The sequence below is a fragment of the Parundibacterium terreum genome (assembly GCF_014636315.1).
GTDB lineage: Bacteria > Pseudomonadota > Gammaproteobacteria > Burkholderiales > Burkholderiaceae_D > Undibacterium > Undibacterium terreum.
The window spans coordinates 173,015-288,357 of the sequence record NZ_BMED01000006.1; the positions used below are offsets into that span (position 1 = coordinate 173,015).

Genomic DNA, 115,343 nt, shown 5'->3' on the forward strand with positions numbered 1-115,343 from the left:
ATCACCCGTATTGCCGCGATGGAATCGGGCAAGCTTGGCTACGGCGTGCGCGTTAATTGCATCTATCCCGGCCTGGTGCCGACCGACATGGGCATGAAACTGGCGAGCGACATCGTGGCTGCAGGCCTGGCGCCGAATGTGGAAACCGCGGTGGGCGGCGTCATCGAGCAAACCCCGCTGGGACGACTGGGCGAAGTCGGCGATATGGCAGACGCGGTGGTCTTCCTGTGCTCTGACGGGGCCAAGTTCATTACCGGCATAGGCTTGCCTGTGGACGGCGGCATGGGCATGTAGCTCATTTGCCTCTCTGCTCCCTATCACCCAATATCACCCAATTCCAGATCAACCCGACATTAAGGGGAAACCCATGAGCAGCAATAACGGCAGCAAAAAACCCGTCATCGTTTATGGCGCGTCCGGCTATACCGGCCGCCTGGTATGCGAATACCTGCGCGAACTGAACATACCCTTCATCGCCGCAGGCCGCGATGCGGCACGCGTGCAGGCAGTGATGGACAAGATCCCCGGCATAGAAACGGCGGATTACGAGGTAGTGGAAGTCGAACATACAGCAGCAGCTCTGACCGAGCTATTCCGCGGCGCCAAAGTCGTCAGCAATATGGTGGGGCCTTTCATCAAATACGGCCACGTGGTTGCCGAGGCTTGCCTGGCCGCAGGCTGCCACTACATGGACACCACCGGCGAGCAGGACTGGCTGATGGAAGCCAAGGGCGAATGGGGTGCCAAGTTTGCCGCGAAGGGTCTGCTGCTGTCGCCCGGCATCGCACAGATGTACACCACTGGCGAAATCGCGGCCAACATCTGCCTGGAAACACCGGGGGTCGATACGCTGGATATTCTGGTGCTGTGGAAAGGCTTCCCTACCTATGCATCGACGCAGACCATTTTTACCATCCTGAAGGCCAAATGGTATTACATGGAGCAAAACAAATATGTGGAATGGCCGCAAAGCACGCATTATGAAGTGAACGTCCCGGGCCACCACGTACCGGCGATGGTCACACCTTGGGCGGGAACCGCGCATCCGGTCTGGTTCAAGGACGATCCGCGCGTGGCCAACTGCAAGGCACTGGGCGGCGTCTTTGCGCGTGAAGTGATGCAGGGTTTTGTCGCCACGCAAAAGATGTACGAGGAACAGATCGCCCCGCTGCCGCCCGAACAACGCGAGGAACAACTGGCCGCAATTGCCGCCTCCATCCAGGCCGGCATGCCGCCTCGTGAAAATCCGCGCGTGAATATCTCCATGGATTCCGTGTACGGCTCCGGTCCGCTGGTACGCACCCATTGCGTCATCCACGGCAATTGCAATTACAAGCAGACCGGTTTGCTGCAGGCTTATGCCGCCTACTCGCTATTGCAACAGGCGCCGAAGCGCGCCGGATTTGCCTCGGCCTGCCAGGCCTTCGGCCATCGCGAACTGCTGGGCACGCTGAAAAACTTCGGGCTGGTGATGGAGCCTGTGCTTACCGTACAGCGCTGACAGGCTGGCACGACGATGCGGCCGGGGCAGAGCTCCGGCTGCATTGATCCTGCAATTTTTGCTATGCAATCTTTTTGATAAGGCAGGCTGTATGCGATTGATAGACTATCTGGACAAGGGCGCCAGCCTGGGCCCGGAGTTTCCATGCCTGCGCATGGGCGAGACCGTGCTTTCCTACTCGGACGTACAACAACTCAGCTACCGGGTGGCCCGCGCACTACAACACAGCGGCGTGCAGCCGGGGCAAAAAGTGGCGGTGCTGTCGGGGAATGATCCGTTTGCATTTTCCTGCGTGTTCGGCCTGTCGCGCGCCGCTGCGGTCTGGTGCCCTATCAATCCGCGCAATGAGGCAGCGGAAAACCGCTTTGTGCTGGACGCCTTCGACTGCAGTTGTCTGATTTTTCACAGTAACTACGCGCCGCTGGTGGAACAGATGCGGGGCGAGTTGCCCAAGCTCGCGACGCTGGTTTGCCTGGACAAGACCCTGCCTTACGCACCGTCCCTGCAGGAATGGCTGAGCGGCGTCAGCGACGCGGCGATTGTTATCAATACCGTGGATGATGTGGCGATGATCGCCGGTACCGGCGGCACGACCGGCGTACCCAAGGGGGTGATGCTGTCGGGCCGCAATCTGGAAACCATGTCGGCACTGACGCTGATGGGCTATCCTTTCGATGGCCGCCCGGCCTATCTGGCGCTGGCTCCGCTCACCCATGCCGCCGGCGTGCTATGCCTGCCGGTGATGGCGCTGGGCGGGCAAGTCGTCATCATGCCTGCGCCAGACCTGGCGGAATTCTTGCGCCTGATAGAACAATGCCGGATCACGCATACCTTCCTGCCGCCGACGCTGATCTATATGCTGCTGCAACACCCAAGGCTGGCTGAAACAAGACTGGATTCGCTGCAATGCTTCTGGTACGGAGCGGCGCCGATGTCGGCCGCGCGACTGGAAGAAGCACTACAAAAGATAGGCCCGGTGATGGCGCAATTGTTCGGGCAGACCGAAGCGCCGATGATGATCTCGATGATGCCGCCCAGCGAGCATTTCAATGCAGACGGCACAGTCGCGTATCAGCGCCTGACTTCTGCGGGCCGCGCAGGGCCGCTGGTGCAGGTCGCCATCATGGACAAGGATGGCCAACTACTGCCTACCGGTACTAGCGGCGAAGTGGTGGTGCGCGGCTCGCTGGTGATGCTGGGCTATTACAAGGATGCGGCCGCCACGCAAGAGGTGTCGCGCTTCGGCTGGCATCATACCGGCGACATAGGCTATGTCGATGCCGACGGCTATCTGTTCATCGTGGACCGCGCCAAGGACATGATCATCTCCGGCGGCTTCAATGTCTATTCCGCCGAGGTGGAGCAGGCGCTGATGCAGCATCCGGATATACAGGACAGCGCAGTCATCGGCTTGCCGGATGAAAAATGGGGTGAACGGGTAGTTGCGGTATTGCAGCCGCGTAGCGGCAGCAAGATTGATGCGGAAGAAATCAAGGCCTTTGTCAAGGCACGCATAGGCTCGGTGAAAGCGCCTAAGCAAATTGAAATATGGCCCGACCTGCCGCGCTCCAAAGTAGGCAAGGTGCTGAAGAAGGAAGTACGTGCAACGCTGCTGGCAAGTTTGCCTCAGCAATAAAGAAAGCCACCATGAAACGCAAAGTCCTCGTTGCCGGCGTCGGCATGATTCCTTTCACCAAGCCGGGCAATCACGAGCCCTACTTCACCATGGCCGGTGCCGCCGCGCGCCAGGCACTGGCAGATGCAGAGCTGGACTACGATGCAATAGAACAGGCCTACGTAGGCTACGTATATGGCGATTCCACCAGCGGCCAGAAGGCAGTCTATCCGCTCGGCATGACGGGCATCCCGGTCATCAACGTCAATAATAATTGCTCTACCGGTTCCACCGCGCTCTTCCTGGCCCGCCAGGCGATAGCCAGCGGCGCCTGCGATTGCGTGCTGGCACTGGGTTTTGAACAAATGAATCCCGGCGCCATAGGCACTGTATTCAATGACCGCCCCAGCCCGTTTGAAGACTTTGACCGTGAAGCCGATGCGCTGGTCAATATCGCCGACCTGCCCTTGGCGTTGCGCTATTTCGGCGGCGCCGGCCAGGCGCACATGCAAAAATACGGTACGCCGCTGGAGTCCTTTGCCAAGGTCAGGGCCAAGGCCAGCCGCCATGCAGCCAATAATCCGCTGGCCCTGCTGCGCAAGGAATTGAGCGTAGACGATGTGATGAATGCACCTGCACTGTGGCCCGGCGTGCTGACCAGGCTGATGGCCTGCCCACCCACCTGCGGTGCCGCCGCCGCAGTACTGGTGTCGGAAGACTATGCAAAAACCAGGGGCCTGCGGCGCGATGTCAGCATACGCGCCCAAGCGATGACAACCGACAGGCCGGATACCTTTGACAGCCACGACATGATGAACCTGGTTGGCTATGGCATGACGCAGCAGGCGGTGCAGCAAGTGTATGAACAGGCAGGCGTGGGTCCGGAAGACCTGGACGTAGTGGAGCTGCATGACTGCTTTGCGCAAAATGAGTTGATCAGCTATGAGGCGCTGGGCCTGTGCATGCCCGGCGAGGCACAGAAATTCATAGCCGATGGCGACAATACCTATGGCGGCAGGATAGTCACCAATCCTTCCGGCGGCCTGCTGTCCAAGGGACATCCATTGGGGGCGACGGGGCTGGCGCAGTGCTATGAGCTCACGCACCAGTTGCGCGGCACGGCGCAGCAACGGCAGGTGGAAGGGGCGCGCCTGGGCCTGCAACATAACCTTGGTCTGGGAGGTGCCTGTGTGGTGACTCTATATGAAGCAGAGGGCGCGGCATCCGCGAGGTAAATCCGTAATCACCCGGGTACTGCAATAAACGCAGCTGCTAGTCCAGATCGTCATGCCCATCGCCGAAATCAAAACCGTCGGTGGGGCTGGCTCCGGATAGATAATGCCGGTCTCCCCAATCGCCGGGCACCTGGTCCAGGGCATCGCGCAACTTGCGGTCCCTGGCGGCGCTCCAGATCAGCGACAGGCTCACGGCCAGCAATATGAGTCCTCCAAAAAACCAGAAGATTCCGAGCAAGCGATAAGCCACCGTTCCTAATGTCGCGCCACCGACGGAAAAAAGCATACCGGCTAGGTCTTTCAGCTTCATCTGGCTCTGCCATCCATGATTTGCGTGGAGCAAATGTAGGTGCCCATTTTTGTTTTGTCAATTTTCTGCGGTGCTTGTAGCCGGTACTTATAGCCAGCAGTATGGCTGGCGCTTACCGGGCAAGCGGAGTTCAAATGCCTCCACACATATAGTCACTCGTCGTTTTAGAGTGCGCAGCCTAGCCTCATCCTGGCCGAAACGCGTGGCGCTTGTGTATTCTTCGTCGCATCCCATTATTTGCCTGACCATTCCCATGACGACTGCTTACCCTCATTTGCTGGCCCCGCTGGACCTAGGCTTTACCGTATTGCGCAACCGCACCATCATGGGCTCCATGCATACCGGTCTGGAGGACAGGTTCTATCACTATCCTAAGCTGGCGGAATATTTCCGCGAGCGCGCGCGCGGCGGCGCCGGCCTGATCGTCACCGGCGGCATCTCGCCCAACCGGCGCGGCTGGCTGCTGCCGTTCGGCGGCACGCTGAATAGCCTGGCCGATATCTGGAACCACAAAAAAGTCACCCGGGCGGTACATGAAGAAGGCGGCAAGATCGTGATGCAGATCCTGCATTCCGGCCGCTACGGCTACCAGCCCTTTGTGGTTTCGGCATCGGCCAGGAAATCGCCGATCTCGCTGTTCAAACCCAAGGCGCTGAGCGAAGCCGGTATACAAAGCACGATACGCGACTATGTGCGCTGCGCCCGCCTGGCCCACAAGGCCGGTTATGACGGCGTGGAGATCATGGGCAGCGAAGGCTATCTGTTGAACCAGTTCCTGTGTTTGCGCACCAATCAGCGCCAGGACCGCTGGGGCGGCAGCATAGAAAACCGCATGCGCCTGCCGGTGGAAATCGTCAAACAGGTGCGGGCTGCGGTCGGCACCGACTTTATCATCATGTACCGCCATTCCATCCTGGACCTGGTTGAAGGCGGCAATAGCTGGGACGAAGTGGTGCAGGTAGCGCAAGCGCTGGAACAGGCCGGAGTCACCATTTTGAACACCGGCATAGGCTGGCATGAAGCCAGGGTGCCGACCATCGTCACCTCCGTGCCGCGCGCAGCTTTCCGCAGCGTGGCGGCGCGCCTGAAACAGGCAGTCAGCATCCCAGTGGTAGCGTCCAACCGTATCAATATGCCGGAACAGGCCGAAGACATCATCGCCAGCGGCGACGCCGATATGGTATCGATGGCGCGCCCTTTCCTGGCCGACCCCGAGTTCGTCAACAAGGCGGCCAGCGGCAGGACGGACGAGATCAATACTTGCATCGCCTGCAACCAGGCCTGCCTGGATCATACCTTTGCCAACAAGCGCGCCAGTTGCCTGGTCAATCCGCGCGCCGCGCATGAGACCGAATTGAAATTCCTGAAAACCCGGCAAGCGAAGCGGATCGCCGTGGTTGGCGCCGGGCCGGCCGGTTTGTCTGCCGCCACGGTGGCAGCAGAATGCGGGCATGAAGTCAGCCTGTTCGATAGTAGCGACAGGATAGGCGGCCAGTTCAATATAGCGATGCAGGTGCCCGGCAAGGAAGAATTTGCAGAGACCATGCGCTATTTTGCGCGTAGGCTGGAGATCACCGGTGTCAAAGTCCATCTGCAAAAACGGATCAGCCGCGAAGAATTGCTGGCACAGGGTTTCGACCACGTCATCCTGGCAACAGGCATCGTTCCGCGCAGGCCGCACATCCCCGGCATAGATCACCCCAAGGTACTGTCCTATCTGGATGTATTGCAACATAAGAAACCCGTAGGAAAGCGCGTCGCCATCATAGGCGCCGGCGGCATAGGCTTTGATGTAGGTGAATATCTGGCTCATGACCCGGCAATTTCCCTGCCCGTGCCGGTCAAACATTGGACTGCGGAATGGGGAGTAGACCTGCAAGCTGTCAGCAATGGAGGCCTGGTGGAAGCTGCCGCTGCCCACCCGGCAAGGCAAATCTACCTGCTGCAACGCAAGACCAGCAAAGTGGGTGCAGGTCTGGGCAAGACCTCAGGCTGGGTACATCGCGCCACACTGCTAAGAAACGGCGTGGAAATGCTGGCGGGTGTCGAATACCAGAAGATAGACGACGAAGGACTGCATATCAGCGTTAATGGCAGCCCACGGCTGCTTGAGGTCGACCACATCATCCTCTGCGCCGGCCAGGATTCGCTGACCGAGCTGATGCCTGAGCAGCAGGCAGAGACCGGACCTCGCTTCCATCGCATAGGCGGTGCCGCCCTGGCCGCCGAACTTGATGCCAAAAGAGCAATCAAGGAAGGCGCTGAACTCGCCAGCTCCTTGTAACATTCGTGATGTAACGCAAGGTATAAACAGTCATATGAAGTTACATGCAAAACGCGGTATCAGCCCTTTTTCATAGTGCGGACCGCGGTATCTTCAGCTAGGCGCTGCCGCCCCATTTGTAAATACAAGTATCATTTTTTATCTTTATGTGAAAAAAACTGTTGCATTGTGCGCAGTAAACCCCTTTTCCGCCTGTCAATCCTATAAACAGTTTGCTAATATCATCCGCTTGTAACTTGCCGCACAGCGATATAAGAGCAAGTCGAGCGGATTTACATCTTGTAATGTATGTATTTAGTACATTATCCATAAACATGTAGGAGTATGGTAAAAATGACAAAAGAGAAAATACTATCCAAATCGGTGAGAGTGATATTTTCAGGTAGCGTTGTATTGGGCCTGGGCATCTTCGCTCAACCGGTGTTTGCGCAAGAAAATGTGCAAAGGGTGGAGATCACTGGTTCCAACATCAAACGGACCGAAGCTGAAGGCATTTCCAATACGCAAGTAGTAACGCGTAAAGAAATCGAACAATCCGGCAAGACTTCCATCGCCGACGTAGTTCGCAGCTTGTCCGCAGATAACAACGGTACTATCAGTGGCGCGTTCACCAACGGTTTCGCAGGTAGCGCATCCGGTGTTTCCCTGCGTGGTCTGTCCGTCAACTCCACACTGGTGTTGATCAACGGCCGCCGTACAGCACCTTACGGCTTTAACGATGACGGCGCTCGCAGCTTCGTCGATCTGAATTCCATTCCTCTGGACGCAGTGGATCGTATCGAGGTGCTGAAAGACGGCGCTTCTGCGATTTACGGTTCTGACGCTATCGCCGGCGTGGTCAACGTCATCCTGCGTCAAAACTACCAAGGCAAAACCATCTCTGCTTCCGCTGGTACATCCGGCCACGGCGACGGTACTCAGGCAGCGGCGTCCGCAACCCTGGGCTTCGGTGACCTGACCACAGAAAAATACAATTTCTTCATCAATATCGATGCCAAGAAAACTGAAAAAATCCTGCAATCCAACCGTGGCGACTACCTCGGCCAGGCTGATGCACGTCCATGGGGCGGTCGCGATCAGCGTGCAGGTACAACAACTAGCGGTAACGGCGGCGGCAGCAGCCTGGTCGGTACAGTCCGTCCAGTCAATGCAGCAGGCGGCGCAGCAGGTAACGTTCAAAACTTACCAGGTTGCAACCCTGCAGACATTGATAAGACTAACCCGAACAATGGCGGCGGCGGCTGCTTGTGGGATCCAGTCAAGTTCCAGACTATCCAGCCTGAAACACAAAACATCAACCTGTTTGCACGCGGCACATTCCAGTTGAATGAAGCGACTCAAGGCTATGTTGAAGCTGGCGTATTCAATTCCAAAGCTAAAACCATGACTACGCCTTCCGGCATGACAGGTACTGGCTTTGACTTGGTACATAACCGTGTAAACAATACAGCAACCGGTCCAGACCAGTTGCTATTGCCTATCGGCCACCCAGACAATCCATTCCCGAACAACGCAGCACGTCCACGTTTTGTAGCGGCTTCCAAGCCACGTACAGCCGATCTGGACACTACAGTAACTCGCGTACTGGGCGGTGTTAAAGGTACATTTGCTGACTGGGATTACGATACAGGCCTGATGTACGCAGAAAGCAAAACCGACAAAACGCAGAACGGCTACTACCGTACCAGCGCTTTGAAAGCAGCTTTGGCAAACGGCACTTACCGTATCGGCCAGAACTTCGGCCTGAATACACCAGCAGTACTGGCAGCCGTGTTCCCAGAACTGAGCAACAGCGGTACATCCAAACTGACTTCCCTGGATTTCAAAGCATCCCGCGAGCTGTTCCAATTGCCAGGCGGCGCTGCTGGTATCGCGATCGGTGCTGAATACCGTCGTGAAGAAGTGGATAGCCAAGCAACTCCGTTCACCGATATCAACGATATCCCTGGCCTGGGTTATGCTGCTGCTCAAGGTAAGCGCAATGTGTCCGCTCTGTATGCTGAGTTGGCTTTGCCTGTGATCAAAAACCTGGAAATCAGCCTGGCTGGCCGTACGGATCATTACTCCGACTACGGTAGCTCCACAACGCCGAAAGTTGGCTTCAAGTTCACGCCTTCTTCCATCGTTGCATTCCGCGGTTCGTATGCTGAAGGCTTCCGTGCACCGAGCTTCGCAGAAAACGGCAACAGCGCGACTTCCGCTTTCACCAACTACAACAATGACCCGGTACGTTGCGCTGTAACGCATCTGGCTCTGGATTGTACCGACACCAAATCCATCGGTGCAGTTACTGTTGGCAACAAGAACGTGAAACCTGAAGAATCGAAGAGCTATAGCCTGGGTATGGTTATCGAGCCGATCAAAAACTTCAGCGTAGCGGTTGATCTGTGGCGCATCGTTCGTAACAATGAAATCATCGGCTCCGATCCAGCAGGCGCGATTGCCAATCCAGCAGGCAACCCAAATGCAGTGATCGTACGCGGCGAACCAACGTCTGACTTCCCAGGCCTGGTTGGTCCTATCCTGTTGGTGAAATCTCCTTATGTTAACGCCAATAAAACAGAAACTTCCGGCGTTGATCTGGACTTCCGCGGCAAGTATGACATCGGTGTCTATGGCAAACTGAACGGTGGCCTGAACATCACTTACATGCAAAAATTCAAACGTACTAATGCCGACGGCACAGTACAAGAATTTGCAGGTACGCATGGCGACACTAACCTGTCCGGCGACGGCGGCACACCAAGGACTCGTGCTTCCTTCAACCTGGGCTGGGAACGTGGTCCATTCACAGTTGCAGGTACTGTGAACTACGTTAGCGGCATCAGCGACACCAACGAACTGGGCGGAGACTGCCTGGACGTGGATGCAAACGGTAAAGGCTACCTCGGTTGCCGTATCGCTTCCTTCACAACCATGGATCTGTTCGGTAAATGGAAAGTATCCAAGCAATGGGAAGTTACAGCATCCATCTCCAATCTGTTCGACAGAATGGCGCCTTTGGATGTACAAACTTACGGCCGTATCAACTACAACCCATCCCTGCATCAATCGGGCGCGGTTGGCCGTTACTTCACACTGGGTGGCCGTTACACATTCTAAGCATGACGTAATCGCTTAGTTGCAGCTTAGTTTCAAGCCACTAAAAACGCCTGGAAGCAATTCCAGGCGTTTTTTTTCGTCCAGGCAAAAGCAGCTTCGACAATAATGCAAACCCGCATGGCCGGCGCGACTGGCAACACCCGATGCCAACAGACGGGCCGTAACCGGCCTGAAAGCCTCGTTTAGCTGCGCATAGCGGCGTGAAAAAGAGATACCCCACTGGCCAGCAGCGCATTGATGTCTCCGTTTTGCAGCCACCAGGGAAGGAGGAATGCGCAGGCACAAATCCGCGCGCAGAACCACCTACGAGCAGGAAGAGCCAGACCAGCATCCCTGTAGGAATGAGCGGGACAGAGGGAACGAGGGTATAAAGGTATAGGGGTATGATTGGAAACGCTTGAAAAACAAGCGCTGCTGTAGCCAGGACAGGCGAAAAAAAAGCCAGTCTGACGACTGGCCTTTTATTTTTTACTGCTAATGCTTATTTGGAAGCGCTGGCTGCGTCTGCTGCTGCGGCAGGAGCTTTCACTTCCGGTTCCTTGAACTTGCCGCCGGATGCATTGGCCATGTACACCACGGCGCGCGCCACTTCTACGTCGTCCAGATCAGGATTGCCGCCCTTGGCCGGCATTGCGCGCAAACCGCCGATCGCATGTTCAACTACCTTATCGTAGCCTTGAGCGATACGTGGGGCCCATGCACCAGCGTCGCCGAACTTAGGAGAACCTGCAGCGCCGCTACCATGGCAAGCTACGCAAGTTGCCTGGTACACCGCTTCGCCAGTTTGCAACTGCTTGGGCGCATTGGCGTCTTTCAATGTAAAGCCATCGGCAGCTACCGGGCTGATGCGTGCAGCAATCGCTTCCGGCGTCAGCGCGGAAGAACCGGCACCGACCTTATGTTCTGAAGTAACGAATTGCACGAGCAGCACAATCGCGATAATAGGAACGATAAAACCGGCTGCAACGGCAACGATAAGTTGCTTAGGTGTCCTGATTGCTGATTCGTGTTCGTCGTGTGCGTCGCTCATATTTTCCTCGGTGCAATTCTAAGATAGCTAATTTAATGGAGCTGCTGCTGGCGGACTACTCTGCTGGCTGATTAGAGCATCACCGCATCAAACCCTTGATTATAGAACTAAAGCAAGTAGTTTGGAACGGGAATTTATTGTTAAGTTGTGCATTTTTGGACAAACAGACACAGTTATTAAGGACAAAAAAAGTAATTTTTCTGCCATTTTAACCGCCTTCAAAAAACCCTTTGTGCAGATAGGCTGTCGGTAACCGGCAGCAATAGGTTAAAATAGCTGACTATTCATGCAAGTCCCTGTAATTTTTGGGCCTGCACCCGTCAGTACCCACTGCGACCGTCTTCCAACGGATAGGATACGGGCCTCCGAAGCCCGCAATACAGGTTCGATTCCTGTCGGTCGCACCATTTCCATTTCTGCAACAAATGCCGCAAGCTGCGCGAGCTTGGTTCGCTGCGCTGCTGCGCTGCTGCGTTAATGCATGCCCTCCGGAACATGGCCGGGCCGCAGCCTGTGATTCAAAACCGGCCGAAAGGCGTATGATCAAATCCTCCTCAAAGCGGTAAGAAGAACGGGCACGCTGTCCTGCTCATTTAATACCTAGTGGTCTGAAATACACCGATACATCATTTGCATGTGCTTCTGTTAGCATCATTTTTGTGTAGCTGTGATCAATCCAACACCCAGGTGCCGCCCGCCATGAAACCGATACGCCCTTCGTTCGCCGCGCTGGTCTTCGCCGCATTACTATGCTCGCCTGCATGGGCTGCCGATACTCCAGCCTCCGCTGCTGTCGCAACGCCCGCCACTGCACTTGCGCTTGCACCCGCGCCTGTCACCGCCCCACCCTTCATGCCGCCCGGCGCGCGCCTGGTGCGCAGCGTGGAAGGCATCAATGAATACCAGTTGTGGAACGGCCTGAAAGTCTTGCTGGTCGCCGATTCCAGCAAACCGACCACGACGGTCAGCATCACCTACCGGGTCGGTTCACGCCATGAAAACTATGGCGAAACCGGCATGGCACATTTGCTGGAGCACCTGATGTTCAAGGGCAGCAAGGCGCATCCACGGCTGTGGGAAGAACTGTCGCAGCGCGGCGTCAATTTCAATGGCAGCACCTGGCTGGACCGTACCAATTACTATGAAACCTTTGCTGCCCGCCCGGATACGCTGGCCTGGGCAATCGCTATGGAAGCAGACCGCATGGTCAACTCTCGCATCTCTGGGGAAGACCTGAAAACCGAATTTTCGGTAGTCCGCAACGAGATGGAAAAGAATGAAAATTCTCCCAGTTCGACGCTGATCGCGCATGTGACGTCGGCAGCCTACCAATGGCACAACTACGGCAAATCCACGATAGGCGCGCGCACCGATGTAGAGAATGTGAATATCCCACGGCTGCGGGCATTCTGGCGTAAGTACTACCAGCCGGACAATGCCACGCTGATCGTCGCCGGCGCCTTTGACAGCGCGCAGACGCTGTCTTTGATCGCCCAGCAGTTCGGCAAAATACCACGCCCGAAACGGCTGATAGAAACCACTTATACCCTGGACCCGGTGCAGGACGGCGAGCGCGACGTCACCGTGCGCCGCGTCGGCGAATCGCAGGGCATCGCGGCGCTGTACCACACCGTGCCGGCAGCGCATCCCGACTATGTGGCAACCGAGGTGCTGGCGCTGATCCTCGGCGATTCGCCCAATGGCCGCCTGTACAAGGCGCTGGTGGACAAGAAAAAAGCCACGGAAGTCTATCCATGGGCGGCCAATATGGAAGAACCCGGCTTCCTGTTGCTGGGTGCGAATTTACGCAGCGAACAAAGCCTGCCGGAGGCAAAGAAGATCATGCTTGACGTGATCGAGGGCTTCGCCGGCAACCCGGTCACGCAGGAAGAGCTGGAGCGCGCCAGGGCCAAGCTGGAATCCGACCAGGAGCAGGTATATAACGATCCGGAAAAATTCGCAGTGGCGCTGTCGGACAGCATAGGCAATGGCGACTGGCGCCTGTTTTTCATGTTCCGCGATCGCCTGAAGGCATTGAAGCGGGAAGACGTACAGCGTGTCGCCATCACCTGGCTGAAGTCCAGCAACCGCACCAGCGGCAGCTTCATTCCCGACACGCAGCCGGATCGTGTGCCCGCTCCCGCCAAGGTCAATATCGCGGAACAGGTGAAGACCTTTGTGCCGGGCGTGGCCATCGCGCAGGCTGAAAATTTCATCGCGACACCGGATAATATAGACCGCCGCACGCAAACCGGCACGCTGCAAAACGGCATGAAGTATGCACTGCTGCCCAAGAGTACCCGCGGCGGCACCGTCGTGATGAGCTTCAATCTGAATATGGGCAATCAGGACAACCTGAAAGGCAAGGCCACTGCGGCCGAACTGGCGGCGGCGATGCTCAGCCGTGGCACGCAAACCCTGAACCATCAAAAGTTTACCGAGGAACTGGACAGGCTGAAGACCAGGCTGCAGATAGACGGTTCCGCAACTGGCGTCAGCATTACCGTGGAGACGATCAGGGACAATGTGCCGCGCGTGCTGGAACTGTTGCGCGACGCGCTGCGCCAGCCTGCCTTTGACGCGGCGGAATTCGACCAGGTGGTGGATCAGAACCTGGCGCAACTGGAAGAATCGCGCAAGGATCCACAAGCGGTGGCGGTGGATATCGCGCGCAAGCAACTGAATACCTGGCCCGCCGATGATCCACGCTACTACCACAGCACCGACGAGCGTATCGCAGAACTGGAGGCTGCCAAACTGGATGACGCCAAAAATTTCTGGCTGGAGTTTTACGGCACGGCATATGCAGAAGCGGCCATCGTCGGCGATTTTGATGCGCCGCTGGTTGAAGCGGCATTGCAAAGAAATTTCGGCGACTGGCGCGCCAAGCAGTTGTACCAGCGCGTGCCCAAGCCCTATCAGGAAACCCGGCCGCAAAGCCTGAGTAAATCGACGCCGGATAAAGCGAATGCCTTTTTCTTTGGCACCATGGCCATCCCCGTCAGCGATCACAACCCGGACTTTGCCGCACTCAGCCTGGGCAACTACCTGCTGGGCGGCAGCACCAACTCGCGCATCCTGGAACGCATACGCCAGAAAGACGGCGTCAGCTATGGCGGCGGTTCTTACCTGAATCCATCTTCTGTAGATGAAACTGCCAACTTTGTCGTGGTGGCTATCTTTGCGCCGCAAAACCGCAACAAGCTGGAAGCCGGCCTGCGCGAAGAAATCGCGCGCGCCTTGCGCGACGGCTTTACTGCAGCCGAGATAGAAGATGCCAAGAAGAGCCTGGCCCAGCAATTTCAGTTGTCGCGCAGCCAGGACGGCGAGCTGGCGGCACAGATCAGCAGCAATCTGCACTTGGGGCGCACGATGCAGTTCGATGCCGATTTTGAACGCAAGATCATGGCGCTGACGCCGGACCAGGTCAGGGCGGCGATGAACAGGTATATCAGCTATGCCAAACTGGTCACCGTTACCGCCGGAGATTTCAAATGAAGTGATAGCGATGCAGCACCCGGCGGCCATCACTTTCCCGTGCGTACGATGGCGTACATACATTCCTCCGCCGCTCGCATAACTTGTTACTGGAGTTACTAGTGTTACTTGAGCGACAAAATACCGGCTAGTCCGGGCGTTAGCATGATAGCCATGTCGCCCGCGTACAGCGTGCACTACCACAAGGGGGTTGTATGAACTATAAAGTAATCGTTTCCGCCATCATGGCAATGTCGATTGGCCTGGGCAATGTTGCCTACGCCCAAAATGACGATCACCGGGATGACCGCGGGCGCGGCAATCAGGGCAACGATCGCCGTGGCGATGACCGCCGCGACCACCGTGACGACCATCGCGATGACCGCGGCAATCGTTACGACCAGGGGCGTGTGTATGCGGAAGGCAGCCACAATGACCGCTATGAAAACCAGCGCCACCGCTTCCAGAAGGGCGAGCGCCTGCCACCGGAATACCGTGCCAAACAATATGTGGTGGACGACTGGCGCGGCCATCACCTGAACGCGCCTCCACGCGGCTACCACTGGGTGCAGTCGGGCGGCGACTATGTGCTGGCGGCGGTCGCAACCGGCCTGATCCTGCAAGTCTTGCTGAATAACTGAGGCAAACCTGCTGCGGCTGCGCAGCCCGAATAAAACGGGCTGCGCAGCCGACGTTTACCAAATCAACTACTAAATCAAACTGCGGCGAGCGCCGCCTTCATCCAGCCCAGGCCCTGCACTGTGCCATTTACGGGCCGATATTCACAACCTATCCAGCCCTCGTAACCCAGCTCATCCAGCAGCTTGAAAAGATACGGATAATTGACTTCTCCGCTGTCCGGTTCGTGCCGGTCCGGTACGCCGGCAATCTGAATATGCCCTACGTGCGGCAGATAGCGGCGCAGTTTCACCGCGATATCGCCTTCCATGATCTGCACATGATAAAAATCCATCTGCACCTGTAGATTGGCAGCGCCGACCTCCTCCCGCACTGCATGCGCCTGCGCCTGCAGGTTCAGGAAATAGCCGGGCATGTCGCGCGTATTAATCGGTTCTATCAGGCAGCGGATGCCGTATTTCGCGGCTTCGGCACAGGCATGGCGCAAATTTTCTATATACACATCGTGGCATTGCTGCGGCGCCGCTCCTGCGGGCAGAATGCCGGCCATCACATGCACGCAAGGCGTGCCCAGCACCCGCGCATACTCCAACGCCTGCTGCACGCTGTCACGAAATTCCTGCTGCCTGCCGGGATGGCAGGCAATGCCGCGCTCGCCGCCAGCCCAATTGCCGGGCGAGACATTGAACAGCACATTCTTCAAGCCGGAGCCCTGCAGTTCGGCGGCAATATCCTGCGCGGCAAACTCATACGGAAATAAAAATTCCACCGCAGCATAGCCAGCCTTGGCGGCTTCCTGGAAGCGCTGCATGAAAGGAACCTCATTGAACTGCATGGTCAGATTGGCGGCAAATTTTGGCATGGCATAGACATTTCAGTATATTTAATTTCAATAATATTGCCGGTTCGGCAGCAATTCCGTGCTTTTTAACAAAATTTATGCTTGCGTGGCTGTGCAATTGGGAAATATATTCCTTCTTTTATATTACACTTAAATCCATTTTAGCCAGATCGCTGTTATAAGCGCTTTGTGTGTATTAATTACCAGCGTTTTATTACCTGCTGCATTAAAAGCTGAGTTAAAAGCTGCATTAAAAGCTGAATTATCAGCTTTACCACACGCGCGACTTCAAGCACCGTCATACGCACTACCAGCATGCCAGAATTTCATGAGTAAGTACCTTAGCATCCTGCTCGCAGGCGTCGTCGCATTGTCACTGCAATGGGCTGGCTACAGCCATGCGCAAGACAAAACCATGCGCCTCGCCAGCCTGGAGTGGGGCCCCTATGTGAGCTCGCATATGCCGGACGGCGGCCTGACCGCGTCGGCTGCGAAAGCCATCGCCAGCGTGGCCGGCTACCAATTGCAGATAGAACATCTGCCGTGGAGCCGCGCCATGCAGGCCGGCAGCGACGACCCGGGGTATGCCGGTTATTTCCCGGCCTTTTATTTGCCCGAGCGCGAAAAACAATGCTACTTTTCCAGTCCTCTGGGCAGCAGCACCAATGGCTTTGCGCATTTGAAGAAAACCGCTTTCCACTGGAAAGAACTGAGCGACCTGAAGGATATCAAGATAGGCACGGTGCAAGACTATGCCAACGACAGCTATTTTGATGCGCTGGTGAGGCAGGGCGACTTGCATACCGATGTCGCCCCCACCGATATCAGCAATATCCGCAAGCTGCTGGCCGGCAGGGTGCAGGCCATCGTCATCGACAAGGCCGTGCTGCGCAGCCTGCTGATCAATGAACCATCCCTGCAGCAGGAAAAGGAGCAGATCCTTTTCGACGAGCATGAGCTGACCAATTTCTCGCTGCATATCTGCTTCCAGCGCAATGCCAAGGGCAAGGCCATGCAGCAGGCCTTCAATACGGCGGTGGCAAAGGTCAAACTGAAGCAGATGGAAAACGACTACTACCAGAGCCTGGCCGCAGCGCCACGGCATCAAAGGCTGAAATAAGCCGGGCGAGGCTGCGTGGCCCCTGGCTTCAGCACGCCTGGCTGCATCGATGATCAGCCTGTTTTGCCCCTGATTTACATGCTAAAGTTAGCTTTAAGCCATTTTTTCGTCTAGAAGGAAAAGCCATGCTAGTCAGTACCCTGCTCCTGTTTTTCGTATCTTCCGTCGCGCTGGCAGTCACTCCCGGCCCTACCATGCTGCTGGCGCTGTCGAACGGCATCAGTTCGGGCACGCGGGTGGCGGCATACGGCATTGCCGGTGCCACCCTCGCCAGCGCCTGCCTGATCGCCGCGGTCGCGGTCGGCCTGGGCTCCCTGCTGCTGGCATCGGAAACCCTGTTCAACCTACTGCGCGTGCTGGGCGTGATCTACCTGTGCTGGCTGGCCTACAAGCTATGGCGCAGCGAACCCGCCGCGATTGAAACCGGCAATATGGATAAGGATACGCCGCATACCAGCCCTAAAAAAGCCTTCCTGCGCTGCGCCACCGTGTCCTTGTCCAATCCCAAGGCCATCTTGTTTTTTTCCGCCTTCCTGCCGCAATTTGTCGATGCCGGCCAGCCGCTGGCGCTGCAATACTTTATCCTCGGCGCAGTCTTCCTCAGCATAGATGCAATGGTCATGCTGGCCTATGCGATGGCGGGCAAGCGCGCCGCCCGCCTGCTGTCTGCGGCAGGACTGAAGATGATCAACCGCGGCTGCGCCGTGGTGATGGCGATGCTGGCACTGGCGCTGGCCACCTTCCGCCGCGCCTGAGTATTTACGCAAACAATAGCAGAATGACAAATTCTGCTATTCTCGACAGCATGCGCTGCGGATGAAAATATATTATCCTGACAGCCAGTTTTGTTTATTTGAAAGAAAGCCATGAAAAAATTGATCGCCCTCGGCCTGGCTCTGTGCTTCGCCTCCTTTACTTCCGCCAGCTTTGCCGCCGGTGCCCTGCCGTATGACGAAAAAGCCGATGCCGGCGCGGAACTGAACAAGGCACTGGCCGACGCTACTGCCCAGCACAAGAAAGTACTGGTACTGTTTGGCGCCAACTGGTGCACCGATTGCCGTGAGCTGGACAAATCCATCCATGGCAAGAGCGCACCCTTGATCGACAGCAAGTTTGTCGTCGTAAAAGTGGACGTCGGCCAGTTTGACAAGAACCTACCTATCGCCAATGCCTACGGCAATCCGATCAAGAAGGGTATTCCGGCAGCCGTGGTGCTGACAGCGGACAATAATCTGCTGTATGCCACCAAGGCCGGCGAACTGTCCAATGCCCGCAAGATGAGCGAGCAAGGCGTGTACGACTTCTTCAGCCAGGTCATCGCCGCACACCCTTAAATCCAAGGCCCTGCTGCAAACATGCATGCAGGGCAGATTGCTGGTGCCATGTCCAATAGCCCGTCCAGCTTCGCACAGCACCACGTAGCCGCAGCGCTGCAATTTGCGGGCAATGACAGCCTGCGCTCGGTGCTGGAAGCCATAGGCGACAGCATCTGGGACTGGGATCTGGTCAGCAACGAAGTCTTCTTTTCCCAGCCGTACAAGCGAATTCTCGGTTACGCCGACGGCGAATTCGGCAACCATCTGAGTGAATGGACCAGGCGCCTGCATCCGGATGACGCGCCGCAAACCCTGGAAACCACGCGCGCCTATCTGGCAGGCGAAATTCCGGTCTATGACAATGAACATCGCCTGCAGTGCAGCGACGGCAGCTGGAAATGGCTGCGCTCGCGCGGCGCGCTGGTGGCGTGCACGGCAGAAGGCAAGCCGGCCCGCATGATGGGCCTGGTGACCGATATCACTCCCACCCGACTGCTGCATGAGGAATTGAAAAAGAGCCATGCGCTGCTGACCACTTTCTCGCAGCAATTACCCGGCATCTTTTATCAGTTTCAACTGGCGCCGGACGGCAGCAGCTTTTTTCCCTACGCCAGCGTGGGCATCCAGGATATCTACGAAGTCACGCCGGAGCAGGTGAGGCGTGACGCCACGGAAGTGTTCAACAAAATACATCCCGACGATCTGGAAAGCGTACGCGCCGGCATCATGGAATCGGCCCGCCTGCTGACCCCCTGGCATCACGAATACCGGGTACAGCTAAGCAGCGGAGAACGCTGGCTGATGGGAGATGCAAGGCCGGAAAAACTGGGCGACGGCAGCGTGCTGTGGCATGGCTTTATCAGCGATATCAGCAAACGCAAGCTGGCCGAGCAAAAGCTCAGCGCGGCAGAACAGCAAATGCGGCTGGTGCTGAAGGCGTCCAACCAGGGCGTGTACGACTTCAATATACTGACCGGCGAAGCCAGCGCCAGCCCCGAATTTGCCCGCATGCTGGGCTATGAACCGGAAGAATTTTCCGACTCCAAAAAGTTTTGGCGCGACTTTTGGGAACACCGCATCCACCCTGACGACATACCCGGTTTGAAGAAAGCCTACCAGACGCACTTCAGCAATAGCAAAGGGAAGGACTTTCACGCGGAGTTTCGCCAGAAGACCAGGTCTGGTGACTGGAAGTGGATCATGTCGCTGGGCAGCGTAGTGGAGTGGAACCACGAAGGCCGCGCCGTGCGCATGCTGGGTACCCATATCGATATCACCGAGCGCAAAAAGGCCGAAGAAGAAGCCAGGTCCAGCCAGGAATTGCTGAACGCCAGCAATAGCCGCTACAAGCAGTTGGCACAGGAACTGGATATCCTGATCTCGAATGCCCCGCTCGGCATCATGTTTGCGACGGAAGGGGTCATTGTACGTGCCAATAGCGCATTGGCAGAACTCTGCGGCTTCGCCAGCGCGCAGGCGATGATAGGCGTGCAAACCAATTTCCTGTGCCAGGACGCCGACGACTACAAAGCCTTCAGCGCGCTGGTTGCACCCAAGCTGCTGGCGGATGAGGCGGTGGATGTCGAATGGAAAGTCAAGCGCGTTACCGGTGAAAGCTTCATCGCCAGGATAGCGGGACGTGCGCTGCCATCTGAAAACTATGTGCGCGGCGCGGTATGGATGATGGAAGATATCACTTTGCAGCACAGCATGCTGGACGCGCTGACAAGCAGTGAACGCCGCCTGCAAAGACTGATGAATTCCAGCCTGGTCGGCATAGCGCAAGGGGTCGTCACCGGCCACCTGACCGATGTCAATCAGGTCTTCTGCCAATTGTCCGGCTACCGCCGGGAGGAATTGATAGGACAAAGCATATTCTGGGAAATGCTGTTTTCCGAGCAGGACCGGCAGACTTGCCAGCAGGCGTATGAAGAGCTGGTCGCGACCGGCAGCGTGGCGCCGTTTGAACTGATGCTAAGGCATCAGGACGGCCACAAGATACCGATACTGGTCGGCTTGAACTACCTGGAAAGCTCGCGCAATGAATGGGTTGTGTTTGCGATGGATATCAGCGAAAGGCAGCGCATAGGCCAGTTGAAATCCGAGTTCATCTCTGTCGTCAGCCATGAACTGCGTACGCCGCTGACATCGATACGCGGCTCGCTGGGGCTGGTCGAAGCCGGCATCGCCGGCGAGCTGCCGCCCAAGGCCAGGCACCTGATCCATATCGCACACAATAACAGCGTGCGGCTGATAGGCCTGGTCAACGATATCCTCGATATGGACAAGCTGGTCAGCGGCAAGATGATTTTCAGGACGGAGCGGCTGGACCTGGCCCAGTTATTGGAAAATGCGATAGAAGCCAATATGGCCTACGCGTCTTCACTGAAGGTTCATCTACGCTACAGCGAGCATCCGCCGCGGGCGCTGATCCGGGCCGACAGCGACAGGCTGATGCAGGTGATGGCCAACCTGCTGTCCAATGCCGCCAAATTCTCAGCCGACGGCGATACCGTCGATATCTGCCTGTGGCAAAACGGCCAGGCCTGCCGGGTGGAAGTGACCGACCACGGGCCGGGCATCCCGGCTAGCTACCGTCCGCATATCTTTGAACCCTTTACGCAGGCAGACGGCACCAATACCCGCCAGCAGGGCGGCACCGGCCTGGGCCTCAGCATCACCAAGACACTGGTGGAAAAAATGGGCGGCAAGCTGGGATTTTTAACCGGCGAGGGCAAGGGCACCACTTTCTGGTTTGAATTCGACGCTGCTGAATAAAGTGCCGCGCTCCCTTATTGCTGCAGCATGCCTTGCGCATGCACCAGCCGGAAATCGGTCGGCGTCAGCATGGTCCAGCGTTTGAAGGCACGCCGGAAGCTGCGTGCATCCGAATAACCGAGCCGCTCGGCCACGTCTTCGGTCGTCACCCCGGCCAGCAGCAGGCGCTTGGCGCGTTCTATCCTGACCGATTCGGTAATATGGAAATACGAAGTTCCTTCCCTGGCCAGCAGGCGGTGCAACGAACGCGGGCTGATGCCCAGCGCCGACGCCATATCCTGCACGCTATGAAATTCGCATTGCATGGAAACCAGCTTGCGTACCAGGCTTTGCTTGCCGACTACGCCCATTTCATTCAGTTCGCTGTCGCAGGCCTGGCGCGACAGCATCTCGGCATTTTCGTATTGCGACATCAAGGGAGTATCCAGCGTTGGCGAAGCAAAGATCAGCCTGCTGGAATCCGCCCCGCAACTCACCTTGCAACCGAAAAAATCTTCCAGCACGCTGCGGCTGGCCTGCAGATTGCCGCGCAATTCGACTCCCGCGAGCTGGGTAGCCGCACACGGCAACTGGCGCATCGCGCTGACAGCGGTCGCCAGGTGGTCTGCATCCAGGAATTCCTGGATTTCCGCATCATCGAACAAGGCATGCGAAGCCAGCACCGCATTCTTGCCCACGATCTCCAGTTCCAGTTGCAGCATGGAACCCGCCACCAGCTGGTAGTGCAGGCCAAACTTGACGGCCTGGCCCAAGCTAGGCTGCGCCAGCATGCCCAGGCCCATCGCCCCCAGGTTTTTCAGCGTCTTGCGGCTGCCGGACAAGACCCCAAGATCGGCGCCGCCGCGCTGCCTGGCCTGCAACAGGCTCTCGCGCGCCTGCAGATAATTGATGCGGCGGTCCGAACGCGGCAAACCGGCGTCGCTCAGGTCAAAAGCCGGGAACATGTCGCGCAATTGCCAGCGCTGCTCAACGCCGATTTCAAACAAGCCGGCAAACGGATGCGCGGGGAAGATCGCATCCTTGACAGACAGTACCGGCGAATCGGCTACAAGCCCAGGGGTTGGCTCGGCGATCGGCTCTGATTTGGCAACAAACATGGCAGCGAATGTCCTTACGCTAGGGAAGTTCTGCAACTAAGATAGGCTAGAACTCATTTCATAAATGGGAGTGAGATGCGTTTGCCTTAAAAGCGGCGCTGGCAAGGCGTGCGAGGCGTCAATAGCCAAGCTATTGACAACGAGTGCAACGCAGTCCAGCGCCACTTTTAAGGCAAACCCTCCGGGAACGGCCCATTTGGGCGCATTGCAGCGTTGTGCGGGGACGCCGAGTTCGCTAGCAAAGACGGCCAGTCTTTGCGTCGCGACGCGCCTCGCACTGCATCCCAAATGGACTCGTTCGCACTCGCTCCTATTGATGAAATGAGTTCTAGAGTCTGCTTTGACTGGTTTGAAGACCTAACTTACACCGTCTGAAGCTCACAATCAATATTGCGCCGCACAAGACGGCGCTCAGATAACAAAAATGACCGGGAGACAAGAATATGAGCGAAACCAGCTTTGATTACATTGTGGTCGGCGGCGGTGCCGGTGGCTGCGCAGTAGCCAGCCGCCTCAGCGAAGACCCGAATGTCAGCGTGGCCGTGCTGGAAGCCGGCGGCGGCGGCGATAGCTGGATGGTCAAGACCCCTGCTGCCGTCATCGGCATGCTGCCGACCAGCTTGAATAACTGGGCTTTCGAGACCGTGCCGCAGCCGGGACTGAACGGGCGCCGCGGCTACCAACCGCGCGGCAAGGCGCTGGGCGGTTCTTCCGCAATCAACGCGATGTGCTATATCCGCGGCCACCGCTGGGACTACGACCACTGGGCCTCCCTGGGCAATAGCGGCTGGTCCTACGATGAAGTATTGCCCTACTTTAAACGCTCGGAAAATAACGCCGCCATCCGCAACGAATACCACGGCAACGATGGCCCGCTGAGGGTGGGCCCGCTGCAATCGGACAATCCCTATCCGGCCATCTATCTGGAGGCGGCGCGCCAGGCAGGCTACCCGCTCACCGATGACTTCAATGGCGAACAACAGGAGGGCATAGGCCTGTACCAGGTGACGCAGCATAACGGCGAGCGCTGGAGCGCGGCGCGCGGCTACCTGCATCCTCACATGGGCAAGCGCGCCAACCTGCAGGTGATCACCGGTGCGCACGCAACGCGCATCCTGATGGAAGGCAAGCGCGCCGTTGGCATAGAATTTTTACAGGCTGGGCAAAAGCGCAGCCTGCGTGCCAAACAAGAGGTCCTGCTGGCTGCCGGCTCCCTGCAAACCCCGCAGTTGATGATGCTGTCCGGCATAGGCGACGGCCGGGACCTGCAGCGGCACGGCATTCCGGTTGCCCACGATCTGCCCGGCGTAGGCCGCAACCTGCAGGATCACCCTGACTTTACCTTTAATTACTTCGCCGACAGCCTGGACCTGATGGGGTTTTCCGTCGCCGGCTCAGTGCGCATGACGCGCGAATTCTGGCGCTACCAGACGCAAAGGCGCGGCATGCTGAGTTCCAATTTTGCCGAAGGCGGCGGCTTCCTGAAGACCGATGCCGATTTGCCCGCGCCGGATATACAACTGCATTTCGTCATCGGCATGGTGGACGACCATGCGCGCAAGCTGCACCTGGGGCACGGCTACTCCTGCCACGTATGCGTGCTGCGGCCCAAGAGCGTCGGCGAACTGACGCTGGCCAGCAAGGATCCTCTGGCAGCGCCGCTGATCAATCCGCGCTTCCTGGAACACCCGGACGATATCGAAACCCTGGTCAAGGGCTTCAAGATGACGCGCCGCCTGATGGATGCGCCGGCGCTGGCCGCCGCCCGCACGCGCGACAAACTGACGGCCAATGTAAAGACCGATGACGACATCCGCGCCATCCTGCGCGAACGCGCCGATACCGTGTACCACCCCGTCGGCACCTGCAAGATGGGCACCGATGCGATGGCCGTGGTCGATCCGGCGCTGAAGGTACATGGCTTGCAGGGCTTGCGCGTGGTCGATGCGTCCATCATGCCTACCCTGATAGGCGGCAATACCAATGCGCCGACGATGATGATAGGCGAGAAGGCCGCCGACCTGATCCGCGCCGGCAGATAGCAGACTCAAGCACAATTTCTCAATTCCACAGCAAACCCCGATAAAAATCATGCATTCATTCAACTTGCTTACACGACGCTCAATTGGCCTTATCGCCCAGGCCACTACCCTGCTCTGCCTGCAATCCACTAGCGTATTGGCACAGCAAACCCCTGCGCAGATGATCCAGCCCAAGCCCGCAGAACCGGCGACGATCGCCGCGCAAGCCAGGCTGAAGCAAAGTCTGCCTTTTGCCAACAAGGACGATTTTGACGATGCGCGCTACGGCTTCATCGATACCCTGCCCGATGCGCTGATCACCGGCGCAACGCCCTACCCTGCCTGGAGCATGAAGCCATATGCCTTCCTGCAAAAAGAAACGGCACCGGACACGGTCAACCCCAGCCTGTGGCGGCAGGCGCAACTGAATAGCATCCACGGCCTGTTCAAGGTCACGGACCGGGTGTACCAGGTGCGCAACTTCGATATCTCGAATATGACCATCATTGAGGGCGACAAGGGCCTGCTGATCATAGACCCGCTGCTGACCAGGGAAACCGCAGCGGCCGCGCTGGCGCTGTACTACAAGCACAGGCCGAAAAAACCGGTATTGAATGTTATCTACAGCCATAGCCACGCCGATCACTTCGGCGGAGTGAAAGCCGTCATCGACGAGGCCGATATAGCAGCCGGCAAGGCCCAGGTGATCGCACCGGACGGCTTCATGGAACATGCTGTGGCGGAAAACATCATCGCCGGCAATGCGATGAGCCGGCGCGCGCAATACCAGTTCGGTGCGCTGCTGCCGCCGGGTGAAAAAGGCCAGGTTGATACCGGCCTGGGCAAGACGCTGTCGCGCGGCTCGCTCACGCTGATCGCACCGAATGTGCTGATCAAGCAGAATATGGAAAAGCGCGTCTTCGACGGCATAGAAGTCGTGTTCCACCTGACGCCGGGCACCGAAGCGCCGTCGGAAATGAATATGTATTTCCCGCAGTTCAAGGTGCTGGATATGGCGGAAAACACCTCGCACAATATGCATAACCTGTACACGATACGCGGTGCCGAAGTACGGGACGGCAATGCCTGGGCGCGCTATATCGATGAAGCGCTGGGCGCTTTCGGCGCTAACAGCAGCTACCTGATAGGACAGCATCACTGGCCCACCCGCGGCCCGCAAAAAATCGCCGATTTCATGAAGAAGCAGCGCGATATGTACAAGTTCATCCACGACCAGTCGGTGCGCCTGCTGAACCAGGGTTACACGCCGAACGAAATCGCCGAGACCCTGCAAATGCCGGCCAGCCTGGCCAATGAATGGTATGACCGCGGCTACTACGGCACGCTCAGCCATAACAGCAAGGCGGTGTACCAGAAATACCTGGGCTGGTACGACGCCAATCCGGCCAATCTGAATCCGCTGCCACCGGTGGAAGCCGGCAAGAAGTATGTGGAATACATGGGCGGCGCCGACAATATCATCAAGCGCGCGCGTGAAGACTATAAACAGGGCAACTACCGCTGGGTTGCCACGGTCGCCAATCACCTGGTCTATGCAGATCCTTCCAACCGCGAAGCGCGCGAGCTGGCAGCCGATGCGCTGGAACAGATGGGCTACCAGGCAGAAGCAGGCACCTGGCGCAATGCCTACCTGTTTGGCGCCTATGAACTGCGCAACGGCATGCCGAAAATCAACCCGCCGAGTTCATTGACCGCCGATGCGCTGCAGGCGCTGTCGCTGGACATGTTCTTCGATTTCCTGGGCGTGCGCCTGAATGCAGGCCGGGCCGATGGCAAGCATATCGTCATCAACTGGCAGTTCACCGATACCCGGCAGACCTATGTGCTGAACCTGGAAAATTCAGCACTGACCTATACCAGCGGCAAGGCAGCCGACAAGGCCGATACCAGCCTGGTGCTGGACAGGCCGACACTGAATGCGATCATGCTCAAGCAGATGACTTTCCCGCAAGCGGTCCAGAGTGGCAAGATCAAGCTGGGCGGCCCGCCGGACAAGCTGGTGGAACTGTTCAGCATGCTGGATGAATTTAATCCCATGTTTGAAGTCATAGAACCGAAAAAGGCCGCACCTAAATAAAGCGATACGGGCAAGCAAAAGCAAATCGGCGCTGTTCCCGGATGACGGGAACAGCGCCGATTTTTTATTTTTTGCGGAGCAGCTTACTGTACTACCCCATGCCGGTCGATTTTGACTACGCGTGCATCCTCATCGCGGCTGCCCTTGCCATCGCTTACCTTCCTGACCTTGACCTGTGCCACCCCGGAACCGCGCACATTCACCTGCGCACGGTCGGCCAGCAGGCTGACCGCATCCAAGTCGCCGGAACCGCTGAGCTTGGCGACCAGCAATTTGGCGCTGCCTTTCAGGCTCACCCCGCCGGAACCTTCCATCGTCAGCTTGATTTGCGCCTGCTGCAGGCCACTCGCATCAATGTCGCCGGAGCCCAGCGCTTCCAGTTCCAGCGCTTCGCTGACGCCGCTCAGGTTGACATCGCCCGGGCCGACATCCTTGACCACGGCGCGCGCCACTTCCAGCCTGCTGGTATCCAGATCGCCGGAGCCATTCAGCTCCGCATGCATTTCCCCTACCTTGCCGGCCAGCGTCAGATTGCCCGGGCCGTTCAGCACTACATTCGCAGTGTCTGCCTGCAAATCGCCGATGTCAATATCGCCTGAACCAGACATGACCAGGTTCAGCCCTTTCAACTGGCCGCCCATGGAAAAATCGCCGGCGCCTTTCATGACCACATTCACTTGCGCCATTTGTATCGCCCTGGCAGTGACGTCGCCGGAGCCACTGCTGTCTATATTCAGTTCCTGGCTGACCGGGCCCATCACCGTATCGCCGGAGGCAACCATCTTGGCGCTGATCTTCATCGCGGTCAACTGGCCCAGATCGATGTCGCCGCTGCCGTTGCTCTTTACTGCCAGCTCCCCGACCCTGCCCTCTATGCGCGTATCGCCGGAACCTTCATTCACCAGTTCCAGCTTGTCTCCATGGTATTTTTCCACCCGCATGTCGCCGCTGCCTGTGTTTTTCAGGCGTTCCAGGTTGGCGGCGGAAATCTTCACCGTCAACGGATAGTCGCTGACGCCGACATTCACGTGTATGCCGGAATGGGATTTCCTGCTGATCACCAGCGTATCGCCATTAACCGTGGTCACGACCTGGCTGATCAAGTTGTCATCCCCGGAAACTTCTACCGAAGGCTGGCCTTCGCCGGTGACGACGACATCAAACGAACCTGACATTTCGATCGCCTTGAAGGCACCGACTTCGCGCTTTTCCACCGCCAGCTTGCCGCTACCTTTCACATCGTCATCACTGACATGTACTTCACATGCGGTCAGCGTCAGCAGCAGTAAGCATCCTAGGTATTTGATCATTTTTTGACTCTTCTTCGATAGACACCGCAATCCGGCAGTTGGAAGCATAAATCGTCTATTAACGGATTGGAATCAAAAAGTGACGAAATGCCAATTTGACGGCTTGAATTGCAAAAACCACCGACAAGTGCAAGGTCATGGTAATTTTGGCAAACAATTCCTGCTATTCTTGCGGCTAGGATTCTGAGCTGGATGCCAGGCAGTTTTTGACAGAACATGATGCATCTCACCAATTTCACTCACCTCACTCGCTCACTATGGAACAACTGATACTGCGCGCCCACGATGGCGCGCAAACCACGATCACGCACCACGGTGCCCACGTCTGCTCATGGATACCGGCCGGCGGCAAGGAACAGCTTTTTCTCAGCAAGACCTCGGAATTTCGCGCAGGCGCAGCTATCCGCGGCGGCGTGCCGGTGATCTTTCCACAGTTCGCCGGACTGGGTGCGCTACCCAAGCACGGCTTTGCCCGTACCTCGAACTGGCGTCTGCAGCGCTCCGGCCACACGGAAATCGGCGCCGCGCAGGCGGTGTTTGAACTGCATGAATCCATCGCCACGATAGCGCTCTGGCCCTATGTGTTCAGGGCGGAACTGACGGTGACGGTGGCCGGCGATAGCCTGGACATCGCGCTGGCAGTAGAAAACAGCGGCGACACCGCCTTCAGCTTCACCGCGGCATTGCATACCTACCTGGCTGTCGAAGACATCGCCGACGTCAGCGTGCACGGCCTGGCCGGGCTGAACTATAGGGACAGCGCTACCGGCGCTGAAAATTGCGTGGATACCGGCGAAACGCTGGGCATAGCAGGCGAAGTGGACCGTATCTATGCGAATGTACCGGCGCAACTGGAATTGCGGCAAGGCGCGCAATCCACCCTGATCAAGAGCTACGGTTTTAGCGATGCGGTAGTCTGGAATCCCGGCGCCGTCAAAGCGGCCAGCCTGGCCGACCTGGAGCCGGGCGGCTACCGGCGCATGCTCTGCGTGGAAGCCGGGGCCATCATGGACGCGGTTCATCTGGCGCCGGGCGAGCGCTGGAGCGGCAGCCAGGGCCTGCAGGCGATACCATCACCCCGCTGAGCCGGCTGCCGTCGGCCATCAGCAGCCAGCCTGTCTTGCAGCTTTAGAGCTTCTCGTTCATTGACAGGTGTTAACAATCAGAACATATTGTTGTGCCAGTAATAAATTCGATACTTCGCCGTTACTTCAGTATTTCTGCCGGGGCCGGGCACTTTATATGCTTAGCCCGGTCTATCTGTAGCATGGCTGTCGACAACGGCCTTTTCTTATCTCAATCACAAGGGAATACAATGCAAGGCAGCAAACGCTTTCACCAGTGCGCAGGTATCGCCTCCGTTCACAGCTCAACTCAACTACAAACTGGCAACGGACATACCGATACGGTAGCCGGCCTCAATAGCGTCTTCAAAATCGCCAGGGCATCCGTACTGGGCGTGGCGCTGCTGGCCAGTGGCCTCGCCGCCGCGCAGACTGCCCCGGTGCTGCCTAAAGGTGTCAGCCAGATCACAACGGTAGAGGGCATTACCGAATACAGGCTGCAAAACGGCCTGAAGATCCTGCTGATGCCGGATGCCTCCAAGCCGACCACCACTGTGAATGTCACTTACCTGGTGGGCTCCCGCCACGAAAACTACGGCGAAACCGGCATGGCGCATCTGCTGGAACACATGATGTTCAAAGGTGCGCCCAAGCATCCCAAGATTACCGAAGAATTCAATAAACGCGGCATGCGTCCGAACGGCACCACCAGCCTGGACCGCACCAATTATTTTGAGATCTTCCAGGCCGGCGACGACAACCTGAAATGGGCGATAGGCATGGAAGCCGATCGCATGGTGAATTCCTTCATCGCCAAGAAGGATCTGGATTCTGAAATGACCGTGGTCCGCAATGAATACGAAAGCGGCGAGAACTCGCCTTTCGGCGTTTTGCTGAAGCGCATGCAAAGCGTGGCCTATGACTGGCACAACTACGGCAATTCAACGATAGGCAATCGCAGCGACATAGAAAACGTCAAGATAGAAAACCTGCAGGCTTTTTATCATACCTATTACCAGCCGGACAATGCAGTGGTGATGATCGCCGGTAAATTCGACGTCGCGCAAACCCTGAAATGGATTTCCGAGTCCTTCGGCGTACTGCCCAAGCCCAAGCGCAGCCTGCCGGTGTTGTGGACGGTAGAGCCGACGCAGGATGGCGAACGCAGCTTTGTCGTGCGCCGCAAGGGCGACATACAACTGGTTGCAGTCGCCTACAAGATGCCGGCCGGCCTGCACCCTGACAACGATTCGCTGTCCTACGCTGCCGATATCCTGTCCGACTCGCCGAACGGCCGCCTGCACAAGCAGTTTGTGGAAAGCGGCAAGGCAGTTGCCATTGTGAATATCCCGCTGGGATCGTATGCGCCGGGCTTGCAGATTATTGGCGCGGTGGTCAAGAAAGGCCAGCCTATAGAACCGGTACGTGATGAGCTGATCAGCGCGATAGAAAATTTCAGCAAGACCGCGCCGACCAAGGAAGAAATGGACAGGATCACGCGCAAGAATGCCAATGCTACTGAAAAACTGCTCAACGACCATGAAAAAATCGGCGTCGCGATGTCCGAAATCATCGCACTGGGCGACTGGCGCTACCTGTTCCAGAACCGCGACCAGCAGGCCAGCATCACCGCTGAGCAGGTAAGCGCTGCTGCCGGCAAGTACTTCAAACGCGATAACCGCACGGTAGGCATGTTCCTGCCGGAAGATGCGCCGCAGCGCGCGGAAATCCCGGCTGCGCCCAGCATAGAAGAAGTGATGAAGGGCTATAAGGGCAAGGCTAGCACTGGCGAAGCAGAGAACTTCGATCCGTCCCCGGCCAATATCGATAAACGCACGCAGCGCAGCAAGATAGGCGACATCAATGTGGCCATCCTGTCCAAGCATACCAAGGGTGAAATGGTCTCGGTGGCGCTGAACCTGCATCGCGGCGACGAGAAAAGCCTGGTCGGCAAGAAATGGATCGCTGCGCTGACCGGCTCCATGATAGGCAAGGGCACGAGCAAATACAGCCGCGCGGAACTGGCCGACGAAATGTCCAAGCTGAAAATGAGCGGCGGCATTTACAGTTTTACGACGACCAAGAGCAACCTTGCCGCAGCATTGCAACTGTCAGCCCATATCCTGAAAGACCCGAGCTTCCCAGAAAGCGAATTCACGCAAGCGCGTGAGCAAATGATCGTCAACCTGGAAGCTTCCCGCAATGAGCCGAACGCGGTTGCATCGCGCGCGCTGGGACTGTATTTCAACCGCTATCCTAAGGGCGATATACGCGCGGCAGAAACCATCGACGAATCGATCGCCGGCATCAAGGCGGTGACCCTGGACGACGTGAAAGCCTACTACAAGCAGTTCTACGGCGCGTCCAATGCTGAAATGTCCATCGTCGGCGATGTCGATGCGGCAGAAGCAGGAAAGCAGATCGCTGCAGCGTACGGCAACTGGAAAAGCGCATCGCCGTATACGCGCCTGTCCAGCCGTTACGATGATATCCCGGCAAAACATGAAACCCTGAATACGCCGGATAAGGAAAACGGTTTCTATATCGCCGCGATGAATCTGCAGTTGCGCGATGACGATGCCGATTACCCTGCGCTGTATGTTGCCAACTATATCTTCGGCGCTTCCGGCCTGGATTCTCGCCTGATGCTGCGGATACGCCAGAAAGACGGCCTGTCCTATGGCGGTGGCTCAGGTATCGAGGCCGGCTCGGTGGACCGTGTAGGCTCTTTCAGCATCAGCGCGATTGCCGCACCACAGAACCTGGCCAAGGTGGATGCCGCCGTCAACGAAGAACTGGCACGCATGCTAAAGGATGGATTCACGGAACAGGAACTGGCGCGCGCCAAATCCGGCCTGCTGCAGCAACGCCTGCAAGGCAGAACCAGCGACCCGCGCCTGGCATCAGGCTGGAACTTCAACCTGGAGCATCAGCGTACCTTCGCCTGGAGCCAGGCACTGGACGACAAGATCAAGGCCTTGACAGTGGAACAGTTGAATGCCGCGGTCAGGAAAACCATAGACCCGTCCAAGCTGACCGTCTTCATTGCCGGCGACCAGTCCAAGATGAAGCCGGAAGCGGCCAAGTAATAAAAGTAGCTAAACACCGCCAGACACTGCCCCGCAACACAGGGTATTGGTCTGGCTAGTGTAAATAATGTAGATACAGCAAGGCCGTCCATCTGGACGGCCTTTTTTTGTGTTCGCGAAATGTCTTTCTCTATAGCCCGAGAGCTTTATTTGTATTTTTTCTCTATCGCCGCGCTGGTGCCATCCTTGTCCATCTCCTTCAGCAAATGGTTCAGATGGTCTATTCTCGCTTGCTCCATGCCGGTATTGCAGGCCAGGTACATATCGGTCTGGTTGAAGACAAATAGCGGAACAATCAGCTTGGACAAACCCTGTTGCCGCAGGATATCCATACCCAGCAACTCGCCGGTAGCCCAGAAATCAAAACGGCCGTACAACATCTTGCGCGGGTTATCCACATCGGCGCTGGCGAGGTCGGTATTGAAGCCTTTCAGCGAAAAATATTCGGCGATCGCATCATTGCGGTAGGTGCCGATCACATAAGGCCGCAGATCCTCCAGCGTCCTGGGGCGGCGGGTGTCGTCGGCCCGCGCAAAGATCACCCAGTTGTTCCTGACCAGCGGGCCTACCCATTTATACAGGGATTCGCGGCCGGGGGTGCGCGACGTGGAAAACACGCAGGTTTCAGGATTGTTTTGCGCCATTTGTATCGATCGCGCCCAGGGATAGGCGGCAATCGTGTATTTCTCCCCCGCACGGCGCATCAACTCCATCACCTTCTCGGTGGATATGCCGCTGATTTCCCCATTTTTGGGGCTGACGATGTTGAACGGCGGATAATCTTCCGTGGTCAGGCTGATCGCATGGACGGGCGTTGCCAGGCTTGCCGCCAGGACAAACTGAAGGAGCCGGCTACTGTTCATGATCGCGCTCTCCATCCAAATCGCGCCGGTGAACCCGGCTGTTCTCGACTACAAAGCGGCATGCCGTGGCAATGCGCTTGCGGCGATGCAGTCCTTCTGAATTTAATACCCCGCCAGCGTGAAAGTCAAACCGTCAATGTCAAGAAACTGCAATCTCTTGCGGGTAAAATACCTGGAGGAAATTAAGCTGCAGCGAGCTTATACTTGAGGCAAGCTGCGGCGCAGATCACCATTCCTCGCCATTCCTTGCAATGCGTTGCAAGCGGCGCGCCCACTTTTAAACCTGACAGGCCATGCATGCAACTCGACAACTTATCTTACGGCTCTGACCAGTGCGGACTGATCTGCGGCTACCTGTTTGAACCCGGCAAGGCCGGCAGCGCGATCCATGCCGATGCGGTGCTGGAGTGGCTGCGCACCCGCCAGGATAGCCGTGACGGCTCCTTTTTGTGGCTGCACTTTAACCTGGCCAATGTCGCAGCCGAAAAATGGCTGCATGAACACAGCCGCCTGCCGGATGAATTTTATGAAATGCTGCATGAAGGCTCGCGCTCGACCCGCATCGAGCACGCCAATAATGGCCTGATCGCGGTGGTCAATGATGTGCTGCATGATTTTGCGTTTGAAGCTTCCGACATTGCCACCTTATGGCTGTGCGTGGAGCAGAACGTGATGATCAGCGCCCGCCGCAAGCCGCTGCAATCGGTGGACAGGCTGCGCAATGCGGTCAATCATGGCGAGCTATTCCATTCGGCAACCGAACTGCTGACCCATCTGCTGCGCGACCAGGCCGATGTATTGATAGGCATAGTGCGCAATGCGATCAAGCGCGTCGACGATATAGAAGACCACCTGCTGGCAGACAGGCTGAACCCGAAACGGGCCAAGCTGGGCGAATTGCGGCGCGTGCTGGTGCGCCTGCAAAGGCTGCTGGCGCCGGAGCCGGCGGCGCTGTTCCGCCTGCTGCAGAAACCGCCTGTTTGGGTGGCCGAGTCCGATGTGCAGGAACTGCGCCAGTCCACCGAGGAATTTGCAGTGGTGCTGAGCGACATGGCTTCGCTGCAGGAAAGGATCAAGCTGCTGCAGGAAGAAATTGCCGCCAGCGTCAATGAACAAAACAACCGCTCGCTGTTCGTGCTGACCATCGTCACGGTGCTGGCCTTGCCTATCAACATCATCGCCGGTCTGCTGGGCATGAATGTGGGCGGAGTGCCGCTGGCGCAGCATCCTGCGGGTTTCTGGATCGTGGTTGCCATTGTCGCCACGTTTACCGTGATCGCAGGCTGGCTGGCCTTCCGCAAGCGGGAATAAAAGGTTTATTCGGATTGCAGCAATAGATTGGTCAGGTACACGCCCCTGACCTTGTCCGAACGCAGACTGGTATTGGCAACCTTGGTCATATTGGCTTGCAGGTTTTTCAAGCCCTCAGTCGTACGTATCGCTTCCGGATCGGTATTGATCAGGGTTTTTTGCAGCAGGCTGTCCAGGGTTTCGCGATTCTGTTTCAGCCATTCCTCATCTTCGCCGTCAGCCTTGATGGAAATTTCCGCCCTCACGCCATAACCCTCGATATGCACCGTGGGCAGGTTCAGCACCAGATAGCTGGGTTGCGGCGGCGCCTCGCTCTTTTTCGCATTGAAAAACCAGATGCCGGCAAAAATACCGGCTACGCCGATAGAAGCCATGATGGCGGCATACATCGTCAGATTATCGCTTTCAGCCTTCTTCGCCATGGCATCTCCGTCCTGTATGGATGTCACTCAGGCCATGCTTTAGAGAGTTAGAGAAGGTATGCAAAGGCTGGCATGCTGTGTGTCTACATAGTGTAGTGGATAGGCGGCATTAAATTGATATCAAAATAGTAATTTTACAATTTTCTTGGCCGGGCTCAAGCTTGAGCTGGCCAGTGCCTCTGCATCACGGCGGCAAGCTGGGGATCTTGTTCCAGGCGCAATAGCAAAGCCGAGAATGCCGGCCTGGATGTCGCCAGATGCACTCTGCTGCCTGACCACCGGGAAACGATCGTCGCCATCAGGCCCAGTGCAGAGGGATGCATGCCATCCAGCAACAAGTTTGCCGGAAAGGTATCCGCGAACACATCCCACAAATGATGCAGCCGCTGCTTACTGCCGGCGATGATGCGCTGCTGCTCGTCTTCATTGGCTTTCGTGCACCAGCGCTGCGGAAAATCGACGATGCCTATCGCCGCATAGCAATTGGCGGCGATATACACGAGGCCGCGCAAGGCTTGCGCCCGCGCCGATGCCTGTTGCGGCAGCAGGCCGCTGGCCGGATATTCCAGGCCCAGATGCATCAGGATCGCGGCGCTCTCGGTCAGTACCGAGCCATCCGGCAAGACCAGCGTGGGAATCTGCGCCAGAGGATTGATCTTCTTCAACTCTTCCAGCCCCGCACTTTCTTCCCACGAAGCAGCATCAACGATGCGAAACTCTGCCTGCGCCAGTTGCAAGGCAACTTCTACCATGGCCGAGCCCGAGCCGCGGGTGCCGAATAAGGTGAACATCGTCGCGCCCTATATAAACTGAAATTCTGTATAAACGTATTCCCGCAAACCCCGCTGATGCAGCATGTCGCGAAATACCTGGTTTTTTTTCTGGTTGCCGAAATCCACCGCGGCACTTGTCAGCGTGGGCAGTTTCAGCAGCCCGGCATAATCCTCAGGCTGCCATCGGCTGTCCGCCACATGCGCAAACTCTTGCAGCGCGGGCGCCTGTTCCAGCGCCTTGATGTCGCTTAACTTTCTGAGCGTGTGCAGATAGACCCTGCGCAATTTGTGCAAGCCGGATACGTCAGGCAATGCTGCCACCTGCCCCAGCGCCTGCAAGAAAAAATTCTGCAGCCCTGTCATGGACGAAATAAAGGACAGGTCCTGCAAACCGCGGATCTGCCACAGCTCCAGAAACTGCAGTTGCTGCAACTGGCGCAATGCCGACCAATCCTGTATCTGGCATTGCTTGATATCCAGCAGGCATAGCTTAGGCAAGGAGCGCAAAAACTCCAGGTTTTCCAGCTTCACCGAGCGCAGCGTCAGGTCATGCAATTGGGCCAGGCCGCCGATCTGTTCCAGCCGGTTTTGCTGCCCTTCCAGATGCAGGATGCGCAAATTGCCAAAGCGCTGCAAGACCTGTAAATCCGGCTGCTGTTCAGGCCGCGCACCGGACTTGCCTATGTACAGAGTCTGCAGCTCACCGTCGGGCAGCTGGTTTAAAAAATCAAAATCGGGCAAATCGGCGATGCCTATTGCCAGGCTATGCAGGTTCTTGAGGCTGGCCAGATGCTGCAGGCCGGCCGCCTGTTGCAGGCAATCGGCAGAGAAGTGGCGCACGCAGTCCATGTGCTTTAAAAACGACAGGTCGCACACCGCGCCATTGCCGTCATAGATACGCAGTTCCAGCTCGGGCCGCAACGCAAACAGGCTTTCGTTAAGCCGCTTGCAAGTCAGTATGTCCGGCTGCGAGCTGGTTTGCAGGATGCCTAGTTCCTTGTCATCCAGCAGCGAGGCTATCTCGGCGGCCGTCAGCGTGCCGCTGAAATTGGCTCTATCCCTGGAAATGCGGTTTGGCGCAAGCGGCATGAGAAAGACTCGGCTGGCTGGTGGCTACCACGCGACTTTACACCATGCGGCAGGCCATGCCTATAATTGGGGCAAACACTTGCTCATAAAAAAGAGAGGCCAGAAACATGGAACAGCATTCCGGCATGAGCCTGCCAAGTAAGAGTTTGCTTCGGCAGCGCGGCGCGCACCAGCACGCCAGGGTTACCAAGATAGAGTTATTCTTTGACCTGGTGTTCGTGTTTGCCGTCACGCAGTTGTCGCATACGCTGTTGAAGCACGCGACGCCGGCCGGAGCCTTGCACACCGGCTTGCTGTTTCTCGCAGTATGGTGGGTATGGATCTATACCTTATGGATTACCAACTGGCTGGACCCGGACCGCGTACCTGTCAGGCTGATGCTGTTTGTGCTGATGCTGGCCGGGCTGGTACTGTCGGCGTCGCTGCCGGAAGCCTTCGGCGACAAGGGACTGGTATTTGCCCTCGTGTTTGTCGGCATGCAGGTCGGACGTACACTGTTCATGCTGTGGGCAATCCGGCATGGATCGCCCGATTTGCTTCGTAATTTCCTGCGGGTACTGGTCTGGCTGCTATTGTCTGCTGCATTCTGGATTGCAGGAGGCATCGCGGAAGAGAGCGACCGCCTGATATGCTGGATAGCAGCGCTATGCATAGAATATATTTCACCTGCGCTGTTCTTCTGGGTACCCGGCCTGGGCCGCTCGACCACCGCCGACTGGAATGTGGAAGGCGGCCATCTGGCCGAGCGCTGTTCGCTCTTCATCATCATCGCATTGGGAGAATCCATCCTGGTCACCGGCGCCACTTTCGCCGAGCTGGCCTGGTCTGCATCGACGCTGGCGGCCTTCGCTATCGCCTTTATCGGCAGTGCGGCGATGTGGTGGATCTACTTCAATATCGGCGCCGAACGCGGCAGCCACCACATCAGCAAGTCGCAGGACCCCGGCCGCATCGCCCGCATGGTGTACACCTACATCCACCTGCTGATCGTCGGCGGTGTCATCGTCGGCGCGGTGGGCGATGAAATGCTGCTGGCCCATCCCGATGGCCATCTGACCGGTGCTGCCATCGCCGCCATCACCGGCGGCCCCATGCTGTTTTTGTTTGGCAACCTGCTGTTCAAGTGGCTGACTTCGCCGCTGGACCGTATGCCGCTATCGCATCTGGCCGGGCTGGGGCTGACCGGTGCACTACTGGTGCTGCTGATTTTTTACCATGGAATGACGCCGCTGCTACTGACAGCGGCGATGACCGTGATCCTGATCATCGTCGCGGTGTGGGAAACGCTGTCGCTGCGTAACCCCTAAACCCGGCAATGCCGTCACCCCGGCAGTCTGCGGTAATTTGCCGTCACGGCCTCTTGCTCTTCTTCACCCGGCGGTATCACATACATCGCAATCTGCATCTCGCTGCCAGACACAGGCTTCAGCAATATGCGCCAACCCCAATCTGGATCGGGCGGCGCTTCAAAGGAACCGAGCAGATTGACCAGGCCGTCATCACCGATGGCGCCGCTACTCGGAAGCAGCTTTTTGCTGGCGTGCCAGGAATCGCCCCAGGATGCCGTCGCGCTATTTTTTTCTGCGTCATAGGCCAGCAGCAGGATGCCTTGCTGCGGCTTGCCCTCATGGCTCCAGTCATAATTGAGTTGCAGCAGGGAGCCGTCGGCAAGTTCGGTCACCGTCAGCCTTGTGTCGGACAAAAATTCTGATGGCGTTGGCCAGCTCAGAAACAGCCGGTTGCGGCCCTCCCATTGCCCGACGAAATTGGAAAATATGCCTGCCATACGCCCTCCCCAGAATATGTTTTATGAAAGGCATTAACTTACTCTCTTATTTTTAGCCAGGCAATCGGAAAGCATGCTGCAATAAAATGCGCTTTGGCATATGCTGGCAGCTTGCAATCAGGTCGGTAACATAGGCTTCTTACGGAGAATGGAACGATGAGCAAGAGTGCAATGGCTGGCGGCATACGTGTAGGCATAGGCGGCTGGGACTATGATCCCTGGCGCGAGACTTTTTATCCGCCCGATGTGCCAAAGAAACGCGCACTGGAATATGCCAGCCGGCAAGTAACCGGCATCGAGGTCAACGGCACCTACTACGGCACTTTCAAACCCGAGACCTATACCAACTGGCATGCGCAGACGCCAGACGATTTCATGTTTTCTTTGAAGGCTTTGCGCTACACGACCAACCGCAAGGTGCTGGCCGAAGCCGGTGAATCGGTGGATAAGTTCATCAATAGCGGTCTGTCGGAACTGGGTGAAAAACTGGGTCCCATCGTATGGCAACTGGCGCCCAGCAAGCGCTTCGATGCCGACGACCTGGAAGCTTTTTTCAAGCTGCTGCCGGATAAGCTGGGTAAGCTGAAACTGCGCCATGTGCTGGATCCCCGCCATGACAGCTTCCTGTGCGAAGAGTATCTGGCGCTGGCCAGGAAGCACAAGATCGCTACCGTATTTACCGATTCGGAAGAATATCCTTCCTTTGCCGATATCACCGGCGAGCTGGTCTATGCGCGGCTGATGAGCGCGCAATCGGACATAGACACCGGCTACAGCAAACCCGCGCTGAAGAAATGGGCGGCGCGGGCAGAATTATGGAGCAGCGGCGGCCAGCCGGACGACTTGCCATATGCGGGTGCAATCGGAGACAAGAGCAAGCCGCGCGACGTGTTCATGTATTTCATCAACGGCGCCAAGGAAAGGGCTCCGGCGGCGGCGAAGCAGTTGATTGAAATTTTGAACGCGAAGAAATAAATTCCATGCCCGCTGCTCTGAAGCACAAACTCGCAGTCTTGCTGCCGCTCCTATTGGCTGGACTGAACAGCATTGCCGCTCCGGCATCGGTCTCTGAACGCAAGGACATACTGGAAGCTGCACGGCCTGTGATTTCCAGGCTGGCTGGCCAGCCGGTCAAATTCAAGGTCGATCACTTGAATACAGACGCGAACTGGGCGGTGCTAGTAGGCGGCTTGCTGCAGGCGGACGGTAAACCGCTGGACTGGTCCAAGGCGCAATCCTGTAATCCGGACCTGGACAAGATGCTGTGGGTAGTGCTGGCAAAGGCAGACGGCAAGTGGCGCATCGCGCAGGCCGAAATATGTGCGTCAGAGCCGCCTTACTGGTATATCAACGACTATACATGGCCCTGCGGTGTCTACGCCGGTCTGGTGGAAGGCGAGCGCAGTCTGGAACGCGAATGCCGGGCCGCTCTCAGGAATGAACGCTAAGCTGCCGGTTCAGTTGGAATCGGCTTAGGCGTCGCCAGCAAGGCCTTCAGATTCGCCAGCCGGTTTTGCGGCGTGATTGCTTCTTCTTCGGTCGGCACGGCATCGCCCTCATCCAGCTTCATTTCCTTGATAAAACGCGATACATCGCAATGCACCGGCGCACCGGCGCGCTTGCGCTTTTTGCACCAGGTGATATGCAGGCTGCGCTGCGCGCGGGTGATGCCTACATACATCAGGCGGCGCTCTTCTTCTATGCGCGCAACGATGGTCTCGGCGGGCGCATCCGGATCGCCCTTATGCGGCAGGATGCCCTCTTCCACGCCGACCAGGAACACATGCGGGAACTCCAGCCCCTTGGATGCGTGCAAGGTGGACATGCGCACTGCATCCGGTTCTTCGTCCTTGCCTTCCATCATCGACATCAGCGCCACCATCTGCGTCAGGTCCAGCAGGCTGCGGTGGTCGTCCGTGCCTTCCTTGCCGCCGCTGCCCTTCTGCTTCAGCCAGTTGGTAAAGTCGATCACGTTCTGCCATTTGCTTTGCGCTGCGCGATCGTCGAAGCTGTCGTACAGATAGCCTTCGTAATTGATCTCTTTCATCATCTCATCCAGCAGCACGGTCGCCTGGTCTTCGCGGTGCGCATGCATTTCCAGGTGGTTGATGAAGTTGCCGAACTCGCGCAGGGGCCTCAGTTGCCGCTCCGGCAGCAAGGCCTCAATGCCGCCCTTGAACACCGCTTCAAACAGCGAGCACTGCCATTGGCCGGCAAATGAGCCCAGCACTTCCAGAGTCGATTGGCCGACGCCGCGCCGGGGCGTTGTCACCGCGCGGATGAAGGCCGGATCGTCGTCTTCATTGGCGATCAGGCGCAGGTAGGCAATGATGTCCTTGATCTCGGCCTTGTCGAAAAAGCTCTGGCCGCCGGAAATAGTGTAAGGAATGCGCTCCTTGCGCAGCGCCTGTTCGATCACGCGGGCCTGATGGTTGCCGCGGTACAGGATCGCATAGTCGGAATACTTGGCGCGGCGCTCGAAGCGGTGCGCAGAAATCATGATGGCGACCTGGTCGGCCTCCTGCTCGTCATCCTGCATGCCCAATACCTTGACCGGGTCGCCCAGGCCGTGTTCGGACCAGAGTGCTTTGTCGAACAGCTTGGGATTATTGCCGATGACTGAATTGGCCGCTTGCAGGATGCGGGTGCTGGAGCGGTAATTCTGTTCCAGCTTGATGATCTGCAGGTCGGGGAAATCCACTTGCAGCGTCTTCAAGTTTTCTATGGTGGCGCCGCGCCATGCGTAGATCGCCTGGTCGTCGTCGCCCACGGCGGTAAACATAGGCTTCTTGCCTATGCCGGTCACCAGCAATTTTACCAGCTCGTACTGGCAGGTATTGGTGTCCTGATATTCATCCACCAGCAGATAACGCAGGCGGCGCTGCCATTTGTCGCGCACCTGTTCATTGGTGCGGAACAATTCCACCGGCAGGCGTATCAGATCGTCGAAATCCACCGCCTGGTAGGCGCTCAGCGTGGCCACATAGCTGCGATAGATGCGCGCGGCACTGGCTTCTTCTTCATCCTTGGCCTGGTTCAGCGCGGCTTCCGGATCGACCAGGCCATTCTTCCACAGCGACATCGCGGTCTGTATGCGGCGTATCAACTGCTTGTCGGTAGTGATCGCCAGATCCTGCACCAGCGAAAAGCAATCATCGCTGTCCATGATGGAAAACCTGTCCTTCAGGCCCAGCGCCTGCGCTTCCTGGCGCAGTATCTTCACGCCCAGCGAGTGGAAGGTGGATACCGTCAGTTGCTTGGCTTTCTTGGGTTCCTGCAGCAGTTTGGCGATACGTTCCTGCATCTCCAGCGCGGCCTTATTGGTAAAGGTCAGCGCGGCGATGCTCCTGGCATCGTAGCCATGCTGCTCTATCAGGTTGGCGATCTTTTGCGTAATCACCCTGGTCTTGCCCGACCCGGCCCCGGCCAGCACCAGGCAGGGGCCGTCCATGTAATTCACAGCATCGCGTTGGGGGGTATTTAAACCGTGGGACATAGTTCAGGGGCAATCAGAAATTCGGGGAGGCGGCAAATGCGCTGCAAGCCCGTTATTGTAAGTGCGATTAGGTGCGCGATGCGCAAAGCCGGTAATTTACTGCGGCAAGCTTGCCTTACGTAATAGTCTTAATAGACTATTTACCATCATATGGGGTGGCGAATGACAAATCCGTGCCGATCATTCCCTAATAATTGTTTATACGGTAATTTAGCGTGGAAAAGGCGCTTGGCATAAAATAGCGGATGGCCTACGAGGTAAATATGAAATTCGAACATCTGATAGAAATCAACGACCTGAACAACCCACTGACGCAAGTCATTACCCGCGAGCAATTATGGCGCGGCCTGGTGGTGCGCGCAGAGTCGCCGAAGTTTTTCGTGCCGTATATGGACGATTGCACGATCACCGAGCGCGCCGACAAGGCTATCTCGCGCACACTGAAGTTCGGCGACCTGATCATCAACGACAAGGTGCAGTTTGATCCGCAGAACTACGTGCACTACGACGTGGCTGCTCAGAACGACATCCCGCATTCGACACTGCGCATGAGCATAGAAGAGCCGCAGCCGCATGCGCTGTTCGTGCGCTTTGCGTACGACGACGGCCATACGGCGGCAGAAGATGCGGAAAACGAGATGTATAACGAATACCGCCGCTCCGCCTACCAGGAAGCCGATATCGACACCATCAAGGTCATCCGCGAGATGGTGGAAGAAGGCTTGTTGCCGGCCAGCCTGAATTCCTGAACGACCTCAGGAATATCTCAGATATCCACAGGGTCTATCTCTACCGACCATTTGACGCGGGTTTTCATTGAGCGCAGGGCATTTATCCACTGCTTCACAAATGCCTGCAATGCCGGCCGCGATGGAGACTCTACCAGCAATTGCGCACGGTCCATATTGGCGACGCGGGTCATCGTCATCGGGATAGGATCGTTCATCGTGATGCCGGGATGCTCGACACAGACGGCCGCCTCATGCAGGAAATCCAGCGCGAACTGCAGCTCCCTGGCTTCTGCGCGCAGCAGCGCCTGGTAGATATACGGCGGCATGCCGGCGCCCTGCCGCTCTTCCAGCAGATCATCGGCAAAGCGGTCATAGTTGTGCGACATCAGCCAGTGATACAAGGGATGCTGTGGATAACGGGTCTGTATCATCACTTCGCTGGGATTGCCGCCCTCTTTGGTCGCCGCCCGCCCGGCGCGCCCTGCCACCTGCATCAATTGTGCAAACAGCCTTTCGCTGGCGCGGTAGTCTTGCGAAAACAGCGCGCTATCCGGGTTAAGCGCGCCGACCAGGGTCAGGTTTTTAAAGTCATGGCCCTTGGCGACCATCTGGGTGCCGATCAGGATATCCACTTCACCGCGGTGCACGGTATCGAAAGCAGCCTCGGCGCTGCCCTTCAGGCGGGTGGAGTCCGCATCGATGCGGAACACCCTTGCCTCCGGGAAAACTGCCTGCAAACCCTCTTCCATGCGCTGCGTGCCGCGCCCCAAAGGCTGCAGGTCGATGTTGCCGCAGGTCGGGCAAGAACGAGGTATGCGCTGTTCCAGTCCGCAGTGGTGGCAACGCAAGGCATGGTCGCCTTTATGCAAAACCAGATGCGCGGTACAGCGCGTGCAATTGCTGATCCAGCCGCAGGCATCGCAGGCCAGCACAGGCGCATAACCGCGCCGATTCAGGAACAAGAGTGATTGCTCACCTTTCTCCAAACGCTTTCTGATAGCCGAGATCAAGGTCGGGGTAATGCCGTTCAGCGGCTTTTCCCGCTCGGTGTTGATCAGTGTTACGGCAGGTAAAACCGCGTTCTTGACCGCCCTTTCCGGTAGCGCCAGCTTGGTATAGCGGCCGGTGCGCGCATGCAGCCAGCTCTCCAGCGACGGCGTTGCAGAGCCCAGAACCACCGGGATATCCAGTTGCCGCGCGCGCCAGATTGCCAGGTCGCGCGCCGAATAACGCAGGCCTTCCTGTTGCTTGTAGGAAGGATCGTGCTCTTCGTCGATGACGATCATTTTCAAATTCGGCAGCGAGGCCAGGATGGCCAGTCGCGTGCCGAGCACGATGCGGGCCTGGCCCAGATGCGCTGCCAGCCAATGCCGCAGGCGCTCGCCCTCGGCCATGCCGCTATGCAAGGTCGCAATCTGTATGCCGGAAAAACGGCTGCGCAGATGCCCTTCCAGTTGCGGCGTCAGATTAATTTCCGGCACCAGGATCAGGATTTGCGCATCCGGGCTTTGCTGCAGCACGCGGGCACTGGCCTGCAGATAGACTTCAGTCTTGCCGCTGCCGGTGACGCCGTACAGCAGATGCGGCGCAAACCGGCTGGCGCTGCTGATCGCATCCACCGCCTGTTGTTGTGCGGCATTCAGCGCAGGTTCCGGATTGGGGCTGGCGTCATTGCCCAGGCCGGCCTTGGCCAGTTTCTTCAGGTTATTGTCCAGCGAGGTGGACTTGGCCACGCGCAAATTCTTCGGCAGTGCCGGAATCGCGACCTCCCCCAGCGGGCGCTGGTAATAGTCTGCAGCGAAACCGCACAGCGCCAGCCAGTGCGGGGACAACGGTGCCAGCTGGCTGCGTACCGCCAGCACATCCTTCAGCTTGTCCGCAGGAACATCAGTATTGCTGCCTACGCTGACGATGATGCCCATCACTTCCTGGCGGCCGAAAGGCACCAGCGCCAGTTGCCCCGGCTGCGGTCGCGGCTCGCCCTCCTGCTGTGCAGTCCAGCGGTAGTCGAAGACCCTGTCCAGCGGGGTATCGAGCGCAATAGTGAGGAATAATTGTTCCACGAACTTAATGTAAACCTTGAGGAAACGCGCTAACTGCCCGTTTCATAAGTGATTTTTTGTAAACTCGCAAGGCCTGTGGATAACTTTGTGGAGAAAGAAGTATTGACATCGACATTCGCTAGCGTTTACGCGGGTTCTGATGGAATAAGTGATTCTCAACAAAAAAACTAATCTCTTATAAATCAATGACTTAGAAATTTACCCAGAGTGAGGGAAATAATTTTTTTTGTTTTATAAGAGCCTCCTCATTTTTGTGCATAACTATCAAAAAATGTGCATGCAAATGAGGTTTTTGTAGCGTCTATTTCAGGGGCCTGCGGGGCATTAATGCCCTGCCAACCGCATGGATGCTCGCTTTTGCAGAGCAACATGACGTAATGGCAAGGCAGGCGGGCAAAAGTGGCAATCCTTGCCAGTATTTGCCAAATGCTTAACGACTGTTTATGCGTGGCTTTGGCGCATTTTGCGGCTGACTTCATGCACCGTTTCAACCAGCACCGTGACCGACTCCGGCGGAGTGAATTGCGAAATGCCGTGGCCCAGGTTAAATACATGGCCATGCCCTGCGCCAGGCTTGCCGTAGGAAGTCAGCGCGGCGGTCACCTGCTCGCGGATCTGATCCGGTCCGGCAAACAGCACGGCCGGGTCCAGATTGCCTTGCAGGGCAACCTTGTCGCCTACCCTGGCGCGGGCCTGGCCGAGATTCACGGTCCAGTCCAGGCCTACCGCATCGGCGCCAATGTCGGCAATCTGTTCCAGCCACAGGCCGCCGCCCTTGGTGAAGACGATGGCTGGAATGCGCTGGCCATCCTTGTCGCGTTTCAACTGGCGCATCACATCCTGCATGTATTGCAGCGAGAAACGCTGGTAGGCGCCATCGGCCAATGCGCCGCCCCAGCTATCGAAGATCATCACGGCTTGCGCGCCGGCATCGATCTGCGCGTTCAGGTAAGCCGCCACCGAGGTCGCATTGGTGCGCAGGATGTGGTCCATCAAGTCCGGGCGCTTGTACATCATGCTCTTGACGGTATGGAACTCGCGCGAGCCCTGGCCTTCCACCATATAGCAGGCCAGCGTCCATGGGCTGCCGGAAAAACCGATCAGCGGCACGCGGCCATTCAGCGTGGTGCGGATCTGCGTCACCGCATCGAACACATATTGCAGATTGCCCATATCGGCCACCTGCAATGCCATGACTGCTTTTTCATCTTTCAGCGGGCGTTCAAATTTAGGGCCTTCGCCTTCTTCAAAGTACAGGCCCAGGCCCATGGCGTCAGGCACCGTCAGGATGTCTGAAAACAGGATCGCGGCATCCAGTGCAAAACGGTCCAGCGGCTGTATCGTCACTTCAGTGGCAAAGTCGGGATTCTTGGCCAGGCTCATGAAAGAACCGGCGCCCTTGCGCACTTCGCGGTACTCAGGCAGATAGCGGCCAGCCTGGCGCATCAGCCACAAAGGCGTGTAATCGGTTTCCTGGCGCATCAGCGCTTTCAGGAAGGTATCGTTTTTCAAGGGCGCAAATTGTGATGACATGGTTGCTTTCGACTATGCTCTTCAAACGGGCCTGCAGCGGCTTGCCCGCGCTGACAATGCTAATGATGCTAACAATGATTGCGGCGCACTGGCCGCAGCCGCAGCGCCTTTAGCAGATGCCTGAAGGAATGAAATGAGAATAAACCGACATTATCACCCATGCGCCGCAGGAAGGCACACCGGCAACAGTAATTTCGATTATTTGCATCCAATTTGCGGCTTCTTGCCAGCATTTATCCACAGGTAGACCCTCGATGACAAACTGTGGATAACTTTGTGGACAGTTTATATGGCAAAACGTTAAATCAGGTTAAGAAGACCAGTACACTGAGTTACACGCTGTAAATGCTTGATTTCATTGATACCAGTGAGTGGAAATTCGTGCTGTTATTTGCAGTGCAGCGTATTTCTTGGTCGCACTACTGTGCATAAGTGACCCTAAGTATTATTTTTTAGGGACAAGCTGCCCAAAGCTTAGGCGCATAGTCTCGGCCAAATACTGTCCCCAGGAGCGCGCCCCTTTTTCGGACGGATGATAGCCGTCTTCGGCCATTAAAGCGGCATCGTCGGTATCCAAACCCATCGCGACATAGTGCACATTGGCAAAGTCGGCTGCCAGCTCGCGGCTGACACTGTCCAGCACCCTGGCCTTGCTTCCCAGCACAAAACGCAGGGGTTGCGGCAAAGCCGGCATCGCATGCATGGGCGGCACGCCGGAAAGGATGATGCGCACCGGCGCCAGCCTGTCCCGCACTGCGCAGATAAGCTGGGTCATTTCACTACGGTAACGGCGGGCGGAGCGGAAAGAGGTGGTGTCATTCACGCCGAAAGCGATCAGCACGATGTCCACCCCGGGCGCATATGCGGACAATTGCGGCACCATCAATTCCAGCGCCTGGGCCAGGTCGGCGCCATTCTTGCCCAATGCCTGCCATTGCACGGGGTGCTGCTGTTGCGCCGCCAGCGCCTGCGCAAACTGGGCAGTGATGGCCTGTTCCAGAAGCGTGACGCCGACCCCGGCGACTGGCGATTCGCCTATGCCCAGCAAACGCAGAGGCGGCTGATCGCCCGGGGATGGGCTTGCAGAGGATGCGATGCCGTTGGCCTCTCCCGCAGCTTCAGGCAGGCGCGGTGTTACCTTGCGTACGTATTTTCCCTGCAGATATAGCAACGGGTAAAGCGGCACAGCCAGCAATTCCGGCAGATAATATCGCAGCATGGCAGCTGCGCTCAACTGATCTTGAGCTTGGCCAGTTCCGGCTTGGCCGGCGGATATTCCAGTTCCAGGCTTTCCAGTTTTTCCACTACAACGCTGGCAATGGCGAGATTGCGCTGGGTCTTGGAATCGGCTGGGATGATATGCCAGGGTGCGTGTTCGGCATCGGTGGCGGCGATCACCTTTTCATACTGCGTCTGGTACGCATCCCAGAATTTGCGCTCCACCAGGTCTTGCGGATCGAATTTCCAGTGCTTGTGCGGATCGTCTATACGCTCTTGCAGGCGCTGCTTTTGCTCCTGCTTGGAGATATGCAGGAAAAACTTCAGGATGACGGTGCCGGTTTCGGTCAGCATGCGTTCGAAATCACGTATCTGCGCATAGCGCCGCGTACATTCCGCGTCATCTATCCAGTCGTGCACGCGAGTGATCAGCACATCTTCATAGTGGCTGCGGTTGAAGATGACGATCTCGCCATTGGTTGGCACTTCCTTGTGCACGCGCCACAGGTAGTCGTGTTCTTTTTCTTCATTGCTGGGGGCCTTGAAAGCGACAGTACGGGCACCAAGCGGATTGATTTGGCCGAATACACCGCGCACCGTGCCATCCTTGCCGGAGGTATCCATGCCCTGCAGCACGATCAGCAGCTTGTATTTCTTTTGCGCATACAGCAGTTCCTGGTAGGCCGAGATATGCTCTCCCAGTTTCATAGTGGCAAGCTTATCGCGCGTCTTGGCTTCATCCTTGTCCAGTTTCTTGTCACCGTCGTCCAGCAGGCGCTGGCTGGCGTCTGCATCTTTGATCTTCAGTTTGCTGCCGGGGCGAAACAGGGAGCTGATAGGCATGGGTGTCTTAGTCTTTCCTGGGTATGTTGAATATCGTGTGATCGACCTTGATGCAGCGGTCCATCATGACCTTGATGCCGGCCTGCAGCGCCTTCGCCGCAGCCTCTTCGTGAATCACTCCCTGCTGCATCCAGACGCAGCCCAGGCCCAGGCGTATTGCATCATCCACGATGGCGGGTATTTCTTCTGAACGGCGGAAACAGTCGACAATATCTATCTGCAGGCCCTGTTGCTGCGCAGCCGTCACCGCATCGTCCAGGCTGGCATGGCAGGGCTCGCCGAGGATGCTGCTGCCCTCTTCCATAGGATTGACCGGGATGATCTTGTAGCCGTGCTGCTGCAGGTAGGCTGCCACTCCGTAGCTGGGCCTGTGGCTCTTGGCGGACAAACCGACGACCGCGATCGTGCGCGCATTGCGCAAGGTGGCAGCGATGTCGGTATTGATCATCATGGCGGTATCATTCATGGCGGCGTCCGCTAGGGACGAAAAAAAGGCAGCCTGAGCTGCCTTCATTTTACTGCCTGTAATGCGCTTTTGCTGAAACGGCAAAAACTTATTACCCGCCTGAATCAATCAGCCTTTGTGGCGCAATCTTTGAATTGCGGCCAGTTGGGCAATCGCGGCGGCCAGTTCTGCCTGTGCCTGAGCGTAGTCAATTTTGGATTCTTTATTGACCAGGGCTTCTTCTGCCCTTTTCTTCGCTTCGTTCGCCTTGGCTTCGTCCAGGTCTTTACCGCGGATCGCAGTATCGGCCAGTACGGTAACAGTGTCAGGTTGCACTTCCAGCAAACCGCCTGCAACGAAGACAAACTCTTCGTCAGCCTGGCCGGCTACCTTGATGCGTACTGCACCCGGCTTGATGCGGGTAATCAGTGGCGTATGTTTTGGATAGATACCCAATTCACCAGCCTCACCCGGCAACGCGACGAACTCGGCTTCGCCGGAGAAGATCAGCTCTTCCGCGGAAACCACGTCAACGTGAATAGTGTGTGCCATGTTGGACCCTTTTCATTCTTGCTGGATCAAAAAAGCGAAGCATGAGCCCGGTCAGTGCCGGACTCCTGCCTCATCGGGTATTAACCGATTTTTTTCGCTTTTTCGATGGCTTCTTCGATAGTACCTACCATGTAGAACGCTTGTTCTGGCAGATGATCGAGTTCGCCGGATGCAATCATCTTGAAGCCCTTGATTGTATCTTTCAGCGAAACGTATTTACCTGGAGAGCCGGTAAACACTTCAGCAACGTGGAAAGGCTGGGACAGGAAACGCTGCATCTTACGTGCGCGCGCTACCAGCAGCTTGTCTTCAGGAGCCAGTTCGTCCATACCCAGAATCGCGATAATGTCGCGCAATTCTTTGTAACGCTGCAAAGTACCTTGCACAGCGCGGGCTGTTTCGTAGTGCTCTTGACCAACCACTTGCGGATCCAGCTGACGCGATGTGGAATCCAGTGGATCAACCGCTGGGTAGATACCCAGGGAGGCGATGTCACGGGACAGAACCACGGTGGAGTCCAAGTGGGCAAATGTTGTTGCTGGGGATGGATCAGTCAAGTCATCCGCTGGAACGTACACGGCTTGAATCGAAGTGATCGAACCTGTCTTGGTCGAAGTGATACGCTCTTGCAGCTTACCCATTTCTTCGGCCAGAGTCGGCTGGTAACCCACCGCGGAAGGCATACGGCCCAACAACGCAGAAACTTCAGTACCGGCCAGTGTGTAACGGTAGATGTTATCCACGAAGAACAGAACGTCTTTGCCTTCGTCACGGAAACCTTCAGCAATAGTCAGACCTGTCAATGCCACACGTAGACGGTTGCCTGGCGGTTCATTCATCTGACCGTACACCATCGCTACTTTGGATTTTTCTGGTTCGTCCAGATCAACCACTTTAGCGTCAGCCATTTCGTGGTAGAAGTCATTACCCTCACGAGTACGCTCACCCACACCGGCGAACACGGACAAGCCGCTGTGCGCTTTAGCGATGTTGTTGATCAATTCCATCATGTTGACGGTCTTGCCCACACCCGCACCGCCGAACAGACCAACTTTACCGCCTTTTGCGAACGGGCATACCAGATCAATAACTTTGATACCGGTTTCCAGCAGTTCTTGCGAAGGGGACAGTTCGTCGTAAGCAGGCGCTTTACGGTGGATAGACGCTGTGGTTTCACGGCTGACCGGACCACATTCATCAATCGGGTTACCCAGTACGTCCATGATGCGACCCAGTGTTGCTTTACCGGTCGGCACCATGATAGGGTGGCCTGTGTTGCTAATCATCATGCCGCGACGCAGACCGTCGGAAGTACCCAGAGCAATAGTACGGACGATGCCGTCACCCAATTGCTGCTGCACTTCCAATGTCAAGTCGGAGCCTTCCATTTTCAAGGCGTCGTAGATCTTAGGCATCGCGTCGCGTGGAAATTCAACGTCCACCACAGCGCCGATACACTGAACGATTTTGCCATCAGCCATGTTCGTTCCTTCAATAATTTAAATTCAGTTTTAAACCGCTGCCGCGCCGGCGACGATCTCGGAGAGCTCTTTGGTAATTGCAGCCTGACGGGTCTTGTTATAAACCAGTTTCAGTTCACCAATCACATTACCTGCGTTATCACTGGCTGACTTCATCGCCACCATACGGGCCGATTGTTCAGATGCCATGTTTTCAGCAACCGCTTGATAAATCAGCGCTTCAACATAACGTACCAGCAACTCATCAATCACGGTGTTCGCATCCGGCTCATACAGGTAATCCCAGGTATGGGAAGACTTGTCTGTTGCGAGCTGGGCAGCCGACAGGGGCAACAACTGCTCCATGACCGGCTCTTGCTTCATCGTGTTGATGAACTTGGTGTAAGACAGGTAGACCGCGTCCAGTTTCCCCTCCTGGTAGGCATCCAGCAACAACTTCACTGGGCCTATCAGTTTGTCCAGGTGAGGCGTATCGCCGAGTTGCACTGCGTGCGACACGACTTTTGCACCTACCCTGTTCAGGAAACCGAGACCTTTATTACCAATCGCGACCGCTTCAATTGTTGAACCCTTGCCCTCGAGTTCACGCAGCTTGTTGGTGACCAAACGCAAAACGTTGGTGTTCAGGCCACCGCACAAACCCTTGTCTGTCGTCACAACAACCACGCCAACTTTCTTGGACTGGTCTTGCGCGATCATGAAAGGATGCGTGTACTCAGGGTTTGCTTGTGACAAGTTCGCAGCGATCTGACGAATCTTTTCGCTATAGGGACGGGCGGCGCGCATCCGGTCCTGCGCCTTGCGCATTTTGGATGCGGCGACCATTTCCATCGCCTTGGTGATCTTCTTCGTATTTTCTACGCTTTTGATCTTGCCACGTATCTCTTTGCCTGCTGCCATGAGTATTAACTCCTTTTAAACCCTGTTAATGGGGTGGGGTTAATATGCGCCGGATTTTTTGAAATCAGCAATCGCGGCAGACATGGCAGCTTCGCCATCTTTGTCGAGTTGCTTGGTTTCTTCAATCTTTTGCAACAATGCAGCGTGGCTGGTCTTCATGAAGTTGTGCACGCCAGCTTCAAAAGCCAATACTTTCTTCACAGGCACATCATCCAGGAAGCCTTTGTTCACGGAGAACAGAGTCACGGCCATCAGGGAGATGGACAATGGTGCGTACTGAGCCTGTTTCAACAGTTCTGTAACGCGTGCACCACGATCCAGCTGCTTGCGGGTTGCTTCATCCAGATCGGATGCGAACTGCGCAAACGCCGCCAATTCACGATACTGCGCCAAGTCGGTACGGATACCGCCGGACAGGTTTTTGATAACCTTGGTCTGCGCTGCACCACCAACACGCGATACCGAAATACCCGCGTTAATCGCAGGACGGACACCGGAGTTGAACAGGGAAGTTTCCAGGAAGATCTGACCGTCGGTAATCGAAATTACGTTGGTTGGAACGAAAGCGGAAACGTCGCCGGCTTGAGTTTCAATGATAGGCAATGCTGTCAAGGAACCTGTCTTGCCTTTGACTTCACCATTGGTGAACTTCTCTACATAATCCGGGTTCACGCGTGCTGCACGTTCCAGCAGACGGGAGTGGAGGTAGAACACGTCGCCAGGATAAGCTTCACGGCCTGGTGGACGGCGCAGCAGCAGGGAAACCTGACGGTAAGCCACAGCTTGCTTGGACAAGTCATCATAGATGATCAGTGCATCTTGACCGCGATCGCGGAAGTATTCGCCCATTGCGCAACCGGAGTAAGCGGATACATATTGCATCGCTGCGGACTCGGAAGCGGCAGCCGCTACCACGATTGTGTATTCCATCGCGCCGTGTGCTTCCAGGGAACGCACTACGTTTTTGATGGAGGACGCTTTTTGACCGATCGCTACATAGATACAAGTAACGTTCTGGCCTTTTTGGTTGATCACGGCATCAATCGCTACCGCAGTCTTACCAGTTTGACGATCGCCAATGATCAATTCACGTTGACCGCGGCCAACTGGAACCATGGAGTCGATGGACTTCAGGCCGGTTTGCAGAGGTTCGGAAACGGATTGACGTGCAATAACGCCAGGAGCGATCTTTTCGATCGGTGCTGTCATTTTTGCGTTGATCGGGCCTTTGCCGTCGATAGGCTGACCCAGTGCATTCACTACGCGGCCGCGCAGTTCAGGACCGATAGGCACTTCCAGGATGCGGCCTGTGCATTTCACAGTGTCGCCTTCGGAGATGTGCTCGTAGTCGCCCAGAATAACGGCGCCGACGGAATCACGTTCCAGGTTCAGCGCCAGGCCGAATGTGTTGCCTGGGAATTCCAGCATCTCGCCTTGCATCGCGTCAGACAGACCGTGGATGCGGCAGATACCGTCGGTAACGGAGATAACCGTACCTTGATTGCGAATCTCAGCGCCGTTGCCAAGACCTTGAATCCGGCTCTTGATCAGCTCGCTGATTTCTGATGGGTTGAGTTGCATACTAACTCCTAATATTATTTCTCTGTCGAGAAGTTCAAATCATCTGAGCGCGGCACGCCCCGGTTTGCGCATTGATTATTTCAGTGTCCCTGCATGGGACTGCGCTTGTAACCAGGGCCCGAGCCGCCCACCAAAATGAATCAACTTCCCTTTGCGCTTGGCTCAGATTCTTTACTTGTGACCTTACGCGGTCAGGGCGACTTGCATCTGTTGCAGCTTGGCACGTACCGACGTATCCAGCACCTGGTCACCAACCACGATACGCACACCACCGATCAGTGAAGCATCCACTTTCACGCTAGGGTGCAACTTGCGGCCGAATTTCTTTTCCAGTGTCGCAGTCAGGTCGCTCAACTGTGCAGCCGTCAATTCAAATGCGCTGAAAATTTCTGCATCTGCGGCGCCTTCTTGCGCATTCTTCAGATCGTGAAATTGTGTAGCGATTTCGGGCAACAGGGTCAAACGGTCGTACTCGGCGAGTGTATTGATGAAGTTTTTGGCTTCTTCAGTCACTGGGGATTTCAGCACGGACAAGATGGTCTCAGCTTTTTGCGAAGCGGAGACCTTTGGGTTGTGTGCAAGAGCCACTACATCGGGATGCGCAGCAACTTGCCCCATCTCGGTAACCAGGTCCGACCAGGCGGACAGGTTGCCGGATTGAGCAACGCGAAACAGCGCTTCTGCGTAAGGACGAGCGATCGTTGCGAGTTCAGCCATGATTACAGCTCAGTTTTCAGTTGGCCCAACAGATCAGCGTGAGCCGATGCATTGACCTCACGTTTCAGAATTTGCTCGGCGCCTTTAACTGCCAGTGTTGCCACCTGGTCGCGCAATTCTTCGCGTGCTTTAGTTACTTGATTGTCTGCTTCGGCTTTAGCGGCAGCGATGATGCGTGCGGCTTCTGCAGTTGCAGTATTCTTGGCTTCGTCAATGATCAGCTGAGCACGTTTTTCTGCATCGAGAACGCGTTTCTGGCCTTCTTCACCTGCGCTAGCCAATTGGGCTTGCACACGTTTTTCAGACGCTTGCGCTTCGGTGCGTGCACGGTCGGCGGCTGCCAGACCATCGGCAATTTTTTGCCTGCGCGCGTCAATCATGCCAATCACTGGTGGCCACACGACTTTCGCCGTGAAGTAGGCCAGGATGAAAAACACCGCAGCCTGGAACCACATTGTCAGATTAAGATTCACGATAGTTTCCTTATCAAATTAATCGTTCCGTAAGCAGCTTCCTGCTTACGGTACAAGAAGGAAAGCTAATTAGCCTTTGAACGGATTTGCAGTTGCAAAGAACATCGCGATACCAACACCGATAATGAACGCAGCATCGATCAGACCAGCCAGCAACAGCATTTTGCCTTGCAGCTTTTCCATCAATTCTGGCTGACGTGCAGAAGCTTCCAGGTATTTGCCGCCCATCAAAGCGATACCGATACATGCACCCAAAGCGCCCAAACCAATGATCAAACCACAAGCCAGTGCAACGAAAGCGACGTTAGTCATGACAACTCCTTCAAAGTTTAAAAATAATAATAAAAATCAAAAAACAAAATACCCAAAACCAAAACTAAATTTCAAACAACCCCGGCAACAGCTCAGCTTGATGATTCTTAGTGAGCTTCGTGCGCCTGACCCATGTACACCAGGGTCAACATCATGAAAATAAATGCTTGCAGCAAAACGACCAGGATGTGGAATATTGCCCAGCCTGTACCTGCTACCAGATGGCCTACGCTACCGACTACGGTCTCGCTGGCGCCCAGCATCGCGATCAACAGGAACAGCAATTCACCGGCAAACATGTTGCCGAACAGCCGCATGCCCAGGGAGAAAGTTTTTGCAGCGTACTCAACCAGATTCAATGCCAGGTTGGCAGGGAACAGCCATGGGCCGAACGGTGCTGTGAACAATTCTTTCAGGAAGCCGCCGAAGCCCTTGATTTTCAGGCTGTAGTAGATCATCAGGACGAACACACCGATGGAGATACCCAAGGTGCCGTTCAAGTCGGCAGTAGGAACCACGCGGTGGTGGGTCTCGGCGCTGATGCCGAGCACAGGGAAGATCCATTGGGAAAACAGGTCCACCGGCAGGAAGTCCAGCGAGTTCATCAGGGCAACCCAGACGAATACGGACAATGCCATAGGAGCGATGAAGCTGATGTCGCCGTGAACGATGCTCTTGGCCTGGTTTTCCACCATTTCAAACAGCATTTCAACTGCGCACTGGAAACGGCCAGGCACGCCGGAAGTCGCTTTACGGGCAGCCAGGTACATCAGCAGCGTGCCGATCACGCCGCAGGCGATGGACCAGAACAGCGTATCTATATTGATGATAGACATATCCCACAAGGATTCTTGCGGAATATGAGACGTAGAGAGATGCCCCAGGTGATGGGATATATACTCCGATGGAGTCACTGCTGCGTGCTCAGTTGCGCTCATGATAGGTGTCTAAATAGTAAAATAAAATAACTTTTAAGCGTCACGACGATCCCAGCGATAAACGCTACCCAATTCAAATCGTGATACAAACTAACAACTGCAATCATTAATGCAATTGTTGAGGCAATTTTGACAAATTCACCGATGAAGAAAGTCACCGGATTCGCGCCACCCGGTTTGAGCACGCTGACATAAAGTCGCGCAGCAAACAAAGCATTGGGGATCGCACAACACAAGCCGCCCAACAGCGCGGAGACTCCTGAGGGAACGCCGCCTATCAGCGCCGCAATCAGCGCGACCAGCAAAACTGCCGCCAATTGCAGCAGAACCATACGCGCCATGCCATTCCCTCATTCAATTTTTTTGGGGCACCGCCTGTTGATTTCCCAACATGTGCCACCACTTCGTTCAGGCCAGCACGAACTCTCGCTAGCCAAAGCCACGGAATTATACGTGGTAGTGCATCCTATCGTCAAACCTTTCCAAACTTTATACTGTTGCGCCCAACAATGGTGCGATAGTTGTCTTTGTGATAATTCTACACTGCAGTATAAAATGCTGTCAGCCAGTCCTGGCCTTGCTGCCAGGCCCCCAGGCCGGAATCGCCATTGATGTGACCTTTCGCACCAAGCTTGTGAAATTCCGCTCCCCATTGCGCGGCCCATTCCTGCGCCACAGCCATATCACACCATGGATCATTGCTGGAAGCGATTACCTTGCAGGTAAAGGGAAAGCGCATTTGCGGCATCGGTGAAAAGCTGGACGCGGGAAAATCGGCGCGTTCCACATCCGGCGGCGCCACCAGCAATGCGCCTTTTATCTTGTCATCCGCATCAGTATTTTGCAGGCCCGGCATGCCCGACTGGACCCACCATGCGGTCAGCGCGCAACCCAGGCTATGCGCAGCCAGTACCACCGGGCCGTCAACCGCGGCGACGGCCGCCGCCAGGCTTGCCACCCAGTCATCCTTATGCGGCTGGTCCCAGCTTTGCTGCTGCACCCTTACCGCCTGCGGCAAAGTGTGCTCCCAGATGGTCTGCCAATGGCCGGGGCCCGAGTTGTACAGGCCGGGAAGCAGCAATACGGTGACGGGCTTCATGCAGTGTCGCGCTTACTGGCCGCGTATCTTCAGGATCACGCCATCCAGCGAATCCAGGTCGGCAAAGTCGATGACCATTTGGCCCCTGCCCTTGCTGCCCATCTTCAACACGACCTGGGTCGCCAGCAAATCGGACAGTTCTTCTTCCAGGCGGGTGATGTCGCGCGACTTCTCAGCCTTGTCGCGCGGCTTGCTCGGCGAAGCCAGTTCGGCGGTAGTGCGCATCACCAGTTTTTCTGCATCGCGCACCGACATGCGCTTGGCTACCACCTGGTTGGCCAACTGGATTTGCGTAGCAGCGTCGGTTGCCAGCAAGGCACGGGCATGGCCCATGTCGATATCGCCGGCCATCAGCATGGTCTGCACCGGCTTGGCCAGGTTCAGCAAACGCAGCAGGTTGGAAACCGCGCTGCGCGAGCGGCCTACCGCGGTCGCTGCCTGTTCATGGGTAAAGCTGAAGTCCGAGATCAGCCTGTGTATGCCCTGCGCTTCTTCCAGCGGGTTCAAGTCTTCACGCTGGATATTCTCGATCAGCGCCATCGCGGCGGCAGCCTGGTCGTCCACATCCTTCACCAGCACCGGCACTTCTTCCAGGCCGGCCATCTGCGACGCGCGGAAGCGCCGTTCACCGGCAATGATTTCGTAGCGGGTGACGCCATTGTTCTGCCCTACCGGACGCACCAGGATAGGCTGCATCAGGCCCTGGGCCTTGATCGATGCGGCCAGTTCCGCCAGCGCGCCCTCGTCCATGCGGGTACGCGGCTGGTATTTGCCGGCCTGCATCTGCGTTACCGGCAGGCTGGTCGGTGCGCCCACCACATTCGGTACCGCCTCGGTGAAATCGCTTGCGCCTCCCAGTAGCGCATCCAGGCCGCGACCCAGGCCAGTCATTTTTTTGGTTGCCATCTTTATTCTACGTCCAGTGATTTAATTCTTTCTACCATCTCGGCGCCAAACGCGATATACGCTTGCGCCCCCTTGGAAGAGGGGTCAAATATGACGCCCGGCATGCCGTAGGACGGCGCTTCGGCCAGCCGCACATTGCGCGGGATCACAGTCTTGAATACCTTGTCGCCGAAGTGCTGTTCCAGCTGGTCCGACACCTGTTGCGACAGCGTCATGCGCGGATCGAACATCACGCGCAGCAAGCCGACGATCTTCAGGTCCGGGTTCAGGTTCATATGCACCTTCTTGATCGTGTTCGACAAGTCGGACAGACCTTCCAGCGCATAGTATTCGCACTGCATCGGAATGATCACGCCATGCGCAGCGCACAGGCCGTTCAGCGTCAGCATCGACAAAGCCGGCGGGCAATCGATCAGGATGAAATCGTATTCTTCCTTGACCTCGGCCAGCGCATTGCGTAGGCGCTTGTCGCGGTTTTCCAGTTCCACCATTTCGACTTCGGCACCGGCCAGTTCGCGGTTGGCCGGCAATACGTCAAACCTGCCGGACTCTGAACGCTGGCGCGCGGTCCTGACATCGGTCATGCCCAGCAGCACTTCGTAAATCGATGCTTTCAGCTTGGCCTTGTTGATGCCGGAACCCATCGTTGCATTACCCTGCGGATCCAGGTCCACCAGCAGTACGCGCTGATCCAGTTGTGCCAGTCCCGCTGCCAGGTTAACCGTCGTCGTGGTCTTGCCTACCCCACCCTTTTGATTAGCTACGCAAAAAATTTTTGCCATGTGTTTTCAGTTTTTTTTAAGCGATCGTTGAAGGATGGATTCAGTCTGCGGTTTTCTTGATGTACACCAGATGGCGTTCCGCGTTCAGGCCGGGCACGGTTAGCGGCTCCACCGCTTCCACCACCCACCCCTGCGGCAGGCGCTCGATCTCCTGATCCGGCGCCACGCCTTTCATCGCGATGAAGCGTCCGCCATCGGCCAGCAAATGGCCGGACCAGTTGACGAAGTTATTCAATTCGGAAAATGCGCGCGACGTGATCACGTCAAATTTTTGCGCCACTTGCAGCGCCTCGACGCGGCCGGTATGCACGGTGACATTGGACAAGCCCAGTTCCGTCTTGGCCTGGGTCAGGAAGGCGGTTTTCTTGCTGACCGTATCTATCATCGAGATGCGGATGCCGGGAAAGGTAATCGCCAGTATCATCCCCGGCAGGCCGCCGCCTGCGCCGACGTCCAGCACATTGCTGGCGCCGCTGAATGCATGCGCCGCCGACAGCGAATCCAGCAAGTGCTGCTTGACCATCTCGCGCGGGTCGCGCACGGCGGTCAGGTTATACACAGCATTCCATTTCGACAATAATGTCAAATAGGAAATCATATTATCTATTTGACCACTATTGATGGGCAAGCCCATCTCTTCGACTCCGTCCGCCAGCATTGCGGTCAGAGCCACACGATCCAATGTACTCATGAAGCCTCGCCGGTTTCTACGACTGCATTTTCAGCAGCATTGGCAAAGCCCTTGAATCCGCGCTTTTTCAAATGCACCAGCAATAGCGAGATCGCTGCCGGCGTCACGCCAGACACGCGCCCGCACTGGCCCAGGGTTTCCGGCCTGTGCTTGTTCAGCTTCTGCTTCACTTCTATCGACAAGCCGCTGACTTCCAGGTAATCGAAGTCGGCCGGCATCTTCAGGTTTTCGTAGTGCGCATGGCGCTCCACTTCCTTGGCCTGGCGATCGATGTAGCCGGAATATTTGACCTGTATCTCTACCTGCTCCTTGACGGCTTCATCCTGCACGCCGGGGCCGGCCAGTTCCTGGCCTTCGGTGCCGTGCAGGCTCATCAGTGCTTCGTAGGTAACGTGTGGGCGGCGCAGCAGATCTGCCAGCGAGTATTCACGTTCCAGCGCCTTGCCGACAACGCGCTCTGCTTCCACATCAGCCAGGATGCGCGGGTTGACCCAGGTCGAACGCAGCCTTTCCATTTCACGTGAAACAGCTTCGCGCTTGGTTTCAAACAAGGCCCATTGCGCATCGCTGACACAGCCGAGCTGGCGGCCGATTTCTGTCAGACGCATATCAGCATTGTCTTCCCGCAGGCTGAGGCGGAACTCGGCACGACTGGTGAACATGCGGTAGGGTTCTTGCACGCCCTTGGTAATCAGGTCGTCCACCAGCACACCCAGGTAAGCCTCGTCGCGGCGCGGTACCCAGGCATCGCGGCCCTGGGTCAGCAGGGCGGCATTCAAGCCAGCCAGCATGCCTTGCGCGGCGGCCTCTTCATAACCGGTGGTGCCGTTGATCTGGCCGGCAAAGAACAGGCCCTGGATAGTACGGGTTTCCAGCGAGGCTTTCAGGCCGCGTGGATCGAAGTAATCATATTCAATCGCATAGCCGGGACGCAGGATGTAGGCATTTTCCATGCCGCGCATAGAGCGCACCAGATCCAGTTGCACATCGAAAGGCAGGCTGGTGGAAATGCCGTTAGGGTAAAACTCATTAGTCGTCAGGCCTTCCGGTTCCAGGAAGATCTGGTGCGATTCCTTGCTGGCAAAGCGATGTATCTTGTCTTCTATCGATGGGCAATAACGCGGACCCACGCCTTCGATCACGCCGGTGTACATGGGGCTGCGGTCCAGGCCGGCGCGGATGATATCGTGCGTGCGCTCATTGGTATGCGTAACCCAGCAAGGCAATTGCCTTGGGTGCATGCCTACATTACCCATGACTGAAAATACGGGAATAGGATCGAGGTCGCCCGGCTGTTCCTGCATCACTGAAAAATCGATACTACGGCCGTCTATCCTTGGCGGCGTACCGGTTTTCAGGCGGCCTTGCGGCAAGGACAATTCTTTCAGGCGTGCGGATAAGGATACTGCCGGCGGGTCCCCTGCCCGTCCAGCCGAATAATTATTCAGGCCTACGTGTATCTTCCCGTCCAGGAAAGTGCCAGCAGTCAGTACCACCGCGCGGCCGCGGAACTGTATGCCGACCTGCGTCACTGCACCGATAACACGGTCGCCCTCAACCAGCAGATCATCCACTGCCTGCTGGAACAGCCACAGGTTCGGCTGATTTTCCAGGCGGCTGCGGATAGCCTGCTTGTAAAGCATGCGGTCTGCTTGCGCACGAGTGGCGCGCACTGCCGGTCCTTTAGAAGAATTCAGGATGCGGAACTGGATACCGGCTTCGTCGGTGGCAATCGCCATCGCACCGCCCATGGCATCTACTTCCTTGACCAGGTGGCCCTTGCCTATCCCACCGATGGAGGGATTGCAGGACATCTGGCCCAGGGTTTCAATATTATGGGTCAGCAGCAAGGTCTTCTGCCCCATACGGGCAGAAGCCAATGCGGCTTCGGTACCGGCGTGGCCGCCGCCGACCACAATTACGTCGAATTCTTTAGGATAGAACATAGCAGACTTCATTAATAAATCTTGGGGAGGCACGATTATAGAGTGTTTTGGACTTACACAAATAATCTAAGCCGAATATAAGCCTAAGGGAAGACTAATTTCGTGAAATATTAATGACCTGCCGCTATCATTGTTTCACGTGAAACAAAGCAAAATTGTGAATATTGCTACATCAGCAACCACTGCATGAACCTGGCCAGAAAAGGAGCACAGATCAGAGTGATGCCCAAAAACAGCAGGATATAGGAAGAGTTCAGGCGCAAGCTGGCCAATAAGCCGGGCTCCGCTTTCTTAGCTGCGGGCTTGGGTCGCGCGATGGGCGGCGGCTCCGGGAACACCGATACCGCTTTTTTGGTGCCGGCACTGTCTATGCTGACGCTCGCAGCCTCAGGCGCCTTAGCCACTTTAGCCGCCGCTACAGGAATATGAGGCTCTATTCTTTCCTCTTGTTTTACGGCAAGCTCATCCAAGGGCAGGAAGAAATCCAGTTCCTCAGTATCCACCGCAGGGGGCTCTTCTACCTGAAGCTCGTCCGCATGCTGCGGCTCAGGGTGCTGAGGCGCAACTACAAATTCGTTCAAGATTTCATCACTGATCGCGGGGAAGCTACCATCGACTACCTTCGCCGATCTGGGCTGCAGGGGGATAGGATGTGCAGCCTGGCCATAACGCTGGCTGGCCGGAGTCTGTGAATTCTGCAAAGCCATGCGGGCAACGCTATTCTGGTCCAGATTACCATCCCCGTGCTCTTCATCAGGGTCAAACGAGATAATGGATACAGGATCATCATCTTCCTGGCGCAGGAATTTATCCATGATATCCGGATCAACCATGTCGGGCTTCTGCCCTTCTGCCGGAAACATCACCTCGTACAGCAAGCCCTTTTCCAGCAACTTGCGTATTGCCCTGTCAAAGCGCTGATGTGCCAGACTCTTCAGCTTGATACGCAAGCCTGCATAAGTACTGACACCATCCGCAATAATCAGCACCAGGCGTTCGCTCTGGGTCAGGCCACGTTCCTTATTCTGGATCTCGGCCCTGCCTGAATCTGTACGTTGAAATATTACCCAATCCGGATAGCCCACACTTCATCTTTCGTCAGTACGGAGGCAAGCGCCTCTTCCATCGCGATGTTTCACGTGAAACATCGCCCCTTATTTCAGGAAAGCATCATAACTCGTCTTAAGTATCAATGCAGCAACAACCAGCAAGAACATTTTCCTGACGAAGCCGCTACCATGCTTTATTGCCAAACGGCTACCCGTTAGAGATCCTAACACTCCGCATACTGCCATGGCGAACCCTACTTGCCAAATGACATTATTACTGTAACCAAACCACAACAGCGCCGCTGCATTGGTCGCCACATTCAACACTTTTGCCACTGCGGAGGCACTGAGGAAGTCATAGCCGAACAAACGCACAAACAAAAACATCAGAAAACTGCCGGTACCGGGACCGAAAAAACCATCGTAAAAACCAATGCCGCCACCAACCAGCATCGCCATCGTTCTTTCTTTGTCGCCATGATAAAGCGGTGCATGGGTGCTGCCGAAATCCTTTTTTCTGAAGGTATATACGGCGACCGCGAGCAGTATAAAAGGCAGGGATTTGCGCAGATAGGTAGGCGGGATGTGCGTGACGGCAAAGGCACCGGCAAAGGCAAATAGGAAGGCCATCGCCGCCGCGGGTAGCACCATGCTCCAGCGCAGGCGCACCGCTTTCACATAGTTCACCGCAGCAGCGGTGGTGCCCCAGATGCCGGCCAGCTTATTCGTACCCAGCAAAGTCGCAGGCGCTACGTTCGGCATCGCCGAGAATAGCGCAGGCACTTGTATCAGCCCTCCGCCTCCGACCACAGCATCAACAAAACCGGCAAAGAAGGCAGCCATACCAAGTACTATGAAATCCATCAACATCCCGTCCATCCGCGTGCAATTGAACTATTTCCCCGCCGACATCATACAAGATCGCGGCCCGCTCCACCCTCCCACGCTTGAAATCTATTCAGGCAGGGGCAATAGCCAAGCTTGCTACAATAGCTGCAAAGGAGAGAGACAATGAACAATTTTGAATTTCGTACCGTCCCCTATATCGTCAGCCAGATCGGGGGCGCCAAGCAGCTCGGAGAAATGATCGCCCAGCACTACCCTGCCGTCAGACGCGTGCTGCTGGTGACCGATGCGGGCTTCCTGAAGACCGGCCTGGTCAATCCGGTGATTGCCAGCCTGGAAAACAATAAACTGCATGTCGCCGTATTCTCGGATGTGATTGCCGATCCACCGGAAGCGGTCGTCCACCAGGCGGTAGCAGACGCCAAACAAAAAGAAGTAGAACTGGTCGTAGGCCTGGGTGGCGGCAGCTCGATGGACGTGGCGAAACTGATTGCCGTGCTCGCCGGCAGCGAGCAGTCCCTGTCCAGCATGTATGGCATAGGCAATGTCAAAGGCAGCCGTCTGCCGCTGATACAGATACCCACCACCGCAGGCACCGGCTCTGAAGTCACGCCGATTTCCATCGTCACCACTGGCGCCACCACCAAGATGGGCGTGGTCGCACCGCAGCTGTATGCCGACATCGCCATCCTTGATGCGGAACTGACCACCGGCCTGCCCGCCAAGGTAACGGCTGCTACCGGCATTGACGCGATGGTGCATGCGATAGAAGCCTACACCACCAAGCACAAGAAAAACCCGCTGTCCGATATGCTGGCCCGGCAGGCGCTCGGCTTGTTATGGAATAACATCGACCAGGCCTGCACCAATGGAACAAACCTGGAAGCCAGGCAGGCAATGCTGCTCGGCGCAATGCTGGCAGGCCAGTGCTTTGCCAATGCCCCGGTCGCCGCCGTGCATGCGCTGGCCTATCCCATAGGCGGCATCTTCCATGTGCCGCACGGTTTGTCCAACTCGCTGGTGCTGCCGCATGTACTGCGCTTCAATGCGCCGCAAGCGGCCTCCCAGTATGCGGAGCTGGCTTCCATCATTGCACCGGCAGCACAGGGCAGCGACGAGGCGCGCAGCACCGCACTGATCAATGCGATGGAGGCACTGGCAAAACGGGTGGGCATAGAAACGCAATTGCGCCAGGTCGGTATTGCGGAAAAAGATCTGGACCAGTTGTCCAGCGATGCGATGCTGCAGACCCGCCTGCTCGGCAACAACCCGAGAGAGGTCAAACTGGAAGATGCGCGCGCGATCTACGCCGCCGCGCTGTAGCTTGCTGTCAGCGAGATATCCACAGCTACGGCAACAACGCCGGTCAGTCCTTGGCCGGCGTTTTGTTTTTAGGTAGCTGCCGCTGAAATTCCTGCAGGCGGCCAGCGATATTTTTGCCGATGAAAATCTGTGGATTGGAATTGTCAAAACCCTGCATGCTCTCGCGCACGCGTATCGCCGGCAAGGCCATATCAAATGCCTCGGTAAAAGAATCGGTCTTGTTCAGCGCCTCTTCAAAATACGCTTTGCCGAAATAGGTGAAGTCCGCTTCATTGCTGCAACCGAAAGAAGTCCGGTCCGCCGCTGCAGCCGTCATCACCAGCGTATCATCGGTCTTCAGCGCATCGACAAAACCGCCGGAATAACAGGCTGAAACCACGATCACGCGGTTGCGTATGCCGGACGCATCCAGCATCGTGCGCAGCGCCTGCGGGTTCAATATAAAGAACTGCATGCCTTCAAATTCCAGCGTAAAGCTATGATCATGCGAGCCATGCGAACTCAGGTACAGGAACAGTACATCCCTGTCCCTGTCCATCAACTGCCCTATGCGGTTCAGGCTCATCTGCATGCTGCTGACGCTGGCGATCGGCGAAGCCCGCACCGACTTCGGATTATTGATCAGCATCAGCGAATGCCCGGCAGTGCCGAAGCGCCGGTCGAACATCGCGCGCACATAGCGCACCTCTTTCATAAACACGTCCTGCCCCGCATAGCCGGCCACGCCCAGGAAAAACAACTGGATACGGCTGCCCTCCCCCGCCCGCATCGAGGCCAACTGGCTTTGCAGTAATTGCGGCTGCAGATAAAATATATCTTCCTTCTGCAACTCAGGCGCAAGTTGCGCCGACTCTTCACGCGCAGCTGTCCACAAAGTCCGGTCGATATAGATTTGCGTAAACGGCGCTGCAAGCAGCAGGCTCAATACCACCGTCGCAGGGCCGAAAGCCGGAAACCGCAGGCGCAGCAAGCGCACGCTGGCCAGCGCGCAAGCCAGCACCAGCCAGACCAGCCGCAGCAGGAAACCGTAGCGGTCCAGGCGCACTTTCAGCCTGGCAGGCCAGTTTCGTAAAATGGCCCCGGGCAGATAGTCCAGCAGGTATTCCAGGAATAGCATGCCGTAGTCGATCACCAGCATCGTCGCCAGCATCAGCACCGCCAGTACCAGCAACTGGCGCGGACGGCGGAAGCAGCTAGCCACTCCCCACGCGGCCAGCAGCACGATAGGCACGTTCAGCAGCAAGCCGCCCAGGCCGTAAGGCACGAACATGCCGTCGCGGCCGGTCTGCAGCAGATCGGCACTAAATTGCAGCACCGTCCCCAGCAACACCAGCAAGATCAACTGCGCCGCGCTGGCATGCACGCTGTCGCTGGAAATGCGCAACAGGCAAGCGGCTCGCAGCCCCGCCTTCAGGTTCACGAAAAACGCATAGGGGCGGTAGCTGAGCGGCGTAGGCTGATGGTCCAAGTTGTCGGTGACCGAGAACGGCATGAAGAATAATCCAGTCTGAAATAATGATTAAAACTGCATCAAGTCTAACCCGCATTGCAGACTTGCACATCCATACGCCGGGCGAAAAAAAACCTGGGCATGCTTTCGCATCTCCAGGTTTTTTGATGACGCTATTGCGTCTACGCGAATCTAAGCCCTATGCGCGTTTGCCCAGCCTGGCGCCTATCTCACCGACGATGCCGCGGCGGAAGGCCAGCACGCAGATGATGAAGATCAGGCCGGTGACGATCGTGATCGATTCACCCAGCGAATGGAACCAGTCCACCGTGGTCACGCGCGCCAGGAAGTCGCCGATCTCGCCCAGCTTGTTTTCCAGCACCAGGATGATGATGGCGCCGACGATAGGGCCCACCAGCGTGCCCAGACCGCCCACCAGCGTCATCAGCACGACCAGGCCTGACATGGTCCAGTGTACGTCCGTCAGCGTCTCAAAACCCAGTACCAGCGTCTTGGTGGCCCCTGCCAGGCCGGACAGGCCTGCAGACAGCACAAAGGCCAGCAGCTTGTACTTATCGACGTCATAGCCCAGCGAAATGGCACGCGGCTCGTTTTCCTTGACCGCCTTCAATACCTGGCCGAACGGCGAATGCACGGTGCGCACGATCAGCGCATAGCCGGCTACCGCAATCAGCAAGACCACGTAATACAGCGTGATGTCGGAGCCCAGATCCAGCACACCCAGCAGTTTGCCGCGCGGTACCTGCTGCAAGCCGTCTTCGCCGCCGGTGAACTTGGCTTGCAGGAACACAAAGTACAGCATCTGCGCCAGCGCCAATGTGATCATCGTGAAGTAGATACCCTGACGGCGTATCGCCAGCGCGCCCATCACCAGGCCGATAGCGGCACCGGCCAGCGTGCCCAGCAGAATGCCGACTTCCGGCGTCAATCCCTTGTCGCGCATCGCCCAGCCAGCAATATACCCGGCGCCGCCGAAGAAGGCCGCGTGACCAAAGGACAACAGGCCGGTAAAGCCGATCAGCAGATTGAAGGCGCAGGCAAACAATGCAAAGCACAGCAGCTTCATCATCAGGATGGGATACACCACTTGCGGTGCCACCAGCAGCGCCAGCAGCGCGATGCCATATCCAATTTTCTTATTCATAGTAGGTGCCTATTTCTCTTTGCCGAACAAACCGGCCGGACGTATCATCAGCACGATCGCCATCACCACAAACACCACGGTGGCGGACGCCTCGGGATAGAACACGCGGGTCAGGCCTTCGATGATGCCCAGTCCCAGCCCGGTCAGGATGGAGCCGAGGATGGAACCCATGCCGCCGATCACCACGACCGCGAACACGGTGATGATCAGGTTGGAACCCATCAGCGGTGACACCTGTATCACCGGCGCCGCCAGCACGCCTGCAAAGGCCGCCAGGGCCACGCCGAAACCATAGGTCAGCGTTACCATCAGCGGCACGTTGATGCCGAAAGCTTCCACCAATTTAGGATTTTCCGTGCCGGCGCGCAGGTAGGCGCCCAGCTTGGTTTTTTCAATCACAAACCAGGTCGCAAAGCAGACCACCAGCGAAGCCACTACTACCCAGGCGCGGTAGTTAGGCAAGATCATGAAACCGAGATTGGTGGCGCCGGTCAATGCGTCCGGCACCGAGTAAGGCTGGCCGGAAACGCCGTAGATGGAGCGGAACACGCCTTCCAGCAGCAAGGTAATGCCGAAGGTCAGCAGCAGGCCGTACACGTGATCCAGCTTGTACAGCCAGCGCAGCATGGTCTTCTCGATCACGATGCCGAATACGCCGACCAGCAGCGGAGCCACGATCAGCATCACCCAGTAATTCACGCCAAAATAAGTAAGGCCCATCCACGCAAAAAACGCCCCCATCATATACAGGGCGCCGTGGGCAAAATTAATCACATTCAACAAGCCGAAGATAACGGCCAGGCCTAGCGACAGCATCGCGTAGAAGGAACCGTTGACCAGTCCCAGCAGCAACTGGCTCAACATCGCTTGCAGCGGTATACCAAATATTTCCATGGCGACTTCATGAAAAAAATCACCCTAGTGGGTGAAAAATCAGAGAACTGGCGCACTGCCCTCTTCAAGCAAGTGGGAAGCGCGCCAGGTATTTAACAACAACGGCTAGTAACTCCAGACCCTGCGCTTATTTCCACAGCGAGCACTTGGTCTCGGCCTTGGCGGTGAAAGCCTGTTCGCCAGGGATGGTCTGCACGACCTTGTAGTAATCCCATGGATACTTGGAATCGGCCTGGTTCTTCACCTGCATCAGATACATGTCATGAATCATGCTGCCGTCGGCACGGATATAGCCGTTTTTGGCATACATGTCGTTGATCTTCATCGTACGCAGTTTCGCCAATACTTTTTCAGTATCATCGGTACCGGCTGCTTTTACCGCATTCAGGTACTGGATAGTCGCTGAGTAGTCCGCAGCCTGCAGGCTGGAAGGCATCTTCTTCATCTTGCCGAAGTAGCGGCGCGACCAGGTGCGGGTTTCTTCATTCTGATCCCAGTACCAGCTATCTGTCAGGTACATACCGTGCGTCAGGTTCAAAGTCAGCGAGTGCACATCGTTGATGAACATCAGCAGGCCGGCCAGCTTCATGGTCTTGGTGATGCCGAACTCATTGGCCGCCTTGATCGCATTGATGGTATCGCCGCCGGCATTGGCCAGGCCCAGGATCTGTGCCTTGGAAGACTGCGCCTGCAACAGGAAGGAAGAGAAGTCGGAAGCCGACAGCGGATGCTTGACCGAGCCGGCCACTGTACCGCCGGAAGCCTTGACCACGCCGGAAGTATCGCTTTCCAGCGACGCGCCGAATGCATAATCGGCGGTCAGGAAATACCAGCTCTTGCCGCCCTGCTTCACAACTGCGGAGCCTGTGCCCTTGGCCAGCGCTACCGTGTCGTACGCATAGTGAACGGTGTAAGGCGTGCATTCTTCATTGGTCAGGCGGGCAGAACCGGCGCCGATGGAGATGTAAGCCTTTTTCTTTTCCAGAGCCACCTTTGCCATCGACAGGCCGGTGCCGGAATTGGTGCCGCCGACCAGCATGTCGACGCCGTCGCGGTCAAACCATTCGCGCGCCTTGCTGGCGGCGATATCGGCTTTGTTTTGATGGTCGGCAGTGACCAGTTCGATTTTCTTGCCCAGCACCGTGCCGCCAAAATCGGCGATCGCCATCTTGATCGCTTCTACGCCGCCCTGGCCGTCGATATCGGAATACAGGCCGGACAGATCGGTGATGAAACCGATCTTGACCACGTCACCGGAAACTTGCGCAGAAGCCGTACCTGCAAAGCCCGCCAGGGCAGCAGATACAGCCAGAGTCAGGGCCTTGAATTTTGTTTTCATTTGTCTTCTCCGTTCATTATTAAAACAGCTTGTTTTAAAACCAGCCTTCCGAACCAACTACTTCAACTTCTTCAGCATATGCTGCCGATTCAACCCGAGAACCAGGACCAGGCGCTTACACGCCCAGCAAATTGTTCAGGACCGTCATCTTGTCGTTCAATTCGGCAGCACCGAAAGTCTCGACGATCTGCCCATGTTCCATCACATAAAAACGGTCTGCCAGCGGTGCGGCAAAACGGAAGTTTTGCTCCACCATCACGATCGTGTAGCCCTTTTGCTTCAGCGTCGTGATCATCCTGGCCAGCGCCTGCACGATCACCGGCGCCAGGCCTTCGGAGATCTCATCCAGCAGCAGCAGGCGGGCGCCGGTGCGCAGGATGCGGCCCACGGCCAGCATCTGCTGTTCGCCGCCGGAAAGGCGCGTGCCCTGGCTATTCTTGCGCTCGGCCAGGTTGGGGAACATCGCATAAATTTCGTCTATGGACATGCCCTTGTCGGTGCTGGAAACCGAAGGCGGCAGCAGCAGGTTTTCTTCAGTGGACAGCGAAGAGAAAATGCCGCGCTCTTCCGGGCAATAACCTACGCCCAGATGCGCCACCTTATAGGTAGGCAGATTGATCGCTTCGGTGCCGTTGATCTTGATCGAACCCTTGCGGGCGCCGGTCAGGCCCATGATCGCGCGCATCGTCGTCGTGCGGCCGGCGCCGTTACGGCCCAGCAAGGTCACTACCTCACCCGGGTTCACGACCAGGTTCACGTCATGCAGGATATGGGATTCGCCGTACCAGGCTTGCAGATTGCTGATTTCCAGCGCAGGAGTCTGGCTACCGCTCATGCGTGGGCTCCTTCCAGCTCACCGGATGTCGTTCCCATATAGGCTTCCATGACTTTAGGATTTTGCGAGACTTCTTCATAGCGGCCCTCGGCCAGCATTGCGCCGCGCTGCAAGACCGAGATCTTGTCGCAAATGCCGGAGACCACGTTCATATTATGTTCGACCATCAGGATGGTGCGGCCGGCGGAGACCTTCTTGATCAGCTCCGTCACGCGGTGCACGTCTTCATGGCCCATGCCCTGCGTCGGCTCGTCCAGCAGCATCATTTCCGGTTCCATTGCCAGCGTCGTGGCAATCTCCAGCGCGCGCTTGCGGCCGTAAGGCAGATCGACAGTCACGGTATCGGCAAATTCGGTCAGGTCGACCTGGGCCAGCAGTTCCATCGCCTTATCATTCAGGCGCGACAGGCTGTTTTCGCTTTTCCAGAAATGGAAAGACGTGCCCAGCGTGCGCTGCAAGCCTATGCGCACATTTTCCATCACCGTCAGGTGCGGGAAAACCGCAGAAATCTGGAACGAACGGATAATGCCCTGGCGCGCAATCTGCGCCGGCTTGGCCGACGTAATGTCGCGGCCATTGAACAGGATTTGTCCCGAAGTCGGAACCAGGAATTTGGTCAGCAGATTGAAGCACGTCGTCTTGCCCGCACCGTTGGGGCCGATCAACGCGTGTATATGTCCACGCTGCACGCGCAGGTTAACCTCGCTGACAGCGGTAAAGCCCTTGAACTCTTTGGTCAAGTTCTTGGTCTCCAGAATGACGTCGGTCATCTGATCTCCTTGTTTTGGATCTGAGTCACATTTCATCGCCGGCAAAGCCCAGCCATCAATGCATCCCGATATTGCTCTTTTCAGCAATTATTCACATCGCTCTTTGGCGATTATTTCGTATAGTTACGATTTCAACTAAGCTTTTGATAGTACACAGCGCGTAGAGTTTTCAACAATACGGTATAACTACTGTAAGTAGTAACCACAATCCGCGAACATCGCACTTTTTCCGTGCAAAACGACGCCGCCGACGCTGAACTGCCAAGCTTGAAAACCGCCTTATTAAAACACAAATCAGCTTGCTACTGATAGCATAAATGCAGCGGCTTTTTCGGCGATCATGATGGTAGGGGAATTGGTATTGCCGGACGTAATAGTCGGCATCACGGAGGCATCCACCACCCGCAGGCCGCGTATGCCGCGCACCCGCAACTGGCTGTCCACAACCGCGGAGGCATCATTGGCGCGGCCCATCTTGCAGGTGCCGACAGGATGGAAGATCGTGGTGCCGATATCGCCGGCAGCGCGTGCCAGTTCTTCTTCGGTACGGAACTGCGCGCCCGGCTTCATTTCCTGCGGCGCATACTTCTGCATCGCAGGCGCAGCGACGATGCTGCGGGTCAGGGTCAGGGAGTCGGCCGCGATCTTCCTGTCTTCCGGCGTACTCAGGTAATTGGGAGTGATCTTGGGCGCTGCCAGCGGGTCATTGCCGGCGATGCGCACGTGGCCGCGCGAAGTCGGCCGCAGGTTGCAGACGCTGGCCGTGAACGCCGGGAAAGCATGCAGCGGATCGCCGAATTTTTCCAGCGACAAAGGCTGCACATGGTATTGCAGATTAGGCGTCTGCTGCGACGCATCCGACTTGGTAAACGCTCCCAGTTGCGAAGGCGCCATCGACATCGGGCCACTCTGCATCAGCATGTATTCCAGGCCTATCCTGGCCTTGCCCAGCCAGCTATTGGCCATCATGTTCAGCGTGCGCGCGCCGCTGATCTTGAACGCGGAACGGATCTGCAAATGGTCTTGCAGATTCTCGCCTACGCCGGGCAAATCATGTTCCACCTTCACGCCTGCGCCATGCAGATGCGCAGCAGGCCCTATGCCGGATTGCTGCAATATCGCCGGCGAACCTATCGCACCCGCGGTCAGCACGGTCTCGCGTGCCGATTCCGCATGCCACAGCTTATTGTTGCCGAAAAATTCCACCCCGGTACAGCGCCTGCCCTGCTCGCCGTCTTCCAGCAACAGGCGCTTCACCTGGCAGCCGGTCATGATGGTCAGATTGCCGCGCCCGGCAGCAGGACGCAGGAAAGCCTTGGACGCATTCCAGCGTATGCCGCGCTTCTGGTTCACATCAAAATAGCCGCAACCCTCGTTATTGCCACGATTAAAATCTTCAGTCTTGGGAATGCCGACCTGCGCTGCCGCTTCACGGAAGGCATCCAGAATCTCCCAGGACAGCCGCTGCTTCTCCACCCGCCACTCGCCGCCCGCACCATGGAAAGCATCCGCCCCGCTGTAATGATCTTCACTCTTCTTAAACACCGGCAACACCTGGTCCCAGCGCCAACTGGCATCGCCGGTCAGCTCCGCCCACAAATCATAATCCCGCTGCTGCCCGCGCATGTAAATCATGCCGTTGATAGAAGAGCTGCCACCCAGCACCTTGCCGCGCGGATAAATCAAATTACGCCCATTCAAACCAGGCTCAGACTCGGTTTTGTACAACCAGTCGGTACGCGGATTATTGATGCAATACAGGTAGCCCACAGGGATATGGATCCACACATAATCATCCTTGCCCCCCGCCTCCAGCAACAACACATTCGACTTGCCATCCGCACTCAGCCGATTAGCCAATACACAACCCGCAGTCCCCGCACCGATGATGATGTAATCAAATTTACCGGCTGATTCCATGTATGTTTTCCTAGTAAAGCAAGGTCGAGTTGAATATATAGGATCGAACTTTGAGCTGATAAAGCTTTAGCCAAAGCTATCAAAAAAATGCAAGCTGGTTCGGACGTTGCAGTTGCTTTTGAATTTCATCCGCTCGGGACGCGGCATTTTGTGCTTTACAGAAAATGGATCAGAAATGAACGTTGTCTGAGCCGAAGGCGAGTTCCGTTCATTTCCCATTTTTTGTAATGCAGCAAAATGTGATGGCGCAATGCGCCATCACCCGAAGGGCAAGTCTGCGGTCGCCTTTTTTGGCTTACCTTTTTTGGCGAGGCAAAAAAGGTAAGTAGCCGCCGGGCTACCCCCGGCCAGCAATCATAAAAAGCCACGCTCTTAACCAAGCGCAGGGCAATGAAAACGCTATGCCAATAAATCCGGTTTACTTAGCTACCGGCATAGTAAACTCCGCCCCCTTATCAATACTATCCGGCCACCGCTGCATAATAGACTTATAACGAGTATAAAAACGTATCCCCTCTTCCCCATACGCATGCACATCGCCAAACAGCGAGCGCTTCCAGCCGCCAAAGGAATGCCAGGCCATAGGCACAGGAATAGGCACATTGATACCAACCATGCCAACCTGGATGCGGCGTGAAAACTCGCGCGCGGTATTGCCGTCCGATGTAAACAAAGAGACGCCATTGCCAAACTCATGCGCATTGATCAGGTTCACCGCCGAAGCAAAATCCGGCACCCGCACGATGCACAATACCGGCCCGAAAATTTCTTCGCGATGGATCTTCATGTCCTGCTTCACATGGTCGAACAAGGTACCGCCCAGGAAGAAGCCGCCTTCATGGTCGGCCACTTGCAGGCCGCGGCCATCGACCAGCAATTTGGCGCCTTCCGCAATACCGTCGGCGATATAGGCTTCTATCTTGGCCTTGTGCACCGCTGTCACCACCGGCCCCATTTCCGCATCGGCTTCCATACCGTTCTTGATCTTCAGGGCCTTCACGCGCGGCACCAGCGCATCCACCAGTTTGTCGGCGACGTCGCCGACAGCCACGGCAACCGAGATCGCCATGCAGCGCTCGCCGGCGGAACCATAGGCAGCCCCCATCAGCGCATCGACCGCCTGTTCAAGGTTAGCATCCGGCATCACCACCAAATGGTTCTTCGCGCCGCCCAGAGCCTGCACGCGCTTGCCGTTGCGGGTGCCTTCGCTATAAATGTATTCGGCAATCGGCGTGGAGCCGACAAAGGAAATCGCCGCCACGTCTGGATGATGCAGCAGCGCATCCACGGCCACCTTGTCGCCCTGCACCACGTTAAATACGCCATCCGGCAAACCCGCCTGCTTGAACAGCTCGGCAATCAGCAGCGATGCAGAGGGATCACGCTCGGAGGGTTTCAGGATAAAGGTATTGCCGGTCGCAATCGCCAGCGGCGCCATCCACATCGGTACCATGAAGGGGAAATTGAAAGGCGTGATGCCGGCAGTAACGCCCAGCGGCTGGCGCAGGTTGAAGTTGTCTATGCCGCCGCCGATATTGTCGGAAAACTGGGTCTTCAGCAGTTGCGGCATGCCGCAGGCAAATTCCACGATTTCCAGCCCGCGCGTGACTTCGCCCATCGCATCCGACAAGACCTTGCCATGCTCGCGCGTGATGATGGCCGCCATTTCCTTATGGTGCTTGTCCAGCAATTCCTTGAACTTGAACATCACCCTGGCCCGCTTCAGCGGCGCAGTCTCGGCCCAGGCCGGTGCGGCCGCCTTGGCCGCCGCCACCGCGTCATCCACCTCTGCCGTACTGGCCAGCACCACCTTGCCCGACACCTCGCCGGTGGCAGGGTTGAACACGTCTTGCCGGCGGCCGCTATCGGAAGGCGCAAGCTGGCCGTTGATATAGTGCTGGATCAGGCTGGGGAAGGAGCTGGAAGCTGGGGAGGCAGACATAAGGAAACCTTTGGGGTAAATAACGAGGTCTGCCTAGAATAATCCAGCGCATACGCCTGATCCAATGAGTTATTATCAACAGCAATATAAGCAATGCTAATAATAAAGACAGGCAACACCAGTGGATAACTCCCGCAAACAGGCAAGCAAATGGACCTGACCCAATTACGCGCTTTCGTTACCGTCGCCCGCGAAGGCAATCTGACCCGTGCAGCAGAACGCCTGCATGTGACCCAGCCTGCGGTCAGCCTGCAGATCAAGTCCCTGCAGGAAGATCTGGACCTGCAATTATTCAACCGTACCGCCAGCGGCATGGTGCTCAGCAAGGATGGCGCCAAATTGCTGGCCTATGCAGAAAAGGTGCTCAGCAATGTCGCCGAGTTCCGGCAAGCCGTTGAAACGCTGCACACCACGCTCTCCGGAGAATTGTCGGTAGGCACCATCCTGGATCCGGAATTCACCCGCCTCGGCATCTTCCTGAAGCGCTTGGTGGAAACTTATCCACAGCTATCCACCAAGTTGCAGCACGGCATGTCCGGCTCGGTATTGCACCGAATACGCAGCGGCGAGCTGGACGTGGGTTTTTACCTGGGTAAGCCGCCGGACGATGGCAAACCCGCCTGCCACGCCTTGAGCCTGACCAGTTTCAGCTATCGCGTAGTGGCGCCCAGCGGCTGGAAAAACCGGGTCAGCGGCAAAGGCTGGGCGGCGCTGGCGCAACTGCCGTGGATATGGACACCGCCGGAGTCCGCGCACCACCGCCTGCTCAGCAAGGTATTTGCTGAGCACAATGCCAGCCCCAACAAGGTGGCCCTGGTGGACCAGGAGCCATCGATGCTGGACTTGGTGAAATCCGGAGTCGGCCTCAGCCTGCTGCGCGACTCCATCGCGATACGCGAAGCGCATGCGCACGGCCTGGTGATCGCGGATGCGGTCAGCTTATCCACAGAGCTTAGCTTTATTACACTGGAAAAACGCAAAAACGAGCCCATGATTGCCGCCGTATTCAGCCTGCTGAGACAGTGCTGGGGGCTGGAAGAGGTATGACACCTTATTTTGCAATGCAAAATATTGCTTTTGCCGGCAGGCAGGGTATATTTCTATAGTCCAATTTTTTGTGTTGCGGAGCCCACGTGATCAAATCCTCTGTCTTGCCGCTGATGAGCTTGCTGGGTGCGCTTGGCGCACCGGTGCTCGCGCAGGCAGAGGATATCAAGCTGTACATACAGGAATTCGCGCCGTTCACGCATACCGATTACCAGAGCACCGAGATCCATGGCTTTGTCACCGACAAGGTGGTAGAGATCATGAAACGCGCCAATGAGAGCTATACCATCACCAGCACCTCGCTGGCGCGCGGCTACCAGGCCGCGCTGACCGAAGACAATTCCTGCCTGTTTGCCTTCCGCCGCACCCCGGACCGGGAAAAGTATTTCAAATGGGTAGGTCCGGTAGCCACCGACAACTGGGTACTGTACGGCAGGAAAAACGATACCCGCATGCTGAAGAGCCTGGAAGACGCCAAGTCCTACAACATAGGTTCCTACAAGAACGCCGCCACCGGCCTGTATCTGCAGGAGCAGGGTTACAAAATCCAGTTCGCCAGCCAGGATGACGATAACCCCCGCCTGCTGGTCAATGGCAGGCTGGATTACTGGATCGTATCGGAATTGCACGGCATGTTTCTGGCGCAGCAACAGGGTTACTGGAACGATATCAGCAAGGCCGTCAAATACCGCAGCATAGACTTGTACATGCTGTGCAATGCGAAAATGGACAAGCAGCGCATAGACAATTTCAACCAGCTCAATGCCGACCTGGACCGCGACGGCACGGCAGAAAAGCTGATGCGCAAATACGGCGTCAAGTAAATCGCTATACAGCCTCTTGCGCCAGCGCCATCCCATCCGTGCCTTCCTGTGCAAATCAGGCGATAATGTCGGCCTGAAGCGAGGAAAGAAACGATGAGATCCACCAAGGCCAGTTACGCGATATCAAGACTGAAAGACCGCAGCGACAATGCGCCCTATTCCATGGTCACCATGGCGGATGGCCGTTTCTACCTGGTACTCGCCAATGGCGACGCCGATCCGCAAAAACTGAACGAACCCATGGAGCTGGATGAATTCGTGCGCTTCGTCAATTCGCTGGGCAAGCAGACACCTAAGAAAATCAGCAAACTGGACGTCGCCTTTGAAGCCAAGCTACGCAAGAAAAGCGACTGAGCTCGCTGCCCTTTTATCCCTGCCTTATTTATCCTTGAAAGCCACCGCATGAAAATTCGCGTATTGCCTACCGCCTTTGCCGTATCCATTGCAGCTTCCATGCTGCTGCCTTTCAGCGTTGTGAACACTGCAACGGCGGCCACCGCCAAGCCAAAAGCCGCCGCTGCAGCAGCGGCGCCGCTGACATTGCAAATCATCGATACCCAGGTCGGCACCGGCAAGGAAGCAGCAGCCAATACCGTGGTCACCGTTAACTATACAGGCTGGATCTACAGCCCCAAGGCCGACAAGCAGCACGGCGTGCAATTCGACAGCTCGGTAGGACGTGGACCGTTCAGCTTCCCGCTGGGCGCCGGACGCGTGATACAGGGCTGGGACCAGGGCGTGGCAGGTATGAAGGTAGGCGGCAAGCGCACCCTGATCATCCCCAGTGAACTGGGCTATGGTGAAAATGGCGCCGGCAGCAAGATCCCTCCCGGCGCCAACCTGATTTTTGATGTGGAACTGGTCGGCGTCAGGTAAGCGCTGGGATCAGCACTGAAATAAGCACTCAAGCCAAAAGCCGGACAAGCAAATGAGCAGCCCAATGCAGCAACTCAGCTACCTGCAAGCCTACCCCGAGCATATCCAGAGCCAGGTCAGGCAACTGATCGCCGATGGCAAGCTCGGCGAGGTGCTGCTGCGCAAATACGCCGGTGCGCATGAGGTGCGCACCGACAAGGCCTTGTACAACTATGTGCAAGACTTGAAAAACCGCTACCTGCGCAACGGCGAGCAAATCAGCAAGGTCGCCTTCGACAGCAAGATCAAGGTGATCCAGCATGCGCTGGGCCAGCATACCTATATCTCCAGGGTGCAGGGCAGCAAGCTCAAATCCAAGCATGAAATCAGGGTCGCCAGCTTGTTCAAATTCGTGCCCGACGAATTCCTCAGGATGATCGTCGTGCACGAGCTGGCGCACTTGAAAGAGAAAGAGCACAACAAGGCTTTCTACAAGCTGTGCACGCACATGGAACCGAACTACCACCAGTACGAACTGGACCTGAGGCTTTACCTGACGCAGATGGATCTCTCAGGCGAGGGACTGTGGATAAGCAAGGATGGCTACGCCGCCAGCGCAGACGCATCCGCCTGATACTGCCCTTGCATGGACCAGGTTGTGGATAAGTTTCCACAACCACCCGCTGCTACCGCAATGCACAACAAGCTGTGCGCATTATCCACAGCCTGTGCCGCCTGATTCGCCGGGCTATCGATTACACTGATGTTTTAATTTCAATTGACGGCATATGGCATATCTACTGGCACTAGATCAGGGTACCTCCAGTTCCCGCAGCATATTGTTCGACGACAAGGGCAATATCGTCGCCTCGGCCCAGCAGGAATTCCGGCAGATTTTTCCGCAGCCGGGCTGGGTGGAACATGACCCTGTGGATATCTGGCAAAGCCAGCTTGCCACGTGCCGCCAGGCCCTGAGCAAGGCCAACATCCCCGTCAAGCAGATTGCAGCACTGGGCATTACCAACCAGCGCGAGACCACCGTCGTTTGGGAAAAAGCCAGCGGCAAACCCATCTTCAATGCCATCGTCTGGCAAGACCGGCGCACCGAAGCCTACTGCGATGAACTGCGCGCACAGGGCTACGCCGGCATGATACAAAAGAAAACCGGGCTGATCCTCGATCCATATTTCTCCGCCACCAAGTTGAAGTGGATACTCGATACCGTACCGAACGCGCGCGCGCAGGCCGAGCGCGGCGAACTGGCTTTCGGTACCGTGGATAGCTGGCTGAGCTGGCAACTCAGCGAAGGCAAGCTGCACGTCACCGACGTCAGCAATGCGTCGCGCACGATGCTGTGGAATATCCACCAGGGCTGCTGGGACCAGGAATTGCTGGATTGCTTCAATATCCCGCGCGCAGTGCTGCCGGAAGTCCATCCATCCAGCCACCGTTACGGCGAGACCACGCTGTTCGGCAGCCCTATCGCCATCGCCGGTATTGCCGGCGACCAGCAATCCGCGCTGTTCGGCCAAGCCTGCTTCAAACCCGGCATGGCCAAGAATACCTATGGCACCGGCTGCTTCATGCTGATGCATACCGGCAGCGACTGCGCAGTATCGACGAATGGCCTGATCAGCACGTCCGCCTGCCAGGTAGGTTCGCAACCGCAATATGCAATGGAAGGCAGCGTGTTCATCGGCGGCGCCGTCGTCCAATGGCTGCGCGATGGCCTGAAAGCCATCCAGCATTCCACCGATGTGGAAGAACTGGCCGCTACCGTGCCGGATTCCGGCGGCGTGGTTTTCGTTCCTTCTTTCACCGGCCTGGGCGCGCCTTACTGGGTGCCGTCCGCCAAGGGTGCGATACTCGGCCTCAGCCGCGGCACCACGGTGGCGCATATCGCCCGCGCCGCGCTGGAGTCGATTGCCTTCCAGAGTACCGACCTGCTGCTGGCCATGACGCGCGATGCAGTATCTGCTATTAGCGAATTGCGGGTCGACGGCGGCGCGGCAGCCAATAACTTGCTGCTGCAATTCCAGGCCAATCTGCTCGGCATACCGGTGATACGCCCCAAGGTCACCGAGACCACGGCACTCGGCGCCGCCTATCTGGCCGGCATCGCCGTCGGCGTATTTCAGAACACTGAAGAATGCGCAGCGCAGTGGCAGATGGAAAGAACCTTCCTGCCGACCATGAGCCGCGACCAGGCCGGAGCCCTGATGCAGCAATGGGAACAGGCGATAGGCAGGGTGCGCTAGTCTTATGTAAAGAAAAAGCCTGTGGATAAAGTTTCAGCACAGGCCCAAGGGTTCACATAATAAAAAAGACGGCCTGAGCCGTCTTTTTTATTCGCGCGTCAGCGTCTGTTGATAACTTAGCCCTCAGACTCCAGCTTGCCGTTGACTTCACGCACACGGTCCCCGACTCTCCAGCCGTCCTGTGGAAAACTGCGTACCTTGCCGTCATCCATGCGTACCTTGACGATATAGGTCGTGGTTGTATTGCGGCGTTTTTCCACTTCGTTACCGGCATAGCCGCCGCCTACCGCACCGGCCACCGTCGCCAGCGTATTACCGTTACCGTGGCCTACCTGATGGCCCAGCACGCCGCCCAACACCGCACCGGCGGCAACACCCAGGCCGCTGGTCTGCGCCTGATGTTGCACAGCCTGTATAGAATCTACGCGGCCGCAATGTTTGCACACTGCAGGACGGGATTCGGCTGCAGGCGCTGCATTCCTGTATTCAGGATTGGCTTGCGCCACTTGTGAAGTGTAGGGCTGGCCTTGCGGATTGCGGGAGTTACCGGAGTCATTCGGTGCGTTATCCACATACGCCTGCCCATTTTTTTGCCCGGCTTGCGGCGCATTTGCATAGCCATCCTGGGCATTTTGCGCATTCTGCGGTTGCGACATCGTCGCATTCTGCAATGCGGCCTGATCGACAGGACCGGATTTGCTCAAAGAGTTAGGCAAGATTCCGGTGATCGCGGCAACCCCGATCAAGCTGACCAGGGTAACGGAGACTGCGGCACCGGCAACCAGCGGGTGTATGCGGCGGGATTGATTATTTTCCATTTGAAGACCTCATTCTTTTTTAATTTATATGTACGGCAATCGGCGACATGACAGAACTACTATTGCTGTACTCCAAGTGTACAGGCCCGCGCTCGCTTAAAGAAGGTAATTAGTGTGTCAGATGTAATGCTTTGTAAGCCCTGTCAACATAGTCCTACAAGCTCCTAGGACAGCAGCCCGAAATCGTGGAAAAACTGTGTATAAGTAGCTCGGTTGTATGATTTTGCGGAGCAAACAACGGCCCAAAATCACGCTATTGTCATTTGCAGAGATTAAATTCAGAATAAAGCGCCGTCCTGAAGATTGCCCGTTTTCTTTTTCAACCCATGGAGAGAATAATGAGAATACTAAAATGGTTGCTGGGTATCATCGCTGCACTCGTGGTACTTCTGATCGCCATTGCGCTGATGCTGCCGAATGACTTTACAGTCACCCGCAGCATCGTCATCAATGCACCGGCAGATAAAATTTATCCGCTGGTCGCCGCGCCGGCCGAATGGAAAAAATGGTCGGTCTGGAACCAGCGCGATCCGGCCATGCAGATGACGTTTTCCGGCCCGGCCAGCGGTACCGGTGCCGCCTGGGACTGGCAAAGCAAAAGCCAGGGCAACGGCGGCATGAAATTCACCGCTGCAACGCCTAACCAGAACATAGACTATGAACTGCATTTTGAAGGTATGGGCAAACCGTCCAGCGGTGCATTGAAATTCGAGCCGCAAGCCGGCGGCACCAAACTCACCTGGTCCATGCACGGCAACAGCGAAGGCAACCTGATGATGAAGCTGTTCAGCCCCTTCATGGACAAGATGGTCGGCAGTGATTTCGACAGCGGCTTGAAAAACCTGAAGAAGCTGGTAGAGCAACCCTGATTTACTGTGGCCGTTTCACTCTAAAGCCCGCCAGCACCTTATCTGGCGGGCTTTTTCATTCAATATGGCCTATTTATCCCCAAGCTGCCCACAGTCTTACCCCTGGCTTATAAACAGGCTTATCACCATGTTATCCACATGCTTACCCACCGCCATTTAGCCAAAAATCGTGGCACTGACGGAACTTAAGCACAGCTTAGCCACAACTTAATCACATGGTTAAAAACAGGGTTAAGCACAGGCTTATCCACAATTTTGCGCACAAAACCACAGAATTCACGGCTTCCCGCATTTTTCATCAATTTTTCATTCAGCTGTCACCGGTATGTCATCAATGCTGCCTAAAGTGCTCGATGAAAGCAGGAAAAAGTAATAAGGATATACCGGGAACACCGGGGGAAAAACTGAGCGCGGGGATACTATGCAGACGAAAACTCTGGTCGACAATGCCATCATCAATTCCAGCACCTCGGGCAGCAAAGCCTGGGCCGACAAGTTATTCACACACTGGTTCAGCCGCCTGGTGTATGCGCAGATCTGGGAAGATCCGCAATCCGACCTGGATGCGCTGCAACTGAAACCCGGCGCCAATATCCTGACCATTTCTTCCGGCGGTTGTAATGCACTCGCCTATCTGGCGGCCGATCCTGCCGCCGTGCATGCGGTAGACCTGAACGCCAATCACCTGGCCATGCTGGAAATGAAGCAGCGCGCGATCAAGCACCTGCCTGACTATGAAGCGGTACTCGCCTACCTGGGCGACGCCAACCATGTGGATAACCTGAAGCGCTACAAGCGCCATATCCGCCCCCACCTGTCGGAAGCAGCCTCCGATTTCTGGGAAAGCCGCGACTGGTCCGGCAAGCAGCGTCATCATTACTTCAGGGATAATGCCTATCAGTACGGCCTGCTTGGCGACTTCATCGGTTTTGCGCATTTCTTCGTGCGCATGATGGGCGGCGACATGAGCAAGCTGGCGGCCGCGCGCAATCTGGAAGAACAAAAGCAATTGTTCGAGCAGCACCTGGCGCCGATCTTCGATACCCGCCTGTTCCGCTTCATCGCGCGCCAGCCGATTGCACTGTACAGCCTGGGCATACCGCCGTCGCAGTTCGATGCGCTGAAAAAAGATGCACCGGGCGGACTGGACGGCATGCACCTGCTGTTCAAGGAAAGAATGCGCCATCTTGCCTGCGATTTCCCGCTGGATGAAAACTGTTTTGCGCATCAGGCCTTTGCCCGCCGCTACGACACCGGCAAGCAACAGGCCTTGCCTATGTATCTGCAGCGCGAGCATTTTTCCAGCCTGCGCAATAATATAGACCGGGTGCACGGCCACCACACCAGCCTGACCGAATTCCTGCGCAATCAGCCGCGCGAATCGATGCACGCGTATCTGTTCCTCGATGCGCAAGACTGGATGGACGACATCCAGCTGACCGAGCTGTGGGAAGAAGTCACCCGTACCGCAGCGCCGGATGCCAAGGTCGTGTTCCGCACCGGCGGCAGCACTTCGCCGCTGGAAGAAAAACTGCCGCCGTATTTGCTGCGCGCCTGGTACACCGACACCGCGCATAACCGCGCGCTGTATATGACAGACCGTTCGGCCATCTACGGCGGCATGCACCTGTATCAAAAACAGCCGGTTTAAGAAACCTGAATTCCGGCTCAGTAACTGAACAAGATTTTTGATACCCGATTCTGAGTGAACGCCCAAATACCGACGCGCAACCTGGCTGATGCCCTGTGGCTGCTGGTGGCCCGCGCACGCGGCGGCGCGCATTGGCTGGCAAATACGGCGTGCGATGTGCATTCGGTGGAAATTGAACATAGCGCGCAGCCGGTCACCTTGCTGCGCAGCGAGCGCTCCTCGCCACAGGCGGCTCAACAGGTCCAGAGCTATGTGGCCAGCCCGGTTTCGAGCTGGGTCAGTTATCCACAGCATGAGCTGGCGCGCAGGCTACAGGCAAACCCGGGCTTCGCCGCCCGCACTGCCGCCGCCTGTGCATTAAGCCCCTTGTCCCTGCTACTCAAAGGCTGCGGCCTGGATCAGGCTGCCATCTTCGGCAACAGGCTGATCTCGACCAATCTGTACCCGGACTGGACTTATCCACAGTTGCAGCAGCTACAGCAGCAATTGCTGGATCTTTATCCACAGCGGCCGCTGATGCTGAGGAATATTTGTCCACAAGTGACGCCCGGCCTGGCCAAATCCCTGCAAGACCTGGGCTGGCAATTGATACCGGCACGCCTGGTCTACCTGTGCGAGCCCGGCCAGGCCAGCGTGTGGAAACATAATCATGTAAAACAGGACAAGAAACTGCTGGCCGGCGGCGATATGCAAGTGCTCAGCCCGCAGCAATTGCAGGCAGCAGATCTGCCGGCGATGCGCGAGCTGTTCCGCAGCCTGTTTATCCACAAGCATTCCGGTCTGAATCCGGATTTCACACCGGCTTTTTTTGAAATGTGCCTGGAAAGTAATTTCCTGGACCTGTATGCCTTGCGCCTGCAGGAAAAAATCGTCGGCGTCGTCGGCCTGTATGAACACTATGATCCCTACAGCGAACGCAACTGGCTGACCACGCCGCTGATAGGCTATGACCAGAACCAGGCGCAAGATCTCGGCATTTACCGCCGCCTGATGTCTTTATTATTGCAACAAGCACAGCAAAGACAGGCCTCGCTGCACTACAGTTCAGGCGCCGGACAATTCAAACGCGCCCGCGGCGGCATCGCCCACCTGGAATACACCGCCGTTTACAGCAGTCACCTGCCGCGCTTCCAGCGTCATTGCAATGAAGTCTTCGCCGCGCTGATGCAAAAACATGCGCCGGCTATCCTGAAAAAAGCCGATTCCGTCTGAAAACGGCCCTTTAGGACCAAAGAGCCTGTGGATAAAGCTAGGGATATCCACAGGACAGCATGTGCAAAATCTCAAGTTTGCCGGTAAACCAAAATCTTATCCAGAATATGTTCTTTTTTAGTACACCGCTTAAGCAGCTATTTATACTGGCGCTAAGAAATTGATTTTTTTAGGTAAACAGCAGTTATCCACAGAAAACAGCCACTGTTAACAACTACTACTATGTATATATAACTTAGTCGTATACAACAAAACCCGAACAAAAGAAGATTTCTTTCCCAAACCATGAAAAACAATTCAAGCCAAAATCAAACAACTACCCAAAAAATTGCATTCATCTTCGCCATGCAAGAAGAACAGCAAGGCCTGGAACACCAGTTGCAAGACAAAAAAGTCGTTGTCAGAGGCAAGCGCCGCTACCTGACCGGCAGCTTGTGGGGGAAGGAATGTGTTTGCGTGCTGTCCGGCATAGGCAAAGTCGCTGCTGCAACAACCGTCACCAGCCTGATAGAAAATTTTGATGTCAGCCAGATCGTGCTGATCGGTGTCGCCGGGGCTGCCGACGCAGAACTGAAAATAGGCGATATCGTCATTGCCACCACGCTGATGCAGCACGACATGGATGCCAGTCCGCTGTTTCCCCGCTTTGAAATCCCGCTGACAGGCGTCAGCCACTTATCCACAGACACGGCCTTGAGTGGGAAATTAGGCCAGGCGGCCGACTTTTTCCTGGAGAACGACAGGGAAAATCATGTGTCGGACGCCGCTATCGCCCAATTCAACCTGCAAAACGTGAAAATCCGCTATGGCCTGATCGCCAGCGGCGACCAATTCATCAATGATGCGCAGATCCTGGCCGCTTTGAAAAAGGATTTGCCGGATCTGCTGGCAGTGGAAATGGAAGGGGCGGCGATCGCCCAGGTATGCCACGACTACGAAATCCCGTTTGCGATACTCAGAACCATTTCCGATGATGCCGGCGAACACGCGGATTACAACTTCGGCCAGTTCATCCAGGAGGTTGCGGCGCAGTACAGCCTGGGTATTTTGCATAACTTCTGCCGCGCAAGCTAAAAAGCAGGCAAAAAAGACATCTATTTTCAATTCGTCTGTGGATAAGTCCAAGGATATCCACTGCACAGATTGTGGCAAAACCCATTTTTTGCCGCTGCGCTAAAATTTGTTCAGAATCTGTCCTGCTTATTCACAGGATTTGCCAGCGTATTTATCTTTTCTGTAAACGTTTGATTTTATTCAGGTAAACTGACTTATCCACAAAAAAACGCGGCGTTAACAACTACTACTATTTATATATCTAACATAGCTATATTTATTAAACGCTGTGGAAAATCCGAAAAAAAGAGCGCAGGCAAAACTGCAAAGGCACAAACCGCATCGGCAAGCAAAAGCAGCAAACTGGAATTCTGAGAAAAATCAAAAACGGTTTTGCAGATGAAAGCCAACTTCCCTGCACAGGCAGTGGTCATTGCTGAGGCAGTGCTGCGAATTCGAAAAATAAAATCAATTCGCAAGCCAAGTCATTGATTTTTATAGAAATGAAAAACGCTATACATTTCTTTCTACAGATTTATCGACAGACTTATCCACAGGCGACGCATTGCATTCGGCTTTTTGTCTGGTATAAAGCTAACTTTTCAGCATTCCCCAAGAGAGGCCAACCAGCTCATTTTCAAATTCAGCAGTGCCCAGCAAAGCAGAATCCTCCATCGAGGCCGAGCGTATTACCCCCATCACAGCCCGGGTCAGTACGTACATGCCGGCAGCGGTTGGTGGACGCAATTCCGGGTCCTTGATTTGCTGCAAAGTGGCTGCAATCTGCCCGGCCATCAGATTCAGGCTGTGGATAATTGGCTCGGTGTGGTCCAGGCGCCAGGCAATTTTGACCAGGGTACGCTTCAGGCGGCGGCCGGTGCCGAAAGCGATGATCAGGGCCTGGATGAATTCCGTCAGTAGCTGGCGGCTGGAAAGTTGGCGGTTTTGAGCAGCCAATAGCATTTTTTGTAGTTCGGCAATGACGCGATTGCGTTCCCTGTCTATCATCGACAAGACGATCGCCTCCTTGCTGGGAAAATATTGATACAGCGTACCTATTGAAAAACCGGATTTTTCAGCAATGCGATTGGTAGTCAGCGCGGATTCGCCTTCGCTGCCCAAAATCTGAGCGGTTGCTTCGTAAATTGTTTCTATGGTTTTTTCTGCACGCGGTTGTATCGGGGTTTTCCGCATTAAATCAAGCACTTGCATTACTTTTTTACGTGTCGCCATGGAGTCTCCGAAAGCGAGTATCAAAACTGAGCAAAGCTCACTAAAGTGATAATAACGCATCACGCAAGATGCACAGGCTTGGGCTGGCGCCGATTTACCTGCGCCGCTCGTGCCAAGGGCTTGTTCAGAAATTAGCCGGAATAATTTCTCCACAGCCTCAAGTTATCCACAGTTTTGGAGCTTTTACCTATGGCAGCAATCGAAGTACGGCGTTTGAATATCGATTTATCGCAGGGTTTTCCCAGGCACTGGCTGGGCGGTGATGCCTTCCGCTCGCAATTGTTCAATGCGCTGTCCATGAGTTTTCCACTGGGCGAGCAGTTTTTTATTGATAGCGTGCGAGCTGCGCAAGCGCAGATCAGTGATCCGCAATTGCTGGAAGACATACGCGGCTTTATCGGCCAGGAGGCGACGCACCGGCATTTGCATGCGCAGTACAACGAGCAATTGTTCAAGCAGGGGCTGAAGTATGTGATGGAACCCTGGGTAAAACGCCGCCTCAAGGCGTCCGCGCATTTATCGGTACGCAGCAATCTGGCGGTAACGATGGCGTATGAACATTTCACCGCAATCTTTGCCGACGTGGTGTTGCGGGACAAACTGGAAAACGCGGCAGAACCGGCTAAAAGCCTGTGGCAATGGCATGCAGTGGAAGAAACCGAGCACAAATCGGTCGCTTTTGATGCATATCGGGCGATAGGCGGCGGTTATAAATTGCGGGTGGGCTGGTATGTGTATGTGTGGCTGATGTTCCTGATCGACGTGATCTGCCAGACCGGAAACAACTTGTATCGCGACGGCCAGTTGTTCAAGCCCCGGACCTGGTTCAGCGCAATTGGCTATCTGCTGGGTAAAAAGGGTTTGCTGTGGGATTTGATACCGCAAGGCTTCAGTTACCTGCGGCCGGGATTTACCCCGTGGGACCAGGACAATGGCGAGTTGGCCAGCAACTGGTTGCATGCCAACAGAGATACTTACCGGGTATTAGGAGCAACAAAAGACCCGGATATCGCCAGCGCAGCTAAGAAAACCGCAACAACAGCATAGTCCTGAAACTTGTCCACAGCCCCGGGCATGCCAGAATGCTTGCCAAATTTTTAAGCTGCGGCTACTCTGGCTTTAGATTCTTGGCAGCACCGGGCTTATGCCCGCCAGAGCTGTTCTGAACTTATCCACAATTTCATCCTGATCATCTTTTCCATGTTATCCACATTCTTGCGGATGATATGCGCAGAAAGACGGTGCAATGATACGTCTCGTCCTGTTGCTGCTAGGCGTGGATTTCATGCGGGAGCGCTGGCGCCTGCTACGTGCGCTGGGCTGGATCTGGAGCGTCGCCGGCATCATTATTTTCATCGATGCGCTGGATAATGCGCTGTGCTTTCCTATCGACTTTTTTGCCTACCTGTTGCTGGCCAACGGCATTTCCACCTTGCTGGTTTCCTGGACAGGTGTCGGCGGCCAGCGCAGCCTGCGGCTGGTCAAGGGAGCGGCTTATGTGTTTGCCGGCTTGCTGGTGCTGGCCGGCGTTCATCTGTACGGCAATTTTTTATTGTCGATGATCTTCGGCACCCTGTTCCTGGCGGACGGTGTTTTACAGGCGACTTCGGCGACGCTGGTGCGTTTTCCACGCTGGAAACTGGCCTTTGCGGTTGGCATGCTGGAATGCGCGATCGCATTATTTTTCTATCAGCCTTACCCCACCCACTATGTCGGCACCGTGCCGTACTGCATAGGCCTGGGGCTGATATTCGGCGGCTGGCAGATGCTGTTGCTGTCGTATCGCGTGCATCGCTTGTCCAGCCTGGCGACGGTGGAATCGGTATTGGAAAACGGCGCGGATAGTTTTTCCACAGGCTTGCCGTCCGAAAGCAAGGCCGGGATCAGTGATTTTGAATGGGACGGACCGCCAACGGCGAATGAAAAAGCGCTGACCGTGCATGTATGGACGCCGGTAGGCTCGGCCAAGACCGAAGCGCAGCGCATGCCCATCGTAGACCGCTATATTGCTGCAGTGGATGTGAACGGCATCATTTCCACCGGCCATGCAGCGCTGGAAACGCCGGAAGGCATCTATATCAGCCTGTATCCTGGCGTGGAAATTGACCATTCTCCCGATGATTTCAGCCGTTTATTGCGCGCAACGCACGAGAACGACGTGCCGGGGGTATTCCAGCCTGACTATGCGACCGAATCGCAGGCCTGGTGCCCGTCCACCGTCAAGGTCAGGATACGCAACTACAATGCCGGGCGGCTGCATGCTTTCTGGGAAACATATCAACAGGATAAGACCTATAACCTGACCTGGAGAAATTGCTCCAGCTCGGTTGCCAAGGCGCTGGAAGCGGCCCTGGAGGGCGTTGTAGGCAAGGTGCAGGGGCGTCGTACCGCCTGGACCGTGTTTGTCCGCCTGCTGCTCAGTCCGGAGCTATGGGTGGCGGCACAGATACGCAAGCGCGCCAAAACCATGGCCTGGACGCCGGGATTGACACTGGATTATGCGCGGGCCTTGAGCATGCTGGCCGATCCCAGGCCGGCAGGGTGGATAAAGATGATGCGGATAAGCGCCAGGAAAATATCGCGTCTGGGTAGGAAGCAAACATAGAAAGCCCGTCATAGCAGGCGCTAGAGCAAAGCAGTGACGGGTAGTCAGAGCTTATCAACCGGCTATGCACCGCTTATGGACAGGCTTATGAACATGGCTGTCCACATGCTTATCCACCATTTTTGAGTACTTATGAACAGGATTTAAACAGCGTATACACAAGATATACGCTGTTTATTCAGTAGATATCCACAGGGATATCCCCTGTGGATGATTTGGCAAGTCCCTTTGCCAATGGGCTGGCAAATGAACTGGTAGATGAGTTGCCGGCAAGCGCCTAGCTTTGCAGCGTCATCAGGCTGGCATTGCCGCCGGCCGCCGTGGTGTTCACGCACAGTGCGCGTTCTGCCACCAGCCTCCACAATGGCACTTCGGTGTTTTCGTGGGTTTCTATCACCGACACGATGGCGCCGTTCTGCGCCGCAAATACCGGCTTGTAGTGCGCCAGCAGCGCGCCTTCGACCAAGGCAAACTGCGCATCTGCCTGCTCTGCTTCGGCTTGCTGTATCTTCGCCCTCACTTCGGTCGGCAGGCCGGCCGGCAACACGCCCATGGTCTGCGCCGGCAATACCGGCGTATTGCCGGTTGCCAGCAAGGCTGCCAGCTGGTTCAGCAGGCAGCTCACCGTATTTGCTGCACAGAACACGCGGCCGCGCGGCGCGAAGGACAAGGTATTGCGCTCGCCGGTAGGGCCGGGCAAGACCAGGGTCATCTTGTAAGGCGTCTGGTAGGCATACTGGTCGGCCAGTTCGGCAATCTTTTCGTGGCCATGGGTCTTGGCCCATACCAGCAAGGCTTCCAGTGCTGCCGGCGACTGGCGTTCATACACGGTATGGCCGCCGAGCTGGCCGGTAGGATTCTTTTGCAGACGCTTCAGGTACAGCGGGCCGCCGGCCTTGGGGCCGGTGCCGGATTTGCCTTCACCGCCAAAAGGCTGCACGCCGACGACTGCACCGACGATATTGCGGTTCACATAGATGTTGCCCACATGTGCGCGCGAGGTGATGAAGTCTATCGTTTCATCAATGCGGGAATGGATGCCTAGTGTCAGGCCGAAACCGGTGGCGTTGATGCTGTCTATCAGCTTGGGCAGATCGTCGCGCTTGTAGCGCAGCACATGCAATACCGGGCCGAACACTTCCTTGCTCAATTCAGACAGTGAAGAAATCTCGATGACGGTAGGCGCAACAAAGGTACCCTGCTCGCAACTGGAAGCCAGCGGCAGACTGTAGCTGGTCTTCGCCTGCTTTTGTATATTGGCTATATGGGTTTGCAACTGCTTTTGCGCATCCGCATCGATGACCGGCCCTATATCCACGGCCAACTGATCGGGTTTGCCTACGCGCAGTTCCTGCATCGCGCCTTTCAACATTTCCAGTGTCTTGTCGGCGATATCGACCTGCAGGCACAGCACGCGCAAGGCCGAGCAGCGCTGGCCGGCGCTGTCGAAAGCGGATGAAAGCACATCCTGCACCACTTGTTCCGGCAAGGCGCTGCTGTCGACGATCATCGCATTCTGGCCGCCGGTTTCAGCGATCAGCGGGATATCGATATTCTCTGCTACCGCGCGCTTGCTCAGCGTGCGGTTGATGATCTGCGCCACTTCGGTGGAGCCGGTAAAGATCACGCCTTTCACGCGGCTATCTGCCACCAGTTGCGCACCAACCACTTCACCGGTGCCGGGCAGGAATTGCAGCGCGCCGCGCGGCACGCCTGCTTCATGCATCAGCTGTATCGCGCGGTAGGCGATCAGGGGTGTTTGCTCGGCCGGTTTGGCCAGCACCACGTTGCCGGCAGCCAGCGCCGCGCTGACTTCGCCGATGAAGATCGCCAGCGGGAAATTCCATGGGCTGATGCAAACCACCGGGCCCAGCGCCAGCGTATTCGGCAAGCTTTCCACTTGTGCCGCATAGTAGCGCAGGAAGTCCACTGCCTCACGCACTTCCGCCAGCGCATTCGGCAGCGACTTGCCTGCTTCGCGTATTGCCAGCGCCATGAAGTCCAGGGTTTGCGCTTCCAGCAGGTCTGCGGTTTTCTTCAGCGCCGCTGCGCGTTCCACCGGTGCGGTGGTTTGCCAGTCTATCGCATACGCTTCCGCTTGCGCCAATGCGGTCTGCACATCCTGTGCATCGGCTTCTATGACCTGGCCGACGATGTCATGGCGATCGGCCGGATTGCTGACATCTTTTGCCGCCGTTGCCGATACCCGTCCATGCAATAGCGGCGCGGCAACCAGTTGCTGTGCGCTGTTGGCGGTAAAGCCGGCTGCGATTTTTTCCAGTTCCAGTTCATTGCTGAAATCCAGACCGGCGGAATTCTTGCGTTCGCTGCCGAACAGGTCGCGTGGCAGCGCAATGCCGCTGTGCGGCACACCGCCCAGTTTGGTCGCAATTTCTATAGGATCGGCGATCAGGGTTTCTATCGATACGCTTTCATCGACAATCTGGTTCACGAAAGAAGAGTTGGCGCCGTTTTCCAGCAAGCGGCGCACCAGGTAGGCCAGCAGGGTCTGGTGCGAACCGACCGGCGCATAGATGCGGCAAGGCTTGTTCAGCTTGTCTTTGCCTACCACCTGGTCGTACAGGGTTTCGCCCATGCCGTGCAGGCACTGGAATTCATAGTCGGTGATCTTTGCTGCCTGTGCCCAGCTATAGATGGTGGCCAGCGTCAGCGCATTGTGCGTGGCGAACTGTGGATAAATCACATCGGTCGCCGCCAGCAGGCGCTGCGCGCAGGCGAGGTAAGACACATCGGTATACACCTTGCGGGTGTATACCGGGAAGCCGCTCATGCCGTCCACTTGCGCGCGCTTGATCTCCGCATCCCAATACGCACCCTTGACCAGGCGCACCATGAACTTGCGATTACTGCGGCGGGCCAGGTCTATCAAATAATCGATCACATACGGGCAGCGCTTCTGGTAGCCCTGCACCACGAAGCCTATGCCTTCAAAGCCTGCCAGATCGGCATCGAAGGCCAAAGCTTCCATCAGGTCCAGCGACAGCTCCAGCCGGTCTGCCTCTTCCGCATCGATGTTCAGGCCTATGTTGTATTGCTTGGCCAGCAGCAGCAGTTTTTTCAGCAGCGGCAGCAATTCATTCAGCGTGCGCTCCCTTTGTGCGCGCGAATAGCGTGGGTGCAGCGCAGACAATTTGACCGAGATGCCGGGGCCGTCCTTGATGCCGCGGCCGTTGGAAGCCTTGCCGATGGCATGGATCGCGGTTTCATAGGCGCGGTAGTAAAACGCCGCGTCGTGTGCAGTCAGTGCCGCTTCACCCAGCATGTCGTAGGAATAGCGATAGCCGCGTTTTTCATTGTCCTGGCTATTCTTCAGCGCTTCTTCTATGGTCTGGCCGGTGACGAACTGGTTGCCCAGCATGCGCATCGCCAGGTCCACGCCCTTGCGTATCAGCGGTTCGCCGCCCTTGGCGATCAGGCGTGTCAATGCAGAACCCAGGCCCTGCTCGCTATTGGTGGTCACCAGCTTGCCGGTCACCAGCAAGCCCCAGGTTGCTGCATTCACAAACAGTGAAGGCGATTCGCCCAGATGCTTGCTCCAGTCGCCCTTGCTGATCTTGTCGGCGATCAGCCTGTCTGCGGTCTGGTGGTCGGGAATGCGCAACAGCGCTTCCGCCAGGCACATCAGCGCCACGCCTTCTTCGGAAGACAGCGAAAACTCATGCATCAGCGCATCCACACCGGAGGCGCGGGTACGCTGCTGCCTGACCGAGCTGACCAGCTTGTGCGCAAGCCCGCGTATTGTTTCCTGAGTGGAAGCCTGCGGCTGGATTTGCGACAATAGCCATTGCACGGATTCGGCCTCATCCCGGCGATAAACCTGGGTAATTGCTGCTCTGAGAGGGGAAGAATGGGGGATAAGTTCTGCTTGTAAACTGGCAAATGGCGGGACAGACGGCTGAGAGGTCATATATCTTTTTTATAGTAACTAATATGATTTCATTGTATCGACGAATCCTTGTTATTAATTCTGGAAATATGAACGCATATCGAAATTTTCTATTTTGTGAGAAAATTACACCGAATTTTATTAATCAATATTACGACTTCTTATGCTCGACAAAATCAGTAAAAGAATTCTGGCCGAATTACAAAATGACGGCCGTATCAGTAATGTAGAACTGGCAACCCGGGTCAACCTGTCCCCGGCAGCCTGTTTGGAGCGTGTGCGCAAGCTGCAAGAGTCCGGTTACATCCTGGGCTATACCGCGCAACTGAACCCGCATCTGCTGGATGTGGCGCTACTGGTATTCATAGAAGTGGTGCTGGACCGCACTACACCCGATGTGTTCGACGCCTTCAAGCGCGGCGTGCAAGCCATACCAGAGGTGCTGGAGTGCCATATGGTGGCCGGCGGCTTTGATTATCTGGTGAAAGCCCGCGTCAAGGACATGAACGCCTATCGCGACTTCCTCGGCAAATCGCTGCTGCAATTGAATGGCGTGCGCGAGACGCATACCTATGCAGTGATGGAAGAAGTCAAGAATACGACCAATCTGCCGATCAAATAAACGCGCAGCACGCAGCACGCAGCACCTGGGGCTGCGTATTTGATCTGCAGGTATTCACGATGTTATCCACAAGCACCCGGCAGAAATCACTCTGCCGGCGCTAGCTTTGCCTCTCCGCCAGCATGAGTTGTGCAGGCAAGCCCCATCTTTTTCTTCCCGTTCCTGACCCTGCTTTCCTTTCTTTTTGCCGAAGACGCAACATTCGGCTGAACCGCCTGGGCCTTTTTAAGTAACGAAACGTCACGAGCGTGTAACATAGTGTTGCTACATTCATGACTCTTTTAACAAGAGCTGGATGGATGACATGAAACGCAGATACGGAATCGTTGCTGGACTCAGCGCGGCTATCTTGATCACAGGTTGCGGCAGCAGCACTGTCAATGAAGCCAGAAACCCGACTACACCGGAAGAGCCGGTAGTAGCCGCTCCCAAGAACGTAATCTTCTTCCTCGGCGACGGCATGGGCATGACCACGCTGACCGCCGCGCGCACTTACGCCGTTGGCGAAGATGGCGATCTGACCATAGACACGCTGCCAGAAACAGCCTTTGTCAAAACCTATTCCAATGATGCGCAGGTCACCGACAGCGCACCTTCGATGTCTGCCTACATGACAGGCGTGAAGATGAACAATGAAGTATTGTCCATGTCTTCCGACACGCTGGCGATAGACCCGGTGGCAGATGCCAACGGCAACAAGCTGGGCAACAACTGCGGCACCAAGAACGGCACACCGGCAACCACCTTGCTGGAAATGGCCAAGGCCAAGGGCCTGTCCGCCGGCGTAGTCACAACAACCCGCATCACGCATGCCACTCCTGCAGCGACCTATTCCCACATCTGCCACCGCGATCTGGAAAATGACATCGCCGCAGCTATGGTACCGGGCGGCACAGGCTATAACGCAGCATTGGGGACGACCGGCATCGACGTCGTACTGGGCGGCGGCACACAATTTTTCACGCCATTCGCCAAGGGCGGCAAGCGCTCCGACAACCGCGACCTGATCGCTGAAATGAAAGCCAAGAACTACGCCGTTGCCAGCAACGCGACCGAGTTCAATGCCATCGACGGCACCAAGACCGACCGCCTGTTCGGCCTGTTCACTTCCAGCCACATGAGCTATGACCTGGACCGCGATCCAAGCAAGGAACCTAGCCTGGCCGACATGACAACCAAGGCCATGGACGTATTGGCCAAGAACAGCAAGGGTTACTTCCTGATGGTAGAGGGCGGCCGTATCGATCACGCGCTGCATGAAACTACCGCCAAGAAAGCGCTGCAGGATACGCTGGCTTTCGACAATGCAATCAAGGCAGCGATTGCCAAGGCCAAGGTCAGCGATCCTACTTTGAAAAACACGCTGATCGTTGTCACCGCCGACCATGACCACACGCTGGTATTGAACGGCTATGCAAAACGCACAGGCAAAACCACGCCGACCAATCCAGGTGTACTGGGCGTAGTGAAAAACTATGTGACCGGCGCAGTGGAAAAAGATCTGGATGGTGCACCGTATTCCATCATCGGTTTCGGTAACGGTGAAAACCGCACGCAAAGCAGCCGTTCCGTGCTGGCCGCGCTGGATGAAACGACCACCGCAGCCAATACCTACCACCAGGAAGCGGTCATCCGTGTTGCTGCCGGTAGCGAAACCCACGGCGGCACCGATGTGTTCCTCGGCGCGATCGGCAAGGGTTCGGAAACCTTCCTCGGCACGATAGACAACACCAAGGTCTTCACGCTGGTTAAAAACGCCTCCGGCCTGTAATCCGCGCTAGCAAAACATTTGTCAGGACAAACAAGATGAAACCTACATTCAATCGCAACATACTGGCCGCTGTATTGGCAGCCTCCTTCGCCGCGCCGGCTTTTGCCGCCGGTGAAGCCAAGAACATTATTTTCTTCCTCGGCGACGGCATGGGCCCAAGCACAGTCACAGCCTCCCGTATCTACAAATACGGCGAAGCCGGCAGCCTGAACATGGACACGCTAGAGCGTACTGCGCGCATCAAGACTTTTTCCAATGATGCACAAACCACAGACAGCGCACCGTCGATGGCTGCCTACATGACAGGTGTGAAGATGAACAATGAAGTCATCTCCATGTCGCCGGAAACCGTGGCAACGCCACCGGGCAAAGATGCCAACGGCAACCTGGGTGTGAATAACTGCGCCGCAGGCAATGGCACCAGCGTCGCCACGATCCTGGAACTGGCCAAGGCCAAGGGCAAGGCTGTTGGCTCCATCACCACCACAGAACTGACACATGCGACACCGGCAGCAACGTATTCGCATATCTGCAATCGCAATGCGCAATACCACATCGCTGCTCAGGCAGTGCCAGGTGGCGTTGGCTACAACACAGCACTGGGTGACGGCGTGGACGTGCTGATGGGCGGCGGCCGCAATCACTTCGTTCCTTTCGATGCGACAACCCAGAAGCTGGGCCGTGCCGATGGCCGCAACCTGCTGACCGAACTGGCAGCCAAAGGCTATACCGTGGCAGCCACCAAGGCCGACATGTTGGCCGCGCCTAACGGCAAGAAATTCATCGGCTTGTACAGCAGCAAGAGCCATCTGGAATATGAACTGGACCGCACTGCAACGCCGCCAGTCGGCGAAGGTGCAAGCCAGCCTAGCCTGGCCGAGATGACGACCAAGGCCATGGACTTGCTGTCGCAAAACAGCAATGGCTATTTCCTGATGGTAGAAGGCGGGCGTATCGATCACGCTTTGCACGGCATTAATGCCAAGCGCGCGCTGGTGGACACAATCGCATTTGATGACGCGATCAAGGCTGCGCTGGACAAGGCCAAGCTGACCGATCCTACTTTGGCCAACACCCTGATCGTTGTTACCGCCGACCATGACCACACGCTGGCATTCAACGGCTATGGCAAGCGCGGCAATCCTATCCTGGATATCAACCGCGACTACAAAACCGGCCAGCCTAGCAAGGATGCGGACGGCAATACCTATACCACGCTGGTATTCGGCAATGGCCCTAACCGTCCAGACCTGCGCACCAACCTGGATAGCGCCACTGTACTGGCAGACAACTACCTGCAGGAAACAGGCGTGCGTCTGGCCAGTGAAACCCACGGCGGCGGCGACGTGAAATTGTTATCCACAGGTGCCGGCTCCAAGACTTTCAAAGGCACCATCGATAACACCAAGGTATTCGGCTTGCTGAAGACTGCCTTTGGTTTCTGATAGACGTAGTAGAAGCAATGAATTAAACCGGTAATAGCGCAAGCGCTGGCTGCAGATTTGCAGTCAGCGCTTCATCATTTGCATCACCACGCTGGAAAGATTTTATGAAACATCTGTTCAAATTTTCCGTATTGGCAAGTAGGCGCGCGAGCGCACTGGCCTTTTCCGTTATCAGTATGACGGTCTATGCCGCACCGGCGGCAACGCCACCGGCACCCGACCTGGATTTGACGATCCAGTACTACAGCAAGATCATGACGCCGGAAGGCGTGCTGCGCGAAAGCCGCTACGAAGAAAAAATGCTGCGCCGTCCTTCCCATGTCTGGGTCGCGCGCGTGCTGCCTGCTGTCGCACTGGCGCATCAGGAAGGCCATGACGAGCATCAGCCGCAAGCCAAACGCGCAGGCGACAAGAACGTCAAGCAAGTGTCGCTGAAAACCGAATCGCATGAACACAAGCATTTCAACCACGTCGTTGTGCCGCACCACGTTATTTTGGACAACAACAAGGTACGCATAGAGTTTGTCGATGCGATAGAAAAACAGGTGGTAACGATACCTGCTGCAGAATTCGAGAACGTCAACTTCGACGGCTCCTGGGTCAATGCCTACTACCTGCTGGACCCGGAGCAATTGAAGACCCTGCCTTTATCCACAAAATTATCCACAGTGCCCGGCGCGCGCTGGAGAGAAAGAGAAACCAACGGCGTTTATCAGCGCGTGCTGTGGGATGAAAAAAGGCAGATACCACTGGTAGTGGAAACCGGCGACAAGGCAGGCAGCTTCTACCGCCGCATCGACGTGAAACCGTTGGCAACAGTAAGCAAGGATTTGCCGTGGGCGAATGTCAAAGGCTTTGCGCAGAAAGAGTATTCCGACTTCCTGGATTGATGGAAAAACCTATGCGGGTATCGCTATCGGATAGGGATACCCTCACGACGCATAAAGGTCTATTTATTTTTTAATGCGCTGCTGAAAGCTGGATTCAACATTCCTGCAAAGGCAGTCCAGGGGATATCAAACTCCACGAATCCCCTGCCCATCTGATAGTCATAGCCCTGGCCGGTGATATGCAAACCTGCCCTGGCGATGGCCCAGTTGCCTGGCTCGGTGGCGTCACCCGCACTTTGTTTTCCGTCGTTCTTGATGTCCATGCTAGCCGCCACATATTGCCGCGCATACTTCTCTATGATTTTTTTGTAAGCCTGCCCGGAAAACAGGTCGGCAGGCTGGATGCTGCCCGCTTTCGACAGCCACCAGTTGTAGTGGCTATCCTGGTTGCTAGGATGGGCTGCGCGATACATATAGTCCGAAACCGATTCATGCACACTGATCATTTCTGTCGAGGCAAAGTCGATTGCATAACTGCGTGTAATGGAATCTACATCGCATTCGTCCTCGGACTTGCAGTTCTTGATCAAAGCCTCGGCTTCCACCGGGCTGGTCTCGCCGGAAGCGTCTTGCCATGTCTTGTCCACCCATTGATTGTAGGCTGTAGCGCCGGGCAATTTACTCAGCAGATACAACGGCCTTTCACTGCCCTGCAGGCGCAAAAAGCTCAAGCCATGCTCGTTGACGATGGCACTGCGCAAGGCTTGCAGCCGGGTTTGCATAGAGGTTTCCAGTTGCCTGGGATCCTTGCGGTTTTTCAGCCAGTCACGCTGTGCCTCGCGCACGCGCTTCTTGTAGGGATCATCCGCAGCGGCCAGCAGCTTGCCATAGGCATCGGCAATATCCTGATCCAGCTTATCCAGTTTGGGGTTGGCACAGATGGCTTTTTCTATTGCTGTGGCGGCCTTATGGCAGTCGAAGCTCGCGCTGTGGGCGAAAAATGGCATCAGCAGCAAGGCCGTCGCAGTCAGTGAACGCAGAGGTGTCTTCATGCAAATAAGGGGCACGGTGAATGGTATCAGCATGATAGAACAAGCACCGCGTCCATGCACGGGAATCCTGTTCCGGGATTCCCGCGGTTTTATTGATTGGAGATAGTGCAGGTATGGCAGCTTCCGTTCTCTGCGAAAGAGATATCCACAGGCAGGAATTTCTTGATCACAGCGGCATTGGTTTTTGCATGCTCGGAAATCTGGCTGGTAGTGAATTTCCCACCGCCGGCCAGCGCCATCGGCAGCATCAGCTGATCGGCCAGGTATTCGCCGACGGCGGCACCGGATGCAAGGTAGTGACGGGCTTGCTGAATAGCGTTTTTTGCAACGGCTTCGGCACGCAGCATTTTTTCACCGAATGCGCAAAAGACTTCCGTCACATGCTGATATTCCAGTGTCAGCAACAAGACATTCCCCGGCCCCTGCTCGGCAGGCAGGCCACGCACAAGCAATTGCGACTCATCCCAGCCCATGCCGTTGCCAACGCATTCCAGTTCGCGTTTCGCGACGTTGGCGGCAACGCCTGCGATAAAGCTTTCCGCGAACGCGGATTCGCGCTCTCCGCGTTCCATCAGCGAGATCTGGCGCAGTTGTGAACAAGGCTGGATCTGTGCCAGGACCTCGCCGCCGCCGGCGGGATAGAAACCGAAGCGCTTCAACTGGATATCGATCGAAGCACCCATTTTTTCCAATACCTTTCCGTAGGCCCTTTGCAGAAACTGTACCGGTGGCGCCATAGGATTATGCGTACCGCCGCTGATCCTGATGTTCGATTCCTTGTCTGCAAATAATAGTGCCGGCAACACGGTCTGCAGTACCAGCGTACAGCTGCCGGCGCTGCCGATTGCGAACTGGTAGTCGCCGCCCTTGATTTTCTGAGGCACAAATTCCAGCAACTGCGCACCGATACCGGCATCACCTATCTCTGCATTGCATATTTGAGCAGCAGCCTGCACGGCAACTAGATGCTGGCGCATCAGGCCGGGTTTTGGGCGGTTGGCACGAATATTATTAATGCGAAAGGCTTGCCCAGTAATCATGGACAGCGTCAATGCAGACCGCAAGATCTGGCCCCCGCCTTCTCCGATTGCACCGTCCAGCTCTATCATCTTTTCTTTATTATTCAATTTTTTCTTTTCTTGTAGGAAGAAGCCGGCTGCGCCGGGGCATATATCCGTACAGGCATGTATGCTCCGGCATTGCTGGTGTTCTGCTTTTTTAACCCTTGACGCACACTACCTGTTTCAGGATATGCACGACATCGACCAGCTCCCGCTGCGCCAGCATCACTGCGTCAATGTCCTTGTACGCCATCGGGATTTCGTCAATTACATTTTCATCCTTGCGGCATTCAACGCCTTTGGTTGCTTCAATCTGATCCGCGATAGTGAACCGTTTTTTTGCAGCGGTACGGCTCATGGTACGCCCCGCGCCGTGGCTACAGCTATGGAAGCTTTCAGGATTTCCTTTGCCGCGCACAATAAAGCTCTTGGCACCCATCGATCCCGGGATGATCCCCAACTCGCCTTCCCGCGCAGATACCGCACCTTTACGCGTGACCAGTACATCCTTGCCAAAATGCGATTCCTTCTGTACATAGTTGTGGTGGCAATTCACTGCTTCCACATGTGTCTCGAAAGGTTTGCTGATGACAGTACGCACCGCGCTAATCAGGTTCTGCATCATTACTTCGCGGTTCATGCGGGCAAATTTCTGTGCCCAGCTTACAGCTTCCACATACTCATCGTAATGCTGGGTTCCTTCCGGCAAGTAAGCCAGGTCCTGATCAGGCAAATTGATAAAGTGCGTACGCATATCTTCTTTAGCCATTTCAATGAAATGGGTGCCGATCGCATTTCCTACTCCACGCGAACCGGAATGCAACATGAACCAGACGGCGTTTGCTTCATCCAGGCACACTTCGACAAAGTGGTTGCCTGATCCCAGGGTTCCCAGATGACGATAGTTGTTGGTATTTTTCAGTCTTGGTGTTTTCAGGCAGATAGTATCGAACTCATCCTTCAACTGGCCCCAGGCGGCATCCACCGGAGACGGCGGGGTTTCCCATGAACCTTTGTCGCGGCCCTTGAAGCTGCGGGTTTTTGGACTCATGCCGTGCGGGATCGCCTTTTCAATTGCGCTACGCAAAGGGCCCAGGTTATCCGGCAAGTCGTTCGCGTGCAGCGTGGTCTTGGCCGCCATCATTCCGCAGCCGATATCCACGCCGACCGCAGCCGGGATGACCGCTCCCAGGGTAGGAATCACACTTCCTATGGTCGAACCTTTGCCCAGATGCACGTCCGGCATGACGGCGATATGCTTATAGATGAAGGGCATTTTTGCGGTATTCGCCAATTGCTGCCTGGCTGCATCTTCCACAGGGACGCCCCTGGTCCACATCTTCACATGGCTACCGCCTTCTACATTCATGACATCGTATTCTTCGTGTTTCATATTGTTCTCATTTTTAAAATAGGGTGATGACAAGGAGCGATGAAATGTAATGAGCTACAGGCTATGCCCGCCCGGAGTTGAACCGGGTACCTCCGGAGCAAGCTCCGGTGCTCTGTCCATGTAATTCCATCTGCATTCATCAAAACTGGCGGCGACAAGATATGGTGAAACAGGTGCTCTTACCCTTGAGCTACGGCGGCCCTGATTTGCCGCCGACGGGACTCGAACCCGCTACCTCCTCATTATTAGTGATGTAGTTCCACCGGCATTCGCCTAAACTTTTGCAATTCAACGGCAACAAGGGGCGGAAAAAGCATTGCTCTACCGGCTGAGCTACGCGCACGGCAATCTTCCGCGATGCACGCCCGGGATCGAACCGGGGACAGATGTATTTCTTCCTGCATTTGCCTGTTGATCATATTTACGCTGGGTTTAATTCAAACCAAGCGCAATTCAAACCCCGACAAGGTCCGACAAGACATTCTGCCACACTTGCTCTGCGTGACAGACCGGATTCGAACCGGCTTTTCCCAATGTAGTCTTGCCTGCATTCGGGGACAAACTCAATTGAGCAAAGGTGTGACAATTGTTTGATGTGATCTGACATTTTGATGTAATCACACCGGCATTCATACCCTGCTCAAAACCTGTACTTCCAACCCTGATAATCCAGCTCATGGCGCTCTCCTAAATCTGCATCGACCGGATTTCTCCCACCCAGTGCGCAGCTCCCAACTGTCCGGCGGCAAAAGCCGCAATGATCTTGAACACCTCGTCTGAAAAGCCGCCGATATTCAGGATGTCTTCCCTTTCCGTAGCCTGAGTGCTGCCATGCGGGCTAATATCTATGCAAACCAGTTTGGCCTGCGGATTACGCTGCTTGAACTTTTGCCATTCAGCGACAGTCGCAGTTGCACCGTGGCGTGTGGCATCCATCCAGGATTCGTTATCCGACACAAAGATGACCAGATCGGCATTTGCCTTCTGCTTGTTCAACTGCGCCAGCGGTGCACTGCAATTGGTTCCGCCGCCACCGATGGATGCCAGCTTTTGCGCATTGCTCATGACGGTATCGCGCGGATTCAGCTCACAGCGCACCACCTGGTTTTCAAAAGGCAGCACCGAAGTCTGCGGATTGCTGCGTAGCATTGCCGCTGCGACCAGCGCTGCAACGTCGATACAGCGCACCGCAGAAGTGGCGCTGCCGCGGTAGCCGCTGACAGCAGAAGACATCGAGCCTGACACGTCCGGACATATCACCAGCTTGCCTTCGATTGCCGGGACATTGCTTAAGGCAATTTCCAGCGCATCCTGCAATGCTTCCCGTATCAGCAATGGCACGCCTTCACCTGCAGCCTTGTATGCCGCCATGATCTGGTAAGGAAATACCTTTGCCCTGGCGATCGCATCCGCATCCCGCAGCTTGGCTGCAATTGCCTCAGTTATACCCGGCAACTGGAATACGCCGTGCCTTGCAAAGGTATTCAGGTTCATTCGTACCATTTGCCATCCACCTTGCTGGGCGATTTCCGCCCATGCAAACTCTGATAACTCCAGCGCGGTCAGCATCTGGAACGGTACCTTGGGCAAAGGCAGTGAGCGGTCCAACTTATAGGCTTCGAAAGATTTCAAGACCGGCGGCGAGGCATCGGCGTTGTATGCCTTACCTATCAGCCAGGCAAAAAAAGCTTCGCGCCATGCCTCCGCCGGCTTTGGGTGAACCATCTTCACCACATCCGCCAATGAAGGCGCATTGCCTACCGAAGCGGCCAGTAATTCCTGTTCGCTGGCATTGTTCAGCCACGCCTGTATCAGTTTCTTTGGCCGGGTGCCCAGCGATTTGCGGCCCACGGCACCTGACCGCAGTATCTGTACGAAATTACGCAGCATCTTGCCGTTATTGATGACGCGCTTGAAAGTGCGTGGCAGCTCTGCCGCCTTGGCTCCCGCCAGTGCCGCAGTCAGCAATGCCGGCATGTCTTTCATATAGCCGCGTTCCCGGCAATACACTGCAGTCTGTGCAATGAAGGGGGCATCCACTTCCTTGCAGAGTTTCAATACAGTATCCAGCTGCGCCTCTGCGCTCGCATAGTAAGTCGCGTTCAGGCAACCAGTGGCGGCGTACTGCGCCAATTGATGTTGCGGGGACAGCGCATAAGCCGGCGCTGCTTCAAAATTCTTGGTGTCTGCCACCGGCAACAATTTAGCCTTCAGGCTTTGGAACAACTGGGTATTAGCCATTTTCATTTCCTTTGTTTTCTCGTTTTGTATCCTTTCTATTGCAACAGCCGTGCCAGCTTGCCTGGGTCTTTCGGTTGAGGATGGTAAGTGATTGATTAATATGAAAATTGTTGAAAATTGAGCGTCAGTATGTTTTTTATTTTTAAGGTTGATTTCGTGTTAAATTATCTTTTTAGATAAATATTTATCCAAAATGAAAAAGAAAAAAATCGTCGTCATCGGTTTCATCGGCACCCAGCTGGATGGCGGCAAGGGCAGCGCACGTTGGGAAAAATGGCGGCCGAGCATTGCACTTACCCAGCATGACGACTTGGTAGTGGAGCGCTTCGACCTGCTGCATAGCGGTCACTTTGAACCCCTGGTAGCGCAGGTGGAGAAGGACATCGCGTCGGTTTCGCCGGAAACCACGGTGGTCGCCCATCATCTGCCCATCGTCGACCCGTGGGATTTTGAAGACGTGTATGGCAGCCTGTTCGATTTTGCGAAGAATTACACTTTCGATACCGATAACGAAGAGTATTGGGTGCATATCACAACGGGCACCCACGTTGTGCAGATTTGCCTGTTCCTGATGACAGAGGCGCATTACTTTCCAGGCAAGCTGCTGCAGTCTTCGCCGCCGCGGCGGCAGACTATAGGTGCGGCGGGCAGCTATGCGCTGATCGATCTGGACTTGTCCAAGTACGATCAGATTGCACAGCGTTTTTCCAGCGAGCAGCAGGAAGGCGTGGCTTTTCTGAAATCGGGTATTGCCACCCGTAATGCGCGTTTCAATACGATGATCGATGAGATCGAGCGCGTGGCGATTAAATCCCGGGCACCGATTCTGCTGATGGGTCCCACCGGTGCCGGTAAATCATTCCTGGCCAGGCGGGTGTTTGAACTGAAGAAGGCGCGGCATCAGCTGGATGGAAAATTTGTCGAAATCAATTGCGCGACCTTGCATGGAGACGGCGCAGGATCAACACTGTTTGGCCATATCAAGGGCGCATTTACAGGTGCTGCGTCGGACAGGCCCGGCCTGCTGCGAACTGCGCACAAGGGGCTATTGTTCCTGGATGAGATAGGCGAACTGGGGCTGGATGAGCAGGCGATGCTGTTGAAGGCGATAGAGGAAAAACGTTTTTTGCCGGTCGGTAGCGACCATGAAGTGTTGAGCGATTTCCAGTTGATTGCCGGTACCAACCGTGACTTGTCGGAAGAGGTCGTCAAAGGCCGCTTTCGCGAAGACCTGTATGCCCGTATCAATCTATGGACCTATGAATTGCCCGGCCTCAGGGACCGTTCGGAAGACGTGGAGCCGAATATCGATTACCTGCTAGCGCAGTTCAGTGCGGAGAATGCGCAGATGGTCAGGTTCAACAAGGAGGCGCGTGAACGCTTCATGCGTTTTGCCACTTCACCGGATGCATTGTGGATCGGCAACTTCAGGGACTTATCTGCAGCAGTCACGCGCATGGCAACACTGGCGGATGCGGGCCGGATTACTGATGTGATCGTCACTGATGAAGTCAGGCGCTTGCAACGTCTGTGGCAGCATCATGCCAAAACTTCGGTGCCAGACAGCACGGTTGAGCTGAGTGACGTCTTAAGTCGGGAAAGCCTGGAGCAAATGGACTTGTTCGATGCTTTGCAGCTGCAGGCAGTCATCGCGGTCTGCCGCTCGTCCCGCTCACTGTCCGATGCCGGCCGCAAGCTGTATGCGGCATCACGCAGCAGCAAGGTCAAGCCAAATGATGCGGACAGGCTGAAAAAATATCTGGCGAAATTTGAGCTGGATTGGGAGCGGGTACTTGCCTGAATAAGGGAGCCGGGCTAACAGGGCCGGTTAGCTTCAAGCTGCATTCTTGCTGATTTCCCGCCGTTTCCGGGACCGTGCCTGTTCTGCATTGAGCCAGATCAGTATGAAGCTCATGCAGATGGCGCAAAGAATTCCGATAAAAATGTGGCTATTTACTTCTCTGGTTGGAACACTGACATCGGGGGCGCTTAAAAGATAAGTGACAAAGACTTGATCGCCGATTCTTGGTGTCGCACAGTATTGATTATTGTCTACTGCGCCGCTGCCTCTGAATTCTTTGCTCTCGGCAAGGAATTTGTATTCGATGCGCTGGCTTTTTCCGCCGCTGCAATGCTTGGCTGTAATGACGCCAGCGGTTTGACGCCCGGCTTTTTCAAGGCGATAGTTTTTTTGAATGGTCGGGGCCAGCAGAACACAACATGCCCCAACCAATGCAAATGCTGCAAGGTAGCGAGCCGTTCGCGAGAGAGGAATAAAAATATAGATAAATAGGGCGGGTACGATCAAAAGCGCCAGCATCCACATATTTGTCTACGTATCCGCCAACTGCTTATCCCTACCCAGCTCAGGCAGGATGGTGTCGTTGGTCATGTTGATCAGGTTGTCCCTCAGCCACTTGTGCGCGGGATTGCGGCCGTCGCGCTCGTGCCACAGCATGTCTATGTGTACGTCCGGCATGTCGAAGGGCAGCTTTTTCCAGATCAGCGCGTCGGTCATGCCGGTGGAAGACATCAGGTGGTGCGGCAGCACCGTCAGCAGGTCGGAATTGGCGACCACGCGGCCGCCGGTGAAGAACTGGTTCACCGTCAGCAAGATGTGGCGCTCGCGGCCCATCTGCGCCAGCACGTCATCCACCAGGCCGTGCGCGCGACCGGAAAAACTTACCAGCAGGTGATTCGCATTGCAGTAGTCGTCCAGCGTCAGCTCGCCTTTGGCCAGCGGATGGTCTTGCCGCATCACGCATACATAGTGGCCGGAATATAAACGGTCGTGGCGTATCGGGCTGCCGGCGCCCTGGCCTGCGGCCAACTGGGCCACCACGCCGGGGAAATAACCGACGGCGATATCAATATCGCCACGCAGCAGCATGGGCCGGGGTTCGCGCGTGGTCAGCGGCACCATACGGGCGTTCAGGCCGGGAGCGTCCTTTTCTATGGCCCTGACCAGGGTCGGCATCCACAAGGCGGCGGTGGCGTCTGCCATCGCCATGCGGAAGGTCGCCTGCGCCTTGGAGACATCAAAGCTGGCCGGGGCGATCGCGGCTTCCAGTGTGGACAGCGCCTGGCGCACAGCGGGCCACAGCGCCTCGGCGCGCGGCGTCGGCTTGACGCCGTAGGCGGTTCTTATCAACAACTCATCGCTCAGAGAAGAGCGCAAACGCTTCAGCGCGTTGGAGACGGCCGGCTGCGTCATGGCCAGCTTGTCCGCGGCGCGGGTCAGGTTTTGTTCAACCATTACGGTGTCAAACACGCGCAACAGGTTCAAATCCAGCGTCAGGAAGTTCATATCAGGAAGGTCTCCGGGCGTCTTGAATTTATGGGTCAAGACAAAAAATCATCTTTTTGTTGATATTCAGAAACTATATAACAGGTATGGAAAAACGTAATTGGATTTATATATTGCACTGCAATATAGTGACATCATCGCCGAATTAGATAGAAATGTGGAGAAATATTATGACCTTCCTGAACCTCGCCTTTCCTTTGCAAAGCGCCGTGCCGGTCGCGGAAATGGCAGTCAGCAGCGTAGTCGGAGCAGCCCGTCCTTTGTTGGGCATGGGCATCCTGGCCACCATGCTGGTGGTGTTCAAGCCTTTGATCACTGGCCTGCTGCGCGCCTCACTGCTGCTGATCAGTCCAAGGCTGACCAAAGATGAAAAAGTAGCAAGCCGCAACCTGCGTAATCTGCTGGCAATCAACAATGTTGCCCGCGATCTGGATTCTACCTCGCCAAGCATGGCAGCGGAATTGCGCGCGCTGGCTTCCCGCGGTTAATTTGCAGGACCTTTTGCAGGACTTTTTGCTACAGCCGGCAATATTTGTATTCATTACAAGGGGTTATTGATGCGCCATTCTTCACTTTATGCAGCAGTTTCGGGTACTTACCGCGAGGCAGAGGCATCTCAGCAGTCCAAGCCTTCGGTAGCCGGCTCCAAGAGCCTGGCATCGATGCTGCCTACCATGCTGATGAGCGGTCTGGTCACTCTGGTAGCCACTGCGGTAATGCGCCTGGTATGGGTAGGATTCAGCAATGAGTTCTTCGGCGCCTGGATGGAAGCATGGCTGACATGCTGGCCTATCGCCTTCCCTGTTGCCTATATGGCTGCCCCGCTGATCCGCAAATTGTCGCGCGCCATGAATGCCTACGGCAACGGTGCTTCCGCTGCTGTGGATAATGTTGTGGAAAGGACTGTAGATAAGTCTGTGGCTAATTCCTACGCTGCGAGGAACAACTCTGTGGATATCTCGGGTCTGGCTTTGGCTGACATTACCAGCGCCTCCATCGAAGCAACCGCAAAGAACCATCTGAGCGTACGCCGCGCTGTCGCCGCCCTGTAATTTTTAAGCTCTGTCTCCTCTTGCTTTCCTCCAAAGCAGGATTTCAACCCGCAAAACCCTGTTTTTGCGGGTTTTTTCATTCCGGCGCCTGAAAAGCTGATTCCCGGCTGGCCGGATGGCCACCTGTGCGGAAGCGCCGCTTGCCGGCTACCAGCAAGCCCCGGCGCTGCCTGCATATTGTGCACAGCGAGTTCAGGCCTGGGGATAAGTGCGCGTTCGCGCTTGTGGATAAATCTGTGACTATGCCTTTTCCGCAGGAATAAAAAAACGCGGCCAGACTGCGGGCCGCGTTCTTCTTATGCCGGCTGGTGCGCTGCGCACCAGCGGCAGGCTATCAGGCTGCCAGGCGTTTTTCCAGGCTCAGGCGGGTTGCTTCCAGCTCGGCCGGCAGATGGTGCTTCAGCTTGTCGAACAGCTCGGTATGCAGCTTCAGTTCCGCCTCCCAGGCGGCCTTGTCGATAGACGTGATCGTGTCAAACTGCTGTTGCGTGAAGTCCAGGCCGTCCCATTCCAGGTCGCTGAAAGTCGGCGTGGTGCCGAACACGTTTTCCACACCCTTGCCTGTACCTTCTATGCGTTCCAGCATCCACTTCAGCACGCGCATATTGTCGCCAAAGCCGGGCCAGACAAACTTGCCGTTTTCATCCGTACGGAACCAGTTCACGCAGAAAATGCCGGGCACCTTGGCGCCGCTGGCAGCGATCTTCTGGCCCAGGTTCAGCCAGTGCTGGAAGTAGTCGCTCATGTTGTAGCCCATGAAAGGCAGCATCGCGAAAGGATCGCGGCGCACTACGCCTTGCTGGCCGGCTGCGGCTGCCGTGGTTTCGGAACCCATGGTCGCTGCCATGTACACGCCTTCTACCCAGTTGCGTGCTTCCGTCACCAGCGGTACGGTGGTGGAGCGGCGGCCGCCGAAGATGAAGGCGGAGATAGGCACGCCGGCCGGGTCATCCCATGCCGGATCGATGACCGGGTTCTGCGTTGCGGCAACGGTAAAGCGCGCATTCGGATGCGCGGCCTTGCGGCCGGTTTCTTTGGCGATTTCCGGTGTCCAGTCCTTGCCTTGCCAGTCGATCAGGTGCGCAGGCGCTTCCTTGCTCAGGCCTTCCCACCAGATATCGCCGTCATCGGTCAGGCCGACATTGGTGAAGATGGTGTTGGAACCCAGCGAGGCCATGCAATTGGAATTGGTGGCGGTATTGGTACCCGGTGCCACGCCGAAATAGCCGGCTTCCGGATTGATCGCGTACAGGCGGCCGTCGGCGCCCGGCTTGATCCAGGCGATATCGTCGCCGATTGTGGTAACTTTCCAGCCGTCGAAAGTTTTAGGCGGGATCAGCATCGCAAAATTGGTTTTGCCGCAGGCGGAAGGGAAAGCTGCCGCGACATAGTGCTTCTTGCCTTCAGGCGATTCCACGCCGAGGATCAGCATGTGCTCTGCCAGCCAGCCCTGGTCGCGGCCCATGGTGGACGCGATGCGCAGCGCAAAGCACTTCTTGCCCAGCAGCGCATTGCCGCCGTAGCCGGAGCCATAGGACCAGATCTCGCGGGTCTCAGGATAATGCACGATGTATTTAGTGGCATTGCATGGCCATGCAACGTCTTTTTCGCCCGGCTGCAGCGGTGCGCCTACGGTATGCACGCAAGGGACGAATTCGCCATCGGTGCCCAGCACGTCATATACGGCCTTGCCCATGCGCGTCATGATGCGCATATTGACTGCAACGTAAGGGGAGTCGGACAGTTCCACGCCGATATGCGCGATAGGAGAACCCAGCGGGCCCATCGAGAAAGGCACCACGTACATCACGCGGCCCTTCATGCAGCCGTCGAACAGGCCGTTCAGCGTGCCGCGCATTTCTGCCGGGTCGGTCCAGTTATTGGTCGGACCGGCGTCTTCTTTCTTTTGCGAACAGATGAAGGTGCGGTCTTCCACGCGGGCAACGTCGGAAGGATCGGAGCAAGCCAGGTAGCTGTTGGGGCGCTTTTCCTGGTTCAGTTTTTTCATGGTGCCGGCGGCAACCATTTGCGCGCACAGGCGGTCATACTCTTCCTGTGAACCGTCGCACCAGTAGATGCTGTCCGGTTTGGTCAGCGCTGCGATGTCGGCGACCCAGTTGACCAGTTTTTGCTGCTTGACGTGAGCGGGCACATTCAATGCTGCCACGCCGCCCATGATGGGTTGATTCACGATACTACCTCCAATGCCAATAAGAAATCTTTGGAGTCAGCAAAGCTGCGGCATTGCCTCAATCTGGCTGCGTTGCTGCACATCTGCCTGCACTCTGGCCTGAGGCGGGGGCAACGCTGTTTGCTTCAAATCGGGCCTGCTCGCGATGTTTTCCTGACTGCGCTTTGTAGCGGCACGGCAGGATCGTCGTTAGGGGTATCTGGCGTTACGAGCACACAGTGTCAGGCTCAAGTAAGCGCCGATGGTCACGATGACGGCGGTTCTGTCGGATAATAGGAAGGCAATGGTATTGCATTCCAGACTTGCACCCCGCCTGATGGCGCTGTTAACACATTGTTAGCGGAGCGTAAGCATCAAAAAGCTACGTAACGAAGCATTGTACACTTGAGCTTAAGCCAACGCTAATTTTACGTCAGAATTGTTATGTAAAATACATGCTTTGTGAAAGCAGGATGCATTGATCCACAGCAGGTTTGTACTGTGGCTGTAGGGGAAATACCGAATATTGATCAACAGGCCAAGCCGTCATATACGAAGGAAAAGCAGATGAAAATTGCCATTTTGGATGATTACCAGGATGTGGTGCGCCATTTGAAATGTTTTGAACTGCTGCAGGGGCACGACGTGAAGGTGTTCCACAGTTCCGCCGTTGGCGTGGGCCAGTTGGCGATACGGCTGGCGCCGTATGAAGCGCTGGTGCTGATACGCGAGCGCACTTCCTTTTCCCGCGCCCTGCTGCAAAAACTGCCGAACCTGAAACTGCTGTCGCAAACCGGCAAGGTTGCCGGCCATATCGATGTTGCCGCAGCGACTGAATGCGGCGTGAAAATTGTGGAAGGCACCGGCGACCCCACGGCCCCGGCCGAACTGACCTGGGCACTGATCATGGCCGCCGCCCGCAAGATTCCGCAGTATGCGGGTTTGCTCAATGATGGCGTATGGCAAACGGCATCGCTGAAAGCCGAGCACAATACGCTGGGCTGGGTGCTGAAGCGCAAGACGCTGGGCATCTGGGGCTACGGCAAGATAGGCAAGATGATCGCCGCTTACGGCAAGGCCTTCGGCATGAACGTCGTCGTCTGGGGCCGCGAACCCAGCCGCGCGCAAGCGATCGGCGACGGCTACCAGGCAGCAGAGTCAAAATCAGCCTTCTTTGCCGAAAGCGATGTCATTTCCATGCATCTGCGCCTAAATGAAGCGACGAGGGGCATCGTCACCGCAACCGACCTGGCCCTGATGAAGCCGACGGCCTTGTTCGTCAATACCAGCCGTGCAGAACTGGTCGCCAGCGGCGCGCTGGAAGCCGCCCTGCCCAAGGGACACCCGGGTTTTGCCGCGCTGGATGTGTTCGAGACCGAACCGCTGCCTGTGGATAACCCTTTATTACGTATGGAAAACGTATTGGCGACGCCGCATCTGGGCTATGTGGAAAAGGATAGCTATGAATTGTATTTTGGGGCGGCGTTTCAGAATATCGTGGATTTTGCGGCGGGGACGCCGAAGAATGTGTTGAATCCATAGGCTTGATTGGCGTTTGCTGTTGCCTTGCCTTGCCTTGCCTTGGTGGCCGTGTTTGGTTTGTTGAGATTGCTGCTCCTTCTGCACAAACATTCGTCCAATTGCTAAATCGCTGACAGTTCGTTTCTGTGAGAGCCCCTACATTAGGGCGGTCCTCCATCACAGAAAGGCGATTATGAAAACGAATAAAGCTCTAGCGGGTCGCGCGAGGGGCCGGCGCAAATTTTTGGCTGTGAGCGCTAGCGCAGCAGCCCTGGGCACGCTGGGCTGGCCGCTGGCGGCCGTAGGCAAATCCGGTGACACTATCTGGGATGCGGGCCAGGTCGCGCATTTGATCCCTACTGCCAGTCACGACCGGTTGCTGATCAAGGTTTCGTTTACTGCGGCATTGGTCGCTGTGCCCTTACTCAGTATCAACGGCAAGCGTATCGCGGGAGAGAAGACCGATCTGGAGGGGCGCTTCTGGCGTTTTGATGCGCGCGCGCTGACGCCGTCTACCGAATACCAGTTGCGCATCCTCGATGCCAAGGGCAAACCCTTGTGCGATGCATGGCCATTGCGTACTTTTCCAGCGCCGGATGCCGCGCCGCAGCGTATGCGTATCCTGGCATACACCTGCGCAGGCGGTTGCGACGGCCCACGCCTGATGGGCAAGAGCGGCTGGCTGGATATGGAGCCCCGCCGCCGCCTGCTGGCGCGAGGAATGGCGTTCAAGCCGGATGCAGTGATTGCCAATGGCGACCATATCTACTGGGACCTGAAGACCAATCTGAACAAGCCCTATATCGAAGCGGTGCGCGAACTGATGTGGAGCAGGTTCGGCACGCTGGATATTTCGGTGCCGATGATGCATCCGAAAAATGCCGCAACTTTCACACGCATCTGTGATTATCAGATTGCCGGGCTGTATGGCAGCACGCTACGCTCCACGCCGGCTTTTTTCCTGACCGATGACCACGATAATTTCGAGAACGATGAGTTCGACGATGCCGTGGCCACATTGCCGGCGGAAGAGTACGGCATTACTGGCTGCGAGCAGACCCAGCACATGTATTATCCGGAATTCCTGCCCGACGCCAACCGTCCTGCCTGGCTGCCAGGTGGAGACAAAGCCGGCATGCCGCAGGGTAGCAACAGCGCTTTTGGCACGCTACGTTATGGTGGCCTGCTGGAAGTGGTGCTCTACGATTGCCGGCGTTTCTTGGACAACAAGGGCAGGCACGCGAAGGTCATCCCGCAATGGGCGGAAGACTGGGTAGTGGCGCGTACCAAGGCTGAGGATACCGCGCATTTCTTCCATGCCCCCTCGTTACCGTTTGCCTATTCCTCCGGCAAGTTGGGCGACTGGTATCCGGACAAGCTGGATGCAAAGAGCGGGCGTCTGGTGCTGGGGCAAAGCAAGGATGGCTGGCAAAGCGGCTGGTACGACCAGCATCAGCGCTTGGTGGCGGCACTGGCTGGACAGACGCGGCGTGCTGCGGTGATCGTGCAGGGTGATTTCCACGCGTCTGCCGCAGGCAAGATGCTGCGTTCGGGCGACCTGGCGCTGGCCCAGCCTGTGCATACCGTGATGTCGGGTACGCTGGGCACCGGCGACCTGGGTTTTCCATCGGCGTTTCGTCGCATAGAATCCACGCCTTCGCATCTGGTACCGATGGAGGAGGCGCTGAAGCCGGTAGAAAAAAACGGTTTCACAATTATCGACATTACGCCGGAAAAGATGGTGTTTTCGCTATACGTCTGGCGTCCGCCAGAGCCTGTGGAAAACATTGATAGCATGCAGCCGACAGTTGTGTATGAGGTGGCGCGACTGGGCTAGGCGTTGTTGCCGCCCTCGCTTCAGTCGAAATTCGCTAGCAGCAGTTGCAAGTCCTTGATCTCTATACGGCCATAATGCAGTGCGATGGCGCCGCGGCTGGCCAGCCACTGCAATTCCTTGTTTAGAGTGGGCCGGGTGATGCCCAGCATCATCGCCAGGGTATCCTGTGATGTATCGATGATATTGCTGCGGCTGGTGGACAGTGCCATGTCGCCGTTGACCAGGAAGGCCAGGCGGCGGGCTACCCGCTCGCGCGTGCTGCTGAGCGCCTGGTCGGCTGTCATGCCATAGGCCAGTCTGAGCCGCCCTGCCAGCAGCCTTACCATGCCCTGCGCGAAACCCAGGCGTTGCATCAGGTTCTGGAAGGCCGGTGCGCTAACCGCCAGCAGTTCCACATCGGTATGCGCGATGGTGGAGTGTGAGCGCGGCAAGCCGTTCAACTGCGACGTGAAGCCGAACCAGTTGCCCGGTTCCATGATGGCGAGGATGGTTTCGTTGCCGCCGGCGTGCAGCATGGATAGGCGTACTACGCCGGATGCCACGCCAAAGAAAGTACCGGCAGAGTCGGCGGGCACCTCACCCTGGCGGAATATGCATGCTCCGCGTGCCAGTTTTAAGATCCGGCCTGCATCCAGCAAAGCCTGTGCGTCTTCCGCAGGCAGGCTGGCAAACCATGGATTGTCAAAAAAAACCTGCATGTAGCGCCTTTTTTACCTCAGCGGTACAGGATAGGTCGCCGGACTCACGTTTCCATCTTTATCCACAGCCTGCACCCCAAAAAACACATTATCCTTGGACACGTCCATCGTGAACTCGGTCACGTTGCCGACGTATTTGGCGTGCTGCCAATCCGCTGCCGTGGTATCGCGCCATACGATGCGGTAGCCTGCGAGGTCGGCTTCCTTGTTGGCTTCCCACACCAGGCTGGTGGCGTTTTCCAGTTTGGCGGTGCGTACTTGCACCTTGGACGGCGCAGCAGGGGCCAGCGCCAGGGACGCCAGCGCGGCGGCATTCACGCGGGTCACCTGCGCGGTGTAGTTGAAATCCACATACTCGGCCAGGTCGCCTATCTTCACGCCGTTTTCCGTGCGCACGTCCTGATGCTGGTGATTGAAGTCTTCTGCCGGCTCGGTAAAGCGCAGCGCTGCGTAGCCCTGCTCCAGGAAAGGCATGTGATCTCCGCCGCGCAGGTAGCGGTCGGCACGGTTGATGATGGTGACCTTGAAGTCAGGCACATAGCGCTCGCCCTGTTCCTTCACATGGCGTGCCAGTTGGCGCGAGATCGAGTCGTTTTCACCGCCGGTGGCAACCAGCGTGCGTATATTGTCCGGCATTTCCTTGCGCGCCGGCACCCCTTCGGCAAACAGGCGTACCTGCTTGTTATCCACAAGGCCGGTATCGGAACGTGAGCTGCCGATGATGTCATTGGTGAACATGCCGGCGATGTTCAGATTTTTTTCCCTTGCCTGCTGCGCAAAATGGCCGGAGCCGTACAGGCCCTGCTCTTCTGCGGCGACAGTCATGAACACGATATTGGCGTCGAACTTATACCTGGCCATTACACAGGCCATCTCCATCACGGCGGCGGTGCCGGAGGCATCGTCGTTGGCGCCGGGTGCGAAGCCGGTCGCGTTCATGATATCGGTCACGCGCGAGTCGTAGTGGCCGCTGACGACATAATAGCGGTCGCTGGCGCTGGTACCTTTCAGCGTAGCGACCACGTTGACGATTTCGGTGGGCTTGTCTATCCGCCTGTCCACAGGATGCAGGTGGCTATCGAACTGCACGTCCAGATTGCCGGCGCCGCAGCGTTCCAGCTCGCTCTTGATCCAGCGCCGTGCCGCGCCTATGCCTGTGGTGTCGGATTGCGTGTCCGACATCGTGTGGCGGGTGTGAAAGCTGACCAGTTTATTGATCGTCGCTTCTATGCGTTTGGCAGAAATTTCGGCGACGATTTTTTGGATTTCGGGTTTGCGGGCCTGGATCTTTGCTTCAATGGCGGTATCGGCCGCATCGGCAGCGACGGCATGGCTGCTGCCCGCAAGCAGCAAGGCTGCGGAGCCGGCCATGCGGATGGCGGAATGCAAATGGAATTTCAAGTGAAGCTCCCTCGTCAAATTGCTTTAGGGCATTGTAGAATTATTTGCCACAAAATGCATCAGCGTGCATCAGCGCGGATTTGCACCGGATTCCTGAAATTCAGGGAATGGGGAGATTGAAGGCGTTGGGAATGATGTCATGCCTGACCACCGGCAGTTGTTCGCGCCTGCCGTTGAAGCTGGCTGGACCCCACAGCCT

The 115,343-nt window shown here is 56.3% G+C and carries 97 protein-coding genes and 1 tRNA gene (2 of these 98 running past the window's edge); 44 read left to right on the forward strand and 54 right to left on the reverse strand.

The features are described from left to right. The 4 genes from IEW12_RS23760 to IEW12_RS23775 form a co-directional block, all read left to right on the forward strand. Positions 1-294 carry the 3' portion of an SDR family NAD(P)-dependent oxidoreductase gene (locus IEW12_RS23760; protein ID WP_188568619.1) on the forward strand. Its footprint begins 510 nt before the window's first position, so the window shows 294 of its 804 coding nt (coding positions 511-804); its start codon lies off the left edge, out of view; its stop codon occupies positions 292-294. 73 nt (positions 295-367) lie between these two features. After that, positions 368-1,501, forward strand: coding sequence for a DUF5938 domain-containing protein (locus tag IEW12_RS23765; protein ID WP_188568620.1), 1,134 nt, complete (start codon positions 368-370; stop codon positions 1,499-1,501). A gap of 91 nt (positions 1,502-1,592) precedes the next feature. Then, positions 1,593-3,137, forward strand: coding sequence for an acyl-CoA synthetase (locus IEW12_RS23770; protein ID WP_188568621.1), 1,545 nt, complete (start codon positions 1,593-1,595; stop codon positions 3,135-3,137). Positions 3,138-3,148: 11 nt separating this feature from the next. Continuing rightward, entirely contained in the window at positions 3,149-4,351 is a 1,203-nt protein-coding gene (locus IEW12_RS23775) for a lipid-transfer protein (RefSeq protein ID WP_188568622.1), read from the forward strand. 37 nt (positions 4,352-4,388) lie between these two features. Here the strand turns inward: IEW12_RS23775 and IEW12_RS23780 are convergent, their stop codons facing one another. After that, positions 4,389-4,661, reverse strand: coding sequence for a hypothetical protein (locus IEW12_RS23780; protein ID WP_188568623.1), 273 nt, complete (start codon positions 4,659-4,661; stop codon positions 4,389-4,391). A gap of 253 nt (positions 4,662-4,914) precedes the next feature. Here IEW12_RS23780 and IEW12_RS23785 point away from each other — a divergent pair, with 253 nt between their 5' ends. Both IEW12_RS23785 and IEW12_RS23790 read left to right on the forward strand, forming a co-directional pair. Next, a complete protein-coding gene (locus tag IEW12_RS23785; protein ID WP_188568624.1) occupies positions 4,915-6,945 on the forward strand; it encodes an NADPH-dependent 2,4-dienoyl-CoA reductase in 2,031 nt (676 codons plus the stop codon). A 333-nt stretch (positions 6,946-7,278) separates the two neighbouring features. Beyond that, the gene (locus IEW12_RS23790; RefSeq protein ID WP_229751316.1) at positions 7,279-10,047 is read left to right on the forward strand and encodes a TonB-dependent receptor; all 2,769 of its coding nucleotides are present in this window, start codon (positions 7,279-7,281) and stop codon (positions 10,045-10,047) included. 481 nt (positions 10,048-10,528) lie between these two features. On the opposite strand, the gene IEW12_RS23795 is transcribed toward IEW12_RS23790, so the two are convergent. Beyond that, entirely contained in the window at positions 10,529-11,077 is a 549-nt protein-coding gene (locus tag IEW12_RS23795) for a c-type cytochrome (protein ID WP_188568626.1), read from the reverse strand. A gap of 332 nt (positions 11,078-11,409) precedes the next feature. Here IEW12_RS23795 and IEW12_RS23800 point away from each other — a divergent pair. The 3 genes from IEW12_RS23800 (at position 11,410) to IEW12_RS23810 (ending at position 15,195) form a co-directional block, all read left to right on the forward strand. Further along, a tRNA-Arg gene (locus tag IEW12_RS23800) sits at positions 11,410-11,484 on the forward strand. A gap of 292 nt (positions 11,485-11,776) precedes the next feature. After that, a complete protein-coding gene (locus IEW12_RS23805; RefSeq protein ID WP_188568627.1) occupies positions 11,777-14,575 on the forward strand; it encodes a M16 family metallopeptidase in 2,799 nt (932 codons plus the stop codon). Positions 14,576-14,769: 194 nt separating this feature from the next. Then, positions 14,770-15,195, forward strand: coding sequence for an RcnB family protein (locus IEW12_RS23810; RefSeq protein WP_188568628.1), 426 nt, complete (start codon positions 14,770-14,772; stop codon positions 15,193-15,195). A 74-nt stretch (positions 15,196-15,269) separates the two neighbouring features. On the opposite strand, the gene otnI is transcribed toward IEW12_RS23810, so the two are convergent. Beyond that, on the reverse strand, positions 15,270-16,055 hold the full coding sequence (gene otnI / locus IEW12_RS23815; RefSeq protein WP_188568629.1) for a 2-oxo-tetronate isomerase: 786 nt from the start codon (positions 16,053-16,055) through the stop codon (positions 15,270-15,272). A gap of 307 nt (positions 16,056-16,362) precedes the next feature. On the opposite strand from otnI, the gene IEW12_RS23820 reads away from it, so the two are divergent. From IEW12_RS23820 to IEW12_RS23835, 4 genes are all read left to right on the forward strand, one after another. Next, a complete protein-coding gene (locus IEW12_RS23820; RefSeq protein WP_188568630.1) occupies positions 16,363-17,154 on the forward strand; it encodes a substrate-binding periplasmic protein in 792 nt (263 codons plus the stop codon). 125 nt (positions 17,155-17,279) lie between these two features. Further along, on the forward strand, positions 17,280-17,909 hold the full coding sequence (locus IEW12_RS23825) for a LysE family translocator (RefSeq protein WP_188568631.1): 630 nt from the start codon (positions 17,280-17,282) through the stop codon (positions 17,907-17,909). Positions 17,910-18,020: 111 nt separating this feature from the next. Then, the gene (locus IEW12_RS23830; RefSeq protein WP_188568632.1) at positions 18,021-18,488 is read left to right on the forward strand and encodes a thioredoxin family protein; all 468 of its coding nucleotides are present in this window, start codon (positions 18,021-18,023) and stop codon (positions 18,486-18,488) included. A gap of 48 nt (positions 18,489-18,536) precedes the next feature. Further along, positions 18,537-21,248 carry a PAS domain-containing protein gene (locus IEW12_RS23835; protein WP_188568633.1) on the forward strand — a complete coding sequence of 904 codons (2,712 nt, stop codon included), beginning with the start codon at positions 18,537-18,539 and terminating at the stop codon, positions 21,246-21,248. A gap of 14 nt (positions 21,249-21,262) precedes the next feature. Here the strand turns inward: IEW12_RS23835 and IEW12_RS23840 are convergent, their stop codons facing one another. Beyond that, positions 21,263-22,345 (reverse strand): AraC family transcriptional regulator, encoded by a 1,083-nt coding sequence (locus tag IEW12_RS23840; protein ID WP_188568634.1) that lies wholly within the window; start codon positions 22,343-22,345, stop codon positions 21,263-21,265. A 443-nt stretch (positions 22,346-22,788) separates the two neighbouring features. Between IEW12_RS23840 and IEW12_RS23845 the strand changes: the two genes are divergently transcribed. Both IEW12_RS23845 and IEW12_RS23850 read left to right on the forward strand, forming a co-directional pair. Beyond that, positions 22,789-24,387: a GMC family oxidoreductase gene (locus tag IEW12_RS23845; RefSeq protein WP_188568635.1), complete on the forward strand. Its 1,599-nt coding sequence runs from the start codon at positions 22,789-22,791 to the stop codon at positions 24,385-24,387. A gap of 49 nt (positions 24,388-24,436) precedes the next feature. After that, positions 24,437-26,464, forward strand: coding sequence for an alkyl/aryl-sulfatase (locus IEW12_RS23850; protein ID WP_188568636.1), 2,028 nt, complete (start codon positions 24,437-24,439; stop codon positions 26,462-26,464). 83 nt (positions 26,465-26,547) lie between these two features. Here the strand turns inward: IEW12_RS23850 and IEW12_RS23855 are convergent, their stop codons facing one another. After that, positions 26,548-27,774 (reverse strand): GIN domain-containing protein, encoded by a 1,227-nt coding sequence (locus IEW12_RS23855; RefSeq protein ID WP_188568637.1) that lies wholly within the window; start codon positions 27,772-27,774, stop codon positions 26,548-26,550. A 257-nt stretch (positions 27,775-28,031) separates the two neighbouring features. On the opposite strand from IEW12_RS23855, the gene IEW12_RS23860 reads away from it, so the two are divergent. Together IEW12_RS23860 and IEW12_RS23865 are read left to right on the forward strand one after the other, a co-directional pair. Beyond that, positions 28,032-28,859, forward strand: coding sequence for a D-hexose-6-phosphate mutarotase (locus IEW12_RS23860; RefSeq protein ID WP_188568638.1), 828 nt, complete (start codon positions 28,032-28,034; stop codon positions 28,857-28,859). A gap of 230 nt (positions 28,860-29,089) precedes the next feature. Continuing rightward, complete coding sequence (locus tag IEW12_RS23865) at positions 29,090-31,927, forward strand: M16 family metallopeptidase (protein WP_188568639.1); 2,838 nt, start codon at positions 29,090-29,092, stop codon at positions 31,925-31,927. A 146-nt stretch (positions 31,928-32,073) separates the two neighbouring features. Here IEW12_RS23865 and IEW12_RS23870 read toward each other — a convergent pair whose 3' ends face one another. Then, positions 32,074-32,790, reverse strand: a complete 717-nt coding sequence (locus tag IEW12_RS23870) for a substrate-binding periplasmic protein (RefSeq protein WP_188568640.1) — start codon at positions 32,788-32,790, stop codon at positions 32,074-32,076. 297 nt (positions 32,791-33,087) lie between these two features. Here IEW12_RS23870 and IEW12_RS23875 point away from each other — a divergent pair, with 297 nt between their 5' ends. After that, a complete protein-coding gene (locus IEW12_RS23875; protein WP_188568641.1) occupies positions 33,088-34,101 on the forward strand; it encodes a transporter in 1,014 nt (337 codons plus the stop codon). Between the two features lie 5 nt (positions 34,102-34,106). Here IEW12_RS23875 and IEW12_RS23880 read toward each other — a convergent pair whose 3' ends face one another. The 3 genes from IEW12_RS23880 to IEW12_RS23890 all read right to left on the reverse strand — a co-directional run bounded on the left by IEW12_RS23880 (position 34,107) and on the right by IEW12_RS23890 (position 36,385). Continuing rightward, positions 34,107-34,523 carry a flagellar basal body-associated FliL family protein gene (locus IEW12_RS23880; RefSeq protein ID WP_188568642.1) on the reverse strand — a complete coding sequence of 139 codons (417 nt, stop codon included), beginning with the start codon at positions 34,521-34,523 and terminating at the stop codon, positions 34,107-34,109. Between the two features lie 155 nt (positions 34,524-34,678). Then, positions 34,679-35,314 (reverse strand): glutathione S-transferase family protein, encoded by a 636-nt coding sequence (locus IEW12_RS23885; protein ID WP_188568643.1) that lies wholly within the window; start codon positions 35,312-35,314, stop codon positions 34,679-34,681. A 9-nt stretch (positions 35,315-35,323) separates the two neighbouring features. Further along, on the reverse strand, positions 35,324-36,385 hold the full coding sequence (locus tag IEW12_RS23890; protein WP_188568644.1) for a hypothetical protein: 1,062 nt from the start codon (positions 36,383-36,385) through the stop codon (positions 35,324-35,326). Positions 36,386-36,492: 107 nt separating this feature from the next. On the opposite strand from IEW12_RS23890, the gene IEW12_RS23895 reads away from it, so the two are divergent. Further along, positions 36,493-37,692 carry a low temperature requirement protein A gene (locus IEW12_RS23895; RefSeq protein WP_371874574.1) on the forward strand — a complete coding sequence of 400 codons (1,200 nt, stop codon included), beginning with the start codon at positions 36,493-36,495 and terminating at the stop codon, positions 37,690-37,692. A gap of 14 nt (positions 37,693-37,706) precedes the next feature. Here IEW12_RS23895 and IEW12_RS23900 read toward each other — a convergent pair whose 3' ends face one another. Then, on the reverse strand, positions 37,707-38,171 hold the full coding sequence (locus IEW12_RS23900; RefSeq protein ID WP_188568645.1) for a DUF1579 family protein: 465 nt from the start codon (positions 38,169-38,171) through the stop codon (positions 37,707-37,709). A gap of 156 nt (positions 38,172-38,327) precedes the next feature. Here IEW12_RS23900 and IEW12_RS23905 point away from each other — a divergent pair, with 156 nt between their 5' ends. Next, a complete protein-coding gene (locus IEW12_RS23905; protein ID WP_229751317.1) occupies positions 38,328-39,146 on the forward strand; it encodes a DUF72 domain-containing protein in 819 nt (272 codons plus the stop codon). A gap of 5 nt (positions 39,147-39,151) precedes the next feature. Continuing rightward, complete coding sequence (locus IEW12_RS23910) at positions 39,152-39,619, forward strand: hypothetical protein (RefSeq protein ID WP_188568646.1); 468 nt, start codon at positions 39,152-39,154, stop codon at positions 39,617-39,619. Here IEW12_RS23910 and IEW12_RS23915 read toward each other — a convergent pair. Then, complete coding sequence (locus IEW12_RS23915; RefSeq protein WP_188568647.1) at positions 39,616-41,667, reverse strand: UvrD-helicase domain-containing protein; 2,052 nt, start codon at positions 41,665-41,667, stop codon at positions 39,616-39,618. The two genes, IEW12_RS23910 and IEW12_RS23915, sit on opposite strands and share 4 nt — an antisense overlap. Before the next feature lie 263 nt (positions 41,668-41,930). Between IEW12_RS23915 and IEW12_RS23920 the strand changes: the two genes are divergently transcribed. Continuing rightward, positions 41,931-42,416: an SRPBCC family protein gene (locus tag IEW12_RS23920; RefSeq protein WP_188568648.1), complete on the forward strand. Its 486-nt coding sequence runs from the start codon at positions 41,931-41,933 to the stop codon at positions 42,414-42,416. 17 nt (positions 42,417-42,433) lie between these two features. Here the strand turns inward: IEW12_RS23920 and IEW12_RS23925 are convergent, their stop codons facing one another. The 21 genes from IEW12_RS23925 to IEW12_RS24025 form a co-directional block, all read right to left on the reverse strand. After that, complete coding sequence (locus tag IEW12_RS23925) at positions 42,434-44,461, reverse strand: primosomal protein N' (protein WP_188568649.1); 2,028 nt, start codon at positions 44,459-44,461, stop codon at positions 42,434-42,436. A gap of 441 nt (positions 44,462-44,902) precedes the next feature. After that, entirely contained in the window at positions 44,903-45,994 is a 1,092-nt protein-coding gene (gene hemE / locus IEW12_RS23930; RefSeq protein ID WP_188568650.1) for a uroporphyrinogen decarboxylase, read from the reverse strand. 445 nt (positions 45,995-46,439) lie between these two features. Beyond that, on the reverse strand, positions 46,440-47,213 hold the full coding sequence (locus IEW12_RS23935; protein WP_229751318.1) for an SGNH/GDSL hydrolase family protein: 774 nt from the start codon (positions 47,211-47,213) through the stop codon (positions 46,440-46,442). Between the two features lie 11 nt (positions 47,214-47,224). Continuing rightward, positions 47,225-48,055, reverse strand: a complete 831-nt coding sequence (locus IEW12_RS23940; RefSeq protein WP_188568651.1) for a PPK2 family polyphosphate kinase — start codon at positions 48,053-48,055, stop codon at positions 47,225-47,227. 7 nt (positions 48,056-48,062) lie between these two features. Beyond that, on the reverse strand, positions 48,063-48,521 hold the full coding sequence (locus IEW12_RS23945) for a CoA-binding protein (RefSeq protein ID WP_188568652.1): 459 nt from the start codon (positions 48,519-48,521) through the stop codon (positions 48,063-48,065). 108 nt (positions 48,522-48,629) lie between these two features. Continuing rightward, positions 48,630-49,052, reverse strand: a complete 423-nt coding sequence (locus IEW12_RS23950; protein WP_188568653.1) for a F0F1 ATP synthase subunit epsilon — start codon at positions 49,050-49,052, stop codon at positions 48,630-48,632. Between the two features lie 80 nt (positions 49,053-49,132). Continuing rightward, the gene (gene atpD, locus IEW12_RS23955; RefSeq protein ID WP_188568654.1) at positions 49,133-50,533 is read right to left on the reverse strand and encodes a F0F1 ATP synthase subunit beta; all 1,401 of its coding nucleotides are present in this window, start codon (positions 50,531-50,533) and stop codon (positions 49,133-49,135) included. Between the two features lie 30 nt (positions 50,534-50,563). Continuing rightward, positions 50,564-51,433, reverse strand: a complete 870-nt coding sequence (atpG, locus tag IEW12_RS23960; RefSeq protein ID WP_188568655.1) for a F0F1 ATP synthase subunit gamma — start codon at positions 51,431-51,433, stop codon at positions 50,564-50,566. 39 nt (positions 51,434-51,472) lie between these two features. Beyond that, positions 51,473-53,014, reverse strand: coding sequence for a F0F1 ATP synthase subunit alpha (gene atpA / locus IEW12_RS23965; RefSeq protein ID WP_188568656.1), 1,542 nt, complete (start codon positions 53,012-53,014; stop codon positions 51,473-51,475). A 183-nt stretch (positions 53,015-53,197) separates the two neighbouring features. Continuing rightward, positions 53,198-53,731 (reverse strand): F0F1 ATP synthase subunit delta, encoded by a 534-nt coding sequence (locus tag IEW12_RS23970; RefSeq protein ID WP_188568657.1) that lies wholly within the window; start codon positions 53,729-53,731, stop codon positions 53,198-53,200. Between the two features lie 2 nt (positions 53,732-53,733). Further along, positions 53,734-54,204, reverse strand: a complete 471-nt coding sequence (locus tag IEW12_RS23975) for a F0F1 ATP synthase subunit B (protein WP_188568658.1) — start codon at positions 54,202-54,204, stop codon at positions 53,734-53,736. A gap of 69 nt (positions 54,205-54,273) precedes the next feature. Beyond that, positions 54,274-54,516, reverse strand: coding sequence for a F0F1 ATP synthase subunit C (gene atpE / locus IEW12_RS23980; protein ID WP_188568659.1), 243 nt, complete (start codon positions 54,514-54,516; stop codon positions 54,274-54,276). Between the two features lie 107 nt (positions 54,517-54,623). Then, positions 54,624-55,454: a F0F1 ATP synthase subunit A gene (atpB, locus tag IEW12_RS23985; RefSeq protein WP_188568660.1), complete on the reverse strand. Its 831-nt coding sequence runs from the start codon at positions 55,452-55,454 to the stop codon at positions 54,624-54,626. Further along, on the reverse strand, positions 55,451-55,795 hold the full coding sequence (locus tag IEW12_RS23990; protein ID WP_188568661.1) for an ATP synthase subunit I: 345 nt from the start codon (positions 55,793-55,795) through the stop codon (positions 55,451-55,453). Before IEW12_RS23990 ends, atpB begins: the two co-directional genes overlap by 4 nt. Positions 55,796-55,992: 197 nt before the next feature. Continuing rightward, the gene (locus IEW12_RS23995; RefSeq protein WP_188568662.1) at positions 55,993-56,553 is read right to left on the reverse strand and encodes an RBBP9/YdeN family alpha/beta hydrolase; all 561 of its coding nucleotides are present in this window, start codon (positions 56,551-56,553) and stop codon (positions 55,993-55,995) included. Between the two features lie 12 nt (positions 56,554-56,565). Next, positions 56,566-57,459 (reverse strand): ParB/RepB/Spo0J family partition protein, encoded by an 894-nt coding sequence (locus IEW12_RS24000; protein WP_188568663.1) that lies wholly within the window; start codon positions 57,457-57,459, stop codon positions 56,566-56,568. A gap of 2 nt (positions 57,460-57,461) precedes the next feature. Further along, positions 57,462-58,241 carry a ParA family protein gene (locus tag IEW12_RS24005; RefSeq protein ID WP_188568664.1) on the reverse strand — a complete coding sequence of 260 codons (780 nt, stop codon included), beginning with the start codon at positions 58,239-58,241 and terminating at the stop codon, positions 57,462-57,464. A 40-nt stretch (positions 58,242-58,281) separates the two neighbouring features. After that, positions 58,282-58,932, reverse strand: coding sequence for a 16S rRNA (guanine(527)-N(7))-methyltransferase RsmG (gene rsmG / locus IEW12_RS24010; protein WP_188568665.1), 651 nt, complete (start codon positions 58,930-58,932; stop codon positions 58,282-58,284). Next, on the reverse strand, positions 58,929-60,878 hold the full coding sequence (gene mnmG, locus IEW12_RS24015) for a tRNA uridine-5-carboxymethylaminomethyl(34) synthesis enzyme MnmG (protein WP_188568879.1): 1,950 nt from the start codon (positions 60,876-60,878) through the stop codon (positions 58,929-58,931). Before mnmG ends, rsmG begins: the two co-directional genes overlap by 4 nt. Positions 60,879-61,045: 167 nt before the next feature. Then, positions 61,046-61,963, reverse strand: a complete 918-nt coding sequence (locus tag IEW12_RS24020; RefSeq protein ID WP_188568666.1) for a hypothetical protein — start codon at positions 61,961-61,963, stop codon at positions 61,046-61,048. 69 nt (positions 61,964-62,032) lie between these two features. Next, positions 62,033-62,791, reverse strand: coding sequence for a TSUP family transporter (locus tag IEW12_RS24025; protein ID WP_371874576.1), 759 nt, complete (start codon positions 62,789-62,791; stop codon positions 62,033-62,035). Positions 62,792-62,938: 147 nt separating this feature from the next. Between IEW12_RS24025 and IEW12_RS24030 the strand changes: the two genes are divergently transcribed. After that, entirely contained in the window at positions 62,939-64,096 is a 1,158-nt protein-coding gene (locus IEW12_RS24030; RefSeq protein ID WP_188568667.1) for an iron-containing alcohol dehydrogenase, read from the forward strand. Positions 64,097-64,139: 43 nt separating this feature from the next. On the opposite strand, the gene IEW12_RS24035 is transcribed toward IEW12_RS24030, so the two are convergent. The 8 genes from IEW12_RS24035 to IEW12_RS24070 all read right to left on the reverse strand — a co-directional run bounded on the left by IEW12_RS24035 (position 64,140) and on the right by IEW12_RS24070 (position 74,411). Next, on the reverse strand, positions 64,140-65,588 hold the full coding sequence (locus IEW12_RS24035) for a C13 family peptidase (protein ID WP_188568668.1): 1,449 nt from the start codon (positions 65,586-65,588) through the stop codon (positions 64,140-64,142). 157 nt (positions 65,589-65,745) lie between these two features. Beyond that, positions 65,746-66,711, reverse strand: coding sequence for a branched-chain amino acid ABC transporter permease (locus tag IEW12_RS24040; protein ID WP_188568669.1), 966 nt, complete (start codon positions 66,709-66,711; stop codon positions 65,746-65,748). A 9-nt stretch (positions 66,712-66,720) separates the two neighbouring features. Next, positions 66,721-67,605, reverse strand: coding sequence for a branched-chain amino acid ABC transporter permease (locus IEW12_RS24045; RefSeq protein WP_188568670.1), 885 nt, complete (start codon positions 67,603-67,605; stop codon positions 66,721-66,723). Between the two features lie 127 nt (positions 67,606-67,732). Continuing rightward, the gene (locus tag IEW12_RS24050) at positions 67,733-68,944 is read right to left on the reverse strand and encodes an ABC transporter substrate-binding protein (protein ID WP_188568671.1); all 1,212 of its coding nucleotides are present in this window, start codon (positions 68,942-68,944) and stop codon (positions 67,733-67,735) included. A gap of 115 nt (positions 68,945-69,059) precedes the next feature. Next, positions 69,060-69,779 carry an ABC transporter ATP-binding protein gene (locus tag IEW12_RS24055; RefSeq protein WP_188568672.1) on the reverse strand — a complete coding sequence of 240 codons (720 nt, stop codon included), beginning with the start codon at positions 69,777-69,779 and terminating at the stop codon, positions 69,060-69,062. After that, positions 69,776-70,549: an ABC transporter ATP-binding protein gene (locus tag IEW12_RS24060; protein WP_188568673.1), complete on the reverse strand. Its 774-nt coding sequence runs from the start codon at positions 70,547-70,549 to the stop codon at positions 69,776-69,778. The genes IEW12_RS24055 and IEW12_RS24060 overlap by 4 nt, the downstream gene beginning before the upstream one ends. 294 nt (positions 70,550-70,843) lie before the next feature. Continuing rightward, entirely contained in the window at positions 70,844-72,469 is a 1,626-nt protein-coding gene (locus IEW12_RS24065) for a GMC family oxidoreductase (RefSeq protein WP_188568674.1), read from the reverse strand. A 418-nt stretch (positions 72,470-72,887) separates the two neighbouring features. Next, positions 72,888-74,411, reverse strand: a complete 1,524-nt coding sequence (locus IEW12_RS24070) for a CoA-acylating methylmalonate-semialdehyde dehydrogenase (protein ID WP_188568675.1) — start codon at positions 74,409-74,411, stop codon at positions 72,888-72,890. 150 nt (positions 74,412-74,561) lie between these two features. On the opposite strand from IEW12_RS24070, the gene IEW12_RS24075 reads away from it, so the two are divergent. From IEW12_RS24075 to glpK, 6 genes are all read left to right on the forward strand, one after another. Next, on the forward strand, positions 74,562-75,458 hold the full coding sequence (locus IEW12_RS24075) for a LysR family transcriptional regulator (protein WP_188568676.1): 897 nt from the start codon (positions 74,562-74,564) through the stop codon (positions 75,456-75,458). An 86-nt stretch (positions 75,459-75,544) separates the two neighbouring features. Continuing rightward, positions 75,545-76,282: a substrate-binding periplasmic protein gene (locus IEW12_RS24080; RefSeq protein WP_188568677.1), complete on the forward strand. Its 738-nt coding sequence runs from the start codon at positions 75,545-75,547 to the stop codon at positions 76,280-76,282. A gap of 93 nt (positions 76,283-76,375) precedes the next feature. After that, a complete protein-coding gene (locus tag IEW12_RS24085) occupies positions 76,376-76,636 on the forward strand; it encodes a hypothetical protein (protein WP_188568678.1) in 261 nt (86 codons plus the stop codon). Between the two features lie 48 nt (positions 76,637-76,684). Next, positions 76,685-77,158, forward strand: coding sequence for an FKBP-type peptidyl-prolyl cis-trans isomerase (locus tag IEW12_RS24090; RefSeq protein WP_188568679.1), 474 nt, complete (start codon positions 76,685-76,687; stop codon positions 77,156-77,158). Between the two features lie 64 nt (positions 77,159-77,222). After that, on the forward strand, positions 77,223-77,771 hold the full coding sequence (locus tag IEW12_RS24095) for a M48 metallopeptidase family protein (protein WP_188568881.1): 549 nt from the start codon (positions 77,223-77,225) through the stop codon (positions 77,769-77,771). 154 nt (positions 77,772-77,925) lie between these two features. After that, entirely contained in the window at positions 77,926-79,395 is a 1,470-nt protein-coding gene (glpK, locus tag IEW12_RS24100; protein ID WP_188568680.1) for a glycerol kinase GlpK, read from the forward strand. A 116-nt stretch (positions 79,396-79,511) separates the two neighbouring features. On the opposite strand, the gene IEW12_RS24105 is transcribed toward glpK, so the two are convergent. Next, entirely contained in the window at positions 79,512-80,213 is a 702-nt protein-coding gene (locus IEW12_RS24105) for a glycine zipper 2TM domain-containing protein (RefSeq protein WP_188568681.1), read from the reverse strand. A gap of 338 nt (positions 80,214-80,551) precedes the next feature. On the opposite strand from IEW12_RS24105, the gene IEW12_RS24110 reads away from it, so the two are divergent. The 4 genes from IEW12_RS24110 (at position 80,552) to IEW12_RS24125 (ending at position 85,019) form a co-directional block, all read left to right on the forward strand. Further along, on the forward strand, positions 80,552-81,082 hold the full coding sequence (locus IEW12_RS24110; RefSeq protein WP_188568682.1) for an SRPBCC family protein: 531 nt from the start codon (positions 80,552-80,554) through the stop codon (positions 81,080-81,082). Between the two features lie 421 nt (positions 81,083-81,503). Beyond that, complete coding sequence (locus tag IEW12_RS24115) at positions 81,504-82,733, forward strand: BtaA family protein (RefSeq protein WP_188568683.1); 1,230 nt, start codon at positions 81,504-81,506, stop codon at positions 82,731-82,733. Between the two features lie 54 nt (positions 82,734-82,787). Then, positions 82,788-83,945, forward strand: coding sequence for a hypothetical protein (locus IEW12_RS24120; RefSeq protein WP_188568684.1), 1,158 nt, complete (start codon positions 82,788-82,790; stop codon positions 83,943-83,945). A 285-nt stretch (positions 83,946-84,230) separates the two neighbouring features. Next, positions 84,231-85,019, forward strand: a complete 789-nt coding sequence (locus tag IEW12_RS24125) for a 5'-methylthioadenosine/adenosylhomocysteine nucleosidase (RefSeq protein ID WP_188568685.1) — start codon at positions 84,231-84,233, stop codon at positions 85,017-85,019. Between the two features lie 573 nt (positions 85,020-85,592). Here IEW12_RS24125 and IEW12_RS24130 read toward each other — a convergent pair. Beyond that, a complete protein-coding gene (locus IEW12_RS24130; RefSeq protein WP_188568686.1) occupies positions 85,593-86,231 on the reverse strand; it encodes a TetR/AcrR family transcriptional regulator in 639 nt (212 codons plus the stop codon). Between the two features lie 189 nt (positions 86,232-86,420). Here IEW12_RS24130 and IEW12_RS24135 point away from each other — a divergent pair, with 189 nt between their 5' ends. Next, positions 86,421-87,278, forward strand: a complete 858-nt coding sequence (locus IEW12_RS24135; protein WP_188568687.1) for a metal-dependent hydrolase — start codon at positions 86,421-86,423, stop codon at positions 87,276-87,278. Positions 87,279-87,477: 199 nt separating this feature from the next. Next, positions 87,478-88,836, forward strand: a complete 1,359-nt coding sequence (locus IEW12_RS24140) for an HdeD family acid-resistance protein (protein WP_188568688.1) — start codon at positions 87,478-87,480, stop codon at positions 88,834-88,836. 277 nt (positions 88,837-89,113) lie between these two features. Here IEW12_RS24140 and putA read toward each other — a convergent pair whose 3' ends face one another. Further along, entirely contained in the window at positions 89,114-92,764 is a 3,651-nt protein-coding gene (gene putA / locus IEW12_RS24145) for a trifunctional transcriptional regulator/proline dehydrogenase/L-glutamate gamma-semialdehyde dehydrogenase (protein ID WP_188568689.1), read from the reverse strand. 142 nt (positions 92,765-92,906) lie between these two features. Here putA and IEW12_RS24150 point away from each other — a divergent pair, with 142 nt between their 5' ends. The 4 genes from IEW12_RS24150 to IEW12_RS24165 all read left to right on the forward strand — a co-directional run bounded on the left by IEW12_RS24150 (position 92,907) and on the right by IEW12_RS24165 (position 97,471). After that, the gene (locus IEW12_RS24150) at positions 92,907-93,365 is read left to right on the forward strand and encodes an Lrp/AsnC ligand binding domain-containing protein (RefSeq protein WP_188568690.1); all 459 of its coding nucleotides are present in this window, start codon (positions 92,907-92,909) and stop codon (positions 93,363-93,365) included. A gap of 304 nt (positions 93,366-93,669) precedes the next feature. Further along, positions 93,670-95,136, forward strand: a complete 1,467-nt coding sequence (locus tag IEW12_RS24155) for an alkaline phosphatase (protein WP_188568691.1) — start codon at positions 93,670-93,672, stop codon at positions 95,134-95,136. 35 nt (positions 95,137-95,171) lie between these two features. Then, positions 95,172-96,581 (forward strand): alkaline phosphatase, encoded by a 1,410-nt coding sequence (locus IEW12_RS24160; protein ID WP_188568692.1) that lies wholly within the window; start codon positions 95,172-95,174, stop codon positions 96,579-96,581. A 104-nt stretch (positions 96,582-96,685) separates the two neighbouring features. After that, positions 96,686-97,471 carry a hypothetical protein gene (locus IEW12_RS24165; protein WP_229751320.1) on the forward strand — a complete coding sequence of 262 codons (786 nt, stop codon included), beginning with the start codon at positions 96,686-96,688 and terminating at the stop codon, positions 97,469-97,471. A 59-nt stretch (positions 97,472-97,530) separates the two neighbouring features. On the opposite strand, the gene IEW12_RS24170 is transcribed toward IEW12_RS24165, so the two are convergent. From IEW12_RS24170 to IEW12_RS24190, 5 genes are all read right to left on the reverse strand, one after another. Then, complete coding sequence (locus tag IEW12_RS24170) at positions 97,531-98,463, reverse strand: lysozyme inhibitor LprI family protein (protein WP_188568693.1); 933 nt, start codon at positions 98,461-98,463, stop codon at positions 97,531-97,533. 89 nt (positions 98,464-98,552) lie between these two features. Further along, a complete protein-coding gene (rtcA, locus tag IEW12_RS24175) occupies positions 98,553-99,590 on the reverse strand; it encodes an RNA 3'-terminal phosphate cyclase (protein WP_371874577.1) in 1,038 nt (345 codons plus the stop codon). 91 nt (positions 99,591-99,681) lie between these two features. Then, positions 99,682-100,917: an RtcB family protein gene (locus IEW12_RS24180; protein WP_188568694.1), complete on the reverse strand. Its 1,236-nt coding sequence runs from the start codon at positions 100,915-100,917 to the stop codon at positions 99,682-99,684. A gap of 453 nt (positions 100,918-101,370) precedes the next feature. Further along, the gene (locus IEW12_RS24185; protein WP_188568695.1) at positions 101,371-101,595 is read right to left on the reverse strand and encodes a hypothetical protein; all 225 of its coding nucleotides are present in this window, start codon (positions 101,593-101,595) and stop codon (positions 101,371-101,373) included. Between the two features lie 9 nt (positions 101,596-101,604). Next, positions 101,605-103,158: a vWA domain-containing protein gene (locus IEW12_RS24190; protein ID WP_188568696.1), complete on the reverse strand. Its 1,554-nt coding sequence runs from the start codon at positions 103,156-103,158 to the stop codon at positions 101,605-101,607. 193 nt (positions 103,159-103,351) lie between these two features. On the opposite strand from IEW12_RS24190, the gene rtcR reads away from it, so the two are divergent. Continuing rightward, positions 103,352-104,959: an RNA repair transcriptional activator RtcR gene (gene rtcR, locus IEW12_RS24195; RefSeq protein WP_188568697.1), complete on the forward strand. Its 1,608-nt coding sequence runs from the start codon at positions 103,352-103,354 to the stop codon at positions 104,957-104,959. A 33-nt stretch (positions 104,960-104,992) separates the two neighbouring features. Here rtcR and IEW12_RS24200 read toward each other — a convergent pair whose 3' ends face one another. Both IEW12_RS24200 and IEW12_RS24205 read right to left on the reverse strand, forming a co-directional pair. Continuing rightward, positions 104,993-105,484 (reverse strand): hypothetical protein, encoded by a 492-nt coding sequence (locus IEW12_RS24200; RefSeq protein ID WP_188568698.1) that lies wholly within the window; start codon positions 105,482-105,484, stop codon positions 104,993-104,995. A gap of 6 nt (positions 105,485-105,490) precedes the next feature. Next, positions 105,491-106,465 carry a LysR family transcriptional regulator gene (locus IEW12_RS24205; protein WP_188568699.1) on the reverse strand — a complete coding sequence of 325 codons (975 nt, stop codon included), beginning with the start codon at positions 106,463-106,465 and terminating at the stop codon, positions 105,491-105,493. A 170-nt stretch (positions 106,466-106,635) separates the two neighbouring features. On the opposite strand from IEW12_RS24205, the gene IEW12_RS24210 reads away from it, so the two are divergent. Then, positions 106,636-106,953, forward strand: coding sequence for a hypothetical protein (locus tag IEW12_RS24210; RefSeq protein ID WP_188568700.1), 318 nt, complete (start codon positions 106,636-106,638; stop codon positions 106,951-106,953). Between the two features lie 69 nt (positions 106,954-107,022). Continuing rightward, positions 107,023-107,517: a DUF2798 domain-containing protein gene (locus IEW12_RS24215; RefSeq protein ID WP_188568701.1), complete on the forward strand. Its 495-nt coding sequence runs from the start codon at positions 107,023-107,025 to the stop codon at positions 107,515-107,517. Positions 107,518-107,851: 334 nt separating this feature from the next. On the opposite strand, the gene IEW12_RS24220 is transcribed toward IEW12_RS24215, so the two are convergent. After that, positions 107,852-109,708, reverse strand: a complete 1,857-nt coding sequence (locus IEW12_RS24220) for a phosphoenolpyruvate carboxykinase (GTP) (protein WP_188568702.1) — start codon at positions 109,706-109,708, stop codon at positions 107,852-107,854. A gap of 546 nt (positions 109,709-110,254) precedes the next feature. On the opposite strand from IEW12_RS24220, the gene IEW12_RS24225 reads away from it, so the two are divergent. Both IEW12_RS24225 and IEW12_RS24230 read left to right on the forward strand, forming a co-directional pair. Further along, on the forward strand, positions 110,255-111,229 hold the full coding sequence (locus tag IEW12_RS24225) for a D-2-hydroxyacid dehydrogenase family protein (RefSeq protein ID WP_188568703.1): 975 nt from the start codon (positions 110,255-110,257) through the stop codon (positions 111,227-111,229). A 229-nt stretch (positions 111,230-111,458) separates the two neighbouring features. Beyond that, entirely contained in the window at positions 111,459-113,045 is a 1,587-nt protein-coding gene (locus tag IEW12_RS24230) for an alkaline phosphatase D family protein (protein WP_229751321.1), read from the forward strand. 20 nt (positions 113,046-113,065) lie between these two features. On the opposite strand, the gene IEW12_RS24235 is transcribed toward IEW12_RS24230, so the two are convergent. The 3 genes from IEW12_RS24235 to IEW12_RS24245 all read right to left on the reverse strand — a co-directional run. Further along, entirely contained in the window at positions 113,066-113,743 is a 678-nt protein-coding gene (locus IEW12_RS24235) for a Crp/Fnr family transcriptional regulator (protein WP_188568705.1), read from the reverse strand. A gap of 12 nt (positions 113,744-113,755) precedes the next feature. Next, complete coding sequence (locus IEW12_RS24240; RefSeq protein WP_229751322.1) at positions 113,756-115,144, reverse strand: M28 family peptidase; 1,389 nt, start codon at positions 115,142-115,144, stop codon at positions 113,756-113,758. Positions 115,145-115,244: 100 nt separating this feature from the next. Then, positions 115,245-115,343 carry the final stretch of an L-asparaginase gene (locus IEW12_RS24245; protein WP_229751323.1) on the reverse strand. It continues 687 nt past the right edge of the window, so the window shows 99 of its 786 coding nt (coding positions 688-786); its start codon lies beyond the right edge, outside the window; its stop codon occupies positions 115,245-115,247.

What these genes read in the sequence shown, in the direction of transcription:
- IEW12_RS24060 (WP_188568673.1), bottom strand. Translation starts at nt 70,549, where the DNA reads ATGACCGACGTCATTCTGGAGACCAAGAACTTGACCAAAGAGTTCAAG.
- IEW12_RS23845 (WP_188568635.1), top strand. Translation starts at nt 22,789, where the DNA reads ATGAGCGAAACCAGCTTTGATTACATTGTGGTCGGCGGCGGTGCCGGT.
- IEW12_RS23990 (WP_188568661.1), bottom strand. Translation starts at nt 55,795, where the DNA reads ATGGCGCGTATGGTTCTGCTGCAATTGGCGGCAGTTTTGCTGGTCGCG.
- IEW12_RS23855 (WP_188568637.1), bottom strand. Translation starts at nt 27,774, where the DNA reads ATGATCAAATACCTAGGATGCTTACTGCTGCTGACGCTGACCGCATGT.
- IEW12_RS23875 (WP_188568641.1), top strand. Translation starts at nt 33,088, where the DNA reads ATGCAACTCGACAACTTATCTTACGGCTCTGACCAGTGCGGACTGATC.
- IEW12_RS24155 (WP_188568691.1), top strand. Translation starts at nt 93,670, where the DNA reads ATGAAACGCAGATACGGAATCGTTGCTGGACTCAGCGCGGCTATCTTG.
- IEW12_RS24165 (WP_229751320.1), top strand. Translation starts at nt 96,686, where the DNA reads ATGAAACATCTGTTCAAATTTTCCGTATTGGCAAGTAGGCGCGCGAGC.
- IEW12_RS24225 (WP_188568703.1), top strand. Translation starts at nt 110,255, where the DNA reads ATGAAAATTGCCATTTTGGATGATTACCAGGATGTGGTGCGCCATTTG.
- IEW12_RS23905 (WP_229751317.1), top strand. Translation starts at nt 38,328, where the DNA reads ATGAGCAAGAGTGCAATGGCTGGCGGCATACGTGTAGGCATAGGCGGC.
- rsmG (WP_188568665.1), bottom strand. Translation starts at nt 58,932, where the DNA reads ATGAGTACATTGGATCGTGTGGCTCTGACCGCAATGCTGGCGGACGGA.
- rtcR (WP_188568697.1), top strand. Translation starts at nt 103,352, where the DNA reads ATGAAAAAGAAAAAAATCGTCGTCATCGGTTTCATCGGCACCCAGCTG.
- IEW12_RS24115 (WP_188568683.1), top strand. Translation starts at nt 81,504, where the DNA reads ATGCAGACGAAAACTCTGGTCGACAATGCCATCATCAATTCCAGCACC.
- IEW12_RS23900 (WP_188568645.1), bottom strand. Translation starts at nt 38,171, where the DNA reads ATGGCAGGCATATTTTCCAATTTCGTCGGGCAATGGGAGGGCCGCAAC.
- IEW12_RS23830 (WP_188568632.1), top strand. Translation starts at nt 18,021, where the DNA reads ATGAAAAAATTGATCGCCCTCGGCCTGGCTCTGTGCTTCGCCTCCTTT.
- IEW12_RS24070 (WP_188568675.1), bottom strand. Translation starts at nt 74,411, where the DNA reads ATGTCTGCCTCCCCAGCTTCCAGCTCCTTCCCCAGCCTGATCCAGCAC.
- IEW12_RS24140 (WP_188568688.1), top strand. Translation starts at nt 87,478, where the DNA reads ATGATACGTCTCGTCCTGTTGCTGCTAGGCGTGGATTTCATGCGGGAG.
- hemE (WP_188568650.1), bottom strand. Translation starts at nt 45,994, where the DNA reads ATGTCATCACAATTTGCGCCCTTGAAAAACGATACCTTCCTGAAAGCG.
- IEW12_RS23920 (WP_188568648.1), top strand. Translation starts at nt 41,931, where the DNA reads ATGAAATTCGAACATCTGATAGAAATCAACGACCTGAACAACCCACTG.
- atpE (WP_188568659.1), bottom strand. Translation starts at nt 54,516, where the DNA reads ATGACTAACGTCGCTTTCGTTGCACTGGCTTGTGGTTTGATCATTGGT.
- IEW12_RS24005 (WP_188568664.1), bottom strand. Translation starts at nt 58,241, where the DNA reads ATGGCAAAAATTTTTTGCGTAGCTAATCAAAAGGGTGGGGTAGGCAAG.
- IEW12_RS24235 (WP_188568705.1), bottom strand. Translation starts at nt 113,743, where the DNA reads ATGCAGGTTTTTTTTGACAATCCATGGTTTGCCAGCCTGCCTGCGGAA.
- IEW12_RS23895 (WP_371874574.1), top strand. Translation starts at nt 36,493, where the DNA reads ATGGAACAGCATTCCGGCATGAGCCTGCCAAGTAAGAGTTTGCTTCGG.
- IEW12_RS23870 (WP_188568640.1), bottom strand. Translation starts at nt 32,790, where the DNA reads ATGAACAGTAGCCGGCTCCTTCAGTTTGTCCTGGCGGCAAGCCTGGCA.
- IEW12_RS24205 (WP_188568699.1), bottom strand. Translation starts at nt 106,465, where the DNA reads ATGAACTTCCTGACGCTGGATTTGAACCTGTTGCGCGTGTTTGACACC.
- IEW12_RS24150 (WP_188568690.1), top strand. Translation starts at nt 92,907, where the DNA reads ATGCTCGACAAAATCAGTAAAAGAATTCTGGCCGAATTACAAAATGAC.
- IEW12_RS24210 (WP_188568700.1), top strand. Translation starts at nt 106,636, where the DNA reads ATGACCTTCCTGAACCTCGCCTTTCCTTTGCAAAGCGCCGTGCCGGTC.
- IEW12_RS23880 (WP_188568642.1), bottom strand. Translation starts at nt 34,523, where the DNA reads ATGGCGAAGAAGGCTGAAAGCGATAATCTGACGATGTATGCCGCCATC.
- IEW12_RS23765 (WP_188568620.1), top strand. Translation starts at nt 368, where the DNA reads ATGAGCAGCAATAACGGCAGCAAAAAACCCGTCATCGTTTATGGCGCG.
- IEW12_RS23910 (WP_188568646.1), top strand. Translation starts at nt 39,152, where the DNA reads ATGCCCGCTGCTCTGAAGCACAAACTCGCAGTCTTGCTGCCGCTCCTA.
- IEW12_RS23945 (WP_188568652.1), bottom strand. Translation starts at nt 48,521, where the DNA reads ATGAATGATACCGCCATGATGATCAATACCGACATCGCTGCCACCTTG.
- IEW12_RS24170 (WP_188568693.1), bottom strand. Translation starts at nt 98,463, where the DNA reads ATGAAGACACCTCTGCGTTCACTGACTGCGACGGCCTTGCTGCTGATG.
- IEW12_RS24130 (WP_188568686.1), bottom strand. Translation starts at nt 86,231, where the DNA reads ATGGCGACACGTAAAAAAGTAATGCAAGTGCTTGATTTAATGCGGAAA.
- IEW12_RS24040 (WP_188568669.1), bottom strand. Translation starts at nt 66,711, where the DNA reads ATGAATAAGAAAATTGGATATGGCATCGCGCTGCTGGCGCTGCTGGTG.
- IEW12_RS23795 (WP_188568626.1), bottom strand. Translation starts at nt 11,077, where the DNA reads ATGAGCGACGCACACGACGAACACGAATCAGCAATCAGGACACCTAAG.
- IEW12_RS24045 (WP_188568670.1), bottom strand. Translation starts at nt 67,605, where the DNA reads ATGGAAATATTTGGTATACCGCTGCAAGCGATGTTGAGCCAGTTGCTG.
- IEW12_RS23890 (WP_188568644.1), bottom strand. Translation starts at nt 36,385, where the DNA reads ATGCCGCTTGCGCCAAACCGCATTTCCAGGGATAGAGCCAATTTCAGC.
- IEW12_RS24055 (WP_188568672.1), bottom strand. Translation starts at nt 69,779, where the DNA reads ATGAGCGGTAGCCAGACTCCTGCGCTGGAAATCAGCAATCTGCAAGCC.
- otnI (WP_188568629.1), bottom strand. Translation starts at nt 16,055, where the DNA reads ATGCCAAAATTTGCCGCCAATCTGACCATGCAGTTCAATGAGGTTCCT.
- IEW12_RS24110 (WP_188568682.1), top strand. Translation starts at nt 80,552, where the DNA reads ATGAGAATACTAAAATGGTTGCTGGGTATCATCGCTGCACTCGTGGTA.
- mnmG (WP_188568879.1), bottom strand. Translation starts at nt 60,878, where the DNA reads ATGTTCTATCCTAAAGAATTCGACGTAATTGTGGTCGGCGGCGGCCAC.
- IEW12_RS24180 (WP_188568694.1), bottom strand. Translation starts at nt 100,917, where the DNA reads ATGAAACACGAAGAATACGATGTCATGAATGTAGAAGGCGGTAGCCAT.
- IEW12_RS23785 (WP_188568624.1), top strand. Translation starts at nt 4,915, where the DNA reads ATGACGACTGCTTACCCTCATTTGCTGGCCCCGCTGGACCTAGGCTTT.
- IEW12_RS23970 (WP_188568657.1), bottom strand. Translation starts at nt 53,731, where the DNA reads ATGGCTGAACTCGCAACGATCGCTCGTCCTTACGCAGAAGCGCTGTTT.
- IEW12_RS24030 (WP_188568667.1), top strand. Translation starts at nt 62,939, where the DNA reads ATGAACAATTTTGAATTTCGTACCGTCCCCTATATCGTCAGCCAGATC.
- IEW12_RS24200 (WP_188568698.1), bottom strand. Translation starts at nt 105,484, where the DNA reads ATGTGGATGCTGGCGCTTTTGATCGTACCCGCCCTATTTATCTATATT.
- IEW12_RS23775 (WP_188568622.1), top strand. Translation starts at nt 3,149, where the DNA reads ATGAAACGCAAAGTCCTCGTTGCCGGCGTCGGCATGATTCCTTTCACC.
- IEW12_RS23790 (WP_229751316.1), top strand. Translation starts at nt 7,279, where the DNA reads ATGACAAAAGAGAAAATACTATCCAAATCGGTGAGAGTGATATTTTCA.
- IEW12_RS23810 (WP_188568628.1), top strand. Translation starts at nt 14,770, where the DNA reads ATGAACTATAAAGTAATCGTTTCCGCCATCATGGCAATGTCGATTGGC.
- IEW12_RS24095 (WP_188568881.1), top strand. Translation starts at nt 77,223, where the DNA reads ATGCAGCAACTCAGCTACCTGCAAGCCTACCCCGAGCATATCCAGAGC.
- IEW12_RS23885 (WP_188568643.1), bottom strand. Translation starts at nt 35,314, where the DNA reads ATGTTCACCTTATTCGGCACCCGCGGCTCGGGCTCGGCCATGGTAGAA.
- atpA (WP_188568656.1), bottom strand. Translation starts at nt 53,014, where the DNA reads ATGCAACTCAACCCATCAGAAATCAGCGAGCTGATCAAGAGCCGGATT.
- IEW12_RS24090 (WP_188568679.1), top strand. Translation starts at nt 76,685, where the DNA reads ATGAAAATTCGCGTATTGCCTACCGCCTTTGCCGTATCCATTGCAGCT.
- IEW12_RS24050 (WP_188568671.1), bottom strand. Translation starts at nt 68,944, where the DNA reads ATGAAAACAAAATTCAAGGCCCTGACTCTGGCTGTATCTGCTGCCCTG.
- IEW12_RS23860 (WP_188568638.1), top strand. Translation starts at nt 28,032, where the DNA reads ATGGAACAACTGATACTGCGCGCCCACGATGGCGCGCAAACCACGATC.
- IEW12_RS23835 (WP_188568633.1), top strand. Translation starts at nt 18,537, where the DNA reads ATGTCCAATAGCCCGTCCAGCTTCGCACAGCACCACGTAGCCGCAGCG.
- IEW12_RS24085 (WP_188568678.1), top strand. Translation starts at nt 76,376, where the DNA reads ATGAGATCCACCAAGGCCAGTTACGCGATATCAAGACTGAAAGACCGC.
- IEW12_RS24185 (WP_188568695.1), bottom strand. Translation starts at nt 101,595, where the DNA reads ATGAGCTGGATTATCAGGGTTGGAAGTACAGGTTTTGAGCAGGGTATG.
- IEW12_RS23825 (WP_188568631.1), top strand. Translation starts at nt 17,280, where the DNA reads ATGCTAGTCAGTACCCTGCTCCTGTTTTTCGTATCTTCCGTCGCGCTG.
- atpG (WP_188568655.1), bottom strand. Translation starts at nt 51,433, where the DNA reads ATGGCAGCAGGCAAAGAGATACGTGGCAAGATCAAAAGCGTAGAAAAT.
- IEW12_RS23995 (WP_188568662.1), bottom strand. Translation starts at nt 56,553, where the DNA reads ATGAAGCCCGTCACCGTATTGCTGCTTCCCGGCCTGTACAACTCGGGC.
- IEW12_RS24190 (WP_188568696.1), bottom strand. Translation starts at nt 103,158, where the DNA reads ATGGCTAATACCCAGTTGTTCCAAAGCCTGAAGGCTAAATTGTTGCCG.
- IEW12_RS24000 (WP_188568663.1), bottom strand. Translation starts at nt 57,459, where the DNA reads ATGGCAACCAAAAAAATGACTGGCCTGGGTCGCGGCCTGGATGCGCTA.
- IEW12_RS23940 (WP_188568651.1), bottom strand. Translation starts at nt 48,055, where the DNA reads ATGCCTATCAGCTCCCTGTTTCGCCCCGGCAGCAAACTGAAGATCAAA.
- IEW12_RS24105 (WP_188568681.1), bottom strand. Translation starts at nt 80,213, where the DNA reads ATGGAAAATAATCAATCCCGCCGCATACACCCGCTGGTTGCCGGTGCC.
- IEW12_RS23865 (WP_188568639.1), top strand. Translation starts at nt 29,090, where the DNA reads ATGCAAGGCAGCAAACGCTTTCACCAGTGCGCAGGTATCGCCTCCGTT.
- IEW12_RS23770 (WP_188568621.1), top strand. Translation starts at nt 1,593, where the DNA reads ATGCGATTGATAGACTATCTGGACAAGGGCGCCAGCCTGGGCCCGGAG.
- IEW12_RS23915 (WP_188568647.1), bottom strand. Translation starts at nt 41,667, where the DNA reads ATGTCCCACGGTTTAAATACCCCCCAACGCGATGCTGTGAATTACATG.
- IEW12_RS24215 (WP_188568701.1), top strand. Translation starts at nt 107,023, where the DNA reads ATGCGCCATTCTTCACTTTATGCAGCAGTTTCGGGTACTTACCGCGAG.
- atpD (WP_188568654.1), bottom strand. Translation starts at nt 50,533, where the DNA reads ATGGCTGATGGCAAAATCGTTCAGTGTATCGGCGCTGTGGTGGACGTT.
- IEW12_RS24025 (WP_371874576.1), bottom strand. Translation starts at nt 62,791, where the DNA reads ATGGATTTCATAGTACTTGGTATGGCTGCCTTCTTTGCCGGTTTTGTT.
- atpB (WP_188568660.1), bottom strand. Translation starts at nt 55,454, where the DNA reads ATGAGCGCAACTGAGCACGCAGCAGTGACTCCATCGGAGTATATATCC.
- IEW12_RS24125 (WP_188568685.1), top strand. Translation starts at nt 84,231, where the DNA reads ATGAAAAACAATTCAAGCCAAAATCAAACAACTACCCAAAAAATTGCA.
- IEW12_RS24135 (WP_188568687.1), top strand. Translation starts at nt 86,421, where the DNA reads ATGGCAGCAATCGAAGTACGGCGTTTGAATATCGATTTATCGCAGGGT.
- IEW12_RS23950 (WP_188568653.1), bottom strand. Translation starts at nt 49,052, where the DNA reads ATGGCACACACTATTCACGTTGACGTGGTTTCCGCGGAAGAGCTGATC.
- IEW12_RS23935 (WP_229751318.1), bottom strand. Translation starts at nt 47,213, where the DNA reads ATGCTGCGATATTATCTGCCGGAATTGCTGGCTGTGCCGCTTTACCCG.
- IEW12_RS23820 (WP_188568630.1), top strand. Translation starts at nt 16,363, where the DNA reads ATGAGTAAGTACCTTAGCATCCTGCTCGCAGGCGTCGTCGCATTGTCA.
- IEW12_RS24065 (WP_188568674.1), bottom strand. Translation starts at nt 72,469, where the DNA reads ATGGAATCAGCCGGTAAATTTGATTACATCATCATCGGTGCGGGGACT.
- IEW12_RS23780 (WP_188568623.1), bottom strand. Translation starts at nt 4,661, where the DNA reads ATGAAGCTGAAAGACCTAGCCGGTATGCTTTTTTCCGTCGGTGGCGCG.
- IEW12_RS24035 (WP_188568668.1), bottom strand. Translation starts at nt 65,588, where the DNA reads ATGCCGTTCTCGGTCACCGACAACTTGGACCATCAGCCTACGCCGCTC.
- IEW12_RS23850 (WP_188568636.1), top strand. Translation starts at nt 24,437, where the DNA reads ATGCATTCATTCAACTTGCTTACACGACGCTCAATTGGCCTTATCGCC.
- putA (WP_188568689.1), bottom strand. Translation starts at nt 92,764, where the DNA reads ATGACCTCTCAGCCGTCTGTCCCGCCATTTGCCAGTTTACAAGCAGAA.
- IEW12_RS23805 (WP_188568627.1), top strand. Translation starts at nt 11,777, where the DNA reads ATGAAACCGATACGCCCTTCGTTCGCCGCGCTGGTCTTCGCCGCATTA.
- IEW12_RS24075 (WP_188568676.1), top strand. Translation starts at nt 74,562, where the DNA reads ATGGACCTGACCCAATTACGCGCTTTCGTTACCGTCGCCCGCGAAGGC.
- IEW12_RS24160 (WP_188568692.1), top strand. Translation starts at nt 95,172, where the DNA reads ATGAAACCTACATTCAATCGCAACATACTGGCCGCTGTATTGGCAGCC.
- glpK (WP_188568680.1), top strand. Translation starts at nt 77,926, where the DNA reads ATGGCATATCTACTGGCACTAGATCAGGGTACCTCCAGTTCCCGCAGC.
- IEW12_RS23840 (WP_188568634.1), bottom strand. Translation starts at nt 22,345, where the DNA reads ATGTTTGTTGCCAAATCAGAGCCGATCGCCGAGCCAACCCCTGGGCTT.